Here is a 115,343-nt window from a genome sequence, read left to right on the forward strand (position 1 = left end):
TATGCACCTCCTTACTTGTTGTTTCTATTTTTAGTATAGGATGTTTTGCGTATAAGTGCAATTTTTTTACATAAAAATATCTATGGAGGGTTTTACTCCCCCATAGATATTATAGAGCCATTAAAAAACGCCTAGTTAAAAACTAGGCGTCTTTTAATAATCCTTACTTATTAAGCATTTCTCTTACTTGATTAATGTTGTTGTATTCGAATACGCAGATTACTTTTCCTTCATTATCGAGGAGAATTCCTGCATTACCCTTTAGACCTGTGAATGTTCTCAAGCTTAGAGCACCTCTAAACAAGTTGTTGTTGTAATTTCTTAGATTATGATCTTTAATCATTCTTTCAAAATCCCATCTTGTTCCATCGACAAGGCCCAATTTAACATTGAAACCTTCATCGATGAGAGCTTTTGAATCTTCAAACATTTCTTCTCTATCTTTATTTTTATAATTTCCGAAGAGAACAACTGTCATTTTTTCTGTGCGATTGATTTTTTCAAATCTTACAAGATTGTGGTTATTGTTTATTACAAGTTTGTCATCGATTTCTTTTCCAAACAATTTCTTAGTTCTTTCAAGTTCAAGGTCACTTAATCCTTCATAAAGACCCATTTTGCTATATGAATCAAATGTTTTTTCTGCATTATTTTCATCTGCAACTGGAATTGCAACTGCATTTTGAGCTTTTTCAACCATTTTCTTCATAAGTTCGATATCAAATTCGCCATAGTTCATGAGTCTTCCGTCTTTGTCGAGAATGAACATTGCCGGTTTTGCAATCGGTGCAACCAAGTGGATCGTTCCTGCATTTCTTGCAAAGTATTTGTCTTGACCTTTGAATTCTCTTGATTTAAGAAGTCTGTTCAATTGCCATTTTGTTCCTGTTGTGATGCCGTTTACGAGGTTGAAATCTTTTTCTTCCATATCGAGAACGTCTTTCCACATTTTCTTTGCTTTGAATGAGGTGATGTCTCCCAAGAGCACAACTGTTGGACGTTCGTGGTCGATATATGCATCCAGTGTAGTTCTTTGGTCGTCTGCATCTCTTAACATTTTCTTTGTTAGATCGATGCCGTATCTGTATCTCATCCAACCAATTTCAATGTCTCTTCTCAAGTGGTCGAATTGTCCACTGTAGAACATGTCGTCGAATGTGAACTCTGTAGGTTCTACTACGATTTCTTCCCAAACAGCTTTGAGTGTTAGGTCTGTTGTGATGATTGATTTGAAATCAAATGCTTCACCGTTTAGAGCCCAACCCTTGAATTCATATCCTTCTTTTGTCGGTGCTGCAGGCTCTTCGATTGTCTTGCCGCTTTCGATTTCAGAAGTCCATGGTTTTTCGCCATTGTCCGGATCAAATGTGACTGTAACATATTCTATTACAACGCCACTTAATTTTTCGTAAGTTCTCTTGATTTCTTCTACAGCTTTGTCAACTTCTTCTTGTGTTGCTTCTCTCTTGTTAGCAATATTTGTTCCGTCAACGATTGCTGTTTCGTATGCGTCTCTTTCTTCAGCAGTAGCATAGATGAATTTGTCTGAATGGCGTACTTCATTGTAGTCTGCCAAAAGTTTTTTGAGTTCAGTCTTATCTGCTTCGTGAACTCCGTCGAGGTTCTTTAGAGCAGCTTTGATGTCAGTGATTGCTTTGTTTACATCTTTTTCAATTGCGTTTTCGTCTTCATAAACTTTTTTACCATTTTCAATTGCAACGTCGTATGCTTTCTTGTCTTCTTCAGTGTCATAGTTGTATCTGTCTGATTTTTTGATTTCTTCAGATTCGTCAATTAGTTTTTTGAGTTCTTCTTTTACAACTTCAACTTTGCTTCCGATTATAGCATCTCTTGTTTCAGTAACTTTTTCTACAAGTTTATCAACTGCAACTTGTGTTGTTACTGATTTTTTAAGTTCAGCTTTTGCTTCAAGAATTGCATCGTCGTATGCTTTCTTCAAGTTTTCATCAGCATTTTTGTAGCTTTCTGAATTTATGATTTCGTCATATTCAGCGACGAGTTTCTTTAATTCTTCTTTATTGATTAATTCAACACTTTCGTCACGTTCAAAATTGAATGTGAGTTCTTGTTTTGAATATTCAGTTACTGTAAATTCTTTGATTTCTTCATCTTTAAGTTTATATCCTTGTTCGCATCCGAGGAATTTTACTTGGTAAAGTTGGTTGCCGTTTCCGATATATGGAACTTTCTTGAGGTCAGTTACATATGTGACTCCGTAGTTTGTCTTTGCATAAACTGCGTAGTCAGCTTCAACTTTTCTTTCACCTGCAAGTGAATTTACCTTTAAAATAAGCGGTGCAACAATGTTGATATATTTTGCGAATGTTGGGCTTGGATATGCATTGATGATGTTTGGATAGTAAGCATATTTTGTGCCGTCAAGTCTAAGTTCATAATCTACGCCTGAAATTGCCGGGAATTCAAATCCCTTTTCAGTCATCTTTACGCCTTCAACTTCTTTTCCATTCATGTCGAAAACTGTGATTTTGTAATCGTTCAAGCTTTCTTTTGCATCCTTAGGGATTCTTACTTCAACTTGTTGAACTTCTTTTTTGTCTTCTATTTCAAATACTGCATTGAATGTCGGATGTTCTTTGTCAAGTGTAAATTCAATTCTCTTGTTCTTTACATTAACTTTCAAATAATCTGACAAGTCATTCAATACATAAGCATATTTGCCATATTCAAGGTCAATTGCTCCATGTTTGTATTCTTGTGCGAAACTTAGTTTAACTTCTTCATCTTTTCCGTCTACAACTTTGTAGAGTTTAACTTGTTCAAAGAATTTGAGTCCCGTTCTTGATCCTGTATAGTTGATATCCCAACTTGCTTTACCTTTTGTAGGATTTTGCGGATCCGGTCCCGGTGTTGCATTCTTTAATACGACAACAAATTTAACAACTGCATTTTTGTTTGCATCGCTCAAAGTTACTGTATCGCTTATCTTTGACTTTGCTTCGTCATATTTGCCTTGCATATTCCATGTTGAGGAAAGTTTAACGTCGTATTTTCCATATGGAAGAGCTTTTTCTTCATTGTTCATGAGGATTTCGCTATTTGCATAAGCCATCATGAATGTATTTAATTTAGTTTCTTTTGTGCCGTCTGATTCATAAACTTCGAACTTAAGGGTTCCTTCTCCTTGTGGAGCAGCTTTTCCTTCTTTTAGTTCAATTGTCAAATTCTTTGTATCTTTTTCAATTGTAACTGTTTCAAATTCTTCTGTCGGTACAAGTCCTGTAGGATCTACGATTTCAACATCATATGTTCCCGGTGCGACTTCAATTGTTCCGTTTTTAAATTCTTGATCATCAAGCATAAATGTTACAGGTGTAACTTCAGTGCCGTCTTTCATAAATTTAACATCTATAGAAACTTTTTCTTCCGGTGCTCCAACAGGAATAACTACGAATTCAACTTGGAATTCTTTGCTGTTTACAATGAATTCTTTTTTATTTACTGTATAGCCTTCAGGAATTCCCTTAACTTCTGCTTGATAGTAATCGTATGGGAGATCGACAAACCATGTGCTGAATCCTGTCTTGATATATGTCTTCTTGATAGGTTCGCCCTTTGTTCCTGTGAGTACATATTCGTATGAAGCTTTTTTCAAATCTGCCGGAAGATTGTCATCGTTAACAAATATAGCACCTTCGCTCATCTTATCTGAGTCAGCGTATTTAATCCAATTGAATTCAACTTCTACAGGATCTGTTGTAGATCTGAATGTTCTTGATGTTTGAGCATAGCTTTGATTGTCAATTGTGATAGTTGTTTCACCGAATCTTTCTTTGTCAGCAATAGCTTCAACAAAGTATGTTCCCGGTGTAAGTTCCATACCTTCTGTATAGTCGTAAACTTTTCCTTCTTTACCAATCCATTTGTAGAAATCGCAGATGTAATAATCAGCTTTTTCATAGTTGTCTTTGATTGTGAATGCAAACTTTTTATCACCAATTTCTTCAAATGTAAATGTTACATTTGCTTCAGGTTTTTCTTGTGAAAGTGTTACATATTCATAAGGCTTTTCAACAAACATTCCTTCCGGCATTTTTTCAGGGAATATCATCCATGTGCCTTCAGCAAGTTCGTCGAGTTCAACGATTGAACCGTTCTTTGAATCCTTTGCAAGATATTTTACTTGACTTTGAGTCCCTTCAGTTGTGATGTGAACTTTATAGAAATCTGCTCTCTTGATATTTGCAGTAATAGTTGAATAGTTTGTAGAACTATTTACTGTAAATGGCATATCTTCGCCGAATGTAATGGTGTAACCGTCTTTTCCAGGTTTAAATTCTGCATAAAATTCATAGTCGCCGTATGGAAGATCTGCGTCAAAATATTTGTCGTAAATTCCTTCGTCTTGAACGAATCCGAAAACTTTTCCGGTCTTAACATTCTTTGCGAGAAGTGTAAAGTCAGCCCATTCAAGATTGTCTTTTGATGCGACTTTAATTGTGATTCTTCCTGTTGGAATTGCTGTAAATTCAAGAACAATTTTGTGTTCTTTGTTTTCTTTTGAAATTTCAAACGGAATTTCACTTTCGCCTTTTAGTTCGAATTTATTTGAATAGTTTGTAACGATGAGTTTGTATTTTCCAAACTTGAGGTTTTCAGTGTTTTTAACTTCCTTACCTGCTTCGTCTACAACCTTATATTCGAGATTTAAAGCTTCTGTTCCTGTTTGTTTTACTTCAACGTCAAGTTTTCCGAACATATCTTTGAATACGAGCATTTCAGCTGTTGCATTCTTGATATTGTGTCCATTGTCGATTGCGTAAATATTTACATCTGAAAGTTCTTTTCCTTCAGGAATTACAACTGTAACTTTATTTCCTTCTCTTGTGAAGTCAATAGCCTTTTCATTTGCGTCAATCTTAAAATCTCTTACGCCTGAACCTTCTTCTTTGATATCAAATGTGAGAGTTCTTGTAGCTTCATCATAGAAAGCATTTTCAAATTGTGGAGCTACTGTATCAATAGTAAACTTGATGTCTCTGTAAGTTTCAGGATAACTTTCCTTTGGAGCCTTTGTAGCAGCTGCTGTAAGCCTTAAAGTATATTCTCCGTCTTTGAAGTCCTTTAGTGGAACTGCACCCGGAGATGTGAAACCGAGATATTGTTCTCTGTTTTTGTCGTTGTCCGGATCAGTTGAAATGTTTGTATATTTCAATCCGATAGGATAATCTGTTGATTTTCCTTCTGAGTCGATTATAGAAGCTTTAACTGTAGCTGTTCTAACCATAACCATATTGATGCCCAATACGTCTTGATAATTATCAGCATTCGGAGAAATTACAATCGGTTCAAATTCAGGAGCCGGTTCTTTGTCCGTATTCTTGTTTGCGTCTATTTCTTCAAAGTTTTTAATACCTGCAATAACGATATTGTTGTAGGTTTTACCCTTTTCATCTTTGTATGTTCCATAGTTTGTTTCGATATGTGTTGAATATCTGAACCATTCATGATTTCTTGTCTTCAAATTCCAATACATCGGTTTTTCAGTTGTGAAATCAAAATCGTAAACAGGTTTTTCGATTGATGGAATGCTGTCATAGCTACCTTTAAATGAAACGAACGGGAATGAAATTTCCATGCCGTTTTGGTCTCTTAAGTGAAGGAATCCTTCAACGAAAGCACCGTTTGTAAAGTCTTTAACCTTTTCCATGTGTTCAATCGGGAATGTGATTGAGAATTCTTGTTCTGTTTGTGCAGGAACTGTGAACTTCTTGTCTTCGTAAGTTTCAGAGAAAAGTTCGTCCGGTCTTAGAAGAAGAGTCTTGCCATCTTTTGCTTCAATTGTAGCTTGAACTGACGGTGTGAGTTCCTTTACATTTGATGAATAGTTGTGTACAAGAAGATTTAAAGTAATCTTGTCATCAACATTTCCAACAAATTTAGATGCAATTTTTGTATCTTTGTCAACAGCTGTGAAATCGAGTTCTGTTGCTTTTTTAAGATTCATAACACCTGCGCCTTGACGACGTGGGGATGTTGTTGCTTTTGTCTTCGGGTCAACATGTGGAACTGCAGAGTTCATAAGAATTGTCTTTGTAAGAGCTGCCTTATGTGTTTCTCCTGCAAACATCATGTCGTCCAAACGGTCACGAATGATACCGACTCCACCTGTTACGTGTGGTGTAGCCATTGATGTACCGCTCATGTCGCCGAATGTATCGCCCATTGTTTGTGTTGAATAAATGTGTCCACCAGGAGCTGTAATGTCCGGTTTCATATATCCGCCGATTGAAAGACCCCAGTTTGTGAAAGAACTTAATTCACCAAAAGCAGGGTTTGCCGTTTCTTGTGGATCCATTTTAATATTAACAGTCTTTGTACTACTTGCAAGCATCTTTTCAGCGGTTGCTAGTTCAATTGAAATTGCAGGAATGCTGTTTCCTTTAACACTCATGTAGAGTTGACCTTCAACATTGTTGTATACAATTGCGCCTTCAGCTTTTGCAGCTTGTGCGTTTAAAACTTTTTCGTTGAAAGTGATGCCGCCTCTTTTCATGAGAGCAACTTTTCCTGTTAAATCTTTTCCTTCAAAATCTTCTTTTTTACCAAGACCACAATCTACAAATTCATAATCCTTAGGTTCGAATCTTAAATCGCCGCCTGTTTGGAAAATATATTTATTTCCTTCAAAAGTAATTAAAGGAACATACATTGTCTTGTTTTCGAGTGATGCAACAGTGATTGCATTTGTTGCAATACCCGGTGCAGCCATTGTACCAAAATCAGGATTGTCTATGTTTAACTTTCCTTGATATTCCCCTTCGTTACCTGCTGCGATAACAAAGTTTGTGTCAGCTGCATAACCATTGTTAATAGCCTTTCCTACAAGACCATCAGCTTGACCCGGAAGACCTTTTGTTGAACCTAAACTCATGTTAACAGCATCTGCACCCATAACAATTGCGTCTTGCATTGCTCTGATGTAGATATTGGATGATGTTGAACCTTGTTTCATAACGTTCATCATGAGAAGTTGTGCTTCAGGAGCAACACCTCTCCATGTCTTTCCGCTTATATCAAATTTGTTTCCGGCAACAGTACCGCTGACGTGTTGACCGTGAGCAGCCTTTTCCTTTTCCGGATTCAAATCCTTATTGTTTGTATTATAATTCCATCCGAAAGGAATCTTTTCAGAACGATAAATATCTTCATATAATTTTTTATCAGCAGAATTGTCCTTGATTGAAAGCTTTCCACCGTTTAAGAAATTGTTGATGTCAAGCTTTGCAAGTCTAGGTCTAACACCCGGTGACAAATAAAAAGCACTGTGAGTAGGATCCATGTTACTGTCGATAATTGCGAGAACTCTTCCTCTACCGTCGTACTTTTGTTGGAAAGTATCGTCATTTCCAATTAAATCATTTGAATTAACCATGCTGATTGATTCATCCATAACACTTCTGCTTTGGAAAACAGCCATATTTGAACGAACGATATCAGATTCATTAATCGTATAATTTTCAAATACTTCTATTACATTAGATAACTTTTTTGCACTTTCAAGTTCTTCAACATTCATCCTTGCGACTAATGCAGGAACCAAAAGTTCAATTCTGTCAAAAACCTCAACCTTTGGAAGCTCCTCTTTTAAAAGTTCTTCGAACTTATCAAGAGCTTCGTCTGAGAGTTTGACTGCCAAATCATAGTTTTGGCCGGTGTACGCTTTTTCAAATCCGGGAACAAGCTTTTCAACGTCAACATTGATGATGTACTCATTCCTTTCTTCTGCCCTCACAATAGTGCTAAAGCCTGTAAAGACACTTAGTACCATCATTACTGAGAGCAAAATTGAAATAAATTTCTTACTCATAAAAAACCTCCTAGAAATTTTTTCGGGGCAAAATAATTTTAAAAATTCATTATTGTTTTTATTTAGTGTGTTAAAATGGAATACGCAAGAAAACCCCGAATCAGCGATTAATCTATTAATCGCTTCGTAACCATATTGTAACATAAATACGAGATAAAAATCAACACCTTTATAAAAGAATTTAAAAAAATCATATAAAATATAGTTAGAAATTTTATTTTAAACTTAAAACTAATTGATTCTTGAAAACTTTGTAAAACGAAAATCAAAATAAAATAATTGATGTAAAATATGGATGTTTTATTTTAAATTATGGATTGTGGTTTTGGGTGGAATTGTTGGTGTGGGTGTCATAAAATAAGAAATACCAATGCAAATACATTCCACGCTGAAATATTTTACAATTGCATACATTCGCAAACGCGTTGTAGCGTGACGGCATACGTTGTGACGTAAGGAACAACGATGTCCTCACGCCATATATCACACCTGTACAATTTACAAACCCAACAACAACGCATCGCCATTAAAATATCAAACCAAAAATACCAACACAAATACATTCCACGCCGAAATATTTTACAATTGCATACATTCGCAAACGCGTTGTAGCGTGACGGCATACGTTGTGACGTAAGGAACAACGATGTCCTCACGCCATATATCACGCCCGTACAATTTACAACCCCACCAACAACGCATCGCCATTAAAATATCAAACCAAAATATCGCCAACAATCATTTCCCACGACGATCTATCCTTCAATTTAACAAATCCGCAAACGCCTTCCCAGTTTGCGAGGAATTTTCGATGAGAAACGCTTAGATGAAATATTTTAGGAGTGAGACGTACTGGCAAGTACGTCTCACTCCTAAAATATTGAATCAAGCGTTTATCGCGAAAATAACCGCAAACAACAAAAAAAGAACCGGCAATCGCCAGCTCCAATTCTTCTTAATCCAATTCGTCGTACATCTTTAGTGCCTTCGCACCATATGCCGTTCCCGGTCCGCCGTTCATTAAAATACATGTTTTTATTACGTCAACAAGTTGTTCTCTTGTGCCGCCTGCTTTTTTAAAGCTTGTGATGTGTGCGAGCATGCATGGGATGCATTTTATTGTGATGGAGATGCCGAGTGCAACCATTTCTTTTTCAACAAGTGTCGTTGCGCTTTCTTTTGAATATTCAGCGTGAAGATCTCCAAATGCTTTCATTATTTCCGGTGCTGATTTTACAAGTTCTTTATTCATTTCTCCGTTTTCTTTTCTTTCGTCAATATAACTCATAATTTCCTCCTTAGATTTTCTCGGATTTTTTATCCAATATTATTATACCCCCAAACCTTTTTTAAACACATCTAAACAATCTCTATTCGAATTATGAATAGAGTTCCTTATACTTATTATTTTTTCTTATAGCTATATAATATGAAGATTTTAAATTCATACAATTATTCGCTGTTACGTTCCGGAAAATGCACCATGATGGGTGAATTTGAATATGAAATTGATTTTTTGTTCGATATTTTATTGACACAACATTGTTGTTTTGGTTTCCACAAAAATCGAACGTCAAATATGGCGGGAGGACATTGTCACTCCTTACGTCGTAACGTATGCCATCCCGCTACGGCGGTGTTTTCAATTTTATACAAAAACCATTTGCAAAATAGACCGCAAATTACCTCACAAACAAAAAAGGAACCGATGATTTCCGGTTCCTATATATACACCATAATTTGCGAGGAATTTTCGATGAGAAACGCTTAAGATGAAATATTTTAGGAGTGAGGCGTACTGACAAGTACGTCGCAGCGACTGAAATATTGAATCAAGCGTTTATCGCGAAAATAACCGCAAATAACCCCCATTATAGTTGAAATAAAAACTCCACATCTATCTCAAAGCCTTCTTTCACTCCTTGATAGACCGGGTCTCGTTCAATTGCTTTTCTCATAAATTTCTCGCCTTCTTCATGTGTGAAGTCGTCGATGTAGTAATAAATTTTAATTTTTATCTTTTCTATTTCAGGCGTTTCCTCTATTCCCACAACTTTCAAAGTACGAAGCGGATTTGTCACGCGAACGCTTGCTCTTCCCTCGATTTCATCGAGTTCCGCTCGAGCAATTTTCGCTTCGCGGATAATTGTAAGAATCATCGATTCCATAATTCCCGCAACAAAAATTTCAACGCTTGAGAGCTCGTCTTTTTCGTTGTCATACGGAAGCTCTTGATCAGTCGATATATAGCTTGCATCTCCGTATGTGTTAACTCTTTTAAGATCGTTCGAAGTTGTTCGCATTGTAAAATCGAAAACTTCCGCCTCTTTTGAGCTGTCAAATATTTCCTTACTTGTCATATTTTTCTTCCAAATATTTTACCGCTGTCTGAAGTTCGCTGAGTTTTTTATCTATTATTTCCAGAGTGTTCACAGGTCTGTTTGAGAATGTGGCAAATCCGCAATCAGGATTTAAAAATAGTCTTTCTTTCGATGTAAATCGAAGTGCTTCTTCAGCTCTTTCAATCATGTCTTCATGCTTTTCAATAACATCTGTTCTCGGATTTATTACTCCGAGTCCCAAAATGATTTCTTCTCTTATCTTTTTTGATTCGAAAAGACTCGAAAGCTCTCCTGCTCTTTTCGTTGAAAATTCGAGCATCAAAGCATCAGTGTCGATGTTTTCAAAGAGCTTTATAAGCGGCGTGTATGGTCCGGAAAGAAGAATCGATTCATCTTTCGACCAGTTTCCACGGCAAACGTGGAGTGCTCTCATCGATTTTGTTCTGTCGATTTTTGCCATACATGATTTTATAAGATGCGTAGCAAATTCGAGTTCCTGGGTCGGGTCTTTCTTTTCGGACAGTGCAGCACACATAAATGTTCGAGGTTTTCCTTCAGTGAAAACAACTTCTGTCAAAACCGGTTCGTCAAATTGGATTATATCCACTCCGATTTCTTGAAGTTCCTTGATTTCTTCAGCATAAATCTTTATGACATCTTCGCCGAGTTCCTCTTTCGAATCATATCCGTTTTTCGATAGTGCCGGAAGCCACATTGAACGAGTCACAAGATAAGGCCCCGGAAGAGTAATCTTAACTTTTTTATCCGTTCTCTTTTTAAGTCTTTTTAATTCATCGCAAACAATATTTGTCCTTCTAGAAATTTTTCCTTCACAAATTGCATTTTTTATACTTATTGCAGGAACATCTAAGATCGACAAAATTTCTTCAAATGCCTTTTTGTCTTCGACATAGTCTAGCATTTCAGCCATAGACATCATTCTGACTCCGGCAAGCTTAGTTGCAATGAATGAAACATAGTTGTCTCTTGATAGCTCGCCCGATGAAATATATGTGATATTGTTTTTTTCTTGAAGCTTTACAACTTCATCTTCTTCGCCATCGATGATATTTAAAAACTCCGCCTCACTTATAGAGCCCTTGGATCTCTTCCTAAGGGCTCTTAAAATCTCATCGTTTCTTGGCATGCTTCCAATAAGTGAGGTTGAAAACGATTTAGTCACGATATTTCCCGAAAAAGTCTAAATACTTTTCCGCATTTGTTATTTGTTCGAAACCTGTTGTGCGACCCGGAACCCATTCTTTGAGTCCTTCCATGTCCATAATTTTCTTATGTTCAGGATCGTTGTAATCCATTGTGAAAAGGATTTTTGACCAATCTTTAAAATCTTCACTTGGGAATCCTATTCTTGCTGAGAAAATACAGTGGTCGAAGTGTGGTGTTTCGCCCAAAACTTCCAATTGATTTTTGTCAATCGTGCCGTCGTTTGTCCAAGCGTTGTAGTTTAAGTCGATTGTGAAAGCGCAGTCAACGTCTCCGTTTTCAAGGGCTTTAACAGCATCGAGTTCTCCTCCGACGTGGTCGCCGTTTAGACCAACTCCCTTGTCAAATCTGACTTCTTCATAATCCTTTCCATATTCGAGACCCTTAGTCTTTAAATAGTAGATTGGAATGAGTCTTGCTTGCGGGCTGTCGAAAGCACCGAAACCAATTTTTTTGCCTTTTAAGTCTTCAAAGGATTTAATATCTCCACCTTTTCTGACTAGACAAATAGTCTTTCTGTCTTGGTCGGTATCTCTCATTGGACCATTTTCACTTTCGCCTTTTGTTCTTATTTGAGTTTGAAGCCATGCGAGCGGACTGTTCCATGCGATGTCTATGTCGCCGTTTACAACTGCATCAACTTGCAAATCATAATCTTTGAAATAAACACCTTCAACATCCATGCCACGTTCAATAAAGAACTTGTGGATCATATCCCAAATAATTGTAACCTTCGGATCGTATATAACTGCACCAACTCTAATTTTATTTGTCATAATATCACCTATGGAATCGGTTGATCTGTAATGAGTTTTCCGAGCCAAATGGTCAAAACGTCAACTGACGGTGCCATGATTTGGCTTGCGTATGCGTCTCTCATGAGTCTTTCGAGCGGACCTGATTTGTTATAAGCTTTTCCGCCGCCAACTCTCATTGCGTCGATTGATGTCTCAATTGCTGCTTCACTTGCTGCGATTCTTGCTGCAATAATATCAACAACTGCATCTGCATCACCTCTAACAGCTTTATCTGCTGCGTGAGCTGTAAGTGCTGCTGCTGCATTTACACGGTTGTAAATTTTTGCAAGGTGAATTTGAACTGTTTCAATATTTGCAAGGCTTGATCCGTCAGGATATTTTCTTGCTGTTGCATGTTCAACTGCAGCTCTTGAAATTGCACGTCCAAGTCCGGAGTAAACACTTGCAAGACCGAGAATAAAGAACGGTGCAACAATTGAGAATACTTGACCAAGTCCGCTTCCCCATTCGCCGATTTTGTATAATTCATCGAGATGTACATCGTTTAATTCCATTGGGCATGAAGCATTTCCTCTCATTCCCATACCGTGCCAATTTTCCATTTCGAATTTCAAGCCTTCGCTTCCGAGTGGAACTACCCAGTTGTCGATTTCGCCTTCCTTCTTTGAAGGAGCCAAAACTAAATAATAGCTTGCATATTCTGCAGATGTAACCATTGACTTTTTACCGCTGATAACAGCTTCTCCGTCAAGGTGTTTAATATTAAGTTCCGGTTTATAGAAGTGCGTTCCTGTTCCAAGTTCACTGTATGCGAGTGCACAGAATTTTCTTTCATTAATAACTTCGCCTACAATTTTTTTCTTAAGTTCTTCTGAACCTTGTCCTAAGATACACATAAGTGCAACATTGTGCATCATATAGCAGAGACCGACTGTTGCACAGCTTTCTGCTAAACCTTGGCAAACTTGTGAGTGGTCTTTAATTGTACCGCCTTCTCCTCCCATTTCCTTTGGGATCATTAATTTAAAAAATCCTTCTTCTCCTAATTTGTCAAAAATTTCTTTTGGAAATCTTGCTTCTTCATCAATTTTTGTCGCAATCGGATCCACATATTTTTTCGCGAATTCTCTTGCTCTTTCGTATGAATTCATAATATAAACCTCCTTTAATAGCTTATATTTCAAGTATATCACAACGATTTATCAATATCCAATAGAAAATTTCAATCGTTTTTCAGATTTTTATTTATAAACTCTATAATGATAATTTTAATTTTAAGCTTTTAATAATTTATTAATTAAATTAAATTTTATTATAATATTAATTTATAAATCATATAAACATTTATATAACCAACATTCAATCTCAAAAATAATATAATCTAAATAAAAATATTTCCAAAGATTTTTTTCACATCAAATTTAATATTATTTTTATATTTTTACTTGAAAATATTTCTTTTGCAGTTATATTGGCAAGTAAATTTTTAAACTCATCAAAATATATATATAATTAAAAACATTAATATAATTATAAATTACAATAGATAATATATTTTAATGTTTTTTCTAACACAAAATTCTAGAAACTCACACCACATTTCCTATTGAAGGAACTGAGTTTTGTTGTTATAATATAATAAGAATAGTAAGGGAGGTTTTTACATGAAACTATTAATCATAGGTGCAGGCCCAGGAGGTTATGAAACTGCAATTCGTGCAGCTCAATTGGGTCACGATGTTACACTTGTTGAAAAAGGCGAACTTGGCGGAACTTGTTTAAATATCGGATGTATTCCGACAAAAACACTCGTCAAAATTGCAAGTTTATATAAAGATATTAAAAGAAGCGAAGAATTCGGCATCGAAGTCGAAGGCTACAAGTTAAATGAAGAAGTTATTTACGAAAGAAAGAAAAAAGTTGTAAAGTCACTTCAAGATGGAATCGATTTCCTTTTCAAAGGTTATCCGAACCTGACATATATAAAGGGCTTTGCATCTTTTAAAGACAGCAAAACTGTTATTGTTAAGAAAAATGAAGGTGGCGAAGAAGAGCTAACATTCGACAAATGCATTGTTGCAACCGGATCAAAAGATATGAATCCGCTTCCGGGAAAAGAGCTTCCAAACGTTTTAAGTTCGACAGATCTTTTAAACCTTAAGGAAATTCCAAAGTCCATGATTGTCATTGGAACAGGTGTCATTGGTCTTGAATTTGCCTCAATCTATAGCATTTTCGGAACTGATGTAACAGTTATCGGAAACAATGTTTTCAAAGTTTCTGACGGTGAAGTTCAAAAGAGACTTAAAAGTGTTTTAAAATCCGACACGCTAAAATTTGAAGTAAAGCAACGTGCACAAAAAATTGAACAAGACGGCGACCTTTTGAAAGTCACAACAAAAATGACCGGCAAAGACAAGGAAAAAGAATACAACGCTGAATATGTACTTGTCGCACTCGGAAGATCTTGCAACACTGACGGTTTAAACACAGAAGCAGCAGGACTTAAAACCGAAAAAGGCGGACTCGTTGTCGACGAAAATCTTATGACAAATGTTGAAAACATTTACGCAATCGGTGACGTAATTTACGGCAATACACAACTCGCTCACCTTGCATCAGCTCAAGGCATTTGGCTGGTTGAAAAATTCTCAAATGTGAAGACGAAAATTCGTTTAGATCTCGTACCATCTGTTCTATACACAACTCCTGAAGTTGCAATGATTGGAAAAACAGAAGAAGAACTCACCGAAGAAGGAACAGAGTTTATTAAATCGAAATTCCTCTATCAATCGAACGGAAAAGCTCTCTCCGCATCTGAAACAGAAGGATTCGTAAAAATTATCGCAAGCCCGGACAAAAAGAAAATTTTGGGCTGCCATATATTGGGTGCCGAAGCAGACTTTATGATTCACTTTGCAAATATCGCAATGACAAACGATCTATCAGTTGAAGACTTGACCGACATGATCTACGCACACCCGACAGTGAGTGAAGTCTTTAAAGACGCTGTTGAAATGCTTGAAGATAAATCAATTAACACACCGAACACAAATAAATAAGAGAAATAGAGAAAGGCGCTTATTGCGCCTTTCTTGTTGTTTGTGGGTCTTTTCGTGATAAACACTTGATTCAATATTTTAGTCGCTGCGACGTACTTGCCAGTACGCCTCACTCCAAAAACACTTCATCTTAACCGTTTCTCATCAAATTATCATCGCAAACTGATTATATATCTGCGGTCTATTTGCGAATTATTATGTATGAAAATTTAAATGACGCCGTAGCGGGACGGACTGTGAAGTCCTTCCTGTGCCCAACCGCATGAAAAAGAAATCTTCGATTTCGTATTTGAACGCGGGAAGGGTGCCGCCCATTTTTGTGTACGTGGAATATGTAGTATCACCAACAACGGGGTACCCTTAAAAAATCTCAAACCAAAACCAAAAATAATTTTCACGCCTATATTCGCAATAAAATATCTAAACAAGAACCATTTGCTAATTTTCAGCCAAACTCCACCGTTATTTGCGTGGATATTTTGATGAGATGCGCCGTAAACTCAATTTTTGATTGCGCAGGTGTGCTCAAGTGCACTCCGAGCAATCAAATAATTGATGTTTGCAAGCAGGTCGCAAAATAGACCGCAAATAAGAAAAAGACGCCCTACATAATCAGGCGTCTTTCATAATTTCCTTTTTCAAATCCATCCCATCCTCAAATGAAAAGAACTTCTCTCCGTCACCGACCATAAAAGTCGGTACGCCGACATTGTTTGCAGCTTTCGTTATATCAAAATACGGATCAACGTCTCTGTATTTTAAAAACAGCTTCAAATTTTTCATTGAATCGGTTATGTCGACAATATTCACGTCAACCCCCGAATTTTTTACATACTCAATTGCCGGAGGACAGTCCGGACATTTACTTGAAACAAAAAGTGTTAAATCTTTCATAATTACCTCCAAAACATATATACCCAAATGACTTCGGTTATATAGTTTTCCGATAGATTATCTTCTAATCTTAATTTTTATTATATCCGAAAAATTTCACCATAAATTTCACGCCTGCACCGAAAAGTGCAGTTCCGAGTCCGGTGTAGAAAAATGCAATATATGAGTCGGGAATAAGGGAATATTTTCTGATTAAAATTCCAAATGTCATCATAAATGCCATAATGAGAAATGATTTCACATCGAAAAAATTCCAGAAATACTTCTTCTCTTCTTTGTATGCCCTGATTCTTGTGTTGTGCTTGTCGACAAGTTTTCCAAATACCATAAACCAGAATATGAGCATGACCGCAATCGACAAAAATACATTTAGAATTGAGAAATTGTCCATATATGCTTCGATGCCAATTTTTATTACGTTGAATCCCGCAAACATCCACACAATACCCGAAATGAATAAAAGCGTTCTCTTCTTAACCATAATACACCTCCAAATGTTATTTATATCTATATACCCAAATAAAATCTTTTTCGAACATTGTTCATATTGTTTTGCGAGATAAAAATATTTAAAGGCGAGTATGATAAAATATAAAATTTAAATGTATGAGGTTTCGGGTTATAATTTTATAAACACAACGATATGCAAATAAAAGAGCGAAACCAAAACCTTCGCCCAACATTTTCCATCTTGGCGGCGATACGCCTTTTTATCTCATCTCACGACGAAATCATAGATTTCTGTTCGATGGATAAAAAAACCGGTCGCCGTTACGGATAGCGTGCAAAATTTGTATTGCGATATCGCCTATACACGTGTGTTTATCTACATCTCATGCGTCGGGACGTAGCCCGACGCTACAATCAACGTAATCACATACAACAATAATTCATATACAGTAATTTATTCTAACCTTGCAATTTTATTTTTGCGTATAATTTTTACGACATATGATTCTACACATCATTGTGAGTTCCCCAGAACGTAACGGCGGGTTATATCCCGCCGCAATATATTTCGTATATGCAATTTACAACTCTAACAACAACGGTGTGTTAATAAAATATCGAAACAAACCCCAATTCATAAATCAATCCCATCATTGTATGCTCTATATATTATCCCTCCTTTGCTGCGACACGATTTTTTATCTCATCTCCTGGCGAAATTAAAAATTTCTGTTCGATGAATATGATGTGTTCCCAAAACCCACCGTTACAGCAGTGCGCACACACCTCTATAAAAAAACACCATGGAGACGCAGTGTTCCCGAGGTATTTTGTCACACCACATTCTTCGCTAAAATGGATGAATAACGCCGCTTTGGAAGAAGCGACCAACCGAGGCGTATTGGTAAATACGTCGCAGGTTGGGAACTTCTGAAAAGCAAGTTAGTCGCCATTTTAGCAAGAATAATTCCGTGCGAGACTTTTTTGGAGTGAGGCGTGCTGGCAAATACGTCGCAGCGACTAAAATATGAATCAAGCGTTTATCGCGAAAAGGGCCGCAAATATTCTCACCAATTTGCGTGGATATTTTGATGAGATGCGCCGTAAACTCAATTTTTGATTGCGCAAGTGTGCTCGCAGAATAGTATAAATAATAAAATATAATTTGCGATGATAATTTGATGAGAAACGGTTGTATGAAGTGTTTTTGGAGTGAGGCGTACTGGCAAGTACGTCGCAACGACGAAAACACGGAATCAACCGTTTATCGCAAATTAGCGCGCAAATAAAAAGAAAGGCGACATAGCCTTTCTTTTTGTTCATTTTATTTCATTGAATCTGCAATAGCTTTGGCGAGCTCCTTAATCTCTCCCACTTTTTCTTCGTCGAGTGACGATTTAAGAGAGATTGTTTCGCCGATTTTTTCAAGTTTTGAACTTTCCAAAATTTCTTCTGCAATTTTTTCGGCTCTTCCGCCCCAGCTCATGTTTGTGATAACTGAGACTTTTCTATTTTGGAAGCCGGTGCAAACGAGTTCTCTTAGGAATGCATCCATTCTCGGGTAGAGATCGGTGTTGTAGTTGATTGCGGTGTATACGAAGTTTGAGAATTTGTGTGCATCGGAGATGATGTAGCTGTAGTCGTATTCTGAAACGTCGTAAATGTGAATGTTTTTCACGCCATTTTCAGAAAGTTCATAAGCAAGCATGTCCGCAGCTTCTTCTGTGTTTCCGTACATTGAAGAATATGCAATCAATACTCCGTCCTCTTCGCTTTCAAAGCTTCCCCAAGTTTTATATTTTTCGATGAAGTATTCGATTTTATCTTTTTGTCTGTGAATCGGGCCGTGCAAAGGCAAAATCATTTTAACTTCTTTGCCTTCAAGTTTCTTTAATATAGCTATAACAGAACGTCCTTGTTTGCCGACTATGTTGATGTAATATCTTCTTGCTTCGTCGATAAACGCTCTATCCATATCAATTAAGTCGCTTGAGTAGTGTCCTTCAATTGCTCCGAATGTTCCGAAAGCGTCAGCACTGAAGAGTTCTCCTTCGCTTGACAACACAAACATTACTTCCGGCCAGTGGACCATCGGTGCAAATATGAATTCCAGTGTTCTCTTTCCGATTTCAAGCGTTTCTCCGTTTTTAACTTCCAAATATCTATCTTTAAATTCATCGCCGAAAAATTGTTCCAAGAATTGGAAAGTTTTTTTATTTCCCACGAGTTTACAATCCGGGTGATCCTTTAAAACCATATTAATTGCTGAGCTGTGGTCCGGCTCCATGTGAGTAATTACAAGATAGTCGAGCTTGTCTTCGCCAAGCGCATGGTTTAAATTTGAATAAAAATCATTAATAAAAGATGCGTCAACAGTATCAAAAAGAACTTTCTTTTCATCCTTTATGAGATATGAATTGTAGCTTACTCCGTCCGGCATCGGGAACATATTTTCAAATCTCGCCGTACGTCTGTCGTTCACTCCAATTCTATACAAATCATTTTCAAGTTGTTGATAAAAAAACATATCGCTCCTCCTTATTTTTCTATCTAAATTTTACCATATTTCGTTAAATTTATCAATTATATTTCGCTCTATAATCTCATTGTTGCGAACTCTTCGGAAAATTCTCTTACAATTTTCTTAAACTCTTCCGGCAATTTTCGAAACACTTTCTCTTTTGTTTCAGTGTCAATCGGATAAATAATTTCTGCAACTCCACCAGCAATTGCTGCAATTGTGTCCGCATCGCCGCCGATTGAAATCGAGTTTTTCAAAACTTCCGAAAAGTTCTTCGAGTCATTTAAGATTGTGATGCTTTCGGGAACTGTATTTTGAATTTTTTCGGAATATTCATAATTCTCTCTCAAATATTTCACATTCGTAAGATTTGTTCCGTATTCATTTTTCATAAATCCCCGAATGTCAAAATTTCTATCAATTTTCAAGTGCTCCGCAAGTCTCACAAGTGCTGTCACCCATTTTATACTCTCTTCGTGGTTGTGACTCACATTTGTGATTCTCTCTGCAATTTCGATTTTTTCCGGAAGTGTTTTTTTAAGATAATACACCGGCGAAATTCTCATTGCTGCACCGTTTCCAAGTGAGCCGTATGGAGTTTTATCGAGAATCCACTGCCTAAATCTCACACCATAACTCGAAGGATATCGCCTTGCAAAGTCCGCCATCGTGTCCGCAATGTTTTCAGTTGAAAAATCATTCGACAAACAAATTTTCATTACTGCAACAGTTAGAATTGTGTCGTCTGTAAAAGTTGACTGCGGTGTAAAAAGCGGTGCATCGGGATTTCTGTTGTTTCCAAACTCATAAGGTTCTCCGGCAATATCTCCCGCAATCGCTCCCAAAATAAGATTCATATTAATTTTCCTTTGCTTTTTTTATTGCGTCGGTGACCTTTGGAACCATTTGTTTCTTTCGGCTCAAAAGACCCGGTGCAAAAAATTCGTTTTCCTCGATTTTTTCTCCAAATTCTCCCGCAATTTCGACTCCATATTCCCCGCAAACAAAAACTATTGAGCTTTCATCAAAAATATCCGTCACTACAAATACAAATGTGTCGTTGCCTTTCTCTTCTCTAATTTTTTTCATCTCTGAAATAATTTCGGATTTGAGTTCCAAAACGCTTTCTTTATCGAGCGTAAAAATTTGTGCAATGCGAACGCTTTCTTCCATAATTTTAAATTCTTTTACGTCCATATTTAAAAGTTCCGAAACAGATTTACCTTTGACAGATGTGCCCGCTTTAAACATTTCATTTGCGTATTCTTCCGGCTCGATTTCAGCATAGAGTGCCATTCTTTCAAGCATTCTTCTGTCATCATCAGTGGTTGTCGGACTTCTGAAGTAAAGTGTATCAGAAATTATTGCAGATGAAAGAAGACCTGCGACTTCCTTTGTCGGTCTTATTCCTTCTTCAAAAAACATCTTGCTTATTATTGTTGCAGTCGAACCCACCGGTTCGTTTCTAAAGAACACCGGAGAATTTGTAGAAACAGGCTCGATTCTGTGGTGATCGATGATTTGAATGATCTCCGCTTCATCAATATTGTCGATTGACTGTGCTTTTTCGTTGTGGTCAACCAAAATCAGTTTCTTAGGTTTTCCCGTAATCAAATGATATCTCGAAAGGTTTCCGACAATTTTTCCTTCGTCATCCAAAACCGGGTATGAGCGGAATCTTGTCTTTGCAAGTTTTTCCTTCACTTCGTCAACCGTGTCGTTTATATTAACAGCATTAATCTCGCCGCTTGTCATAACAAACTCTGCCGGAATTGAAAGAGGAAGAAGACGTGCTGCCATAAAACTGTTGAGTTCTGTGGAAAGAACGCTGATATTTTTTTCACGTGCTTGCTCCAAAATCTCATCTTTCATTTTGTAGCCGCCCGATACAATTATAAGACTTACGTCTCTTTTGATTGCATCAATTTGTGCATTGTCCCTATCGCCAACAATCACGACATCGCCTTTTTTAATTCTGTCGCCAAGTTCATCCGGTTCCATTGCATAAACAACCATCTTTCCTGTGAGTTCACGTTTTGCTTCATTCAAAACCTTTGCACTCAAAACGTCGACGATGTTGTTTAAAGGCGTGTTTGAACGATGAAGAATCATATCGTCCCAAACATTCATATATGACTTCGTCACATCAGAGAGGCTCAAAACTCCCAAAAGTTTGTGATACTCATCAGTTATCGAAAGAAGAAGTGTCTTTTTCTCCTGTAAAAGTTCAATCGCTCTTTTTACCGGCGTATCTCTGTAAATTATTGTCGGTTCGTCGAGTTCCAAATCGTGCACCTTTAGTTGCATTGAAGTTTTTAGACGTGGTTCATCCACATTAAAATGCTCCAAAACAAACTTAGTTTCATTGTTCAGTTCTCCAAGTCTTATCGGCTCAGCCTCAGCTCTGCCCGATTTTTTCAAAAACTCCGCATAAGAAATAGCGGAACAAATTGTATCCGTGTCCGGAACTTTGTGCCCGGTTATATATACCTTTACCATAAAATCACCCATTATTTATTATAATTACTGTTTTGTGTCATTTTAAACGAGCGATAAATCGCCTCAGTTAAAATTAGTGTCGTCATGTGATGAAGGAGTGTCATCCTTCCAAAACTTATCTTTTCATATGATTTTATCATATTGTGGTCAAAACCATAGCTGCCGCCAATCACAAAAGATATGGTTTCACCTATATTTTTCGATTTTATAATTTCATTCTTAAATTCTTCGGAATCCGGATTCTTTCCGTTCGCATCCAAAAAAATAATCCTTCCGCTCGCTGATTCAATCGCCTTTTGTGTTTCATCTCGAAGCTTCTCATTCAAGTTAGACTCATCTTTTTTAAGCTTAATCTCTTTTAAACTCACGATTTGAACTTTCTCATAAGGACTTGTTTTCTTTATAAAGTCATCAATTATAACTTGATATTCCTTTGGAATTTTTCCGGTTTCAATAATTTTTATCATATTTCAATCACCACACTCGGTCTAAATCTCGACGAAACAAAAACCGGCACATCGAGTCCCGCTTCCGCAATTGCATTTTCAACTGTGAGTTTCGCGAGCGTTTCGTCATTGTTAAAAAGCGAAATGTGCCCAATCATAACAGCTTTTGTCCTGTCTCCGATTGCATTTATAAGATACTCCGCACATTCAAAATTCGAGAGATGTCCAAAATCACCTCGCACTCTTTCCTGAAGTGCCGGTGTATACGGTCCATGCTTAAGCATAATCGGGTCAAAATTTGCCTCCACATAAAAAAAGTCCGAATTTTTTGTAAGGGCCATAACTTCATCGGTTATAACGCCCGTATCCGTTATTACTGAAATCTTTTTCCCATCGGACTCTAAAACATATCCCAACGGATCTGCCGCATCGTGGCAAATTTTAAAGGGTGTCACAACAATATCTCCAATGCAAAAAGGGCCATCTATAAAGTGGAGAAGCGATTCATCTATTTGCTTCATCTTCATAGTAGCCATTTTAAAAGTTGCTCGATTTATATATACGGGCGTTTTGAATTTTCTCGAAAGAACACCCGCACCGCTCACATGGTCGTCATGCTCATGAGTTATAAGAACACCCGACACATCCTCAATCGAAAAGCCCGCCTCGGCGAGAATGTTTTTCGTTCTCACTCCGGAGAGCCCCGAATCGATAAGAATGCTCGTATTATTTGATTGTATCAAATGCGAATTTCCGTTTGAACCGCTTTGAAGTGAAAAAAACTTCAAATTAATCACCTAGTCTATCTGTATTATCGCGCCGTTGTCAAGAGTCACTCGAAGAGCAAGATTTGCAAGGCCGCTTGTAATTTTGTCTATATTTTCAACACTCGGAAGATTAGACGGATTAAAATAATAGTTGACCGAAACATCAACAATTGTACGTCCCTTTGCAAGTGGATCTCTGATAATTTTTAAAAGTTTACGCTTCGGATCTCTTATAGAAATCTTGCCGTCAAGTTTATTTATTCCGGAAAACGCCTGATATTTTAATCCCGTAATACCGTTTTCATTTAAATATACAATTGCAAATGCGTCTTCGAGAAATAGGCCACTCTCCGGCTCAACTTCTTCAAATTCAACTGTATAAAGCTTTCCATCAGCTTCTGAAATTCTTTGCACTTTAAGATTGAAATCAAGTCCGCGTTCCTTTAAGAATTCAAGTGCAAAATTCACTGCATCTTCCTGTGTTTCGATTTTTGTATCCGTCTTTTCCGGCTTGTCAACATAAATAATTTGCTTGTTATTTAAAAGAATTAGTGACTTGTCACCTTCCTTAAATGTCGAAGATTCCGGTGTCGATTTCACAAGTGGACTGTCGAAAAATTTATACATAATCTCGTCATCCGTAAACACTTTATAATTGAGCTCCAAAATGTCCGTCGTGATGCTTTTTGGAATCTCCGCATCAATCTTGATATCATGGTTTTCCAAAATAGGCTCAATGTCAAAATTATCGACTCTGTCCTTGTTTCGAATATAAATGAATGACAACAAAAACAAATCGATAAATATAAAAACATAAATCATAAGAGTTTTCGCTTTTTTCCAGTCCATAAAATCACCTCAACTCCACAACATTTATATTTCCGGTGTTTTGTCCGTTGTACATGAAAAATGCATCATCGCCTTTTAAAAATGCAGCTTTATATGCACCGATTTCCGGCTTTCTCGAAACTTCCATATACGCCTTCACCGTAACGGAATTATATTTAAAATAAGTTATACGATTATTCTTTATTTCCGCCTCATAAAATTCGCCGTCCTTTAAATAGTGTGGCAATTTTCCTTGGCAAAAGACAATTTTAAATCCGTTATTTTGGATATTTTCGATAGAAAGAATTCGATAATCCGAAAATGAAAGAAGCGAAGTCTTTATAAAATTCTTAAATGCAACGAGTGAATCGAAAAGATTTGAATTCATCTTCCCCGGCCCCGGACTTCTAAGATAAACTATATCGCCGTTTTTCTTAATTTCGATACTTGCCGTTTCACTCGAATATATATATGAGTATCTTTCATTTATTTCGTAAATATTTTTTGTTCCCAAAAACTTTTCCGCAAAATTCTGTCTATCTTTTTTGCTGAAAGACGAAATTGGATTTTGCACAACCGAAAAAGCGTTCACGCCTTTTGTGGATTCAGGAACAAAGAATTTATCAAAAAGTATTGAATTTTTAAACTCTTTCGTATGAAATTCGACGTCAAATTCCGCCGACTTCATTCCGACATCAGTTTTTATATAAAGTCTTTTTTCCTGATTGTCTATAAAAAATTTATTAAATGATTCAAAAGGCACATCCCCGATTCTTGAATCCACCGAAAGATTTAAAAGTTTTACCGGTATTTCAAATCCTGAAATTGCAAGATAGCCGCGATGCATAAGTGGAGATTTATCTCTCGACTCGCTAAGCTTTTTAAAATCCAAAATATCTTCGTCTTCGTCACGAAAGCTCTTTGAATTAGAAATAACTTTCGCAACAAAATCTGACAAATCGTCTGACGGAATCGCATCCAAAAGCTCTTTGTTCGGATTTGTGCTGTAAAGCCTTTTATAGCTTATTACATTTTTATCGTCAACCTTGATGGCCTCGTTTTCTCTCACATTGTCTTTAAAAAGAAGCTCGTACGAAAGAAATATTGACAGCAAAACAAGCACGCTGAGTACAATGCTTTTAAGCCTCTCCATTATCTTTCACCGCCTTGAATTTTAGTGTAAACGTAGAACCGTTTCTACCGTCACTTTCAACTCTGATGTCGCCGTTCATGCTGTTTACCATTTCCTTTGCAATAGCTAGCCCGAGACCTGTGCCGCCAAGAGCCCTTGAACGACTCTTTTCAACACGATAGAACCTGTCAAAAATTCTCTTTTGATCTTCAGGTTTTATACCGACACCATTGTCAGAAACACTAACATAATTATTTATGCCATCTGTCGATGTTGAAACATTTATCACTCCACCGTCAGGAGTGTATTTTACGGCATTTGAAATAAGATTTATGATAACTTGAAGCAAGTCTTCCTCATCCGCAAGCACGGAGAGCGAATCCTCGTAATGCTCATAAATCGACATATTCTTTTCCTTCGCCATCAGTTTCATTCTTTCAACCGCCGAGTGCGAAAGTTCATTAATTGAAACCGGCGAAAGCTTTTTCTCTTCGGTCTTGTAGTCAAGCGTTGTAAGAATCAAAAGATCACGCACTATGTGTGCCATTCTGTCCGATTCGTTGTCGATTACAGTCAAAAAGCTCTTTGCAGTCTCGTCATCGACTGGATATTTCATAAGCGTTTCCGCATAACTCTTTATAGATGTGATCGGAGTTTTTAGTTCGTGGCTTACGTTTGCTACAAATTCACGTCTCATATCCTCGAGCTTTCTTTCCTTTGTCATGTCCTGATAAACCGCAATAACTCCCCCAACGTTCAAGTCTTTGTCCTCAAACGGTGCATAAAGAATTCTGTAGTTTTTGTCATTTAAAACAAAGTCTGCTTCTCCTGCAAGTGTAAACGGATTTTGGAAATTGACCGAACTTAATCCGAGCGTCTTTAGGTTTAATTCGATGTCCGAAAGCGGCATATCTTCTTTCACCCCGAAAAGATTTCTTCCCTTTTCATTTATGTGAATGATTTTTCCAAACTTGTCAACCGCAACAACACCTTCGATCATTTGGTTGAAAATAGTGTTCAGTTTTGCACGTTCAAGTTCAGTTCTTTGAATATTATTTTTTAACTCGACAGCCATTTGGTTAAACATACTGGAAAGTTGTCCGATTTCGTCATTACTCTTAACCTCGACTCGTTGATTGAAGTCACCTTCACTCATCTTCTTTGAAACATCTGTTACCTGTCTTATCGGTCCGGTAATTCCCGACGCAATAAAATAGCTTAGAATAATTGTTATTAAAAGTGCAATAAGTCCCGAGTCAAAAATGATTCTCTTTGCACTTTGAAGAGTTTTTGTGATGACATCCAGATTTATAATAGCATAACAAAGCCCCTTAACTTTATTGTCGACACCCGTTATCGGCACAACCAAATGTGCAGAACGAATTCCCGTTTCATAATTCTCCAAAATAATTCTCTTCTCAATTCCTGCATATCCTTCTTTTATGAGTGCTACATTTAACTCCTCAATATTATAAGCGTATTGCCCATCATAAGTCGATAAATCATCGGTTTTTGAAGCAATAATAGTTTCAAAATCTTCGCTTGAAAGCACAAAAATATCATCGGTATCCGAAAAACGTCTTTCATTCAAAGACGCCTTTATACCTCTGATATTTTCATCTAAAAGCTCACCCGAGAAATAACTCGAGCTTGATAGGAGCGAATTTATTTGATTTTTTACGCTCATAATTCTATCGTTTGTGAGCGTTGAATCGAGCCTTCCTATAATGGACGTCGAAACAATGAGGAGCACTGCAAGCACAAGTAGAAAATAAATTAAAACAAATCTCCACTTAATTGAACGCATCTCTATCCTCCAAAGTAATAACCAATACCCCTCTTGGTAATAATATATCTCGGATCTTCGCCCGGTTTTTCAATCTTTTCACGCAAACGTCTAATCGTAACGTCGACAGTTCTGATGTCGCCGAAATACTCATAACCCCAAACTTCTTGAAGAAGTTGCTCACGAGTAAAAACTTGGCCTTGGCTGTCCGACAAAAACTTCAAAAGCTCGAACTCTCTTGTTGTCAAGTTCACACTTGCTCCGTCAATCTGTGCCTCATATTTTCCTGAATCAATTACAAGGTCCCCATATTTTGTGAGATCTCCTGCAGTGTTCGGCGTTTGCACACGTCTAAGATTTGCCTTGACACGTGCAATAAGTTCTCTCATTGAATAAGGCTTAACTATATAATCGTCGGCACCGAGTTCAAGACCCAAAACCTTGTCCACTTCTTCTTCCTTTGCTGTCAGCATAAGAATCGGGAAAGTGTAAGTCTTTCTCAAAGTTTTAAGCACCTCAAAACCGCCTATGCCCGGCATCATAACGTCAAGAAGCATAAGGTCACACGGCTTATCATAAACCGCTTCAAGTGCTTCCTTGCCGTCCGGAAAAGTCTTTACTTCAAAGCCTTCCTGCACGAGATTAAATTTTACTATATCCGTAATCGTTTTTTCATCGTCAACTACATAAACTAAATCGTTCAAAGGTATCCTCCCTTTTTAAAACACTTTTAATCAAGTCTCAGGCATCACCTGTTCTACTATAATTATATATTAAAATCTATAAATATGCAAATGGCGTATGTGAGAGGAATCGAACCCCCAGCCTTTCCCTCCGGAGGGGAACGCTCTATCCATTGAGCTACACATACAAATAAAATAAGGAAAGGTTTTACCCCTTCCCGAATTTTGGCGCACCTGAGAGGAGTCGAACCTCCGGCCTCCGCCTTAGGAGGGCGTTGCTCTATCCAACTGAGCTACAAGTGCAAATTGAAATGCCGAAGCTATTTCTTTGTAATTAAAATACGATCAATAACACCGTCGGTCATCTTTTTAATTGAAAAATCATAACCTTCATACGAATAAACGTCACCTTCGTTCGGCTTATTTCCCGCCTCACCTGCAAGTCTTGCAACAAGACCACCAAGTGTGTTTTCCGAAGAATCAATATTCATATTGTGATTATTTTTCAAATCCTTCAAGAAAATGCTTGCTGAAAAAGTTCCGTCAAGCTTCTTTATGTTATACTCTCTGATAACAATGAACTTAAGCGTAATGAAAATCAACACGATACTTACAGTTCCAAGCACAATATCAACCATGCCGTCTGCGAACACAAGCATCTTTCTCGCTATAACAAACAAAACAAGCGTCAAAATGTTTTCGTTTTGATGGCTTATAATCATATAAATAAGCTCAATCCCGACGACCAACATCAATGCATGCTTCAAAAAATCCGAAAAAGCTTTATAGCTTATGATTGAAGATGGATTTTTTGCAAATTCCCAAATATATCTGAATAAATCAGGAAGCCCTGCGATAACCGCAATCAAAATGATCACGCAAATCGCATATTCAAGCACATGGAGCATTTTTTTCATAATTTCATTTGGCGTGCACTTCATAATATTCGCATTCCTTTCAAAAGATTATAATAATTATATCACATGGCACACTTGGTGTCAATCACAAAGACACCCAATTTATGTACCCCCGAAAGGGGGAAAAACTATTTCTCAAGTTTTTTTGTAAGTTTTAAAACGAGTTCTGAAAGTTCTCCTCGTTTTAATAATCCCTTAGGATTAAAAGTTTCGTCTCCATTACCTTGAACAACTCCAAGATTTGTGAGTGCATAAACCGCTTCTTTTGCCCAATCCGAAATTTCTTTGTCGTCTTTATAAATAGGCTTCATAAGATTTGTGTTGAAATTATAGCCGTAAGCTTTCAAAATTCTTATGATAATCGTAGCCATTTGTTCACGTGTAAGAGTCTTGTTCGGCTCAAAATGCTTTTCATCAACACCCAAAACAATCTTCTTTGATGCTGCCCAATTAATAAATGCTGCATAGAATTCATTACTGTCGACATCTTCAAAGATGTTTTTGTTAAACTCCGCAGGATTTATATTCATAAGCCTTCCAAGTGCAGTCACAAATTCGGCTCTTGTTGTCGGTTTTTCCGGCATAAACACTGTCTTATTTGCAAAGTCGTTAAAGATTCCCTTGTCGAAACATTCGACGATTGCATTTTTTGCCCAATGCGAATTGTAGTCTGTGTTCACATCTGCGGTTGTCTTTTTGCCTTCGTCTTTAACTATAACAGTTTTGTTTTTCTTTTCCTTAGTTGCATCTTTTTTGTTATTTATTCTTCTGTGCGGTTTGAAATAATCATGTCCTTCTTCCGGAGTGTATGGAACGAACGGAACATCCGGTTTTTTATCCGGTTTTCTCATTTCAGCTTTCCAAATTGCTGTAACCGTCAAATCTCCATCAACTACAATTGTATCTCCCGGATTTTTCTTTTCTCCCTTGACCATCCAACATTCAAAAGATTTGCCACTTGGTGCATCAAAGCCGTTTAGCGGAAGTTTTATCGTAGCTCCGACTTCAGCTTTAATGTCTTCCATATTGTCACGTCCGCCGTTTCTTTCAAAGTGAATATTTACATAAACCTTTTCTTCTTTATTTTTGTAGATTGCACGAACAGTTGTATTTTTGTCAACATATATAGTTTCGAATGGATTCATAGTCTTACCTTCTACATCCCATCCTGCAAAAACTTTTCCTTCAGGAATTTCAAAGTTGACTTCAGGCAAAGTGAAGTCTTCACCTTTTTTAGCCTTAAATTCTTGCACTGTTTCGCCGTTACCTTTGTCAACTTTAACCGTAACTTCTTCATTTGCTACTTCTTCAATCTTATTTTCAGTTGCCTTCGGATCATAAATATAAGTCTTTACGCTCGCATTATACGCATAGTCGACAGCACGAACAAAGATCGTGTACTTGCCGTCGTTTGAAGTGTATTCTTCAAGCATTTTGTTTGCTTCGAACGGTTTTCCGTTTACAAAAACTTCTTTAAGCATTATGCTTCCTTTGTCACCGTTGTCAACTTTGTCCGTTATCGTTATGCCTAATCTTGAATTTTCTCCACTGATATTATAGTCATCGCCTTGAACTTCAGGCTCAATTGTAATTTCAGGCTTTGTGTTGTCAATTCTGATTATATGTTGTGCCTTGAAATTATCCGGTGAATTGCCCGCATAGTCCTTTACATTCCAGTCCATAACATCTTTGTCCTTGCATGGGATTTCAACTCTGAACGGTCTGTGGTTATCGCTTGTTAAGTCCCCATAGATAAGGTACTCGTCAACCATGCTTTCGTTTATTCTCATGTGCCAGTTAAAGCCGCCCTTGTCGCCTACAACGCCTTCAACAACAAGTGGGCTCTTCTTTATATATAAAGTTCCATCTTTATCAGGGTTAAATGTTGAAGTTTTCATATCGAGCTCAGGACCGTCTTCGTCATAATATAAACAGAAACCTTTTGATTCATAAACATCAGCTTCATTGACTTTGTCTTTTGTCTCAGCCTTAAATACTTCCATTCTAAGCATATTGAATCCTGGCAGAATTTCTATATCGACATATTCTTCAGACTTATCGCTTGAATAATATTTTGCGTCTTCAATAGCTTCGAGGCCTTTCTTTCCAGGGTTGTAGCATACAAGTTTTATAGTGTAACCATCCGCAATTTTAAAGGATGTTCTTACAAAATATCTCTTTTTACCGTTATTATCCTCAATTCTAACTTTGTTGTTGAAATCACCTGTTGCCGAGTCTTCAATAGAACGTAATTCAGGTATGATTGGAGCTGTGCCTTCTTTTTTCTTAACTTCTTGCTTTGGCATTCTAAACTTTATCTTGCTCTCACCAGCTGAATTCTTAACTATTAGTGCAATCTCTTCTCTATAATCGATACCATTTTCGTTATCTACATCATCTTTATTTGCATACAAGTCGAACTCAAGTGTCTTTTCACTATCATCATAGTTTAGTACACTTACTTTTCCTTTCTTTTTTAGATACGCCATAGCTTTAGATTGGAAGTATACATTAGTAGACTTAGTTACATTTGTAACTTTACCTCTAATGTTAAAGCCGCCATCTACATTTGGAGTAATAGCACCAATAAGGCCAGCTTTCTTTAAATCAGAAAGACTTTCTTTCTCAAATTTTATAGGATCTCCATTTTCATATTTTTTTGGGAATCCTTCATCATCAAGATCGTTCCAGTCTGCATATACGTCGTCCTCAACTTCTTCCCCAGTAACAAAGTCATATCTCTTAGCTTTTATAGGTTCTATTATCTTCTTTTTAAGATCAGCTTCCTTTAAATCTCTATATGATGCATTTTGATATAGCTCAAACTTAGGTTTTTCTGCGAAATTGTATTCTGAAGCTGTCTCTTCTTTATCATTTGCTTCGCCATTGTTTTCCCTTTTACCAAATTTTTCAGCATCTAATTCAACAGTTTTAATTAGAGTATTATCTTCGTAAAGATCGACTTTAGTCTTTCCTTCTACAGCTTCATTAAATACAAGTTTATACTCCTTACTAGCATTTCCAGCACCATCTACTGCTGCTATAAGAAGTGTATTTCCTAAGAGTTCTTTACTCATATTCTCAATTACATATGAGGCATCTCCATCTTTATAAGCTGTAAGGTCTTTGCCACCTACTTTAGCTCCTAAATACCACACTTTGCCTTCTATTTCATCAAATTTCTCAGGGTTATTGATTTGATCTTGATGGTAAAGAGTTTGTCCAGCAAAATCCTCCTTTTGTTTGTGATACTTATCTTTAGCAATTATTTTAATCTTATTCGGCTCGCTCACATCTATGGATTCAATAGTTGGTCTTGTATTGTCAACCTTAACTGGTATATATGACTTTTGCCATGGATAATCAGGCGTTAGTCTATACATAAACTCGTAGTAGTATTGTCCTTCAGCAACCGGATATTCTCCACCAATAATCTCTTCATATTCTTTTCCGCCAAATTCTTTCTTTTCTACATGGTGAGGATTATATATCCTTCCGTCCCACTTAAGATCACCTAATATCTTTAGTCTACTTGGTTTAAGTCCGGATGCTGTATTTCTTTTAGAATTTAGTATACCACGAACAAATTGAGAAACATTCATAACCTTAAGTGTTCTATTTTTTGACTCATCCACTATAGAAATCTTTGCATTACTTGCTGATCTTAAGATTAGCGGTGATGGTGTAACGTTCGGATTCTTCTCAAACTTTTTTAAAATTGTACTTCTATAATAGTTTTCAAACACAATGTTGTTTAAGCTAAATAGTTCTGGATCTTGTTTTAGCTTCGGATTGCCATCTCTTGTGTTTTGTATAATGCCAGCCGGATGGAAGTCATCTATATCGTGATCTCCACCTACACCTGAGTTCAATGTTCCCGGTCTTTTCGGTTTTCCATTCTCATCATATCCGACAACTTCAGCAGACTTCGAGCCTTCTTCCCATGCCCATTTATCTATAATCGGCTCGTTGTTCCAATCGCCTGCAAAGCCCATAACCGGCATGCTTAGGCTAGGATTTGCTTCTTCATCTTTTGATTCAAATTTAATAAAGCTTTCGACGAATTTATTGTGTGCATCCCCTGTCTTCATTGTTGCGGACAAATTGAAGTTTGAGTTTGCAGGAACTGTAATTTCTTCAGTATCAAACTTTATCTCTGCTCCGTTAACAATTTCCGGGTGAATTTCTGCAACTGTCTTACCCTTATCCTCAGTGCTACCCAATTCATCAAGTTTAAGCTTAGAAATATATCCATCTGTTGTAACAGGTGACGCACTTACAGTAAATTTAATATCTTTGTCAGATGTGTTTGACAATGTAATAGTAAATGTCTTTTCTCCAGTTTTAATTTCTCTCAAGCTTACAGAACCGTAGCTGTTCGTTTGTCCATCGCTTCCCAAAGCTTTTGATGAAACGATAACATTGTTCTTTGTTGCTTTTAAAACGTTTATAAGTCCTGCACCTTGTTGTCTCGGTGAGGCAAATAAATATTTTCCATCGTTTTCTGTCGTTTCATCAAGCATTGGAGATGCTGTATTTTGTAGCATAATTTTTGTAAGCGATACCAAATCGATGCCCATTTCTTTCAAAGCTTGAGCATTAACAAGCTCTTTAAGTCTCGGTCTGATAAGAACTGTCGAAGCTGAAACAACCGGTGTTGCCATCGATGTTCCGCTCATATATCCGTATCTTGAATCCTTCATCGGATCATTCCCTACGACATTCAACGTTGAATAAATATTCTTTCCCGGAGCTGAAACGTCAGGTTTCAATAGAAGGTCGTTTCTTGGTCCCCAGCTTGTTGAACCGGCCGGAACGCTTCGTTGTTCATCAAGAACTATATCGTCTACATTGAAGTCAAGCATAAGCTTGTGTTCTTGTCCTACAGCCGGCTTTAATTCATCGTACTTTTTCATGTCAACACGATACTTACCATTGGATTTATAATCTGTGTCTCCATTGTACTCTTTGATCATCGACCAAAGCTTAACTCCATCTTCTCCTGAAATTGAAAATACTTGTACTTTAGTCTTTTCATCTTCTTCATATCCCATAGCCGGAATTGCTTCCCAGTCATCTCTATTGTAGTATGAAACTGTGTTTACAACAATTACACCGACAGCACCTTTGTCGCGAACCTTCTTAAATGCATACTTCATGTCTGTAGAGAAGATTCTATCCATAACTACAATTTTGCCCTCTAAGTCTTTACCAAGTATATCTTCATCTTGACACTTTCCTAGATATACAAAGCTGTAATCACCGGCTTTAAACTTATTCTTATCAAAGAATGCTCCTATTTGTGAATATTTAAATTCTTTGTCGCCAATCTTAACAGCATTAAATCTGATTTTTGTATTTCTTGCAGAACCTACCGCAATTGCGTCTTCATGTGCTGCAGTTCTTGTAACGTTACCTGTATCGGTCATGTTAAGTGCGTTGTTAGCATATCTGTCCCATGAAGAGTCCGACGAAGCAGTCGCATAGTTACCTGTTGCAACGCAAACCGGAATTCCCTTTTCACGAAGTTTTCTGATTGCCCCCCAATACTTCTCGCCCTTTAAACCGGTTCCATGGAAACCTGAGCTGATAGAAATAACATCGACATCATGCTTGATGCAGTCCTCAAATGCATGGAACATCGTTTCATCTCCTGCAAAAGCGTCGCTTGTATATGTGTAAATCTTGTAGGACAACACTTGTGCATTAGGTGCAATGCCTCTGATACCTCTGTGATTTTTCAAATCTTCATCTGTAGCATTTGCAGCCAAAATCCCGCCGATGTGCATTCCGTGCGGATCGTGATAAAAACTTCCGTCAGGATAATTGTCGACAGTATCCTTGCCGCCGTCCATATAGTTGAATCCGTGCGGAATCTTCATCGACATACCGAACTCCGTCGGTTTTTTTATCTTTGCAACTTTTTCAGCTTCCGGATCAAGACGCATATCCTTGTGTCTTGCATCCATTCCGCTGTCGATATTTGCAATGAGCATTCCTCTTCCGTCGAATGCTCTTCCGATTGAATTTTCATCTGCACCGATTTCTTTTAAATAGTCACTTGCTTCATTTACATGAGTAAGTTCTCTTGCATTTTCCATGAGTGGAATAACTTTTTCGGCTCTTTCAACACTTTTTACTCCATCAATGTGAAGAATATAGTCCAAAAATCCATCTCCGGTCTCAACAGCAAGACCATTAAATAAAATATTATACTCGTACTTAATTTCCGTTTGCGGTAGCTTTAAAAGTGCTTCCTTAACCGCACTTCTCATCTCTTCAGAGCTGAGCTCCACAATATAAACTGTTTTCTCGCCAAAATCTTTTTCGGTTAAAGCATAGCTAACCGGCTGAACACCTTCAGCAAAATTTCTGCTCCCATTTTCTGACACATTGTCTATCATCATTAGACCGTTTCCATGTGTCTCAACATCGGTCTTGCTCTCTAAGAGGTTGACCGTTTCCACGTTTTCACTTGCACGAACATTTGTTGTCAGTCCGACCATTGAACTGAAAATCATTGCTCCCGCAGTGAACAAACTCAACATTCTTTGTCTCATAGTTTTCTCCTTTTTAGAATTTGATAATGGTTTTCATTACCGCCAATCATTATACAATATACGGTTTTCTTTGTCAAACTTGATTTGATAATATTCAATATACATTTTCTCAATTGTGTAAACTGTGTAAAATATTGAATAATTTATTGTTGCTGTAAATAAACAAGTGTTACGCAAATATTTCTCAATCTTTTTAAAACTCTGAAAATAAATATGTAACTTCTTATAAAGTCAAATAAAATTAATTGATACAAAACTTAATTTCAATTTTTTCTACAAATAATTTTGTCAAAGCGTTTTTTCATAATTTAAGAAATGAAATAAGTCAGGGCGATTTTTTTCAAGAATATGTACGCAAATTATAACGTCCATTTTTTTTAAAAAATTTTTTTAAAAAAAATAAAAAAAGTGAGTTCCCTCACTTTTTAAACGTCATATTGATTCTTTCTCTTTTCATATACTTTCCCGAAATCTTTCGAAACATAAAATTCGACTTCGTCACCCGTGCAAACCACAAACGGAAATTCATCTCGATTTGAAGCGGCACCCCATTCTCCGTCTTTATTCACGCAAACAACCGAAAAATCCCTCGGCTTTTGATTTTTTCTTATGAGATTTTCGTGTAAATCTTTAACTGCCTTGCCCGCAGCTTCGCTCGGACTCATTCCAGACTTCATAAGGTTTACAATTTGAAAAGAGAGTGTTCCCTTCATAATATCTTCACCGACTCCTGTTGCGGTTGCTCCACCGATTTCGCTGTCAGCATAAAGCCCCGGACCAACAAGCGGTGAGTCACCGACTCTGCCCTTTCGCTTCATGAAAAGTCCCGACGTCGAAGTTGCAGCGACAACTCTGCCGCCGCTTGCAATAACTGAACCGACTGTGTCGTGTCCCTTGTCGAGGTCAGTCATGTCGTGAATCTTTTGGAGCCATCTTGCTTTCGCAGGCTCAGTCAAAAGTTCTTCGCTCTTAAAACCGTTTTCAAGTGCAAATTGGAGTGCCCCGTCGCCCACAATGAAATTGTCATACGGTCTACCGACAAGGAGTCTCGCAACGGAAACCGGCGTCTTTATATTTCTCATAGATGCAACAGCTCCGAAACTCAAAGTATCGCCGTCCATGATTGCGGCGTCAAGCTCAACATCGCCCTCTTCGTTCGGCCATCCCGAATATCCCACATTGTGAAAATCCGGATTGAGCTCAATGTCGTTTATGAGCCCGCAAATCGCATCCTCTAGACTCTTTCCTTCTTTCAAAAGATCGCGTGCAATCTTCACGCCCTGAAAACTTATCTCCCAAGTTGATATAATTGTCATAACTCACCTCTAAAGAGCAGATTTATAAATCTTTAAAATATCTTCGTGCTTCAAATCCGAATAGTCGACTTTGAACTCGTCCGTATTCATTGCCATCTCTTCGAGTCTCGACTCGTCGATGTCCATTTCGTGAAGTTTTGTCGGAGCTCCGAGTTCTTTGAATAAATCTTGAATCTTTGAAATCGCAAGTTCCGCAGCTTCATCTTCATTCATCTCACTTGGGTCGACATCAAAAACTCTCTTTAAAAATCTCTTGAACTTGTCGCCGTGACCCTTGTAAACATATTTCAAATAATGCGGATGAACGATTGCAAGACCCAGCCCATGCGGAATGTGATAATATGCACTTAATGTGTGTTCAAGCGTGTGGCTTTGCCAATCTTCGCCCTTGCCGAGTGCCAAAAGACCGTTTATCGCAAGGCTTGCAATCCACATTAAATTGCTTCTTGCTCCATAGTCTTCCTGATTTTTTATAGCAATGCGTGCATTTCTTATAACAGCTGCCATTAAACTTTCACTCAAATTGTCAGATATGTTGTCGTCGTCCGGCAAACTGAAATAAACTTCCATAATATGACTGAACATATCCACAATTCCCGAAACCATTTGAATTTTCGGAACAGTGTATGTGAAAGTCGGGTCGAGAAGTGAGAACACCGGATAGAGAAGTGGATTTCCGTATGAGCATTTAATCTTTACATCCGGATTTGTAATAACGCCGCCCGAATTCATTTCGGAGCCGGTGCCGACCATTGTGAGCACAGAGCCGAGCGGAATCGCATCGGTTATGTCATTCTTCTTCATAAAAAGTTCATCCCAAAAATCTCCGTCAAGCTTTGCCCCTGCGGCAATTGCTTTCGCGGAGTCTATGACCGAACCGCCGCCGACCGCCAAAATAAAATCTATGTCATTTTTACGGCACAGCTCAATCCCCTCGTACACCTTTGTGGTTTCAGGATTTGGAATAATGCCCGAAAGTTCTGTGACCGACTTTCCTTCGAGTCCTTTCATAACCTTGTCATAAATTCCGGTCTTTTTAATACTGCCACCGCCGTAAACGAGAAGAATTCGATTGTATGGTTTAATCTCTTCCTTCAAATGTTCGACTGCACCTTCCTTAAAAATAATCTTGACCGGATTTCTAAAAATAAAACCGTCCATAAAAACCTCCTTAAGTACAGAAAAACCCGCACGTAAAAACGGCGGGTTATTTAATTATCTAAAGATAATTCTATAAACTCTTCAAAGCTTCGAGAGCCTTGTCAAAATCAGGCAAATTTGTTGCTTCAGGAACATATTCTACATACTTCACAACGCCTTCTTTGTCGATAATAACGACACCTCTTGCAAGAAGCATTAGTTCCTTGATCAAAAAGCCGTACTTCGTTCCGAAGTCGTGTGCCTTGTAGTCAGATAACATAATTAAATTGTCGATTCCCTTTGCAGCGCAGAAATTTGCTTGTGCAAACGGCAAATCGCAACTGATTGTAAGAATAACAACATCCTTAAATTCAGAAGCTTCTTTGTTGAAAATCTTGGTTTGTTCTTCGCAAACCGGAGTGTCGATTGAAGGAACAACACTGATAACAACAGTCTTACCCTTTAATTCACAAAGACAAAAATCACTTAAATCCTTCTTTGTAGCTTCAAAATCTTTAGCTTTATCGCCAACCTTTACTTCCGGTCCGATTAAAGTCATCGGATTCTTCATAAAAGTAATAGCACCTTTTCTTTCTTCCATATTAATACCTCCTTAAATAAATTAAAAACTGTGCAAATTGTGCACACATCATTTTTAACCCTTCACAAATATTATTACCCAACAAACAACGAAAATAACGAATGATATAATTTGAAAATAAAAAATTTGGGAAAATATTTTGAAGAATGAATGAAAAGAAATATAATGATTTAATTGTATTCATTTAAAATCCCACAAATTCTCCTTCTTAGCGGCGATACACCTTTTTATCTCATCTCGCGACGAAATTAAAATTTCTGCTCGATGGATAAAAAAACTGGTAGCCGCTACGGACGACTTGCAAAATTTGTATTCCGATATTGCTTATACACGTGTGTTTATCCATACCTCGTGCGTCGCAATGTAATGCGACGCTACAAACAACGTAATCACATACAACAATAATTCATTTACAGTAATTTATTCTAACCTTAAAATTTTCTCTTCGTGTATAACTTTTACGACATATGATTCTACACATCATTGTGAGTTCCACAGAACGTAACGGCGGGTTATATCCCGACGCCCTTTTTTGTGTTTTTTGAATATGTATTATTACCAACAACGCTGCGTCAATAAAATATCGAACCAAAAATATCACCGGCAAATATTTCCCACGCCGAAATGTTTTCCAATTGCATGCATTCGCAAACACAGCCGTAGCGTGACGGTTCTGTGAATCCTCACGCCATATATCACGTTCGTGCAATTTACAACCCCACCAACAACGCTATGCCAATAAAATTTCGAACCAAAAACCCCAATACAATTGCCACAACTATATTCGCAAAACAACCTTCCCGAAATCCCTCGACAAATTCTCCTTTTTGGCGGCGATACACCTTTTTATCTCATCTCGCGACGAAATTAAAATTTCTGCTCGATGGATAAAAAAACTGGTCGCCGCTACGTTCTGCGTACATAAAATCATACTTTTTCAAATACTATACAGCAAATGAAATAAAAAAGGCGCCTCTCTCCAGGCACCTTTCAAAACAAATTCTTATTTTGTTTTCTTTTCTGTTTTTGTTTCAGCTTTCTTTTCTGTTTTAGCTTCTTTAGCTTCTTTTGCTTCTTTAGCTTCTTTTTCCATTACAGCTTTTTCTTCTTGGTAAACTTTTATAGCTGTTCTTGATGCAGGTGATGCAGGTCCGCCACCCATGATTTTGCAGCATGCTACGAGGTCAGCGAGTTCAGCTTCTGTAACACCGACTCTTGCACATTGTGCTCCGTGGTATTTCATGCATCCGTCACATCTTACAGAGATAGCAATTGCTAAAGAAATAAGTTCCTTTTCTTTAACTGTTAAATATCCTTTTTGCATTGCGTTTTTGCCGATTAATGAATATTTTTTAGCAAATTCAGGTTTGTTAACATTTACGATATCGTTTTTGTCAAGTTCGCCTTTAAATTCTGTAATCGGTTTTAATTCGATTTTCTTTTCAGCTTCTTTTGCTCCAGCTTCTTTTGCAGTTTCAAGAGCAAGTCTTCCAAAAGCAGTTGAAGGTCCGCCGCCCATCATAACACAAACGCCAACCATTTCAGCAAGTTCTTCCATTGTAGCTCCTGCTTGAACAGCAAGTTTTGAGTGTGTCTTTGTGCAAGCTTCACATTTTACAGCGATTCCGATTGAAAGGCTGATGAATTCTTTTTGTTTTTGTGTTAAAGCTGAGTCGCCTTTGTTTGCTTTTGCAGCATTTTTGAAAGCGTCATAAACATTTTTGTTGTATTTTTCAAACAAACTGATTTCTTGCTTTTCCGCTTTCTTTTCTTCTTTCTTGTCAGCAGCGAAAGCACTGAATGAGAAAGTTGTAGCAGCCATAACTACTGCCAATGCTAATGATAAAATTCTTTTAGTCATAATGACCTCCTTGATATTTTTTAATTTCATAATATATGATAACGTTCCCGTTTTTTTGTGTCAAGGGCTTAAATTCGCCATTTTTTATTCTTCTAAACTTTTAAATGTGCATTTTTAGCCATTATTTCATTACTATAAATTTAATCAATAGCAGTCACAAGTTGTATTTGTTTTTTCTATACTTATTTAACAATGATTTATGTTTTGAAAAGTATTTTGTTTTATTTTATTTAAAGTGTGTAATAAAAAAAGCTCATTTAGAGCTTAGTTTAAAACATATTTATCCCTTATAGCTTCGAGTTCTTTATAGACTGCATAGACGTATTCGTAAACATAGTTTATGCCTAGGTGAAATTCGTCATTTGCGTTTTCCGGCATCTCTTGTAATTCGGTCGACTTTTCGTAAATATAGTCAAGAAGTCTGTCAATTGATTCGAAAATCGTGTTAATATTTACACGTTTCAAAAAGTCAGCGGTGTTTTTTTCCTCTTTACGATTAAGTTCTTCAATATCTTCTTTTATTTCTGCGTTACCGCTCATACCTATTATCGGAGCGACTATTTCTTTAAGGATTGTTTCAATAAGATTTTCTTCATTAGTAACGACAATTTTTTCTCCCGGCATTTCTTTTATAAAACTCAAAATACCTTGCCCATCCTCGTCAGTTTTATAAATATATTCAATAAGATTTATTCCCTCATCGACTCCTCTTTTAAATTCAACGGGTGCATCTTTTTCCATAATTCTTTCAAGGTCGTCCATTATTATATTGAACAGTTCATCGCGAAGTCCGTCAAATTTTGAGTTCAGCTCCATGAGAGAGTTTTTTAATTCATCAATTTTTTCCATAAATCAATACCTCTTATTCTTTCTATTTCATTATATCATATATTTCTCATATTGCAAAAAATATATTAATTACATTTTAATTACAAAATAGTTATCTTTTATTTACTAGTGCTATTTATTTTATTATTACATTGATATTATCGGCGTGGTATTTATTATTTAATTACAGATTTGTAACTAATATTTAATTTTATGTAAACGAGTTAAATATTTGTTGAATAATAATTTTTCATATGATATTATAATATTGAAATTGGACTTTTACAGTCCTAAGGAGGTTTTTTATGAAGAAGAAATTTTTAGCATTATTACTTTCGCTTATGTTTGTTTTTTCAATCTGCTTAAATGCAGCAGATTTCTCTTTGAAAAAAGGCGATGTAATAAATCAAAACTCAAGATCATATATTGAATTTTCGAAACTTTCCAATTATGGTCTTAAAACTGAAAAAAAAGGAACAAATTACACAATTTCAGATGAAAATGCAACACTCGTTTTCAACGAAAATTCAAATGTCTTTACTGTCAATAAAACTCCATTCACAATGGATACAAAGACAGTTGTAGCAAAAAAAGAACTTTTGATTCCATTAAGAATTTTATTTGAAACACTTAACTACAAAGTAGGTTGGGACAAGAATACAAAAACAATTACAATAAAAAAACTTGCTGAAAGCAAGCTTCCTGTAAAAGCAAATGATTACACAATCACAAAGCATCATAGCAAGGTTGTTTCACTTGCTCCATCGGTCACAGAAACTTTTTTCGATTTAGGGGCTGAAAAGATGCTTCTTGGAAGAAGTGAATATTGTAATTATCCTAAAGCTGCTCTAAGTCTTCCTTCCGTAGGTTCTCTTAAAGAGCCAAGTCTTGAAAAGATTGTAAGTCTTAAACCTACAGCTGTAATTGCACAAACTCACTATAAAGAAGAAGTTTTAAATGAACTTAAAAAAGCAAACATCGAAGTTATCGCTATGGATACTCCAAAAACTATGGAAGAAACTTATGAGATAATTAAGAAGATCGGTTTAATTTTAGACAAAAATTACGAAGCTCGTGCTCTTTGTTCAACAATGAACGCAAAGCTTGAAACTGTTGCAATAAAAACAAAGAAGCTTTCAAAGCCTTCAGTTTATATTGTTGTCGGCACAGGACAATACGGAGAATATACTCATGGAAAAGATTCATTCATGAACGGAATATTAACTGTTGCAGGATACACAAACGCTCCTACAGATGCAGAAGGTTTCAGCTATACTCTTGAAAAGTTGATTCAAAAGGATCCGTATTATATTTTAACTCCGAGTTTTGCAACAGAAGCTGTTAAGACAGAAAAAGCATACAAGGGTTTAAGTGCTGTTAAAAATGGTCGCGTTATTGAAATTGACGCAGATATTTTCTCAAGACCTTCAAGAAGGGTTGTTGATGATGGTTTAAAGGTACTATTAAAAATTGCTCACCCTGAAATTTTGAAAACTTTGGAATTTTAATGAAAAGAAAAACTTTTTTAGCAATTTCGTCAATCGCTTTACTTTTGCTTATGATTTTTGCCATAAGCAGAGGTTCGGTTGAAATAGAGTTTTCCATTATTGTAAATTCTATAATTGAATGGATAAAGAAGGGAATGGATGGGGTCAGTGCTGATGACTCCATCCGTTTTATTATTTTTAATGTTCGAATGCCAAGAATCATTCTTTCAGTTCTAACCGGAGGACTTCTTTCGATGGCAGGTGCAACATATCAGGCAATATTTCAAAATCCTATGGCCGATCCATATGTAATGGGTGTTTCTTCAGGTGCCGCTTTCGGTGCAACTTTGGCTATTGTCTTTCTACCCACCGCAATGCTCGGAGGATATACCGCCGTAAATATTATAGCCTTTATTTTTGCAATACTTGTAACGCTTATTGTCTTTTTATTATCTCGAACTAAAAACGGCGTTGATACTTTCTCCGTTTTGCTGTCGGGAATTGTAATAAGTTCAGTTCTCTCAAGCTTTATTTCACTTATAATGTTCATCCACAATGATGAAGCCATGAAAATAATAACTTGGACTATGGGCTCTTTTAATGCAAAGAGTTGGGATCATGTATTGACGATTTTGGTGCCTACTTTAATTGGCTTTGTCCTCACTCTTTATCATGGAAAAGATTTGAACGTTCTTGTTATGGGTGAAGAGGAAGCAACCGGCATGGGTCTTGATGTAAAGAAATTAAAAAGGAATTTACTACTGCTTTGTGCACTATTAACATCTGTCGCCGTTTCAGTAAGCGGTATTATCGGATTCGTCGGACTTATTGTCCCACACTTTATTAGGCTAATATTCGGTTCGGACCATAGATTTATGCTTCCGGCTTCAATGATTTTCGGTGGTATGTTTATGTTAATTTGCGACACAATTGCACGTTCGATTTTGGGTACATTTGAGATACCCGTAGGAATAATAACCTCTCTTATAGGCGGTCCTTTATTTCTAGTGCTTCTCATCAAACACAAAAGGAGTCGTACAATATGATTGAAGTTAGAGATTTGAATTTCAGCTTCGGCAAAAAGCCTATTTTAAAAAATATTAATTTAAAAGTCGAGGCCGGAGAAAAAGTTATAATAATTGGCCCGAACGGTTGTGGTAAAACCACACTCTTGAGATTAATTTCAGGATATCTCTCCCCTTCGTCAGGCGAAATTTTATTAAAAAACAAAAATATAAAAGAATACAAAATAAAAGAGCGTGCAAAAATTCTCGCCATGATTAATCAATCCGGGAAAACACCATTTAATTTCACAGTTTTAGAAACCGTGAAAATGGGAAGATATCCTTTTATGTCATGGTATGGCGGTTTTTCAAACGCTGATAAAGCTCTTGTAGATAAATCTATTGATTTAATGAACATAAATCATTTAAAAGAACATTCTATTTTAAATATAAGTGGCGGCGAATGTGCAAGAACAATGGCGGCACGTGCTTTTGCTCAAAATCCTGAATTAATGCTTATGGACGAACCTGTTAGTGCACTTGATATCAATCAAACTCTGCATCTTATGAATTTAGTTAAGAGCGATAAAGAACGTGCTTTTTTAATAGTTCTACACGATCTGAATCTTGCAAGTCAATATGCGGAGAAAATTATTCTTATGTGCGATGGAGAAATAGTCTCACAAGGTCCTCCTGAAAAAGTTATTACTGCCGAGAATATTAGTGCTGTTTATAAGATTGATTCTAAAATAATTGAGGTAAACAATCGTCCTTTTATTATACCATATGTCTAAATTTTCAGCTTGAGAGTTTTTCCATTTTGTGTTATTATATATTCATATTATTTAAAGGAGATTTTTATGAGCAACTTTTTAGAAAGATTTGAATCAGTTGAAAATATAGATGAATGCATAATAGAAATGAACTTCTACAGTTTGACTTTAATTTATTCGGTCGAGTCCGAACTTATGAATAAGATTTTAGAACTCGGAAAAGACAAAGGCGGCTTTTACGAAACATATATGAATGATTATGCAGAATTTCTAAAGAGTATTATAAAGTTTGAAAAAGACGCTCTTATCGAAAGTGAAATTCAGTTTACTCTTAGAAATGCATCAGTTGGCAATTTTGCTTCCCTTCGCGATGAAGTAAAATATGCACCGCAAGATGCGTTTGAAAATCTTGTTTCAGATTTGAGAGAATACACTCAAATGAAAAAGATTGACCAGCAAGTTCTAAACGAAGAAGATTTTAGAACTTCAAATCTTGTAATCCTTGATTTGTTTGATTCAATGAACGATATTAGGGACAGAGTTTATTCTGATAATGAAAAGATTTTAGCAATCATCGATAGCTACAATCCAAAAAATAGACATCAAAAAAACTGACAGAAGTTTTCCCTCTGTCAGTTTTATTTTATTTAACCATGTGGCAAGCCACAAAGTGTCCCGGTTCGACTTCTCTTAGTCCCGGATGAGGTCCGGTACAGATTTTTTCATCTCTCATCGGGCATCTTCCATAGAATACACATCTGTCAGGCGGATCAATAGGACTTGGTACGTCGCCTTTCAAGATTATTCTTTCTTGATTGTAGTTGTATTCCGGAACAGGGATTGCGGAAAGAAGTGCTTTTGTATATGGATGAAGCGGATTTTCAAAAATTTGTACATAATCCGCAAGTTCAACCATTCTTCCCAAATACATAACGGCAACTCTGTCCGAAAGGTGTCTAACAACTGAAAGGTCGTGTGAGATAAAGAGATACGTTAGCTTTTTATCCTCTTGAATATCTTGTAGCAGGTTCAAAACTTGAGCTTGAATTGAAACGTCAAGTGCTGAAACCGGTTCATCTAGAACAATGAATTCAGGTCTCATTACAAGTGCTCTTGCGATTCCGATTCTTTGTCTTCTACCACCGTCAAGTTCGTGCGGATATGAATTCATAAGTCTTTTTTCGAGACCTACTGTTTCCATCATTTCAAGAACGACTTTTTCAATTTCTTTTTTGTTTTCATATATTTTATTTACATAGAGTGCATCGGCTATCAAATCAAAGGTGTTAAGTCTCGGGTTTAGAGATGAATACGGGTCTTGAAATACGATTTGCATTTCACGTCTCAGTTGATTCATTTCTTTTCTAGTGTGGCGGTTCATAATATTTTCGCCGTTAAACCAAATTTCCCCGCTTGTCGGTTCGTGAAGTCTTATTATTGCACGTCCCGCTGTCGATTTTCCACATCCGGATTCACCGACAAGACCAAGAGTTTCACCTTTTTTTATTTCTAGGTTTAAATCCTCAACCGCGTGAAGCAGACCTTTCTTTGTCGGAAAGTATTTGCACAGATGTTTTACTTCAATGAAATTATTTGTCATAGCTTTCCTCCTCTACTTGTCTTCTTCATTTACATCGACTTGTTTCGAGTCTTTGTATAGGAAACATTTTACATAGTGTTCAGGTGTAACTTCATACATCGGCGGTGCTTCTGTTTTGCAAATTTCCATACATTTTGTGCATCTTGGATGGAATTTGCAGCCCGTTGGTAAGTTTGTCGGGTCCGGTGTGGCTCCCGGAATTACTTGAAGTCTTTCGACATCACCCGTAAGTTTTGGAATTGATGAGAATAGTCCAACTGTGTATGGGTGTTTTTTGTCGGTGTATATGTCTTTTGTGGAACCTGTTTCAACAACTTCCCCCGCATAAACAACCGAAACTTTGTCCGCAATTTCAGCGATAACTCCCAAATCGTGTGTAATCATTATGATTGAAGTGTCGTATTTTCTCTTTAACTCCTTCATAAGTTCCATAACTTGTGCCTGAATCGTAACGTCAAGTGCAGTTGTCGGTTCGTCCGCAAGAATTATTTCCGGATTACATGCAAGCGCCATTGCGATAACAATTCTTTGTTTCATGCCGCCGGAAAGTTGGTGCGGATAATCGTTCACCCTTTCACGTCTGATTCCTACGACATCGAGCATTTCAAGTGTCTTTTCTTTTATTTCTTTTTTATCGAGATCTGTGTGGAGTGCAAAAACTTCTTCGATTTGCTTTCCAATAGTCATAACCGGATTCAAACTGGTCATCGGGTCTTGGAAAATCATAGAAATTTTTTCTCCTCTGATCTTTCTCATGTCCTTTTCTTTTTTCTCTAAAATGTTTTCGCCTTCAAATTCAACTTCGCCTGCGGTTATTATTCCCGGCGGATCAGGAACAAGGTTTAGGATTGCAAGTGCGGTTGTAGTTTTTCCTGCACCTGTTTCTCCAACAAGTCCTAAAGTTTCCTTTTTATTTAAAGACAAATCCATTCCGTTTACGGCCTTAACAACCCCTGAATCTGTATGAAACTCAACGGATAGGCCTCTGATATTCAACAAATTTCCTTTTTTCATATTGCCCTCCTATCTCTTAAGTTTCGGGTCAAGAGCATCTCTTAAACCGTCTCCCATAACATTAAGTGCGAAAATTGTAATTACGATTGCAAGTCCCGGGAAAAGTGTTATGTGCGGAAAATCCATTATATACGAACGACCATCGGAAAGCATTGCTCCCCATTCAGGTGTCGGCGGTTCAAGTCCAAGTCCGATAAAGGAAAGACCTGCCGCATTTATGATAGCGTATGCAACACCGAGAGTTGCTTGAACGATAATCGGTGCCATACAGTTTGGAATTATGTGTTTAAAAATGATTCTGAAGTCATTTGAGCCATTAGCTTTTGCAGCTTCAACAAATTCGTTGTCCTTGATTGTTAAAACGGAACTTCTTACGATTCTTGCGTATGCCGGAACAGACGCAATACCAACCGCTATCATCAAGTTTCCAAGTCCGCTCCCAAGAGCACTCATAATTGCTATAGCAAGAAGAATATCAGGAATTGCTTGAAGAACGTCGATAAATCTCATGACAAGTGTATCGACTTTGCCGCCGTAATAACCGGTGACAGCTCCTAGTGTAACTCCAAAAATAAGAGCAATTGAAACGGAAATAAATCCGACTTTCAAACTGATTCTTGAACCATAGACAACACGTGAAAAAATATCACGACCAAGGTGGTCCGTTCCGAAAATAAATTGACTGTTCGGAGTTTGGTATGTCGGTCCTACCATTTCGTTGAATTGGTATGGTGCGATAATATCGGCAAAAATTGCGACAAGTACGAGAACGATAAGAATAATAAGCCCGACCATTGAGAGTTTATTTCTCTTCATTCTCTTAATAACTTCGCTTAAACCGGTTTGTCTTTTAGACTTCTTTTCTTTGATTTCGTTTTTTAAATTTTTATCTGTCATATCGATCACCTACACATATTGACTCTTTACACGTGGGTCGATGAAAGTATAAAGAATGTCGACAATAAGATTTACAAGAGCAAATGTAACTGCAACAAACAATACACAACCCATAACAAGAGGAATATCTCTCATTTTAATGGAGTCAACCATAAGTCTTCCGATTCCCGGTATTGAGAAAATAACTTCAGTCATAAGAGCACCGCCCATAAGTTGTCCAAATTGTGTTCCGATAACGGTTGTAATTGGAATAAGTGCATTTGCAAGGGCGTGTTTTCTTGTTATAACTCTTTCTTCTTGACCTTTTGCTTTTGCTGTTCTGATGTAGTCTTGTCTTATAACTTCAAGCATGGAGCTTCTGGTTTGTCTTGTGATAACAGAAACCGATTGTGCACCAAGTGCAACAGCCGGAAGTACCCATTGATTCGGACGGTCAAATCCTGATGCCGGAAGCCAACCGAGACGAACACTGAAGAGCATGATTAAAAGAAGTCCCAACCAGAAAACCGGCATAGAAATACCGATAAGGGCGAAAATCATTGTCAAGTTATCAAATATACTGTATTGTTTTACCGCTGAAATAATTCCGATTGGAATTCCAAGTAAAACTGCGAATGTGATTGCCAAAAATGCCAATCTTATAGTTGCGCCGGCTCTGTTTCCGATTTCTTGAACTACCGGCATTCTAGTTCTATAACTGCGTCCCAAATCTCCCTTTAATACCAAATTGGAAATATATCTTCCATATTGAACAAAAAACGGATCATTAAGACCGAGTTCTTCTCTAAGTTCCGCTACTTGCTTTTCAGGAGCGGACGGTCCTAAAATATTACGGGCCGGATCTCCCGGGGTTATGTATAATAACCAGAAAACAAAAAGGCTTACTAACAAAATAACCGGAATTAAATAGAGGATTCTTTTTAAAATATATTTAAGCATATTGCCTCCGATCTTAAAAGTTTAATATAGGTGTAAGGGGAGAATTCTCTCCCCTCACCTTAAATTCTTATTTATTTTCAGCTGCTTTTACAGAAACTTTTGAAAGTTTGTAGAAACCGAAGTGGTTCATTTCAAATCCTTCAACATTCTTTGAAGTTGCAGCTGTAAGTTCTGACCAATATTGAGGAATCCAAATTTGTTGATCAAGAATATACTCTTGAGCCTTTTTATAAATTTCAGCTCTCTTATTTGTGTCGAGTTCCATTCTTGCATCGTCGAGTAACTTATCCACTTCTTTATCGTTTAACCAACAATAGTTTCCGCCTTCGCCCATTGCACTTGAGTGGAAGCATGGGAACAAGAATGCGTCAGGGTCCGGTGTATCTGAAATCCAAGCGATTTCAAACATATCTTGTTTACCGTTCTTTAGTACGTCGTTGAATGCAGACCATTCCATAACATTGATAGTTACGTTGATACCAACATCTTTTAATTGTTCCTTAATAATAGTTGCCATATCGACACGTTGTTTTCTTTCGTTTGTAGAGATAGATGTGTCAAAACCGTTAGGATAACCAGCTTCAGCAAGTAATGCCTTAGCTTTTTCAACGTCTCTTTCCTTAGGTTTTGTTTCGCCACCTATAGAGTATACAAGTGTTGGAGGCATTGAGTTTGAAGCTGCCTTTCCAAGACCGAGCCATACCTTCGGAATCAAATCAGGAATATCGATTGCGTATGCAATAGCTTGACGAACCTTTGGATTGTCAAACGGTGCCTTTTGAGTGTTAAATCCAAGATATGTTGTACCATAGTCATCAGATTTAAGCATAACTAAATTTTCATCTTTTTCAATCTTTTCAACGTCCATAGGTTGAAGTTCATAAACGATGTCTGCTCCGCCTGTTTGAAGTTCAACTAGTCTGTTTGTAGGTTCAGGGATAATCTTGTATTCAACCTTAGCCATCTTAGCCTTTTCACCATAGTAGTCTTCATTTCTGCTTAGCTTAATAACATTTGCCTTTGACCATTCGTCAAGTTTAAACGGACCTGTTCCGCAAACCTTATCTGTAGATGTACCATAGCTGTCGCCTGCTGCTTCTACAAATTTTTGGCAAAGAATTGATCCACCCGGGTGCATAAGAGATGCAATAATTCCAGGATAAGCAAACTTAAGATTAAATCTTACAGTATAATCGTCGTCAGCCTTTATAGAATCTTCATCGATAGTATTGAATAAGTGCTTTACGTTAGGTGCTTCGCATGCACGTTTCAAAGAGAAAACAACGTCTGATGCTTTCATTTCTTCTCCATTGTGGAACTTAACTCCCTTTCTTAAATGGAAAACATATTCAGTATCAGAAATCTTATCATAGCTTTCAGCAAGTAGTGGTACTTCTTCAGCTTTGTCATTTAATTCAAATAATCCTTCATAAATTTGAACCAATACCTTTGATGACGAGTTGTCATTTGTGCCCATTGGGTCAAGTGAAATAGCATCTGCGTCGTTAGCTACATAAAGTGTATCTGCGTCGCCTTTCCTTGTACCTGATGATTTGTTGCCATTACCGCATCCGGCGAGTAGTGTCATAACCATAAGTAATGACAACACAATTGAAAATAACTTTTTCATATAAACCTCCTTAATGTGGGTTAAACCCATTTTATATTAGACTTGCATTTCGCAAGAAAAATATCTACAAAAAAAGACCGCTCTAAAAGAACCCGGCCTTTTGCACAGAAATATTATGTAATAAATTCTCCCAATTCTCGCAACTATACAATTTTTTAATAGTTATTACTAACATAACTGAACCTCTCTAAAATTTCTATGCCATTTAGCACAAGTGCACTTTATCATGCAACCTTGCTTACTTATATTATACCACTTGTATAATTCTTTTAATCATTTTGTAATAATATTTATGTAAAAAATTGAAAAAAAATATTTTTGTGCGTGTTTTAAAGTGAGTTTTTTCAATTAAGTATGCATTTCAATATCGTGTGATTTGGAGCACAATTTCAAAGCATTAAAAATAAAAAAAGCGGTATAACCGCTTTAATCTTCGAGCATGGATTTATATGTTAAAAGTGTAGCCTCATAATATTTTTCGAGATTGTCGTCATTGAAATCAAAAGTTGAACTGTGATGGCTTCCAGCAAGGTCAGCTCCGAATAAAAGGTGAATCGCTTTTCCGCCGTTCTTTTTTACATCCAAAATATACTTCGTCACGTCTTCGCTTGCACCGAAATTCGGATTTATAGTTGTTTTTATTCCGGCATTTTCGAGCTTCTTCGAAACTTTGTCCATAAGATCTCCGTCTTCTTCGACATATCCTCTCGCCTCTCCCTCGATTTCAACCGATGAGCTGCCGCCAATTGATTCGGAAATACTTCTTGATGTTTTCAAAATCGTTTCGTACATTTCATCGAGCACATCATTGTCAATTGAGCGAAGATCGATGCCGAGTGTAATTTCGTCCATAATTATATTCATTGCATTTCCGCCGTGAATCATGCCGATATTCATAACACGCTTTTTCTTTGAATCTTCAATTAAAGTTCTATTTAAATTTATAAATGCAAGTGCCATATTGAGTGCTGAAATTCCATCTTCGGGATTGTTTGCGGCGTGTGCAGCTTTTCCGAAGAATTTTACGAAAAGTTTTTTGACACCGAGAAAATTTGTGCTTCCCACTCCGATAAAGCCTTCCGGTTCGCCAAGTCCGATATGATATCCAATCATTTTATCGACGTCTTTTGTCACAAACACCGGAATTTTTGCAGCACCTTGCACACCTTCTTCCGCAGGTTGAAACAAAATTCTTACCCCGCGACCTGAATAAAGACTTGGGTCCGAATTAAACTTTTCAGCCAGTTTTAAAGCGATTGAAATGTGTCCGTCGTGACCGCAGGCGTGCATATTTCCTTCGATAGTCGAGCGGAATCCAAGCTTTTTCGGAATGTGTTCATCGCTTGACGACTCTAAAACCGGAAGAGCGTCGATGTCTGCACGAAACATAAAAAACGGTGCTTGCCCGAACTCAATCAAAGCTCCTGTGTAACCTTCATCGATGTCCGCATCATTTGAAATTTCAGCTTCACCATAAAGTGCTTTTCCATAAATTAATTTTCCGTTTTCCATATTTTTCAAATAAGAAATAATTCTTTTCGTTGTTTTGTACTCTTTAAAGCCGATTTCCGGGATTCTATGAAACTCGCGGCGCAATTCTTTTATATCCATATCATTCTCCTTTTTATAATTCAATTATACCATAATTTTTTCATATTTTCGAAAATATATCTTGAATCACTTGACAACACTTGCCGCTTAGGTATAAAATAATGAGTGGATTGGGGGGTTTACTTTGAAAAAATTATACCAAGGAAAAACAAAAGACGTTTATGAATTAAACGACAAAGAAGTTTTACTCAAGTTTAAAGACGATGTAACCGGAAAAGACGGAGTTTTTGACCCGGGTCAAAATCACGTTGGACTCACAATGGAAGGCGCAGGCCACTCAGCTTGCATGCTCACAAAATTCTTCTATGAAAAACTTAATGCAAAAGGATTAAACACACACTTCGTTTCAGCAGATACTGAAAAAAATGAAGCTGTTGTAAAAAAAGCAAAAGTTTTCGGACACGGTGTAGAAGTTATTGTAAGATACAGAGCTGTCGGCTCATTCATCAGACGTTACGGACAATATGCCGAATCTGGAATGAAGCTTCCATCATATGTTGAAATTACACTAAAAGATGACGACAGAGATGATCCTCTAATCACAAAGGACGCTCTTGAAATTCTCGGAATCATGACCGGAGCTGAATATGAAGAACTCGTAGTTCTTGCAAAAAATATCGGCGAATTTGTTAAAGAAGAACTCGGCAAAAAAGGCTTGGAACTCTATGATATCAAATTCGAATTCGGAATGATTGACGGCAAAGTTGCGCTCATCGACGAAATTTCAGGAGGAAATATGCGTGCTTTCAAAGGCGACGAATATATCGAACCTTTAAAACTCGAAAAGATTCTTTTGGAAGATGTAAAATAATATGTAATAAAAACGTGCAAATTGTAAAATCTGCACGTTTTTTTGTTGCATTAAAAAATGTGTAACACCGATTGATGTTACACATTTTATTTTATTACATCATTCCGCCCATTGGCATGCCGCCGCCTGCCATTTGTGGATTTACTTCTTCATTTTTCGGAAGATCTGTCACTGTTGCTTCGGTTGTAAGAACCATTGCAGCAACGCTTGCAGCGTTTTGAAGTGCACTTCTTGTAACCTTTGTCGGGTCTACAATTCCTTCCTTAATCATGTCTACATATCTATCATTAAGTGCGTCATATCCGATGCCCTTTTCTTTTTCAAATACTGCTGAAACGATTACGCTACCTTCTTTTCCGGCGTTTTCAGCGATTTGTCTTAGAGGTTCTTCAAGAGCTCTTAAGATAATCATTACACCTGTCTTTTCGTCGCCTTCAGTTTCATCGAGAAGTGGTTTTACATCGTCAATTGTGTCGATAAGAGCAACTCCTCCGCCTGAAATAATGCCTTCTTCAACAGCTGCACGTGTTGCGTTTAGAGCGTCTTCAATTCTTAATTTCTTTTCTTTCAGTTCAGTTTCTGTTGCTGCACCTACTTGAACAACTGCAACGCCACCTGAAAGTTTTGCAAGTCTTTCTTGAAGTTTTTCTTTGTCGAAATCAGATTCACTTTCTTCATATTGAGCACGAAGTTGTTTTACTCTGTCTTTAATCTTTGCGTCGTCGCCTGCACCCTTTACGATTACAGTGTTTTCCTTTTCAACTTTAACCTTTTGTGCACTTCCGAGCATATCGAGAGTTGTGTCCTTGAGTTCATATCCTAGGTCGGATGAAACAACTGTACCGCCTGTTAAAATTGCGATATCTTCGAGCATTGCTTTTCTTCTATCGCCAAAGCCCGGTGCCTTTACAGCAACACAATTGAAAGTTCCTCTTAATTTATTGACAACAAGTGTTGCCATTGCTTCGCCTTCAATGTCTTCAGCAATAATCAAGAGAGCTTTTCCGGATTGAACAATTTGTTCAAGAACCGGTAAAATATCTTGAATATTTGTAATCTTCTTATCCGTGATTAAAATATACGGATTGTCGAGTTCAGCAATCATCTTTTCAGTGTCGGTTACCATATAACTTGAAACATAACCTCTGTCGAATTGCATACCTTCGACAACTTCGAGAGTTGTGCCCATGCTCTTTGATTCTTCAACAGTTATAACTCCGTCGTTTCCAACTTTTTCCATTGCTTCGGAAATGAGTTTTCCGATTTCTTCATCGCCTGCTGAAACGCTTGCAACATTTGCAATTTTTTCTTTGGATTCAATCTTTACAGACTGTTTCTTTAGCGATTCAATAGTTTTAGCAACAGCTTTCTTGATTCCCTTTTGTAGAATCATAGGATTTGAGCCAGCTGCCAAATTCTTTAAACCCGCTTTAATAATTGCTTGTGCAAGAAGAGTTGCTGTGGTTGTGCCGTCACCTGCAACGTCATTTGTCTTTGTTGCAACTTCTCTTAAAAGTTGTGCACCCATATTTTCCGCTTTATCTTCAAGTTCTATTTCTCTTGCAATTGTTACACCGTCGTTTGTGATGAGTGGTGAACCGTATGCTCTTTCAAGAACTACATTTCTTCCCTTAGGTCCAAGCGTTACCTTTACTGTGTCGGCAAGCTTGTTGATGCCCGCTTCCATCTTTGAACGAGCGTTACTACCGAATAATATATCTTTAGCCATAATTATTTCCTCCTTATTTTACAACTGCCAAAATGTCAGGCCATTTAACTATCAAATAGGTTTTGCCTTCATTTTTTACTTCAGTGCCTGAAAATTTACTAAATATAACTTTGTCGCCAACGTGAAGCAAATCCTTTTTCTTTTCATCATTTTGAATTTCTTCACTTATTGCAATAACATTTGCAATTGACGGTTGTTCTTGTGCACTTGTCGGAAGAACAATTCCGCCTGCTGTTTTTTCTTCAGCTTCAACTTTTTCAATTAAAATTCTGTCACCAAGTGGTTTAATTTGCATAATAACTACCTCCATATCATAGATAAACTCTAATTTCAAACATTAGAGTTTAATTATTAGCAATCTCAATCGGTGAGTGCTAACTATTTATATTATACCCCCAATTCCTAAAAAATAACAGCTATCCACGAAAAATATTAGAATTATGAATATTTAAAACTTTGTAGTATAATTTAGATATGGAAAGATATTATTCATTAAGCAGTTATTTGAAAAATAAATTTGGAGTAAAAGTCGGAAAAGTCTGTCTTGACGGTGGCTTCACATGTCCAAACAGAGATGGAAAACTTAGCAAATTGGGTTGCATCTACTGCTCTGAAAGTGGAAGCGGTGAATTTGCAGGATGCGTCGGAGCAAAAACGATTTCTGAGCAAATCGCACACCAAAAAACTATGTACGGCGGAAAGTGGAAAGTCGAAAAATACATCGCATATTTTCAAAACTTTACAAACACATATAAACCGGTTCCCGAGCTTCGAAAGATTTACGACGAAGCACTTTCGGGCAAAGAAATAGTGGGGCTCGACATCGCAACGAGAGCGGACTGTATAGATGATGAGAGAATTGAACTCCTTAAAGAGTACGATAAGAAAACCGAAGCTTGGATTGAACTCGGCATGCAATCCATACACGAGAAAACTTTGGACTTTATAAATCGCGGATACAGCCACGAATACTTTGACAAAAAAGCACGCGAACTGATTGACGACGGATTTAAAATCATCGTGCACATAATTTTGGGGCTGCCTACCGAAACGAGAGAGGATATGCTCGAAACATTTGAATATGTAAAAGAGCTTCATCCGTTCGGCGTGAAAATTCACAGCCTCTATGTGGACAAACACTCGAGACTCGGAAAACTCTACATGGAAAAACCGTTTCCGGTCCTAACTGAAGAAGAATATGTGAACCTCGTTTGTGACGGCATGGAAATTTTGCCGCGTGACATAGTTTACCACCGAATCACCGGCGATCCGGTTCGTGAAAATCTCATCGTGCCGAACTGGACAAAGCACAAATGTGCAGTCATAAGCTCGATTCAAAAAGAACTCAAAAGAAGAAATATAGATTTTGTATAAGGAGGAACAAATGAAAATTATCGAAAATATAAAACTGAAAGTTGATGAAACGCACACGCTGAACATTTTAGAATGCGGAAACAAAAACGGTGTGCCCGTAATTTTTTTACACGGCGGACCGGGAGGCTCCGTTGGAGAAAAATCGCTCGAATTTTTTAATGAAAATCACCACGTCATACTCTTCGACCAAAGAGGAACCGGAAAATCGACACCATTTCTCGAAACAAAGAATGTAACCCCGTTTCACACAATCGAAGACATGGAAAAAATAAGAGAACATTTCGGCATCGAAAAATGGACCGTATTCGGTGGAAGCTACGGCTCGACACTCGCCCTTTTATATGCGATTCTCCACCCCGAAAGAGTGGAAAATCTGGTTTTAAGAGGAATATTTTTAGGAAGAGAAGAAGACGTGCATTGGCTCTATGAAGAAGGCGCAAGCTACTACTTCCCTGAACTTTTCGAAGAATATAAAAACTTCCTTCCGGAAAACAAAAGGAACAAAATTGTGGACTCATACTACGAAATATTCATGTCCGACGACGAAGAAAAAAAGAAAGCTGCCGCAATCAAATGGGCAAATTGGGAAGACGGACTTGTGACACTCCTTCCGGGAGAAGTTGACAACGAATATACCGACCAAAAAATGAGCCTTGCATTTTATGAATGCTTTTACTTTAAAAACAAAAACTTCTTCCCGACGGACAACTACATCTTGGAAAACGCCGATAAAATTAAAAATATAAAAACATATATCGTTCACGGAAGATACGACATCGACTGTCGCCCGATCGGCGCATATTGCCTCGCACAAAAACTTGAAAACGTCGAACTTTATATAACCGACGCCGCCGGCCACAGCCCGTATGAAGAAAACAACTTGAAAAAACTTAGAGAAATAATGAACGGAATAAAATAGATATGTAAATAAAAAGGCGGTCTTTCCGCCGTACATAAAAAAAGCGTCCCAAACGGAACGCAAATTGGTGGACTGTACAGGACTCGAACTTGTGACCCCTGCAATGTGAATGCAATGCTCTAACCAACTGAGCTAACAGTCCATATCTTATAAACATATTATATGCCCATGTTTTTTGTTTGTCAACATAAGAGCGTGGGTTTTTTATGGAGAAAAATATTTATCACACCGATTTGTTTATTTAATTATATATATTCGCGAGTGCTTTGTAGCGGGACGGCATACGTTACGACTTAAGGAGTAACGATGTCCTCCCGCCATATATGTCGTCAATTAAATTTACAACCCCACAAACAACGATGTATAAATAAAATATAGAACCAAAACCCTTATACCATATTTACAACCAATATGTTTGCAAAACATACGTACATATTCTCCCGCTTGGCGGCGATACACCTTTTTATCTCATCTCACAACGAAATCAAAGATTTCTGTTCGATGGATAAAAAAACTGGTCGCCGCTACGTACGGCGTTAATTTAATTATATAATTTTATTACATATACGCGTGTGTTTGTCTATATCTCATGCGTCGGGATGTTATAGACCTAACCCGTACTGTTTGATTTGAAAAATCAAACAGACGATGGTAGGTCTTATGCAAAGACGTCCGACGATATTTCGACGAATAGGAGAAATGAGTCGTTGACGTAGATTGTGAACCCGACGCTACTGACGGCGTACATAAAATCATACATTTCCAATTATTTTATCGCGAAAAAGCCCGCAAATATATAAACAATTTGCGAGGATATTTTGATGAGATGCGCCGCAAACTCAATTTTTGATTGCGCAGGTGTTTGAAAGTCTTAAAATTTTCTACATTCAATAAACACCGTTATTTGCGAGGAATTTTCGATAAGAAACGGTTAAGATGAAATATTTTAGGAGTGAGGCTTTTTGCGGCGATACACCTTTTTATCTCATCTCACAACGAAATCAAAGATTTCTGTTCGATGGATAAAAAAACTGGTCGCCGCTACGTACGGTGTTTACCAGTTTCTACAATCAACATTCAATTTTGTAGCTAAAAGGCCCGCAAACACCCCTTCCAATTTGCGATGATAATTTGATGAGAAACGGTTAAGATGAAATATTTTAGGAGTGAGGCATATTGAAAAATATGTCGCAGCGACTGAAATATTGAATCAAGCGTTTATCGCGAAAAGGCCCGCAAATGCAAACTACTTTTTAAATAGCTTAATCAGCTCCCCCACAATATCCACCCTACTAAACGGCGTAATAATGTAGTACCCATCAACGTAATCTGCAATTTGCCTCATAAAGTCCGATGTGATTTCAACTGCAAGGCGGCTCGCTTCTTCCCTTTCGAGCCCCTTGTACTGCTCGATGATTTCGTCGTCAAGACGAATGCCCGAAGCTTCGGAGTTCATGAAGAGCGCATTTTTGTAACTCACAATCGGCATGACACCGCCCATGATATAGCTTTTCAATTCTTTTCTCGCAATTTTCAAATTTTCCACCGCAGTTTTCGAGATGACCGGTTGAGTGTAAAACACATTCACACCGGCTTTTTCTTTTGCCTGTGCACGTTTTATCTCGAGGTCAAACTTGTTTGCGTTGAGGTTTAGAGCCCCGCCAATATTCATTTTGTTTGTAAAAACTTTTTCGTTCATGTCGCTCACAAGCGTCGCAAATTTCGTTGAGTTGAATTGAAAGACCGACTTCACCTCGTCTTTTTCAGCAGTTGGCACCGGATCGCCCGTAATCGTTATTATATTCAAAATGTTTTCGAGATTCAGTCCCAAAAGAAGCGCTTTTGACGCATTCACATTTCTGTCGCGACAGGTCATGTGAACAATCGGCTCGATTCCGATTTCGTTTTTTATTTTGTATGCGGTGAGGCTTGCGTCAACTCTTACGCGCGCAACCGGACAGTCGGCGATTGTGATGCCGTCGGCACCGCTGTTTGAAAGTGCTTTCACATTTTCCATATATCTTTTCATATTTAAATCTTTCGGCGGATCGAACTCAACCACAATCGGTTTCTTTCCGTGTTCAAGTTTATTTCTGAAAAGATTCTCTGTGTACGGCGTTTCAAGGCGTGCGTGCTTTTTCTTCTCAGGTCTCGTCTTCGTGTATCTATACTCCGAAATTCGCTCAGTGATTTCCCTGATGAACTCCGGTCTCGTTCCGCAGCAACCACCGATAATTTGCACGCCGTATTCCAAAAATTGGAGCGTCGCATTTGAAAAATAATCCTTGTTTGCACTGTAGTAGGTTCTGTTTTTTATAACTGTAGGATAGCCGCCATTCGGCATGATTGAAATTATTTTTTCCGGTAAATTTATCTTCTCGATATATTCCCTCAGTCTCAGCGGACCCGAAACACAGTTGAAACCGACCGCATCGATGTCGGTGGATTTCGCAGCTTCACTCAGCAAGTCCTCTCCGACCCCGCCCGTTCTCGTGAGCCCGTCCGCACCGACGGCAAACGAGGTTATAATAAATGCGTTCTCGTCTTTTGCCTTTATATATTTCGCAAGTTCTTTCAATGTGCCGATTTCGGAAAATGTTTCAAACAAAAAGTCGTTTATACCGTTTTCCAAAAATATATCGATGATTTCCTTGTGTTCATCAATCGAATTTTCATCGTGTCCCGGAATCGGTCCGATGTCAGCAAACACAAGTGTTTCTGTGTTCTTCACTGCTCTTTTTGCAAGCGATAGCCCTGCCTCAATCACATTTTTTACAACCGAAAAATCCGTTCCCAAAGAAACGGTGTTTGCTTGGAATGTGTTTGTTTTAATCGCCATCGCACCGGCGTCTACATATTCTTTATGAATTTCATAAATCACTTCCGAATCGAAAAGATTCGCCATTTCGCACTCCGGCATGATCCTTTTCGATTTGTCGGGATAATATGTTCCCATCGCTCCGTCAAAAACGAGTGGGAATTTTATATTTTGAATTTTCGTCATTTATTCACCAAAAACCTTTTTCGCTACCAAAACATTGTTCTTTGCATCTTTTAGATAAAAATTCGCACAAATTTCATCTGCATAGTCCTCGGTCAAAACTGCACCGCCGACCATGATTTTTGCATCCGGCAGCTCTTCTTTTATACGGAGGATTGTGAGTTTCATGTTTTCGAGTGTCGTCGTCATGAGTGCACTGAGACCAATGAGCTTCACATTTCTTTTCTTAGCCTCTTCGACAATCGTTTCGGCGTCCACATTTCTTCCAAGGTCAATCACATTGTAGCCGTAATTTTCAAGAATGACTTTCGCAATGTTCTTTCCGATGTCGTGAATGTCACCCTTTACCGTCGCAACAATAATGTCGCCCTTTGAAATTGTCTTTTTACCGCTCTTTGAAATCGCAGCTTTTATTACTTCAAAACCCGCTTCCGCCGCGCTCGCACTCTTTATAAGTTGCGGCAGGAAAATCACTCCCTTTTCAAAATCGTCGCCCACTTTGTCGAGTGCCGGAATCAAATAGTCGTCAACAATTTCAAGCTCCGTCTTTTCTTGAAGAAGCCTTTTTACCTCATCCTTCACATTTCCCTTTAAGCCCTTGTAGACCGCAGTCTTTATGTCCATCGACTCGGTTTTTGAAACCGGAGCCGTTTCCTTATTCGAAAAACGCTCGATGAAATCGTCAACTGCACCTTCTTCGTTTTTCAAAACTTTATATGCATGAACCGCTTCCATCATTCTGTCCGTATTCGGATTTATAATCGCAAGATTTAGTCCTGCGTTCATAGCAAGCATGAGAAAAACCTCGTTAATCGCCTCTCTCATCGGAAGACCGAAGCTGATATTTGAAACGCCGAGCACAGTTTTCACACCAAGTTCATCACGCACAAGCTCCATCGTCTTTATAGTTTCCATCGCACCTTCCGGATTTGACGAAACTGTAAGAGTGAGGCAGTCAATATATATGTCGTCTCGTGAAATTCCGATTTCGTCCGCACGACTCACAATCTTTTTTGCAACCTCAAGTCTTTCTTCCGCAGTTTCCGGAATTCCCCTTTCGTCAATCAAAAGCGCAATCACCTGTGCATTGTATTTTTTTACAATCGGAAGAATGCTCTCTAGCTTTTCCTCCTCGCCGTTCACGGAATTCACAATCGCTTTTCCATTATAAACTCTGAGCGCACTCTCAATTACTCCCGGCTTCGTGCTGTCGATTTGAAGTGGAGTGTCGATTACGGATTGAAGTGCCTTAACAATCTTTGCTTGCATTTTCACTTCGTCAATCCCCGGAAAGCCGACATTGACGTCGAGAATATCCGCTCCGGCATCGACTTGTGAAATCGCCTCACGAACAAAGAAGTCCATATTTTCTTCCCTTAGTGCTTTCTGAAAACGCTTTTTCCCCGTTGGATTAAGTCTCTCCCCGACAACTTTAAATCCGGAATTTTTGAGAACTCGAAGTCCCGAAGACGGTCCCGAAATCCTTTTTACAGCTCTTTCTTTAACGGGTTGACCTTTGAAATTTTCCGATAATTTTCGGATAAATCTCTCGTCTGTTCCACAACAACCGCCGACATATTTTACTCCGAGTTCCAAAATTTCTCCCATAGTTTTCGAAAATTCCTCCGGAGTCAAATTATATTTGCCGTTCATATCCGGAAGACCGGCGTTCGGCTTTACAATAAGATCCACATCCGTGATTTTGGAAAGCTTTTTCACCATCCAAACCATTTCGCCCGGTCCCAACGAACAATTTATTCCAATCGCAGAAACGCCAAGTCCCTGCACCATATTTGCAAAAGTTTCGATGCTAACTCCCGCAAAAGTTCTGCCGTCTTTTTCGAAAGTCATCGTGACAAAAATCGGCTTGTCCGTCGTTTCGCGTGTAGCCAAAATCGCAGCCTTTACCTCGAGAAGGTCCGTCATCGTCTCAATCACGATTATGTCCACATTGTCCTTTGCCGCCTCGACGACCTCTTTAAAAATGGAAATTGCTTCTTCGAATTTGAGCGTGCCAAGCGGCTCGAGCATCTCTCCAATAGGTCCTATGTCAAGTGCAACTTTTGCGCCCGTTTTTTCAGCACATGCTTTCGCATTTCTCGTTGCCGCAGCGACGACCTCTCTCGTCTTCTCGGCTCCAAGTTTTCGCCTGTTCGCACCGAATGTGCATGCGTAAATAATATCCGAACCCGCGTCGACATATTTTCTATAAACGCCGTTCACCATCTCCGGCTCTTTTATATTTAAAAGCTCCGGAATCTCGCCGACCTTCATTCCGGCCTGTTGAAGCATCGTTCCCATAGCTCCGTCCAAAATCACAACTCTATCCTTCGTATCCACAATTTTCACCTCTTTTTCTAAACTCGCAATTTCTAAAAAGTCTGCAATTTTCGCAACCTCTGTGTCGATGCGGTTGAACCTCTTTTGACACACCCATAATTGCCGTTATAGACTTTCTCGGAGTCATAATCCCCTCGGCAGTCGTTGTAATTCCAATTTCTTTCTTCGCATTTATCGCAGTCAAAAAATAATTTTGAATCGAAATCGGCATATCACCGTATCCCGGCGAAAATCTGTCGGTCAAATAAAACCCGGAAAACTCCTTTTGAAAAGACTTGTCAAGCTCCTCCGCAAACGCTTCAATCGCCGCACTCGCCGTCGCATCAACCACAACACTCATGCTGAGATTCGTAAATGAAAGCTTTCGAATTTCCATCTCAATCTCGTTTCCAAGCGTGACCGCAAAAAGAATCACCTTGAATGAACTTCTAAGAAGCTCCGCCATATCTCGTCCGACAGCAATTTCTTTTAACACCTCGTCATCTTTATCGAAAAATCTGAACACATACTTCGGTCGTGCACATTTTTTTACAATTGAAATCGCCTCGTCGATCTCCTCCATAATGTCCGCCGGCACCTCTCCGGTTCTGTATCCCAGATATTTAAGTATTTCATTTTTATTAATATTCTCAAAAAAATAATTCATAGATTACATTATAACATAATTTATGAATAAACTCATAACAATTCATTATCAAATTAGTTGGGATGTGGTGATGGAATTTTTGGCAATTGCAGACATTAGCAATCGCAACGCAGCGGGACGGCATACGTTACGACGTTAGGAGTAACGATGTCCTCCCGCCCATTTTTGTGTACATTAAATACGTATTTTACCAACAACGTTGTACAAATAAAATATCGAACCAAAAATCCAAACAATTTTTAAATCCATACATAATTGTGTGTTTCCGCAAATTCATTCGACCAATTTTCCCTCTTGGCGGCGATACGCTTTTCTCCGCACTCAATATCGAAATCAAAGATTTCTATTTCGTGCGTCGGAAAAACCGGTCGCCGTTACGGGCGGCGTGTATGCATCTAAATATATTACCCCAAAACCCCATACCATTTATAAACATATCTTCGCTCTGTACGTTCCCCAAACAGTAGCGTCGGGTTACATCCCGACGCCCATTTTTGTGTACGTGAAATATGTTTTTACACCAACAACGCTGATTACATAAAATATCGAACCAAAAATCCAAACAATTTTTATCTCCATCCATCATTGTGTGTTCATCAAGATATTCTCCCACCCGTTCTCCTTTTTGGCGGCGATACACCTTTTTGCGCGTTCGGTTACGAAATCATAGATTTCTACCTCACCCGCAAAAAAACTGGTCGCCGCTACGGGCAGCGTTCAAAATTTGTATCGCGATATTGCTTATACACGTGTTTTTATCCATAGCTCATGCGTCGGGACGTAGCCCGACGCTACAGGCAACGTAATCACATACAACAAGATAACATTTACAGTAATTTATTTTCACATTGCAATATTTTCTTCGTATGAAATTTCTTCCCCGCAAACACTGTTATTTGCGATGATAATTTGATGAGAAACGGTTAGATCGAGTGTTTTCGGAGTGAGCTTTTTGCGGCGACACACCTTTTTATCTCATCTCGCCACGAAATCAAAGATTTCTGTTCGATGGATAAAAAAACCGGTCGCCGCTACGTACGGTGTTTACCAGTTTCTACAATCAACATTCAATTTTATCGCGAAAAGGCCCGCAAAAAAAGGTGGAACACCTATCGTGTTCCACCTTTTAAATCACCTATTCTATTGTCTTTTTCCCAATTCCTTATCAATCCAATAAGTCGTTGTTTTTGCGTCGTCGAGCAAATCATATTGATCGAGAATGTGTCTGAAGTTGTCTTCTTCTTCAACTTGTTCATTTAAGAACCAGTCGAGAGTTGTGATTGCTTCATAATCTTTTTCTTCAAGAGCAATTTGATACAAGTTGTGAATTCTCTTTGTTACTTCCTTTTCATGTTCCAATGCAGATTCGATTGCTGCCTTTGGACTTTCGTAATCATTTTTTACGTCAGGAATTGCTTTGTATTCAACTGTGCAATCCACTTCGTATAAAAATTCAGCAAATTTTTGATGGTGTTCATATTCTTCTTCAGCTTGAAGTTTCATGAAGTGTTTAAATCCATCATATCCTTCCTTGCCGAAATATGCTTCCATTCCCTTGTAAATATAACCGCTTGCCAATTCAAAATTCAATTGTTCATTAATTGCTTTTGCTAATCTTTCTGAAATCATTTTAATCTCCCCTTTTCTAAAATTTATGTTCACTGTGCGTATGCACGGCTAACTACTACTTTTCTGTGATTACCACACTTTCATATCCAAGAGCTTCGAGATATGTCTTTAAAATTGACTTTGTATCTTCAAAAATACTTTCTTGGTCTTTCGAACTTATGAGTTCTTTTTCTATTTGTCTTTTCAAATTCGACACGAGATTATTTGTCTCTGTGACCGATGATGTGCTTAAATCAGTCGTCACCTCGTGACTCAAAACTACAGGCTTTTTCAAAAGAACGCTGATTTCTTTCTTGCCCTTTCTTTCAGCAATGAAAAGATAATCTTCATCCTTTGTCTCACCGAACTCGCTCACCTTTTGAACAACTCCCGGCTTTTCATTGTCATATCCGAGCAAAACAACCGACTTAAACTTTGAAACATCGTATGAAGAATCATCTTCCTTGTCGTAGTCTTTAATGTAATAAGTCTTGTTCGCATTCAAAAGACCGGTTATGTTTGCACTAAGATTTTTATTGTAACTTTCAGTTTTTTGTTTCGTCACAACCATAAAGTATATAATGAGTGCAATTGCCAAAACAAGCACTCCAACAACTATCCATTGTTTAAAATTCGTTTTTTCGGAACCGGTATTTCTTTCCATGACAAACCTCCTTAAGCCCTTATTTATTTATATACCCATCTATATTTTTTTATAACATGTGGCTGCGATTTATTTTGTTGTGTGCATTTTTCAAAATATAAAATGCCACATTTTACATCAATTGCCACCTAAAATGCTTCCATTAAAAAAGCGGCGCATTTTTATCGCCGCTTATAAATTATCTCAAATATCTTTGGAATTTATCTTGAATGATTTCAAGATTTTTAAGTTGAACATTAAATATAATAGTTCCTTCGATACTGTTTGTCATAGAATTGATATACTCAATTCCGTGTGACATATAGAAGTTTTCGTCGCGAATGAACGAGTTACTTGCACATAGAATATCAACATATGACCACATCGACGGATTTATATCTTTGTAGTTTATGACACTCTTGTCGTTTCTCCTAATATAAGTTCTGTCGATCAAACGTCCGAATGCTTTGTTCGTTACAGCTGCAACTTCCTCTCTTGTGATCGGTTCATTTGCATTGAACTTTGCATTTCCGTTTGTATAAATTTGGAGCCAGCCTTCTTCATAAGCTGCTTCAACTTCTCTTGTAGCCCAGTGATTTGCTTTGAGTCCCATTCTATTTCCGTCAGCATCTTTAAGTTGTTGGAATCTCTTAAGAGTTGCAATCCATTCAGCTCTTGAAATCTTTTCTTCCGGTCTGAAGTATCCGTCGTCATAACCCTTAAAGACATTTGCTTGTGTGGTAATAACAATTGCTTGTGTGTACCATTTTTGCTTTACGTCTTTGTAGTTTATCGGATATGCTGGATTGTACTTGTAACCGTCTTGTTTCAAAGCATTTGCCAAAATTTGTGCCGCCTCAGCTCTTGTAAGTCCGTCGTGCGGTCTGAACTTTCCTTCGAAACCTTGCATGAATCTGACTTCTTTGAGTCTTTGGTTGTCCTTTATCTTGATAATCTTTTCAACAATCTTTTCTTTTTCAACGATTTTGTCTCTGTAAACAATTCGAGTATTTGTTTCTCCCGGTCTTTGAACATAAACTTTAACCGTTACAGTTGAACTTGTTCCGTCTGTATAAACAACTTTAACTTCAGCTTGTGTTCTATTTCCCGCCTTCGAAACATCCGGTTGATCTAGAATTGTTACATAGTCAATTTTCTTTCCATCAGGTGGCGTGATTTTACTTCTATATTCATCCTCATTCGGAAGAACATTGACGTCTGTAACAACATAGTCCGAGCCCGGCTCAGGAATGTCGGCTTTGTAGTAGTAAGCTTTGATATATGTGTCTTCGGTGAAACGATCTTCGATAACATCTCTATATCTCGTTCCTTCTCCACTTTTAGAATCTGCTTGCCAATAATCAAACAGCCATACTCTGTTGTCTTTGTCGTCCTTTATACCTTTCGGTTTTTCGGTTGGAATTTTGACCATTCTGTCCGGATTTACCCAGTAAGTCTTTACATAGTAAGAATCTCTTGTTGCAAGTTCTGTTGTATCAACAGTGACCTTTACAAAGTTATCCGGTACATCCGGCTTCTTGTTTGGATCTGTTTGTTCAACAACGTCACCACTTACATTGTAAATTACTGGAACTTCTTTTACTTCTCCATTTGGATAAATAACTTTAATTGTTGTTTGTTTATTTTCTCCAGGTTCTCTTGTGTCAGGTTCTGTTCCCGGCACAAATTCGAATTTAGTTCCCGGCGGAAGATTGTCCTTGTTTTTAGGATCTTTGTCATTGTATGGGTTGTTGATGAAGTCCTTTGGATCTGGTGTATGTCCTTGTGGTATCCATTGGTCATCTTTAGCTTGAGGTTCTACATTCTTATCTTGTTCATAAGTTGCTAGTATTGTAGATTCTTTTGCTGTGAAAGTATCTGTAATTTCATTTTCATAGAACTTCTCAGGATTGCTTCCTACTAATTTCCATTTCTTGAAATTGTTTGTATTGGTTACACCATTTGTATCAGTTTCAGGTTTTCCTGTTGGAGCAAGTATGCCTGGTATAGTAACTGTTACACCTGGCTTAACCCAAAATACTTTTGTAAACATCGTATTTGGAGTTGCCTTGTCTGTTGTGTCTACTGTTACCTTTACATAAGAGTCCGGTACTAATGGTTTGTCTCCATCTTCTACACCAATTTGTGGAACTACATGGTCAACAACTGTAAGTGGTACTTCAACTACAACAGTCTTGCCATTAGGATACTTCACTTCTACTTTTGCAGTAGTCTTTCCTGGATTATTTACATCAGGTTTACCATCATCAGTGTAATTGATTTCTGTTCCTTCTGGAAGTGGATTGTTTTCACTACCTGGAATGTTCTTAATCAAATCTTCTGCATTTGGTGTATCACCCTTTGCTGTTACAGCGTCTTTCTTTGGTACTGGTGATGGAAGCACTTCTCCCATGTCAACTTTTGTAGAGTACTTAGCAGTGATCTCTGTTTCTTGAGTAAATTGTCCATTGATATTTTCATCAGTCCAAGATGCTATAGTGCCTCTTGTTACTGTCCAGCCAGTGAATGTGTAAGTGTATTCGATTTCGTTAATCTTTTCTTTCTTACCTTCTGGCTTGTTTATAATTGTAACTTCCGCTTTTGGATTTACAAAGTAAACTTTATCTGCCTTTGTTTCATCTGTAGCCTTAGCTGTTGGAATAAGTTTAACAGTAACATATCCATCTGGTTTTTTAGTATTCTCGTCTATTTTTTCAATTACATCAGCTAATGGTTTGAATGTAAATGTATAAGTCTCATCAGCAGCGTACTTCTTGGATTCTATTATTGGATTCCAAGTTCCGCCATCTTTTGTATAACCTACATTTGCCTTCTTAGTAATTCCATTGGCTGTATTTGTTAAGTCTATATCAACATTTGGTTTTACATAGTAAACTGTCTTTCCTACCAATGATCCATTAGAATCTGCTAGGAATGTCACTGTAAAGTATCCTTCTGGTTTATCACTACCATCAGTCTTTTCTTGCTCAATAATATCGTCTAACGGATCATATTGTGCTGTAATAATTGTATTAATAGCAGTAAATGTTTGAGTTAATTCTTCGTTCCAATCTCTAAACTTATATCCAACAGAAGCATTTACTTTTGGTGCAGGTACTGTTACTTTTTTATTAGGATTTACATAATAAATAGTCTTGCCTTCTAATTCGCCATGATCACCCTTAACAAATGTAACTGTTAAGTAGCCTTCTGGCTTATCGCTTCCATCAGTTTTTTCTTGTGGAATTACGTCACCCTTTATATTGTAAAGAGCTTTGATTACGTCGCCGTCATCGTACTGGATCTTCTTGTCGATTGGTGTATCCCAGTCAGCAAAGTCATATCCTGTGTTAGGTGTAACATCTGGTGCATATGGTCTTAATACATGTGCCTTATTAGGATTTAGATATACAAGCTTTGTCTTTGTATCAGCTGTATCTTTTATCTTACCATTTGCTTCTGTGCTAAATGTAACTGTGATGTATCCTTCTGGCTTCTTATTTTCTCCACCTTGAGGATTGTCCTTTTCAATTACATCAAGAAGTTCTTCATATTGTGCTGTAACTGTTATATTGTCTTTAATTTCTTCAGTGTCATTTCTATCCCACTTAGTAAACTTGTATCCTGTTTCTGCTGTTACTGTTGGTTTAGCAATATCTAAATTGCCAAGTTTTATACCAGCCTTTGGATTTACATAGTAAACAGTTTGTCCCTTTATCTCTTTACCATGTTCACCCTTATCGAATGTCACTTTTACATAGCCATCTGGTTTTGCATTCGCTTGCCCAGTGCCATCTGTTGATGGAATGATGTCGTCAAGTTTCTTGAAATTACCCTTAACAGTTGTGTCTTCTGTGTACTTCTTATCTGTTGTAGTGTCTTTATCCCACATAACAAACTCGTAGCCTGTATCTGCTAAAGTCTTTGGTTGTGGAACTTTTACTTCTTCTTCTGGATTTACATAGTAAACTTTTACCTCTCCAGCACGAATGTCTCCACCTCTACCTTCAATTACAAAGGTAACTGTCTTGTAGTCAGCTGGTTTTTTGTTTTCTGTTCCATCTGGATTTGTCTTTGGTATGACAGCTTTCAAGTCGTTAAAGCTTGCTGTGATAGTTGTTAAGTCTTCTTTGTAAACTGTTGGTCTTGTAGCATCTTTATTCCATCCTCCAAATTCGTAACCTGTCTTCGCCTTTGCTGTTGGCGGATTTATAGTTACATATTCAGTAGGATTAACATAGAACTTTGTAACGCCTTCAAGCATACCCTTATTTGCGTCTTCAACCTTAAATACTACTTCCTTGTAGCCTGTTGGTTTATCGTTAGGAGTTCCATCTTCTTTTGTTTCTGGTATAGCTGTGTCAAGCTTAATTGCCTTTGCAGTTACAAGCACGTCTCTTGTGATTTCAAGATTGTCATTCTTATCCCACTTGTCAAACTTGTATCCAATCTCTTCACTGTATCCTGGTTTTACAAGTTCTGTATCTCCAAGCTTTTTACCCGCATCCTTCTTAACGTAGTATGCTTTGAATTCTTTTAATTCAAGACCATTGTCCACAGCGAATGTAACTCTTGCATAAGTGTCATCTGGTCTTGGAGTTGGGTCGGTAGCATTTGGATCGTACTTAATGATTGTATCATCAGTCGTCCATTTTGCATAAGCCGTGGTATCTTTTATTAAGGTGATTTGATCGCCGACTTTATAGTCTTTACGATCGATTATCCAGCCTGCAAATCTTGCATCTTTCTTTTCAAGATCACCTTGGTGTGCAAGTCTTACACTTGTACCGTAGTCAACTGTCACCTCAGCAGGTGCTGTTCCTTTTGTAGCTCCATTTGCATCATAAATTAATTTAACTTCCTTAGGTTTGAATATCGCTATATGAACTCTACCTCTTATGATAGGTGTATCAGCGTCAATCGCTGTATGCCACTTCTCGAATTGATACTTATCATTTGGAGTAGTGCTTGGTACAGCAAGTTGTTTATCTGTAGGTGCTCCACCTTCTTCTAAGTTAGCAAGCTTAATACCTTTCTTAGGATTTACAAAGTAAACTATCTCTGTTTCATTCTTTGCTGGATTAGTTTTGTCTTTTTCATATTCTATGTTACCTGTTATAGTACCATTGCCATCTGTTTCAAAGATGATTACTACATAACCTGCTGGAGCTGTATCAGCTGGCCCCGCTTTAATTATATCAGGATGTTGTTGGTACTTTGCTGTTACAACTAAATTTGTAGTAATAGTAGTTGTAAGAGGCATATCCCAGCTGTCAAAGTAGAAAGTATAATCTGGTACTATATTTATAGCTCCAGGCTTAAGATCTTCTAGCCTCTTGCCTGCATTTGGATTAACATAGAATGTTGTTTGTCCATCTAGCACACCATGATCTCCCTTTAGGAAGCGAACTGTTGCATAGCCTTCCGGCTTAGGATTAACTGTGCCGTCAGGGTTCTTTGTATTGATTATATCATCTAGCTTTTCAAAAGTTCCTTTTACTGTTGTGTCTGCTCCGTATTGTCTTGCTTTAGTAGTGTCTGGTTTCCACTCAACAAATGTGTATCCTATATACACCTCTATATCTGGTGGATCTATCGTTACTAATTTATTTGGAGCTACAAAGTAAGTGATAGTTTCTCCAGCTTTAATCTTTCCAGCATCTTTGCCATCTTTCTGTTCAAGTACAAAGTTAACTGTTACATAGCCATCAAGTTTCTCTGACTCATCAGGCTTTGTCTTAGGTATAACGTCTTTTTTCGGATTAAAGTTTGCTGTGATTGTTGTGTCCTTTTCATATCTGATAAAGTTATCCAAGCTAAAGAATTTATCGTCACTGCTCCATGAACCGAACTTGTAATCTGTATTGCCTTCAGTTTCTGGTGCATCTAATTGAACATACTCGTTAGGGTTTACATAGTAAACTAGCTCTGCAATTGGATTGCCATTCTTATCTTTTATTTTACCATTTTGACCCGCCTTGAATGTAACTTTTACATAGCCATCCGGCTTATCATTTGGAGTTCCATCCTCTTTAAGAGCTGGTATTACAGGCTTAATTGCTTCATACTTTGCAATAACAAACATGTAACCTTTTATCTCTGTCTCATCATCCTTGTCCCAGCCACTGTGCTTCCAACCTGTGTCAGGTGTTATCTTAGGCTTTTGTAAGTCTTTAATCTTCTTACCCGCCTTTGGATTAACAAAGTATTTTACTTGTCCATCAACTTTGTTAGCGTGTTCTCCTCCTACGAATAGTACTACAACGTAGTCTACCGGTTGCATGTTAGCAGATCCATTACCATTTGTTGCTGGTATGATATCATCAAGCTCTTTGAAGCTACCGTAGATAATTGTTTCTTCTTTATATTGTTTTCTATCTGCAGGATCAATTTTTTCAGCAGTAGTATTAGGTTCAAATCTCCAGCCATCAAAGATATATCCCGTGCCATCTACGGTCTTAGGAGCTTTAAGTGAGACTAATTTATCTGGATTGACATAGTAAGTTTTGACTTCCTTGTCTGCAATCTTTCCTAAATTTCCAATTATTTCAAATGTAACCTTTACATAGCCCGCCGGCTTATCCGATTCATCGTCTTTAAGCTTTGGATATACATCGTCCTTTTGATTGAACATTGCTTTTATAGTTGTATCTTCTGTATATTTTATAAAGTTTTCTATGCTGAATTCGCCTTGAACATTTTCCTTGCTCCATGCCACAAAGTCGTAGCCTGTATTGCCTACAGGTTTAGGTGCATCTAGTCGTACATACTCATTAGGGTTTACATAGTAAACTTTTTTATCTATCTTTGTATCATTCTTATCTCTTATCTCGCCGTTCTTATCAGCTACAAAAGTAACTGTTACATAGCCAGTTGGTTTATCTGATCCATTAATATACTTTTGAGGAATTACAGGATCTAAATGAGTAGCAGTAGCAATGACAACTACATCTTTATCTTTTATCTCAAGTGTGTCATCCTTATCCCACTCTTTAGACTTATCATTCTTATAACCAGTCTTAACAGCAAGGTTAGGTTTTACAAGTTCTTTATCTCCAAGCAATATACCTGCATTCTTCTTTACATAGTATGCTTTATTTTCTGTAAGAGTGATGCCTTCTTGTGCTGCGAAGCTTACCCTCACATAGCCATCTGGTCTTTGCATTGGATCGGTAGCACTTGGATCGTATGGAATTATATTCGCTTCTTCATCATATGTCGCTGTGATAATTGTTTCAGGATTAGTAAACTTCGTAGGAGTTTTTGGATTGTAAACTGCTCCACTAGCATCTGCACCCATCTTCCACTCTTTGAATGTGAAGTATTGTTTGCCTACTGGTTTTGCAACCGGTATCGTTACTTCCACTTTAGAGTTAACCCAGTATACCTTAGCTCCATCCAAAGTACCCTTGTCTGTTTCTACAAAAGTAACTTTTACAAAGTAATCTGGTACTCCATCCGGTTTGTCGTTACCTTCTTGAGGTATTACATCTTCAGAGTATATCGCTTTAATAGTAGTATCTCTTACAAATTGATGTCTTGGATTTTCTGAAAGTTTGTATTCAGTATCTGTTCCGTCGATTATCCACTTGATAAACTTGTTAGGGTCAACTCCTGTTGGATCATTACCTGGTATTACAACTTTAGCATCTGGATTGACATAGTAGTAAGTCTTTTGTGGATCAGTAGCCTTAGTTGTTGGGTCTACTGTAACCTTTACATATCCATCTGGAACGTAGTAAGGTTTTTCTGTCAATGTCTTTGCTTCGTAGATGTTCTTGATAACCTTAACCGGTATCTCAACAATTTGGCTTGTTCCATCCTTAAAGCTTACTCTTACTTTTATTTTTTCAATTCTGCTTGGCATGCCATCGTTGTCTTTTTCTTGTAGCTTGTCATATAATGCATCCTTTAATGCATCATCGTTCGCATAAGCTTTGCCTGCATCATCGACTATAGCGATCTTATCCTCAGTACCTAATGCCATCGCTTTGCCTTTTGCATCTTTTACTTGAACGGCTTCTTTAAGTTTCTTCTCTGTAAGCTCGCTAGCAATAAAGTCGTTAACCCATGTGTCACCATCTTTATATGATTCGTGAACTACAAGCTCATTTGTTTGAGAGAATCTTGGACTAATGACAGTAACTTCTGTGAATTTATGACGCTTAGTAAAATCGAATTTTCCATTGGCTTCTTGATTTTCATTTTGTGCTTCTTTGTCTGCTGTCCAGTTTATGAATGAAGTTCCATCAGCTTGAAGTTCTGGGATTTCTACCCATGCATTCTTGTTTACATAGTAAACTTTGTTGTCTTTGTTCTTCAATTCCCCAGTAGGTGCAACTGTAACCATCACATAGTTTCCAGTTACATCCCTCAAGTCGCCCTTTTCAGCTTCAGATAGGAATAATGGTTTTTCTCCCGTTGTTAAAGCTTCATAGACATTCTTGTAAACTTTAACAGGTATGTCTAATTCTTGAGGTTCTTTTTTATCAGGGAAAGTAACCTTAGCCTTGATGTTTACTGTTCTAACAAGTTCGTCTTTGTCGAGAGCATTCTTTTCATTTACCAAGTTATATACATCTTCGTCTGTCTTTAGTTCATTGCCGTCTTCATCGAAAAACTCAATTTTTGTTCCTGTTGGAAGTGGTTTTACAACATCTTTTTCCTTCCATTCAAGCTGTTTATTTAAATCTTCAATCTTTGGTGCAAAGTCATTTGTCCAAGTATTATTAGGGTCTTCGAAAGCCTCTGTAATTACAAGTCCCTTTGCTGATAATCCTGACCATTCAAATTTTGCTGTGAATACATAATAATCTTTTTTTGTATTTTCTATAATTGTATTTGAATTTAATAATGGTTTTTCGTCCCACTTGATAAATTTCTTTCCATTGTCAGGTGTGATGTTATACTTGCCTTCTTCTTTGACAACACCCTTTTCTAATTCTTGAGGAACTACTAATAAATCTGATTTAAGTCCCTTTATTACATCGTAGTATAATTCTGTCTTTGGATTTCCATTTTTATCAGTAAAAGCTCCACCCTTGTCTGCCTTAAAGGTAATTCTTACATATCCTTCTGGAGGCGGTTCATTCCCTGGAACATCTATAACTCTCACATCTTCATAATAGAAGAATATTTCATCAAGGCCTGTTCCATTGATACCTTTAAACTCTCCTGTAGTTTCATCTAAATTGTAGAAAAGTTGTTGTTGTGGGTCACTTGCAAGCTTCCAGCCTGGTACGTGTCTGTAATTTCTTGCATCATAGTGACGGTTTCTACTTGCAACTTCTTCTTGAGGTATTATGCTGTTAGTCTTAAGAATAGCTTTAATAGCTTCTTTCTTTGCATCGACAGTATCCGTATTTTTAATTATCTCGTCAATTTTGTCTTTTGCCTTTTTGTCAAGATAATTTACCTTGTAGTCACGAGTTTTAAAGCGTCTGTAATAGAAATGGAATTCATTGAACTCTGCTTTTTGATTAGGTTTAGAATTTCCATCCTCACCCAAAATAAATAGCGGTTCAACTTTTAGGGAGTGGATGTCAGTATTGTCAAACTTATGATGCTCATTGTACTTAATGTAATCTTGCTTTACTTTATTTTCATCTGGCAAATCCATAAGTTCTTCATGAGGCATCAATATCCAATCTTGATTTTGTTCTGTCGCAGTGGCGGCAGTATAATATTTTGCACGAGCATCTTCGATTACAAACTTCTTTGGCTTTATTATTTCATTTCCATCTTTATCAATAAAGTGATGATATACAGGAACATCTATTTTATTGTTTGCAAGCCAAATAGCTTTTATATATACATCGCCAACAACATCATTGCCAAAAGCATAAAGTTCAGGCACGCCATATTTATTTCTATAACTTGTATCTACGCTGCCATCTTCATTGTGTCTAATAACTTGCCAACCTAAAAAGTCATAACCCTTTCGTTTAGGTGCTTGTACCTTATTAAGCTTTTCTCTATGGTTTACTGTAAAGATTTGCTTGTTACCATCATTTGCTTCTTTTACTGCAGACTTATTTAAATTGTGGTACTCATTTCTTCTAAAGATTAAATCTTCAACAGTAATATTTTTCATTGTTCCGCCATCTGGGTCAATAGTTACCTTCCATTTATAGTCAGGTTCTCCCCACTTGGCAAAAAGAAATTGATCGTAATGAAGTTTTGTTTCATTGCCGTCTTTTAACAAGTTTTCACCGGCAGGATCTGTAGCCCAGCCTTTAAATTCCCGGTTTTCAGGCACCCAAGCCGGCCTTTCAGGTTTTTTATTTGTGTCTAATTGCAAGTCATTTAATGACATTTCATAAAATACATCAAAGCGGTTTATGCCATCTGTGTATTCATTGTCGTTTTTAATCGTCTTAGGGTCATTATTTAGTTTTAACTTATACTTGTTACGAGTGTAGTTTGCATGATTGTAGGCATTTACCCCTTTAAAGGATTTTTTGCCCCAAGGAAATTTGTCGATGTATTCTATCTTGTCGGCGTCGCTTCTAAAAGGCGTTTTCTTATTTCTCTCTGCATTTAATTCATCAAAAGTTTTATATGCGTCCCAATTTCCAACATGACCTTTTTTTAGTCCTATCCATTCTGCCGGCCTTCTCTCTTTTTTAAGAGTAAAGCCTTGAAGATGAGGCAAACCGAAGGCATACTCGACTGTACTCGTATCGCTCTTCCAATAGGACATATCATAATCTATTTGTTCCTTGCCTTCAAAATCGTCCTTTATAATATCAATGTGATGGACAACAGTTTTTTCATAGGATGTCGATCCTAGGGAAATCTCATATTTGTCCCTCTCTTTTGTTTTGTTTTCTCCTATAGGTATTTGATCTGAGTGACCAAATCCCTCAAACTCTCCTGTTCCCACTACATCTTGACTGTCGATAAAATCTTCTGCACTTAAACGATAAGGTGGAGTATCGCGATAAGCTTGTTCACCCGCGTTATTGTTAATTGTCCAACCTATTAGGCCGGTATCTCCTTCTGGATCACCACTACCAGGCGGAAGATTTGAAACTTCCGGATCCTTTGGCCATATTTTATCCAAGCTTTGGTTGAAGCGAACATCTACTTTATAAGGAGACCCTTCTTCCCCTATGACTTTTCCATCTCTTGTTATAATCGGCCAAAAGCTACCTACTAAATCAAACGCCTCTTCATTAGCAGCTGTAAAGTAAAGGGTATATACTCTGCGGTCGTAGTAAACATTGTAGACCGTTTCCCCTGTAGACAAGACGGATTTTTGAACGTTTGGGTCTTTTTTAGAGCGGTTTTGCTTCTTAGTCAAGTCTTCATTTAAAAAGTAATATCTTTCAAATTCTTTTTTATCATCTTGGGCCTTTCCCAAGCGTCCGTCATTTAAGTCAGGGAAGGTGATGCCGTGGATATCTAATTTAGTGAGGTCCGGCCTTAATCCTGTGTCGGCATCCTCAACTCTTCTTGAACCTATATAGTCATAGCGATCACGCAAAGGAAGAGTGTCGTCTTTATCGTTGTAATCCGGCTTTTCAGTCCAAAACTGAATAAGGTAATCGGCTTTTGGAGCATCTTTCCAAACAGCTGTGAAAACAAGATCTTTTGCCGGCACTATTAGATTTGCATCCAAATCTTTAATTGCATTACCTGCGCCATCTTTTATAATTTCATTTGCCGCAAAAGTTTTAGCTACATTATTAACTGTTCCCTTTAATTCAGTTGATGGTTTCCATCCAAGAAAAACAGAGCCTTTTTTTGTTGGTACTTCTACTTTTGGAATTACTTGTCCATAATATAGAAGTCTACTATCAAGGTCTGAACCCCCATCTGTGTCATAATCTATTTCGTATGCGTTACGGTTATAGCGATATTCCACTTGAAAACCGCCTGTGTTTTCCGGCACCATACTTGTTAATTTATCAGCTTCCGGTGTAAAACCTTCAATTAAACTTTCATCTAAGGGTTGGATGTCTAATATGGAACCGGTTCTACCTGTAACTAGGCCAAAATGGTCTTCAACCTCGCCATCTTTTTTTCCATATTCGTTAAAATCTGTCAAACTTTGGAATACATGCTTTACATAGAATGAACTTTCCTTCGCTTCATATTTATATTCTTTATTTACTTGCCATGTATCTCCTGTTTTTTCTCCAGTTTTGGCTGCATCAACTATACTTTGATAAGTTATGTCAAAGGATTCTTGTGGCTTTTCATATCCCTTTAAAGCCGGTAAATTTATAGTTTTATTTACCTTAGCTTGTTCTTCCGGTGTTGCATTTGCTCCGACACTTGCCACATAGGGTTGATAATTAACCTTCCATTTGTGATCCTTTTGAACTAAATAGTCTGAGTATAAAGTATAAATCTCAGGCATTTTTGGATCTTTTATATAATCCGTTGCCTTGTCAGTCTTCGCCGGTGTAACCGGCTTTACATTGTTAATATAAGTGCTTTTTTGTACACCTATATTATCGTAGTTTAGCTGTGCTGACATTGCTTGCAGTGGAAATGCAGTGATGAGCATTATAAGTGCAAGTGCAAAAGCAAGTAAACGTTTTGTTTTAAATTCCTTTCGCATAAATTATAATCTCCTTTCAAAAATAGTTTCAATTTATTATTGAATTTCATTATTACCTATAATATATATTATACCATAAATTATATTAAACTATTCATATAAAACCTAAACAAATGGCTTTAAATGCAAATTCTTTCACTTTTTTATTGTGCAATTAATTTTAAAATCAATCTTTACAAAAAACGGATGCAATAATACAAAATATTTAACAAAATACTTTAAACTGTGAATCGGAGTTTATTTCCAATACACTTTCGGAAAATTCGACGTAAGCACTTCAACGATATTTTCAACTCCGACAATTGCAAAGTGAATTATTTTTTCGTTTTCAATATGCTTTGCTTCTTTTTTGAGCTCGAGAATCTTTTTAGAGTTTTCCGAGTACAAGAACGGATAGTAATCCTCCGGATTTTCAATCCAAAACTCCGGCTTATAGCTCTCCGCTGTGTTTATATAAAGATAGACCGTGCTTTCAAAAACGAGTTTTATTATTTCGCAGTTATCATTTTCGAGTTCCACAACAAGTCCTTTGTCATTCCAATTTATATTCTCGACATAAAGTGCTCCGCACGAGTAGTCTATTTTATATTTTTTAAAGCCTTGCATATAATTCCATCACCCTTAACTAAAATTATCCGTTATATTTACCCATTTTTTAATAATCATTTTTTTATTTATTATTGCAGTTGTCAAGACAATTGCATTAAAAAAGCCCCACATCTCGTCTCCGAAATTTGGGGCGATCATTATTTTTTCGCTTTTACAAATCCACGTGCAATCGCTTCTTCCTCAGTTCTAAAAAAGCAGACATTCACAACGCTGATCTTATCGTAGCCTTGCATGCCCGGAAGGTGGTATTTCTTCGAACTTGCATTTCCTTTTATATATCCTTGTGTCGTGTCGGCGAAGTAAGTCTTGCCGTTTTGTTTTCTTTCGATTTTCGTTCTGTTTTCCGGAACGAATGTGCCGAATTGAAGACCCCAACCTTCGACTTTGTGCGTGCTTACAACCGCACCGGTCGGAGCAGGTGCCCACATGCCAAGTTTGTTGTTTATCGCATCGGTTTGCAATTTATCCAAAATGTTTTGGTATTTTGTGTCAGGTGCATAAGTTTTTGAAGCAGCCATTCCGCTTGCAACCATTTTTCCGTTCAGCATATTTTCTCTGACAGTATTTTCGTTTATTTCGATTCCGTTCGGTGAAACGAGCCAAATATATCTGAGAAGTCTGTCGTATTTGTCGACTTCGGACACATCTTTTTCGAGATAGACGGTCTTGTTTAAAATTGCGTCTTCTGTAAATTTTTTCGATGTGTTTCCGTTCGGCGTGCTCATTTCCGGTGCATCGATTCCAACAAAACGCACTTTCTTTTCGGCACCATCGATGTCTACAACAATTGTATCGCCGTCAACCACATTTTTTACAGTCGCTTTTTCAAACGAAATTTCAGTTGCAGCAGGTGGAACATATCCTTCTCCCACAATTGCGGTCTCATTCTTTTGGTCCCAATCCACTTTTTTACCGAAAACTTCAGCTATAACTCGGAGAGGCACGAACGTTCTGTCGCTTATGATTTGCGGTGCGACATCCATCTGTTTCTTTTCGCCGTTTAAGACATAGTTCATATCATTTATCTTAAAAACGACCGAAATGTTTTGCGCCTCAATTGTGACCGACTGTTCATGTTCGTTCCAAACCGGAGTAAGTCCCAAACTCTCCGAAATCATTCGAAGCGGAACGACGGTTCTGTCGTTTACAATTTGGGGTGCGACGTCTCCCGTCACATAGTTTCCGTCAATCCACAACTTTACATCTTTCGCGGATGCAGTTAATGGTACCAGCATCAAAAACGCCGTTACCATTAATATTTTTCTATATTTTTTCATTATTTTAATCTCGATTCGAAATATGGTTTTAAAACCTCCGGAATTTCGATTGTGCCGTCTTCTTTTTGGTAGTTTTCAACGAGTGCGGCAAATGTTCTTCCGACTGCGAGACCGCTTCCGTTCAATGTGTGAACAAATTCAGCTTTGCCCCCGTCTTTCGGACGATATTTTATGTTGGAGCGTCTTGCTTGATAGTTTTCAAAGTTCGAGCAACTCGAAATTTCAACATATCTACCGTAGCTCGGCATCCAAACTTCGATGTCGTATGTCTTTGCACTCGAGAATCCTAAGTCTCCGCCGCAAAGTGTGACAACTCTGTACGGAAGTTTCAACAAATCCAAAACTTCTCTTGCATTCATCGTAAGCTTTTCGAGTTCATCGTATGATGTTTCCGGTTTTACAAATTTTACGAGCTCGACTTTGTCGAATTGGTGATTTCTTATGAGCCCCCTTGTGTCACGACCGGCACTTCCCGCTTCCCTTCTGAAACAAGGAGTGTATTCAGTAATGTAAATCGGCAAGTCATCTTCGCTTAAAATTTCACCTCTATACATGTTTGTGAGCGGCACTTCTGCAGTCGGCACGAGATAGAAGTCATCTCTTTCGAGTTGGTACATATCTTCGCTGAACTTCGGAAGTTGCCCCGTTCCAATCATGCTGTCGCGGTTTACCATAAAAGGCGTGCTCATTTCGGTGTAACCTTGTTTTTCGGTGTGAAGGTCGAGCATGAATTGTGTCAATGCACGTTCAAGTTTTGCACCGAATCCTTTAAAAATAGAGAATCTGCTTCCCGTAATCTTGTTTGCCCTTTCAAAGTCGAGCCAGTCGTTCATAGTTCCGATGTCCCAGTGTGCTCTCGGCTCAAAATCGAATTCACGTGGAGTTCCTACCTTTACCATTTCGATATTTTCCGAGTCATCGTTTCCTCTCGGAACGCTTTCGTGAGGAAGGTTCGGAATTTCCAAAATGACTTCTCTGATTTTTTCGTCAATACCTTGAAGCTCTTCATCGAAACTCTTGATTTCGTTTGAAAGCTCCTTCATTTCCTTAAAAATCTCTTCTGTGTCCTTGCCTTCTTTTTTCATCATCGGAATTTTTTTCGAAATTTCGTTTTGATATGCTTTCTTTTCTTCTACAACTCCAATTATTTCACGTCTTTTTTCGTCGAGTGTTTTAAGTTCTTCTAGAGGATATTCCTTGCCTCTGACCGAAAGACGTTCCTTTACAAATTCATAATTATTTCTAATGTCTTTAATGTCTAACATCTTATTCTCCTTTTTTTATATATCTAATATTATTTCCAAAATATTCAACCAGCTTCACAGAGCCGGTAATTCTACTGAAAATTCTGTCGTGATATCTCTTTGAAAGCTGTGTCAATTCAAAATTTGTGGAATAAATGACCGGCTTTTCGAGTCCCGAGCGGTAGTTTACAATGTCAAAAAGTGCCGAAGCTGTGTACGGCGTTGCGAGTTCCGTTCCAAGGTCGTCGATCACCAATAGGTCCACATCTTTTATAAGCTGATACTTTGTTTCACCGTCGCCGGTATTGTTCGAATAGTCCTTTTCTTTAACCGCATCCATGAGTTCAACCGCAGTCATATAAAGAACTGTAAAACCACGTTCTCTGATTCTGTTTGCAATCGCACCGGTTGTAAATGTTTTTCCGGTGCCACTTTTTCCGAAATACAAAAGTCCGCTTCCCTTGCCGGTAAAACTCTCCGCATATTCTTTTGCCTCTTCGAGTTTTTCTTTCATATAATCACGAAGTGAAATCTTGGCTCCCGGCATAATTTTGTCCGAAAAAATTTCCAGATTATAATTTGCGAAAGTTGCATTTTTTATTATTCTGCTTGACTCACCGACTTTAAAATATTCCTCTTCCAAAAGATTTTTAAGGCAGTTGCACATGCTTCCATCGCTTAGATAGCCGCGGTCGCCGCAAATATAACAGTCGTGAATCGGCTTTAACTCCTCGCGTATGCCATATTTGTCGATGAGAGCTTCTTTCTTATCTATGAGTTCATCAAAATATTTTGTATTTATTTCGCCGCCCATCATCGCACCGACCATATAGTCACGAGCGTCGCTCTCGAGCTTTAAAATGTCAGGATATTTCGAAAGAACCTCGTTTTTCTTTTGAATGCTGTCGTGCGAATTCTTCTCACGTCGCCCCTTCAGCTTCATTTCAACCTGTTCTCTGATATTCATCTATAAACCCCCTCTTAAACCGAGAAGTTTTTTCAGTTCATCGTCGGAGTATTCGTCAGTCTGCCTTTCGGTCGTCATATAATAGTCGTCGAGTTTCGAAGTTCCGCCGCCCGACGGTCTTTGCGGTCTGTTTTCAATCGCCGCCCTCGCCCCTACGAGATCCGTCACGCCCTCATCGTGCCATGCACGAAGGACTGCGTCAACATATCTGACATTCGGTTCTCTGATGTTTACCGTTTGTGCACACGCAAGCGAGATTATATCGTCGCTGTATCCGAGCTCAGTCTTCCATTTTTCAATCATTTCTTTGACCGGCTCCGTCATTTGCGACTGTTTGAAATTCAAGGATTTCCGTACAATTTCCATCGTACTTGAAATCATATTTGTATTATCTATAACATCATCGAGATTAGTGTAACCAGCATCATACCAGCGTCTTAAAATGCCCTCTACATAATCGAGATGCTTTACACCTTGTTCATCGTAAGCATAACTGAGTGCATGAAGAATCATCTCAATCGACATGTGATAAGTCTCGAGCCATGTGATAAATTTCTTCTTTTCCTCCGGAACGAGAGATCTCCTCACAATATAGTCCGCTTGACGGAACATCTCTCTTATCTCCGGATTTCTGTTTGCTTCAATAAGTTTCATTTCCGGGTCCTCAGTCTTTTGCGGAACCGTTGTCACGATATTTTTTAGCGTGAGCGAATCCGGATCATGAAAAATCATGTCCCCGTCTTTCATCTCAATTAGACCCATGTTCATCCAATAGTTTATCGCACTTTCTATTGTATCATCCTCCATATGAAGGCTCTTTGCAAAATCCTCTTTGGTCATTGCAATGCTTTCCTTGCAAAGATAATACGCATAGAGATAAACTTTAACAGCATCTCCTGTCGCATCCTTTAAAAATGTATTGAAAAAAAGATTACTTATTGACGTCCTTCTTGGTATTAAATTTTCTGATTCAATAAATCTCAAAATCTCTCCCCCAATCTACAAAGAAAAATCTTCGTACGAAATTTTCATTTTCCGCATTTTGGATAATATGCGTCCCTTTTTGAAGACAAAAAACTTTTCGTCACCTTTGGAAATCTGCCACCTCTCGCCGTCAAAAATTTGGTAACCGCGACCCACGACTTTAAATCCCAAAGACTTATAAAGTCGAAAAGCTCTCTCGTTGAACATGTCAACAGTAAGAGTCATCTCGTCAAAACCGTAGTCGTCAAAATACATTGCGAGAAATTTTTCCATGATTCGTTTTCCATAACCGCAACTTTGGAAATTCGGATCGAGAACAAGTCCCAAAACCGATGTTCCCTCGTCCATATCGATGTCCTTCGAAGATAAGTATGCGATAATTTTCCCCTTGATAGAAGCGACAAAATATCTCCTGTCCTTCTTTTCGGTCTTCTTTAAGTACCAATAACCGCATTCGGTAAAACTCCTCGGCCAAAAATCATAACTTATTAAAAGAGGATTTTTATTATTTCCGAAAGAGCGCATCGAAAGTACATCCTTAATATTCATTTTCCGAATTTTTATATCTTCATTCATGTTTTAATTATATCAAAACGTGCACTTTTTTACAATATGAGAAACTTTGCGACCTGTGCTCGAAACATAAAAAATGAATGCAGAGATAAATCCGCATTCATATAATTTAAAATTAAATTGTGAGATCTCTCAAAGAGTCCATGTCGAGAATTCTTATCGCCCCTTTTGGAAGCAGTTCAATATATCCCATGTCTTCAAAATATGAAAGCTTTCTTGTGACTGTTTCTCTTGCAAGACCGGTGTAACTTCCAAGCTCCGTTCTGTTCATGTGCGGACTTATTAGAAAACTTCCGTCCGGTTCCCTCTTTCCGCTCATGTGAACTAAATCGATGAGCCCTTTTGCAACTTTCATGTCGCCGTTTATAACGCAAAGTCTGTCGATGAGCTCTTCGGATTTTCTGATTCTTAAAAAACTTTGAATTAGCATTTCTCGCAAAAAGTTTTCATTGTGAATCAACAAATCATTATAAATTTGTTTCGAAATCTTAATAACTTCACTCTCGGTGAGAGCAATTCCATTGTAGACATATTTGTCGGCGGTCAAAAGATTAAGCCCTCCAACAAAGTCTTCTTTTCTATAGATATATAAAATTTGTTCGCGTCCGTCCGACAAATCCATCGAAATTTTCATCGCGCCGCTCTTCATAATATACATAAAATTCGCTTCGTCCATGTGATGGAAAATATAATCGCCACGTTTGAACTTTTGTATTTCAAGATTTTCGCTCAAAAATTCTTTGTCTCTATCATTAAGATCATGAAGCAAAATCGTCGAATCTATAATCTCCCTTTTTATCATGAGAACACCTCCGTCATAATACTATCTATATTATATATTAAAATCAATATTATATCAATTTTTTAATAAATTCATATTAAATTTGATTAATATCTTATTTTATTGGCGGCTTGGGTATATAAAAGATGGAAATTATATTTTTAATAAATTTAAACACTTGGAGGAATTTATGAAAATTTTACATGTTTTAACGCAATTGCCGGCAAAAACGGGAAGCGGAGTATACTTTTCAAATCTAATCGAAAGTCTTAACAATCTCGGAATTGAAAATGCTGCAATTTTCGGAACCGAAAAAAAGCATCATGCACTTATAGATGTACACGCAAAAATTATTGAACCGGTTTTTTACGACACGCCTGAGATGCCGTTTCACATTTGCGGCATGAGCGATGAAATGCCGTATGACTCAACAATATACAGCGAAATGTCGGAAGAAGAAATCGATGTTTTACTAAAAAATTTCAGGGAAAAACTCGAAAAAATGAAAAAAGAATTTGACCCCGACATAGTCATCTCGCACCATCTTTTTCTCCTGACCGACTTGGTTCGAGAAGTTTTTAACGACAGAAAAGTCGTCGGCATTTGTCACGGCACTGACATAAGGCAGGTTTTAAAACACGAAAAATTTTTAAAAAGACTCACACACATAAAAGACCTCGATGGGGTTTTGACCGTCACTCCGGCGGAGCACAAAGAAATCGAAGAAATCTTAAAAGTGGACAAAAATAAAATTCATCTCGTGGGCGGTGGCTACAACGAAAAAGTCTTCTATCCTCCAACCGAAGCGAAGAAGGACGAAAAAATAAGGATTATGTACGCCGGAAAAATTACGGAATCAAAAGGGATTTACGCCCTTGCTGCAACGCTTCCTTATATCGAAAAGGAGCACAAAAATGTTGAGATTCACATCGTCGGCAAGTCCACCAAAGAAGAACGCGACAAATTGATGATGGAGGCAAACTATTCGGAAGGGCTCATGATCTATAACGCCGAAAACCAAAAACTCATGGCGGACCATTTGAGGGAAAGCGACATATTTGTCCTGCCGTCGTACTTCGAAGCCTTGGGACTCATTGCGGTCGAAGCACTCGCATGCCACAAACTCGTTGTCGCATCGGACATCTCGGGACTGAAAAAACTTCTGGGTGACGAACTCATAAATACCGGCATAATAGAATTTACAAAACTCCCTCGTATCTATGACGTCGACAAACCGTACACAGAAGACATACACGCATATGTCGAAAGACTTGCGGAAAATATCTTGAAACAAATCGGGAGAATGAACGACGGAATATTTACGGAAGAAATTTCCGAAAAAATCGAGAACTTTGCATGGAAAAATATCGGAAAAAGAATTTATGAAATTATAAAATAGAATGAAAAAGCCGCAGCGTTTGCTGTGGCTTTTTGCGTGCGGATAAAATATTAATTATCTCTATTTATCCTTTAACATTTCTCTTCTCTCTTTAATCAATTGTTCCATCTCTTGTAAATCTTCTTCAGTTGCGTGGTTTCTCAAAAAATTCATTGCTCCCGTTCTGTACCTTAAATATATTTCAAATTTTGTTCCATAAGCATTTTTTCTAAATATTTTTTCATTCTCAAGGCTATATCTTTCTTATCTTCTATACTACTTGATAGAAAGATACTAAAATTTATGGTAGAAGCATGCTGAATCTTCCAAATCCCAGGCGCCTTGTTTTACATAAAAATTATAGGCTCGAGAGTTTTTTAAAGTTGTAAAAAACGCACCACTTATACCTCTTTGCTGCAATTGTTTAATACTTGTTTGGTAAAGTTCTTTTGCCAGACCTGTCCCCCTATATTTTTCAGCAATAAAAAACTCATCAATATAAAAAGTTGATTCAGAAGTATATCTTCTTATATGACCAATTATTGCACCAATTATTTTATTTCCATCGACAATTACATTGCCAAAAAATTTTGAAAAATCTGAAATGTCGTTTAAGGATTCCAGGGCTGTTTCAACTGTCCATTTATCATTCCAAGGTGGAGCATTATAGACGTCCACCATTAACTTTGCTAATTCTTCTAAATCTGATTTTGATATTTTTCTAATTTCCAAATTGTTCTCCTTGTGATTCTTTACTTAAATTTATTTTATTTATTATTATCGTATATCAGTCACATTTTTTAAAATGTTATTTCTAGAACTTCTTTTGTGTCACAACTTTCGTCATACCTTTAAAATTTTATTTTATAATCCAAGTAGAATCACTAGCCCCGCTTGGACTATAGATACGATTGGAATTATCAAAAATGGCACTAAGATAAAATGTTCTTTAATAGCCAAATGCTTCATCCAATTTCCAAATTCGTAGTCCTCATGCCCTTCTGTGCCTGGTATGACTATCCTGTTTTTGAACTTTCCTTGGAATAAAAGTACATCCAACAAGAGAAAATCTCCCAAGTTTAATATTATCCACTGAATATAGCTCATCCAGAAAAGATCTCTAAGTTCTCTTATTCCCGTATGTAAAAGAGAGATCACTCCATATACAAATACGATTCCTGAAATTATAATCGTAAGTATTAAATTTATTCTTTTCTCTTCTTTTGTCATCTTTTCCGGAGCCGAATTTTGTATTTTCTTTGGATAGGAATCAAAGAAAAATCTCGGGTTAATCAGTACAAAAGCTGCCACTGCACCATTAAAGATAGCAGCCATTGCAATTCCATCTAATATTGCTCTTGTTATATCCATAATATTCTCCTTATTTATTTTCCAAAAAGATTTTTAGTTTCTCCGCGTATTCCTTGGGATGTTCGTGGAGAAATTGTCCATGACCCATTCCTTCAAATACCTCTGTTTTCATTTGTGGAAGATACTCTCTTAATATCTTTTCACTTTTTTCAGGGATAGGCTCTTCGCTTCCCCTCCAAAACATTATTGGATTTGAAAACTTGCTTAAATTTTCCGGAACCTTGTAATGATAGATAAACTTACAGGCATTTTTAATGGTATTTTTCGAAATTTTCGGATACATCATTTCTATTACGCTTAGATTATCCTTGCCCATAATCTTATCTAATAAAAATTTAGGAATTGGTTTTTTATTTTTGATTCTACTTGTCCCAATGATAAAAGCACAGGTAAGAGGTCTTGCCATGAGCCCCAACTCCGCAGTAATCGCCGCATCTAATAGAACTTTCGAAGCAGAAATATTTCCTCTTCCAATTAGTTCAACTGCGATGGTCCCTCCCATAGAAAAACCGCATATTCCATAGACGCTTCCGCTCATTTCATTTAATATATAGCTTTCGATGAAATTTATGGTTTCTTCCATTGATGTTAAATCTTTGGGATTAGTCCCATAATGTCCGTCCAATTCGCAGAAAATTACATAGTAGTCTTGTAAATAAGGAAGCAGAGCTTTGAAACATAAGTCCGCAGTCGATGCAAGCCCGTGAATAAATAATATTGACTTGTTATTTCTATTTCCGTAGCTAATAAAGTTCATTTAATTCCTCATTATTTAATTTTTTTCAAAAGCAAGTAAAAATATCCTCTCTAATAATAAAATTATCTATTACTCTTTATCTCCCAAGATGAAGTAATCACAAAAGTCTCCTCCCTTGGCTATAGTTTCTTTTCTGTGTAAAACTCCATGTTGAAGACTTATCATAAGCTCATCAAGTTCACAGAATAGTGGCATTAATTCATCTACACCCAACTTCTTTGTATAAGCACAAATGGGGCAACGAGTAATTCTGTAATAACAAGCACCCTCATAGGGTTCCCCCACAAAATCAACCTTAAAGGACGTTGGATAGAGCTTTTCTTTTTCCTCTGTATACCACTTGTAATACTTAAGAATATTTTTCTTATTAGCCTCTTTTCCCCTTTTAGTATTGAGATCAATCAAGGAAAAATACCACTTAACAGAATAAAGAGAGCGACGCATCATTTCCTGGACGGTCTCCGGCGGAATTTTTTTCTCACTTGCTATATATGGAGCAACAAAGACAAGGGCGAACATCTCATTGTATGCCATGGGATTATCCTCACCGATATCGTCCATATTTTTTACAAGTTCTCGATAAACTTTTTTGCTATTTTTAATAATTTCTAAAGCATATGCTTTATTATATTTTTCTATAAGAACTTTCTTCATTGGACCTTTAAATAATAAGAAATAAAAACCCTTGTATTTCATCTTGCACACCCCATCAACTTTCTAAAATTTTTTATAGCAATTCATATGCTATTTTATTTTTTCCCAATAAGAAGAGTTGAGCCTCCAAGGCATAAAAACATAGCTTCTTTGTGGCTCATAAAAATACCCTTTGTTGTATCAATTAATTGCACATCTTCGTAGCCATCTTTTTTCAGCTTTTCCATAAATTTATTCATATCACCGTATCTTGGCTTGCTCATCAAATCATGAATAACAAAAACTCCACCCTTTTTAAGTACACGAAATGTTTCCAGTAAAAGTTTCTGTTTATTTTTCCCCGTTATATTGTGATAAACATAGTTGCTAGTCACTAGATCAAAACTTTCATCTTCAAAAGGCAGCTTAACCGCATTGCCATTTTCAAATCTCACATTTTCTACTCCCTCTAATTTCGCATTATTTTCACAGAGTTCCTTAGAAAATTCACTTTTATATGACCCACTCCATATGTCACAACCCACCATAGTCGCTTTTGGATTTCTTTTTGCACAAGCTATGGTAAGTGCTCCGCTGCCACAACCTACATCAAGTCCAAGTCCACCGTCCGGGATCTTTACATACTCTGCGACGCCTTCTATAATAATTTTGGCGAGCTTTCTCTTGCCCTTGTAATCAAAAGTCCGATACATATAAGAAAGCATAATTGAAAGGAATAAAAGTATCAAGACTGCAAGTCCCAAAATAATTCCCCAGATAATCCTTTGCCTTCCTTGAAGAATGAGATCACTTGCGCCAAATAAGATGAATAAAATAAGACATACAAGACTTTCAACAATCTTAGCCTTCAACAATCTTTTAGGAACCCAATTTTTGTAATCAGCTTTTGTTTTTTTATCAATAAGATTTTCTTGTTTCATAAAAATTTCTCCTGTAAATAATAAATGTAATCCCTGATTTATAAGCTTATAAATTCATATTTGTATAGTTTATCAATAAAGATAGGTAGTAAGTAAAATATATTAAGTTAAACCATCCACCGCAAATAATCATATGCAAGCCCTTCGGCAGCCTCTCAGTAAGTGGAGTAAAAATTAAAAAATTATAGGTGTAAATAGGACTTGCCATCGTAATCATTAGGCTCATAATATAAGGTCATGTCTCCCAAAAACATCAAAAATGAACCCAAAAGACCAATTAATATACTCTTGTATAAAATCACTGTTACACCTTCTTATGCTTAAATGATATTAATCATCATTTGTTGATTTAATTATAGCATATAATGTTAATTTCTCTCAATCATATGATTTGCTACATTAAACTAAGAAAAAATAAAGGCAGCTTACAGGCTGCCCAAATTTTTATCATATTGAAATAATTTATACCACTTGTAGGTCGTCGAAATATACAAACGAGAATCCTTACACATAACAAATGCTATTGCAAATCTTTGCTTCTGGCCTTCTAATAAATAAATTCTTCTGCCATTTTTGTTTTTTCTATTAAATTCTTGTAAACTTTTGATTTTTGTAAAAGCTCTTCATGTTTGCCTTCACTTTCTAATTTTCCGTTTTCAAGAACTACTATCTTGTCTGCATTTTCTATGGATTTCATTCTGTGTGAAATGATAACAACTGTTTTATCTTTAATTAAATTATTTAAAGACTCTTGAATTTTTTTCTCGTTGTCAACATCAAGGCTTGCTGCTATCTCATCTAAGATCAAGATTGGTGCATCTTTTAAGAAGGCTCTGGCTATTGATAACCTTTGTCTTTCTCCTCCTGATAGCTCAGCACCGTTTTCACCTATAACTGTATCGAAACCCTTATCCATTTTTTCTATAAAATCTGTGCAGTTTGCAAGTTTTGCTGCTCTTTTAACTTCTTCATCACTTGCATCTTGCTTACCAAGCCTAATATTTTCCATAACGCTTTGATTAAATAGAACCACATCTTGGAAAACTATTGATACCTTGTCAAAAAGTGATTCTGTTGATATTTCTTTTATATCTTTGCCATCTATTAAGATTTGTCCCTCGTCATAATCATAAAGTCTTGATATAAGTTTCAAGATGGTTGTTTTACCGCAGCCGCTTGCTCCTACTAAGGCAGTGACCTCTCCCTGCTTAGCTTTAAAGCTTACACCATTTAAAACTTTTGCGTCTTTGTTATAAGCAAATTCAACGTCTTTTAGATCAATATCAAATTTTTTCAAATTATAGTCTTCGCCCTCTTGTAATTCTTGATTTTGAATTTCTTTTAATCTTTCAATCTTTGGTGTTAAATAAAATATCTCCATCATGCCCTCTTTAGATGCATCAAGAGCGTCTTTTATCTTCATAGCTGCTAGTAAATAGCCTACGAGGTATAGAGGGCTTATTTCTTTATTAATAATTAAATTTACGCCAACAAATATCACAACAGCAAGAGAAATAAAGCTAAAAATTGATGAAAGTGACATAATTAAAATAAGTCCTATCTCTGTCTTTAAGTGCACTTTTTCACCTTTATCCATTTTTTCATATAGCTTATCTTTCATTTCCTCTGATAAGCCATAGGCTTTGATCTCCATTTGCATCTCGATATTTTCTTGAAAGCTTTCTGAGTTTTCTCTTAAGACGTCATAATATCTTTTTTGTCCCTTAACCTGATGTTTTTTAGATAGTGGTATAAATATAAAGCTTAGAACCGTTGGAATAATAACAGCTAAACCCATCTTGACATTGCTCACTAGCATCATAATGGATATTAGTGGGAAGAAGAGTGCCATGCCACCCACTTTTGGTATCGAGTGGCTCATTGCATGCTCTATACCTTCAATATCAGACATGATTGTTTGCGCTAGGTCTGAAATATCATGTTTAGAAAAGTATGATAGAGGTAATTTTGATAAATTTTCCGCTGTCCTTATTCTTAAGTCCGCACTTTCTTGATAGGTTGTGCTATATAATTTATCGTATTCGACAGAAAGCAAAATATACATTACTATCAAGGTCAAAACTGAGAATGCTATATAAAATCCCTTGCTTTTAACAATATTTTCCAAAACTTCCTGAGCAAAAATCATTAGTAACATGGCAGGAAGCATGTTTATACAATAAACGAAAAATGAAGCCAGTGTTGCTTTACTTAAATTTCTTGCTCCTTTATCTGTAAGAGCAAATCTTTTTTTATAAAACTCCTTCATTTGAAACCCTCCATTCATTCGCACTGTTAAAGAGTTCTTGCAGTCTCTTATACTTTGTATCACTTGACATTAATTCTTTGTCAGAACCTCTTTCTATAATTTTTCCGCTATCCATCACAATAATTTCATCAAGGTCTTTAATTGTAGAAAGCCTGTGTGCAATCATGATAACTGTTTTATCTTTCATAAGATTTTTGAAAGCTTTTTGCAATTCAAACTCATTATCCGGGTCAATAGATGCTGATGCTTCATCCATAATAATAATTTTAGAATCCTTTAAAATCGCTCTAGCAATTGCAATCCTTTGTTTTTCTCCACCGGATAAATAAACTCCTTTTGAGCCTATAATTGTATTTTCTCTTTCTGGGAATTTGTCTAATATCAAATCGCATCCTGCTAATTTTAAGGCTCTCATAACGTCATCTTTGCCTGCATCTTTATTAGCTAAAGCGACGTTATCATAAATACTTTTCTTGAATAATTTTGAATCTTGAAATACAAAGGAAATGGCTTTAATTAAGGCTTCGTCAGAGTATTCACTTATTGCTATGCCGCCTATCTTTATGCTTCCTTCATTAACATTGTAAAAACCCGATATAAGTTTCGCTACTGTTGATTTACCTGAGCCTGATGAACCGACTAGTGCATAGGACTTTCCTTCTTCTAATTTAAAGGATAAATTTTCAATGACAGCTTTGTCGTTATAAGCAAAGCTTACATTATCAAACTCAATATCATAGTTTTTAAAATTATTTACATTGCCATGGACCAATTTATCTTTTTGCATATCCTTGTATAGAGCCTCTAAAGTATCTACTGCATAATTGCCTTGAGAAATATACATAGCGTACCACATCATTCTCATAAACGAAACAAAGAGAACTCCTGATAAAAATAAAGTCATGATAAGCTCAAGTAAAATCACCTTGGCGCTGCCTAAGCTAGTCATAAAATAAACTATAGGAATAATTAAAATTGCGATTAAACCAAAAAATAACCATTGATACAAAACATAAGGTTTTTTACAAGATAGTGAATAATCATAAGCATACTTTGAATAATCTTTTATCGCCTTGTAAAAGCTTTTAAATGACTCTACATTTGCTCTAAATATCTTTACTACCTGCATCCCTCTAACGTATTCAACAGTTTCAGCGCTTAGTTTAGATAGAGCTTCTTGATATATCTGCATAAATTTTTGCTCGCCCATCATTGCCCCCAAAATTAAGCCTCCGATTATTGTAAGAGCAAGTAAAGTGATACCAACTCTTATACTTACTATAAATCCAAGTGCAAGTACAAGTATAGGTGTAACTATTGCCTGAGAACTATCGGGAATCATGTGAGCTACAACCTGATGAGTTTGCGCGGCGTTGTCATCTATGATCTTTCTTATTTGACCGGATGGATTTAAGTCAAAGAACCTAAAACTTGCTTTCTCTAAGCCGTCTATCCCCCTTTTTCTTAAATTTGTTTCAAGCCTAAAACCTAGTATGTGAGAACATGTTCCTGAAACAGAATAAAATATTGCTCCACTTGTTAGTGTGATAACAGATTTTAATGCTATGCTCTCTGCACCGGATAAATCTGAATTAATTATTAAATTATCCAGAAATTTGTAGATTAAATAAAATCCATATACCGTAAGTACAGCAGATATAGCAGAAAAGACTATAGCTAAAAAACCGAGATATTTTTTATCCTGCACATAAGCAAATAGTTTTTTATAAATCTTCATAATAATATCCCCTTTCATAAATATTCCTTTTAGATAAATATTTTTATTTTTATATAAATATTTATCCTTGCTTTTTTATTATATATCAGCTATAATAAGTAATACAATAGTTTTGAAAAAATAAGTCCAAAAGGAATATTGTCTAAAGGGGATAGATGTATTATGGGTTATTATGATTTTGTAAAAGAATATATGAAAGTAGATGAATGCAAAATTAATAAAAAGTATTCAAGTGCAGGGCACACTTTTTGTTGGAAAAAAGAGAATTCAACTTATGCGGAAGGCATGTATTGGTTTTATGAAGGTGATGGTTTCATTATTGACATACATGATTTTTATATCAGTAAAGAAGTAATTCAAAATAGCACTTATAGTATGGCAGATTATGTTTCAATTTATTCAAGTTACATCGTCAGTGCAAACGGCGAAAAATTTAATCCATATCAAACTTTGACTCCAAACTCATTATGTACTTTTGATTTTGACAATATAAAAGACGATTTTGTTTTTTTATTACACGAAAATTGTTATTATCTTGCTGTTTCAATTGGTTTTAAAAAAGAGCTATTAGAAAAATATTTAGCATCTATTAAAATTGATCCTGAATCATTTTACGAGGCTTTACTTCAAACAAATCAGATCATACTTACGAAGTCATTAGAAAAAGTGGCGATGGAAATTTTAAATTGTAAGATGAATGCCCCGGCCGCAGACTTTTTCTTTAAAGCAAAGGCAAATGAGTGGATAAGTATAGTGATTGACACATATTTAAATAGAAAAAAATATAAAATTGAAATTGATGATGATAAAGCACTTGAAGATGTCGCAAAGTTTTTAGAAGATCATTTCGCAACTAATGTAAATCAGGAGACACTTGAAAAAATATCTAAAATGAGTGGAACTAAATTAAAAAATATATTCAAAGAAAAATATGGTCAAAGCATTACAGAGTATACTCAAAGAAAAAGAATGAATGTAGCTGAAACGCTTCTCTTAAATACACAGTTGCCTATAAAAGAAATAGCAGAATCTGTTGGATATTTATCTGCTAGTAAATTTTCCATCTATTACAAAAGATATAAAGGAAAACTTCCTAGCGAGGTACGTAATACAACCTGTAATCATATTAATTTAAAATGTGATTACTGCGATTAAATTAAATTTTGCTTTTTCATTAAAATACCCCCTTATTTCCGTGTCCGGATTTAAGGGGGTATTACACTTAAGACTGGTGTCTATTTTCAAATTATTATTTTGCTTCATATTTTGACTACGAAACATTTTTTATTAAATTTAAAAAAATTTTTACAAGGACGAATAAAATCAATCTTTGAATTTATAGTTATGAAAAATACCAATTACACCTATAAAATTAAGCATTAATGCAGTTAGTATGATTGAAATATATTTATATGTCGCCATTATTGAAACATCTATATTCCTTTTAATTTTAACTGCCCAATTATAACTGCACTCTGGTGCAATCTGAATTAATATAAAGCCTACAATTATAAAAAGTACATAGATTAACATTAATGTATCTCTTTTGCTCCAAAGTAATGTTTTATCTTTCATATATAAACACATCCTTTTATTATTTGAAATTAGAATTATCTATAATTATCTATAATTATCTAATTTTATATTTATATTGTAGCACTAATATATTCACTCTGTCAAGTATATGTAACATACTCCGTTTAGTAAACACAAAAATAACAAATAGCTTTGATCGCGCTTATACAAATGGATGCCTAGAAGGAAAACATAACAAGATAAAGCAGAAAAATCACATGTACCATGCCAAACTTTGAGAACTTCAGAAGAAAAATCCTTTTAATTGAATAAAAGAACCGATTAAAAGGATAAGGTGTATTTGCTATGCCTTAAACCAAGTAAAACAAGCCATTTTATTTAATTCAAATGATCATTAATAAAAATTCATACAGAGTATAGTTTTTACTCATTTATATGAGCTTCTATGCCACAACTATTGACAAAAAACTTATAATTTTACATAATTTCAAAATACAAATATATTATTCTAAATGTCAAAAGGTGCAAAAAAATCTATAATGAACAATTCATTATAGATTTTTTATAGCTAACAGTATTAAAGTATTTTTAATCGTTCTGCCTTAACAATAGGCCGAGCTCTTCTGCATTCATTTTTTTAATGGAGATGAGCGATGAGAGCGGACCCATTATTGTGCCAATTGCAAATACAGCAATAAATATTATTGCAAGTGTTAAAGCGTTCGGTGCCAGGAAAGGCATTTTGAAACTTTGACTAAACCAAGTTCCAAATAAAATTGAGATAATTAAGCCGAGCACACTTCCGCATGCAGCACCTGAAATATTTATGGTAAATATTTCCCATAAAATAATTCCTCTCAAATGCTTTTTGCTGGCCCCTAAAATTCTTAGTGTTGCAAACTCTCTCTTGCGTTCTTTGATTGTAATCGAATAAACAAGGGTGAGCACAAGGAAGACTAAGAGCCAAACAAGTGCAATTAAAATATAAACATATTTAATCATATCTTGTGTCGATGTACTTACTTCGTTCATCATGGATTGGGAGAGTAAGGGATAAACACCTTGACCAGCAAATTCGTTTCTAATCTTATTTTGAACTTCAACTGGGTCGACACTATTATCAACCTTAATCATTACACATGAAATCATATTTTCATGGTCCTTGTCTTCGAGTTTGAGAATTTTTTCGTACTCCTTGGCCAGGCGTCTGGCTTCTTCGAAATTTACAAAAACAGTATTGTCAAATCCCATTCCTGTCTTTGCCAGTCTACCCCTTATAATAAATTCTTGGTTAAAGAATTTTACATGCTCATGCATATCGCCAACAATATTGTGGCCAACCAGGACTTCGCCCTTTTCTAATGGGAGCTTGGCTTGGGTTGCCAGCCATGGCTTTACCACGAAGTCTGTGTCCGAATCAAAGCCTATTACCTGAATTGGGAATGAACAGCAACCGGCCGAAAGGGTGGCAATAAATAATTGAGGAGTGGCAATTTCAACTCCTTCGATTTTTCTGATTTTTTCAACAACTGACTTGTCCAAGAAAAATGTATTTGGCTCACCGCGAAGGATTGCACCCCTGATTTTTGAGTCGTAGCCTTCAGGCACCACAATAATATCTGCACCCATACGGTTGGCAAGCGAATGCATGCCATTTCTAAGTGACAAAATCAAAAAGCTGGATAAGAATAAAACAAGGGTTAAAATTGCTGTTAAAATTATAAGCGATGCACTTCTTACGCTTTTATTTTGAATATTTTTAAAGGCAATTTCTTTAGAATTTAATCTCATAAAGCCACCTCATTTAATTTTCCGTCTGTCATTTCAAGAAGGCGGGACCCATATTTTAATAAATCATTATCGTGGGTCACTATAATAATAGTCGTGCCTTTTTCATTGATTTCTTTTAGCATATCCATAATTTCAATCGTGGTTTTTGAATCCAAATCAGAAGTTGGTTCATCTGCAATTAAAATTTTTGGCTCATTCATGAGGGCCCTTGCAATTAAAACTCTTTTTAATTCGCCGCCTGACAGATTTTTGCAAAAATCGTCTTGCAGGTCCAAGATGCCGCACATATCAAGGAGCATCCTGGCCCTTTCGATTCCATCTCCCTCACGCTTTTTAAAAAAGTATGGAAGTCTGACATTGTCGATGACATTTAGGGTTGGTAGGGTTCCAAGTGATTGGGGAACATAACCAATAAATTCGTTTCTATATCCACTTTTTTCTTCATCATCCATTGTGGAAAGACTTTTGCCTTCTACAAAGATATCTCCAGACGTGGGTTCAATAATTGCAGACAAAAGAGTAAGGAGTGTTGATTTCCCACTCCCACTTTTACCAATGATATTTATAAAATCTTTTTCACAAACATTAAAACTTACATCATCAATTGCAAAAAAATCTCTTTCACCGCGTCTAAATGATTTGGATAGATTATTTACATTGATGAGATTCATTGCAAGGCCTATTTAAAATTGCAGCAACAATGCTAATAACGATATAAAGACCGATCAAAATATAAAGCATAGGCATAGTTTTTGCCCTGCAAGCCATTTCAGGCTTCATGCAGCCGCCAATTAATTTTGCAGGCAATAAGATTGCATATATCCCAACCACTACATTGGAAATAGCTAGGGCAAAAAACATTTGTTTCTTGCAGCAAATAGCTGTGTAAACAAGACCGAGAACAGTCATAACACCGCCAGCGCCTTTAATTGCTTGGCCCATCCAATGGCATTTCATAAATTTTCCATCTGCCATTGCAGGACATGTTGGAGCAATTGTACCTGGTGTTAACATAATTAGAACACCCAATATTACAAATATAATTCCGAAAATTTTATTTTTATTCATATTTACCTCCTGATTTTTTAACTTAAGGGCATGGCCCTATTTAAGTCATATATAATAGCCTTGGTAAAGGCTAATTAAAAATATCTATAGTCAATTTTTCACTATAGATAATTTTAATATAAATTTATTTTGCATCCTTCAATGCATCGTTTACAGCTTCTGTGAAAGATTTAAATGTAGTAGTTGCACCAGAGATAGCCTCAACATCTTCAATCTTTCCCTTTTCAATTAAAAGTTTTGGATATTCTTGAGAATTTTTAACTGCAGCTTGGGCAATCTTATAAAGACCTGGGTTGGTTGCCCCTTCTTTGGCCTTTCCATAATTTTCATCTTTTTCACTTCCGTCAGCAAGTAGATTTTTTAAGCTTGCTTCAACAATTTTCCCATCCTTAACAGTGATATCTGTTGTAACCTTGCCACCCCATTCATCAATTTGACTTTCTCCGTGGTAGGTCCCATCTTTGTATCCATCAGTGCTAGCATTGTTATCCTTATTGCCGCAGGCTGTTAATAATAAGGCAGCTGCAATTAATAGTAAAGTTTTTTTCATATTAAACCTCCAAAATTGGCCTTTGTCTCTTTTGTTTCTCTTCTCTAGCAATTCTTCCATGTTCGAGATAAACTATTCTTTCTGCTTCCACACCAACCTCTTGGTCGTGGGTAACAACTATAATTGTTGAACCATTGTTGTGGAGTCTTTCTAGAATGTCCATAACAATCATTTCATTCTTTTCATCCAAATTTCCTGTTGGTTCGTCTGCTAAGATGAGGGAGGGATGATTAATGAGAGCGCGGGCAATACAAACACGTTGTTGTTCGCCGCCTGAAAGTTGGTTTGGCAAATGGTTGTACCTATCTTTTAATCCAACGCTTTCAAGAGCTTGCAAGGCTTCTTCCTTATCAACCATTGAGTGATAGTATTGGGCCATCATAACATTTTCTAAGGCTGTTAGATAGTTAACCAAGTGGAATTGTTGGAAGATAAGGCCAATCTTATCCCGTCTAATTTCGGTCAATTCCTTTTGATTTAATTTTGAAATGTCAATTCCTTCAAGCAAAACTTCACCGATAGAAGGCTTGTCCATACAGCCGATGATATTCATCATTGTCGTCTTTCCGCTGCCTGATGGACCCATGATTGAAACCCATTCGCCTTTTTCTACATTTAAATTTATTTTATCTAGTGCTTTTAAATCGCCGTATATCTTTGAAATATCTTTTAATTCTAGTATGTTCATTATTCCCCCCTTAATACAAGTGCTGGATCAACTGCAGTTGCAGTTTTAACCGGTATAATGCAAGCCACAATTGTAATTACTATTGAAGCGATGATTGTAACTGGAACGAGGGCCCATAAAAAGTTTACGCTTCTTGCAAAGACGCGTCTGGAAACTTCGCTTGCAAATAAATATCCGAGCAAGGATCCCAGGGCTCCGCCCATTAGACCAAGTAAAAATCCTTCGCCTAAGAAATCATAAATGATTGATTTATTGTGGGCACCCAAGGCTTTTTTAAGGCCGATTTCTTTTCTTCTTTCAGCGACAACAGCCATCATGGTTGTACTAACACAAATCATCATAATAAATAAAACAATGATTGTAACAATCCATACAAGGGCCTGGAGTTTTTCTAGGACTGCGCCTTGAGATTCAGTAACCCTTTTAACAAGTCTGGCACTAACAGTGCTATCGATTTTGTTTATATTATCTGCAATTGCTTGCAACTCTTCGCTGTTTGCATCGATTGAACATTCGATAATATTGATATTTAAATTTCCCATAATGGATCTAATATCCTCAATGGACATAAATATTAAATCTTCTTCTTTACCGCCAGTTGTTACAATTGAAGAGACTGTAAAATCGTTGTCTCTCATTTCTTGTGAATTTTCCTTTGGAGTACTCAATACGAAAGGATCTCCAATTTTTAAGTCAAGTTTTTTTGAAATTTCATGGCCAATCATAACAGTTCTTTTTTCGCTAGGCCAATCACCATCGACAAGCCAGAAGGGACTGTTCTTTTTTAAGCCATCAAAATCTGTGGCTGCAATGACAAACGGCTGTTCATTGATCTTTGCGTTTTGATAAATATAAGGAGCAATGCCCACGAGTTTATCACCTGCAAGCTTTTTAATTTCATCAATATGTTTATCGTCAATCTTATCATCCTGTGATTTTGGAATGACAATCATATTTGCCCCGTAACTTCTAAATTCCTTGCCCAATTGTCTTGGGATATCATAATAGATTGTAACAAGCCCTGAAAGAATTGTTGCTCCCATAGCAATGGCGAGAAGGGCAGTAAGCATACGGGCCTTTCTTCTTCCTATTGATGACTCAACCATCTTCCAAAAGAATTTTATATTTTTTGTTTTAGCCCTTTCCATGAAGCACCTCCGTTGGATTGAGTTTGAGCAAATATCTAATGGCTGGAATAGAACCCAAAACAATTACCAGTAAAATTAATATAATTACAATCGGTATTACCATTGGTGTTGGCGGAATGCCGGAACCAAAAACTGTTATACCAATTATTTGAGTGAGTCCAAGTCCAATGAAATAGCCAACAATTCCACCCATAATACCTGTGGTAATATTTTCAACCAATATTCTTGTAATAATTCTTGTGTTATTGGCACCAATTGCTTTTTGCAAGCCAATTTCAGCGCGTCTTTCCATAACAGATGCTGTTACTAGATTAGAAATTGCAAGAGCAGAACCAATTAAACTGAGGGCGGTAATTAAAACCATTAATAAAGTTGTCTTATTTAAAATATCTCCTTCACTTTCTGCAACCTGTCTAATAGGCTTTGCAATTGAATCAGTCATAACCTCTTGAATTTGATAGCAAATTGCACTTACATAAGCTGTGCAATACCAAACTTCCCATTCTTTAATGGTAAGAGACTTTGGATTTCGTGCAGCCTTTCTTGCTAAATCATTATCAGGAGTTGTTAGGGCAGAAACCTCAACACGAGAAACAACATTTGATACTCCCTCCAATTCTTGGGCTGCTTTTAATGGAAGATAAATATGCGAATCTTCATCGCTGCCTGAATCGAAAATACCTGCGATTTCAAATTCTTTTGTCGCAGCAGAACCTTCGATTTTAATTTTATCGCCAAGTTTATAATTGTTTCTAAGAGCAAAGACAGTACCGACCATGGCCTTGTCTGTGTCAGCATCTTCGATCCATTCGCCTTCGATGTTCCACCAAGTTTTTAATTTTCTCATGCCGGTATCGAGTGATTCACCTGTTGGGAGGTCCATGTGATTGTAAAACCATGTACCAACAACCCTTGTTGAATCTCCGCCAACTTTTGCATTGATATTTAAATACGGCGTATAGTCAACTATATTAAAAGACCAGAAAATGGTTTTTATCATACCAAGTTCATCTTCCTTTAAATAATTTTTTTGACTGTCTTCACCGATTCCATAAATATCATCAAGCATGGAAGACTCTTTTGGAACAACATTTATATTTGCTCCATAAGCCTTTAATTCTCTATTAACCTTGTCGCCGATGCCAAGCATGGTATTAAGCATGCCTGTTGAAAGGCAAGTGCCAAGCATTACGACAAATGCAATCATGGCCATTTTTTTCTTTTGCCTGAAGATTGCACCCTTAATCATTCTAAAAAACATAACTCACCTACTTAAATACAAAGCTATTAGCATCAAGATCTTGCGTGTTGATTTTAATTTTTTCATCATGGACAATGTATGGAATAGGAATTGGATTACATCCGCCCTTAAAACCGATTGTACCACGATTCATAACAACATCGCACAATTTACAAATGACATCATCGCCACGTTCATAATAACCGGATGGCCCGCAAATTTCGCAGGCATCAAGGACAACACCATAAGAACCCTGGGATTTTTTAATTAGGAAAAATCTCATTTGAACTCCATCAGCCGCTGTATATTGATAACGATGTAGTCTCATATCTTCAAGTTCAGATAGAGGGACAATAATCATATCATTATCAATTACATATTCTTCTGGTTCTGAGAGTGCAATATCACGACCAGAATAAGCCCTTATATAAGTCAAACTAAAAACATTAATTGCAACTAAGGCCAAGAAAAATTTTGCTAAATTTCTATTACATCTCATGTGATATTTCTTTTTTCTGAGCTCAGCTGGATTTTTAAAAGTTTCTTTAACTTTAACATTATTAGCATATAAGATTATCGGTAGGATAATTAAAAAAATCATAAGACTAAAGCCGATGAAATTTGCGTGATTTATTACCCAAGCAATTGTATTGAATAATCTTGCATTTCTTGGCAGGATGTCAATTGCATATAATCTTTGAAGAACAATAAAAATTTGATTAATTCCCCAAATTAAAAAAGAAATCAATAAAATTTTATCCCTGTGATTTTTGCCAACCCGCCTGATGGTTTTAAAAATTGCAAGGCCCGATAAAATCATAAGGACAACTGCAAAAACATAACCGATAATTCTATATAAAACCATAGTGGACACAGCAGATTCTCCATAATAAACAAAGTTGTTTAACTGGACAAAAATGGCTGGCATATAATAAAAAAATGAGGCTATAATATACAAGGACAAAAAACCGACAAAAACATTTTTATAAATATTGGACTTTTCTTTTAGAAAATAAAAGACAATAATTCCGATAAGAGCAATTACTATTGGTACCATTGACCAAAATGATAGGGAGCTCCTGTTGACAAAATTTGGAATTTCTCTAAGAATTGAAGAAATAATTGCCGCAAGAGTGCCCATAAAGACTGTGCCAAAAATAATTTTATATTTGTTTTTGAAATTTTCTGTACTTAGATATCCAAGTGCCAGACCTATTATAAACGAGAATCCTATGCCCGCTTCCATTACTTTAATAAATATCTTTAACATAAAACCCTCCTATGTACAAGAAGGAAATGGCGCGAAGCCATTTCCAGTCTTTCTACCACTTTGGACCTGTCCATTCAAATTCCGGCCATTCAATGACAATTGGTTCTGTCCAGAATCTTCCTGTTACACCTGTTTCTTTGTCAACGTGTAAGAGATAGTCGTTTCCTGGAGCAGAGATTTCGAATTTAACATTGTATGTTCCGAGACCTTCTTCAAATTTCATATTAGCACCATAGTGTGGACCGTCCGATGCGTTCATTGGCATGAAAGCAATTTCTTGAACCTTATCTGAGCCCTTCTTTTGAATATAGGCTTTAACATTTAACCAAGGAACAAAGTCGCCTGCACCGTAACCAAGTTTTGCACCTTCATCTGTTGCTGAAATATCAGCTTCGATATGGCAGTCAGCTTCTTCTTTTGACAATGAATTGCCAGCCGGTTCCATGTCTACCGGTTGGAAATAAACACCAGCAACTGCTAGAGGGCCTGATTCTTGTTCGTCACCAATTGGGAATTCGTCGAATCCTGCATCTTCACCAGGAGCTGCAACATCTTTTTTGTCTTCAGCTTTTGTGTCTTCAGCTTTTGTGTCTTCAGTCTTTTTGTCTTCAACTTTAGCTGTGTTTTCATCAGCCGGTTTTGATGGCTTGCTGCATCCGTAGGTTGCAAGCATCGTAGCTGCAACTGCTAATACACATAATCTTTTAACTTTTGAACTCATAATAAACCTCCTGTTAGTTCTTATTTGCATAATCTCTTTCGAGTTCTGCTCTTTTAATTCTGTTACGTCTAATTTGGACAATAACTGTTATAATAGTTATTATTAGTAAAATAACTTGTGGTAAGAGGGTTTCAACCCTATCATAAATTCCTAAGATGTCGATTGTAAATCCATTCATCCATGGAATTATTGTTCTGCCGATAAGATCAGCTTCTTGGAATTCATAAACACCTTTTCCTATGAATGAAATGCAAAGTACAAACATCAGTATAGAAGTAAAGGTGAAGAATGGTTTTAATGGAAGTCTTACACTCATCTTAGTGATTAACACGTATACAATTGCAAGTACTACAATTGCACATGCTAAGCCGCCCCACATGTAGCTTGGGTTATTGGAAATATTTTCTCTCATACCTTGGAAGAAAATAATCAATTCTGCGCCTTCACGGGCAACTGCTAAGAAAGAGCTGAATACCAAAGCCATTGCACTGCCTTTTGTAATTGAGCTTTCAACTTTTGATTGGATGTAATGGTTCCAAACTTCCACTTCGGATTTTGATAACATCCAGTTGGATACGTAGAACAAAACAATAACTGCCAAGAACATTCCGAATCCTTCAAAAATTTCTTGACCCATACCGCTGCTGTCAGCGCCGAATTTTTTAGCGATGATATTAAATATAATTGCAAGAATTATTGATGCCACAATACCTAAAATTGCACCGACATAAACGCCCTTTACATATTTCAAATTATTTGTCTTTTTAAGGTATGCAACAAGGGCCGCAACAATCAAAATTGCTTCAAGACCTTCCCTTAAGGTTAGGCCTAATACACTGAAGAAAACTCCCCAGCCAGATGTGTTCTTACCTCTCATTCCGTCTAAAGTCTTAGCATCTTCGTGTAAGTATCTGATCAATACTTCGACTTCGTCTTTGACAACATCGACATCTTCATTTTGACGCATCGATTTTCTTGCCAAATAAAATTGGTTTTCAACGGTTGACCCACGCTTTCCAGAAATTTGTGACATAACAATTTTTTCAAAGCCTAATTTTTCATAAAATTTAAAATAAGCTTCGTTGATTTTGTCATAGCCTTTTTTACCGGCATCCGGGCCACCAGCTTCATAAATCTTAATGGCGTCTCTTAAAATTACCTCCATGTCCTTGCTTACATCTTCCCAGTCCTTGTATTTTTTAGTTGCAAAGACAGACGTAATAGACATTAGAAAAACTAATGATATCACCAAAAAAATGGTTAACTTTTTCATAGTTCCTCCTTTCGAAAAAATTTTGTAAATTCAATTATTTTTGAATAATTTTTTTCAGCTATTTTTTAATTAGCCGCTGCTAACATTATACTATTTAATATTTTTAAAGTCAACACATTTCCCTTGACCTTTCAAAAAAAAGCAAATGTTGTAAGAACTGTGATTCAAAGCACATATGATTGAAGGTAAAAGTGTTAATTTTAAAAGACATATTAATATTTTAAATTACAGATAGCGAGACTCGAACTCGCATGTTATAAAACACAACGGACGTGCATGACCTAACTTGATGAGCCGACTTGTCGGCGAATCTTAGTAGGTCAGCTGCAACTGATTTCCCAAGAGCGATTGCTCAGAATGAGCAATTGCGATTGGTTGAAATCATCTGCTGAACCGTGTGTCTTTTCGGTCCGGTCGGAACTCTTCGTTCAAACTTTGCAAAATTAAAAAGCCACGAATTTTTCATTCGTAGCTTTACTTGGTGCAGATAGCGAGACTCGAACTCGCATGTTATAAAACACACGGACGTGCATGACCTAACTTGATGAGCCGACTTGTCGGCGAATCTTAGTAGGTCAGCTGCAACTGATTTCCCAAGAGCGATTGCTCAGAATGAGCAATTGCGATTGGTTGAAATCATCTGCTGAACCGTGTGTCTTTTCGGTCCGGGCGGAACTGCTCGTTCGATTTATGTATAAATAAAAAAGCCACAGTTTTTAACTGCGACTTCATTTCTGGTGCAGATAGCGAGACTCGAACTCGCATGTCGTGAGACACACGGACCTGAACCGTGCGCGTCTGCCAATTTCGCCATATCTGCATAATTATATTTATTTTTTACTTCATACATACAATAAAATTTCTGTCAAAATTCCATCGCCTATCAACCAAAAAGGTCTGCGGTACAATATACAACAAATTGTACCGCATTTTTTATATCTAATCAAATCTTTACAGTTTTATAATTTCGCCTCTGTCTTTGTAGTCGCTTGTTAGATCGATGTCAAGTTTTCTAAAGATGTCGATATCCGTTATATTAAGCATTCCGGTCGAATGTCCGCGAAGTCCGCGAAGTTTCGCAAGATTTTCAATACATATTCTTGCACTCGGGTTGAACATTTTCGACGTTGCAAGACAAATCAAAACTTCTTCAACATTAAGAACGGGTCCGTTTTTCTTTTCGATAATGCCCTTCACTTCTTTTATCGGTTCTAAAATCGCCTTGTCTATGAGGTGCAAATCGTCCGGAATGTTCGAAATGTGTTTCAATGCATTTAAAACCGAGGCTGCTGCAGAGTCCATAAGTTCGCTGTCTTTTCCGGTGATGATCGTGCCGTCTTCAATTTCGATTGCCGTCACATTGCCGCTGAAGTTCGACTCACTCATGAGTTTTTCTTTCTTTTCTCTCGCAGCTACGAGTGATTTTCTGTCCTCAACTTTTAGGTTCAGCTCTTCCATCAGCCTTTTTATTCTTTGCATTTCCGGTTCATTTTGATGCGTAACTTTAAACACAAAAAGCGCCTTCAAATATCTGCGAATAATTTCTTGCCTAGATGCTTCCTTCACAACTTCTTCGTCAATTATTCCCGATTTTATTCTGTTTACCCCCATGTCCGTCGGAGATTTGTAAAATTCTTCTCCCATTATGCGGTCCAAAATCTTTTTTAAAATCGGAAATGCTTCAATATCTCTGTTGTAGTTTACAGAAACTTCGCCGTAGCTTTCCAAGTGGAACGGGTCGATTTGGTTGACGTCGCTCAAATCTGCAGTCGCAGCTTCATAAGCAAGATTGAGTTCGTGCTTCAAAGGAAGATTCCACACCGGGAATGTTTCAAACTTCGCATATCCCGCCTTCACGCCGCGTTTATATTCATGATAAAGTTGGCTGAGGCAAGTTGTCATCTTTCCGCTTCCCGGTCCCGGTCCCGTCACGACAATGATTTTTCTCGTCGTTTCAACATAAGGGTGCTTTCCAAATCCGTCTTCAGAAAGAATTTTGTCAACGTCACTCGGGAAGCCTTCTGTTGTTTCGTGAAGATAGACCGGCATGTTGCTTCCTCTCAAAAGCGCTGCAAATCTGTCTACGTTTTCATCTTTTTTATATCTGTTTATAACTACCGAATTTATTTTTATACCTCTTTTTTTGAGCCTTTCAATGAGTCTTATACACTCTTTTTCATAGGTCAAACCGGTATTGTTGTTCAATTTGTTCGAAATAATATCTTGCGCATGAATTGTTACAATAACTTCCATTTCATCTTTCATTTTTTCGAGCAATGTCGTCTTTATGTCCTCATCGTAACCCGGAAGAACCCTTGCTGCGTGTTTGTCGCCAAAGAGTTTGCCCCCGAATTCCAAATAAAGCTTTTGAAATCTCGAAACTCTCTTCAAAATAAAATCCGTTTGTTCATTAATGTATTTTTCATTAGAAAATCCAATCTCCATGCATATCACCTCTCATATAATTTTACCACACGATTTCTCTTTATACAATAAAAAAAGTGGTTACAAAACCACATTTTTTTATTTTTGTTGTATTAATAAAACTGTGTTGAGCTGTCTTCCCGCATTTCTTAAATATCTGCCGTTTGCAAAAAGTGCACTCGATGCACCGCCGTCAAGATTGAAAGCGTCCGTACATCCTAGACCCGCCATAATATTTGCACATTGTGCCATTGTGCCCGAAGTTGTAACAAGGACAAGTTGGTTGTTTTTATTTATTCCGATGAGACTTCTTGCACCTGCACCTTGTGTCATCTTAGCTTCCATACCCTTGACCGATTTTTCCCATACAGATTTACCGTTTTCAATGAGCATTGGAGCCGCCGACATAATATCCGTTACTTTCGAGAACGAAATTTCTTCTTCCCCGTATTTAAATGTGCTTGTTTCAACCGTTCCATCAGCCGTATCTTTTGTGAGCATAAGATCAAGTCCTACTTTTCTTCCCGGTTTAAAGCGTGCCTTTACATAGTTTTCATCCGCAGCGTCTTTTCCATAATAAATGAGGTAGCCGTCCTTTGGAATTTCCGCTTTGCCGTTTCCCGGTGCGACTTTTTGAACAACATCGCCCTTCACTGTGACCACAAATCCACCGTTAAAATTTGTTGGAACATTTCTGAACTGATTGAAGATATATACTCCGCTTGTGTCGTTCGGTGCAACATTTACATACCAAACGCTGAAAACATTGAAGTCCATAGCGTTCGTTGCATTGTTCCACTCATTCTTTTTCTTTCCGTCTAGATATCCGAAATATTTAAAAGTGCCGTGTACAATTTTTGCTTTGTAGTCGTCAAACACAATAAGGTTTGCATTTTTCCCTTCCATATTGATCATTTGTCCATTTTTCATTTGTGTGCCGTATGGAAATTTGCCACCCTTGTATGCCTCAAAATAGTTTCCGTTAATAGCCGCCTTTGCGCCGTAGTTGTTAATGAATGTTTTAAAATTCATGGTTCCCACTTGCTTGTTGTTCGGTTTTGAAACTCTAAGTTTTACTTCTTTGTTCAAATCAACTGTAACAACATTAGCATTTCTGCCGCCAATGTTCACATTTTTTACTTCTACTTTCGCCTGTGCATTGACTGTAAAAAGTAATGCAAAAACAACTGCAAATACAAATCTTAATCTCTTCATATTAACCCCCTAAAATTATTTTTCTAAAAACTTTCTCTTCATCTCGTCTATTTCTCTTTGCGATTTTTCGCTCGGAGCAATTTTTCTCGCCTCATCTATTGCTTTTTCAGCTCTTTTTTTGTCGCCGTGATTAAGTAAAATCGACGCCTTATTTACAAGAATTGAAAATCCGAATGACGGATTTATTTCCAACTTTTCCAAAAGATCTCTGTTCGATTCAAAAATCTTTTTTGCATTTTTAAAATCATTTTGCTTTAAATAAAGGCCGACCAAATTGTTAAAGTAAATGGCTTTATTGTTGTCGTCAAGAAAAAGCGGCATGTGAGAACTGAGCGTTTCAATCGCTTCAGCATCTCTGTTTATTTTGTGAAGCACGTTTGCCTTGTGAAGAGTAAGATAGTCGAGTTCATATTCCTTCGCCCCGGAAAGATTTTCATCAACTTTCTTTAAATACTCCTCAGGATTTTCATCCAGCAAATATCCGAATTTTTTAAGTTCTCTCACTCTCTTTGAGACAAAATATTTCTTTAAATAAAAATATAAAGCGTTCACAACCACAAAGCTCAAAGCTATGAGTCCAATCATCACCGGCGTTGAAATTTCTCCACGCTGCCTCAAATCGATAAACAAAAACGCAAGTCCCAAATTTATTATGTTCGGTATAAATGCCCTCACAAAATCACCTCATCTTATTATAACATATATTTACGCAAAAGAAAAAAGAGCCCGAAAGCTCTTTTTAACTAATCGCAAAATTATAAATTATATTGTTTTTACTTCGTCCTTTTTTGTTACATCCCATGGATTTACATAATTAATTTCAGATGATAAATCGTATGCACCATATTTTGCCATAGGACCTGCTTCAATGATATCCATAATTCTATTTTCTTCTCTTGAAGAGAACATTTCTCTTCTTTCACTAATCATTCTGTTAAACATAATATACCTCCAAAAAATTTTTATTATTATATGGGAAGCAATTCTCATATCTTGCCCCCATCTCTTGCTCAATAATTATATACCCTCAGATGACAATCAACTTTAACAAAATGATTACACTTTCACATAAATTTGAAAATTTTTCCACAAAGGTTACAAGGTTGTCATATATTTCGTTATTTTAATATCAATTTGTGATTCGCGGCACAAGTTATTTCTCGAAAATTATAAATGGGTATATATAAAGCGAGGTGAGATTTATGGAAAAAGTATGTATTCTTTTGGCAAATGGTTTTGAAACTATCGAAGCATTGACTCCTCTTGATTATATAAGAAGAGTGGGCGGAGAAAAGTCCGCAATTTTGGTTTCAACAACCGGAGATTTGAATGTAAAAAGTGCACAAGGTGTGACTGTTAAAGCAGACTGCCTTATAGATGAGCTCGACGCTGAAACTTTAACGGCGATTATAATTCCGGGTGGTCTTCCGGGGGCAACGAGTCTCAGAGACAACAATCAAGTTATAAATCTAATAAACATCATGTACGAAGACGAAAAACTTGTCACCGCAATTTGTGCCGGCCCTATTGTTCTCGAAAAAGCGGGGATACTCTCCGGCAAAAACGCAACTTCGTATCCGGGCTTCGGAGATGAAATGCCATCGGCGAAATATCAAAACGACCGCGTTGTTGTCGATGAAAACATCATAACTGCAAGAGGTCCTGCAATCGCAACGGACTTTGCTCTCAAAATCGTTAAGAAAATCTACGGAAAGAAAAAGTTCGAAGAAATTAAAAGTAATATTTTGTATGATATCTAGTTCTACTATATAATAATGTTTTTCAAAGCATAAACATTATGCGATTTAATTTAAAATATAATTGCAATAAAAAAGCATCCCTGTCGATGCTTTTTTTGTGTATATTTTGTGGCACTTTGTTTGTGTGTTTGTGTTCGAACCGTTTCAAAAAATTCTCTTAAAAGTTTCGAACAAGTTTTGAATTGTTTGAGAGTGATTTAAGGATTTTCCCGAAATTTTTCGAATGTTTTTCGAACGCTTCCCGAGTTTTCCCGAAATTTTTCGTATTTTTTTCGAATTCACTCCCGAAATTTTCTATAAATTTTCGGAACCCATTTTCCACATGTGATTCAAGGGACCTCTGCCCTTTCCCAAGTCCAGCTTTGCGCTTATCGCACCTGTGATAAATTCTTTTGCAAGGTGCACCGACTCCGGAACGTCGTAACCCATTGCGAGATACGATGCGATTGCACTTGAAAGTGTACAACCTGTTCCATGTGTGTTCGGATTTTCGATGTGCTCGCCCTTTATCCAGATTTTTTCCGAATTTTTATAGAGAAGATCGTCAGCATCGTCGATGCTGTGTCCACCCTTCAAAAGAATATATCCGTCGAAAAATTCTCCGATTTTTTTCGCCACTTTGACCATGTCGTCTTTTGATTTTATACTTTGTCCGGTGAGTGCTTCCGCTTCGGGAATGTTCGGCGTGATGATGTCGGCGACTTTGAAGAGCTCCGAAAAAAGTGTGTCCTTCGCTCCGTCCGCCATCAGCTTTGAGCCGCTTGTCGAAACCATGACCGGATCCACGACAATGTTTTTTGCGTTGTACTCTCTAAGTTTTTTCGAAATCACTCGAATCAAATCCGCATTCGAAACCATTCCGATTTTTACGCTGTCCGGAAATATATCCGTAAAAATCGAGTCGAGTTCTTCTTCCAAAAATTTCGGCGTAACTTCGAAAATCGATTGAACGCCCGTTGTGTTTTGTGCGGTCAAAGCCGTGATGGCGCTCATTCCGTAAACGCCAAGCACGGTCATCGTCTTTAAATCCGCTTGTATGCCTGCGCCGCCCGACGAATCTGAGCCCGCAATTGTAAGTGATTTATGCATGATGTCTCCTCGTTATTTTCAAAAATTTTTCCTTCAAAAGTCGTGCGCTCTCTTCCACGTCTTTGCTTCCAAAAATCGCTTCGCTCACGGCAATGCCGTCAATCCTTGCTCCGCTTAAATTCTCCATATTTTCGAGATTTATTCCGCCGATTGCGACAATCGGTACGCCCGCCGCTTCGTCGATTTCATTTAATCTTTTAACATCAATTGGCACAGCGTCACTCTTTGTCGACGACGGATTCACAGCACCCACTCCGAAATAGCTTGCACCAGCTGCCTTTGCAAGTATCGCTTGCAAAATAGTTTTAACCGTTGCGCCTATAATTTTTTTCGGATATTTCTTTCGGACTTCTTTTATCGATGCATCGCTTCTTCCCAAGTGAACACCTGCGGCGTCAACCGCTTCCATAATTTCCACATTGTCGTTTATTATGAGCGGCACTTTGTATTCGTCGCAAATTTTTTTGACTTCCTTTGCTCTAAAGAGAAATTCTTCGTACGGCGTGTCCTTTTCTCTGAGCTGCAGTATTGTAACTCCACCTCCCAAAGCTTTTCGAACTGAGTCAAAGAACTCGTCGTCATTTTTTGTCCACCGTGGGTCGGTGATTCCATACAATTTTAAATCCAAATTTATTCCTCCCTATTTTTATGAACCGAATCTATATATTCATTTAAAAATTCCATCGGTCCGCATTTCTTATTCTTCTCCGCCAAAAGTGACGCATCACGTGAACATTCGAGTGCCTCTTTAACACTTTTAAGACTCAGCCCCTTCGAAACACTTGCAGCAACAATTCCGCCGAGCATACAACCGGAGCCGACAATGTTTTTTAGCATCTCGCTTCCACCCGAAACTTTCACAAATTCGTTTCCGTCCGCCGCAATGTTCGCCTCGCCTGTCATTACAAATATTATACCATACTTCGTTGAAAGCTTTTGAAGCGTTTTTATTTTTTCATCTTCGCTCATCTCGTGCTCGTTGTCCACGCCGTGACTTTTTTCGTCGTTATATATGGAAAGAATTTCGCTCAAGTTCGCTTTAATAACCCCCGACTTTATCTCCTTTAAAATTTCAAAGAAAAACTCACGCCTATATTCGCTTGCACCGATTCCGACCGGGTCGACGACTATCGGAATGCCCTTTTCATTCGCCACCCGAATTGAATTTTTCATCGCAATTTTTTTGTTCTCGTTTAACATGCCAAGATTTATATAAAGAGCGTCGGCATTTTTTGTAATCGATGCGCTTTCGTGAAAATCATCCGCCATAATCGGATATGCGCCCACCGCCTTTATGATTGCCGCGACATTATATATCGAAACATAATTTGTAATTGCATGTATAAAATATTTTTTCATTTCTCACCCCATATGTATAAAGCCCCGTGGCGGGGCTCTATTTAAATTTGTCTGTAATTTTTGTCATTAATATTATTAAAATTTACGGCTCCGGTGTTTTTAAGTGCAAACAATGTGATGCCTGCGATGATTGAGCCACCGATTGTAGATACCAAAAACGGAACTACAAATGTGAAAACGCCGATTTGTGCGGCAGTTTTTCCCATAAACCAAATTGCAATCGGATAAGAAAGCATTCCGCCCAAAACTCCGGTTCCAAAAACTTCCCCCACGAGAGTCGGTAACAACTTTTTAGAATATTTAAACACGAGCGCCGAAAGTAGAGCGCCGACCATTGAACCCGGAAATGCAAGAGGGCTGCCGAGACCTGCGAGATTTCTTATTAAAGATGCGATAAATGCAACTAAAACATTTAAAACCGGTCCCAAAAATACAGCGCCGACAACGTTTACAAAGTGTTGAACCGGTGCGCATTTGCTTCCTGCGATTGGGAATGAGAATGTGCTTCCCGCAACTGCCACTGCGATTAAAACGCCTGCAAGTGCCAATTTTTTTGTGCTGATTTTTTTATCTGCCAATTTTTTCACCTGTCAAATTCTTTGTGATGAACATTCTTAAAACAAATATTACCACAACTGCAATTGCAAGTTCGATTCCGAGATATGTGCCGTTGTATTCGATGGAATATAACCACGGATTCATATCTCCTGCATATTCTGCGAAGAAAATAACTCCGGAAAGGACTGCTGCGATAAATCTTCCCAAAACTCCGACAAATGTTCCGCAAAATACCGGAACGATTGATTTCTTTTCCTTGAATTGCTTTGAAAAAATTCCCGAAAGTCCGAGTGCACCGAATGCAATAGGATAGTCTAAAACAACTTGCGGTACAGTTACGAAATAGCCGCCGAGAGCGAGTTTAAGAAGTCCCAAAACAACACCTGCAAGAATGCCTGCACTAACTCCATGTCTTAGAGAATAAAAAATAATAGGAATCATAAGTCCCAAAGTGACGGATCCGCCTTGCGGTAATTTGAAAAGTTTAATTTCTCCCAAAACAAATGCAAGTGCGACCATAATGCCGCCTTCAACCAAAATTTGAGTATTCATCTTTTTACTCATTAAAAAAACCTCCTTATTCCAATCACTGAAGATTCCCGGGGAACCTGCACAGAAAAAAAGAGGTCAAACCTTGTCCACTTCCCTCCGCCGGCATTACCCGGTTCAGGTTCATAGGGTATCTCTCAGCCCGAAGGCACCCCCAGTGATAAGTAAATTTTCGATGCTTTTGTCCTTTGGACACGGCGTGCATCATGCCGATAATGAAAAATAATTCCCGTGGATTAACCACATAAATCCATTATACATTAAATAAAATGAAATGTAAAGGAATGTAAAAAGCGTTATTATCGAACGGATTTCAAATTTTTTTAAATATAAAAAGCCCACTTATGTGAGCTTTTTATTCAATATATTATATTTAAAAGAATTGCCCGAATGCTTAAAAATTGCTATGCAGTAGCCTCTTCCGCTTTCATTTTGTCGAGCTTTTTCATCGCATACAAATAGTTCACATAGTTTCCGATTGCAGCAACTGTCCAACTGACAGGATAGCTCAGATAAAGTATGACCGGAGTGTGAATCGATTGAAAAATCGTTGCAATCCAAATCATTCTTAAAATACAAACCGCAGTCAAGCTTATAATCATCGGAGTGATTGAATAGCCCATTCCGCGAAGTCCACCGACCATCGTGTCCATAATGCCACAAAGAAAATATGTCGCACTTACAACTCCAAGTCTTTCGACACCATATTTTATTACTTCCGGTTCGTCGGTGTAGAGCCTCAAAAGTTTGTCCCCAAAAATCCATGCGCCGACTCCGAGAACAAGTCCCACAACTATTACAACTCTTACGCATGTCCAGAATATTTTTTTCACACGGTCGTATTGTTTTGCGCCCATATTTTGCGATGTGAACGAAAGCGAGGTTTGATAAACCGCGTTCATTCCCATATAAACAAAGCCTTCGAGGTTTCCCGCTGCGGTATTTCCAGCCATAACTACCGAGCCGAAAGAGTTTATGCCCGATTGAATTAAAATGTTTGAAATTGAGAAAAGCGCACCTTGAAATCCTGCCGGAAGACCGATCTTCATCATGCCGAGCGCCTTGTCTTTGCTGATTCGGATTTTGTCGAATGAGAGTTTCATATATCCGTCCGCTTTTAGAAGGCTTGCAACAATAAGAGCCGCTGCGATATATTGCGAAATAGCGGTTGCAATTGCAACACCTGCAACGCCCATTTTAAAAACTATAACAAAAATGAGATTACAAATAACATTAAAAACTCCGGAGATTGTCAAAAAGTACATAGGCCTTCTCGAGTCGCCGATTGCCCTCAAAAGTGCGGAGCCGAAGTTGTAGACCATAAATCCCGGCATACCGATATAATAAATTTTTAAATATTCGCCCGAAAGTTCAATTACTTCCGGCGGCGTTTGCATGAGTCTTAGAAGCGGCATCGCAGTAAAAATTCCCGCAAATAAAACGAGTATGCCTCCGAGAATTGAAATGCCTATTGCGGTGTGGAGAGTGTCCTGTGCGTTTTTAAAATCTCTCGCTCCGACATTTTGCCCCATTATAACCGAGGCGCCGATTGAAATACCCATAAACATAGTTACCAATAGATTTATAACAGGACCTGTTGCGCCAACCGCAGCGAGTGCGTGGTGACCTGTGAACTTTCCAACTACTATTATATCGACCGCATTGAATGCGAGTTGCAAAACCGATGTGATAAAAAGTGGCATTGCAAATAAAAAAATAGGTCCGAGTAACGGCCCCTCAAGCATGTTAACAACTTTTTTAGAATTCATTTATTAACCTCCCTATAAAACATTTCGTTATCCTAATTAAAATAATTTTAACACAGAAAATATAATATTTCAATAATTATAGTGTTACAAAAAAAATAATTTTGGTGTATAATTATAGCTAATGGAGGTTTATATGAAAAAGTTTTTTATACGATCTTTAATTTTTATACCGACAATTATTTTACAAATATTTTTGTACAGTCTACTTTTCGGATTTTTAAAAGAATTTGCGAATATAATTATTCCAATCACAAATTTGCTCGCAATCGGTTTTGTACTCTATCTACTTTCAAAAAGAATGGAAAGCAATTATAAGATTTCCTGGATAATAGTCATCATTCTCGCTCCTTTTTTCGGTGCCGTACTCTATTTGTTTTTCGGAAACAAGAAAACTTCGAGAGGTTTAAACAGTAAAATTTTGGATTCTAAATTTAGACTTAATTATAAATTCAAAGACACATACAAAATCGATGCTACAGCGGACAGAGATTTGGGGCATTTCAAACAAATAGAGGAACTGACGGAAATGCCGACCTATAAGTGCGAAGATGCAAAATACTATGAAACCGGCGATCTTTTTTTCGAAGATCTTATCGCTGAATTAAAAAAAGCAAAGAAATTTATTTTTATCGAATTTTTTATCGTAGAAAACGGAGAAATCTTTAAAAGAATTTCAGACATCTTAGTTGAAAAAGTTAATGAAGGCGTTGACGTAAGATTTATGTACGACGATTTCGGAAGTCTTATGAAAT

Annotated in this window: 86 protein-coding genes, 4 tRNA genes and 1 riboswitch (1 of these 91 running past the window's edge); of the genes, 13 read left to right on the forward strand and 77 right to left on the reverse strand. The window is 37.1% G+C overall.

The annotated features are described in order from the left end of the window. Positions 1-163 precede the first annotated feature (163 nt). The 6 genes from C7381_RS04820 to C7381_RS04845 form a co-directional block, all read right to left on the reverse strand. Positions 164-7,849 (reverse strand): S8 family serine peptidase, encoded by a 7,686-nt coding sequence (locus C7381_RS04820; protein WP_165803599.1) that lies wholly within the window; start codon positions 7,847-7,849, stop codon positions 164-166. 955 nt (positions 7,850-8,804) lie between these two features. Next, positions 8,805-9,137 carry a carboxymuconolactone decarboxylase family protein gene (locus tag C7381_RS04825; protein ID WP_116480095.1) on the reverse strand — a complete coding sequence of 111 codons (333 nt, stop codon included), beginning with the start codon at positions 9,135-9,137 and terminating at the stop codon, positions 8,805-8,807. Between the two features lie 583 nt (positions 9,138-9,720). Continuing rightward, positions 9,721-10,209, reverse strand: a complete 489-nt coding sequence (locus C7381_RS04830; protein ID WP_116480096.1) for an OsmC family protein — start codon at positions 10,207-10,209, stop codon at positions 9,721-9,723. After that, positions 10,199-11,377, reverse strand: coding sequence for a cobalamin-independent methionine synthase II family protein (locus C7381_RS04835; protein WP_116480097.1), 1,179 nt, complete (start codon positions 11,375-11,377; stop codon positions 10,199-10,201). The genes C7381_RS04830 and C7381_RS04835 overlap by 11 nt, the downstream gene beginning before the upstream one ends. Beyond that, a complete protein-coding gene (locus tag C7381_RS04840; protein ID WP_116480098.1) occupies positions 11,367-12,191 on the reverse strand; it encodes a phosphate/phosphite/phosphonate ABC transporter substrate-binding protein in 825 nt (274 codons plus the stop codon). The genes C7381_RS04835 and C7381_RS04840 overlap by 11 nt, the downstream gene beginning before the upstream one ends. Positions 12,192-12,199: 8 nt before the next feature. After that, entirely contained in the window at positions 12,200-13,324 is a 1,125-nt protein-coding gene (locus tag C7381_RS04845) for an acyl-CoA dehydrogenase family protein (RefSeq protein ID WP_116480099.1), read from the reverse strand. Between the two features lie 513 nt (positions 13,325-13,837). Between C7381_RS04845 and lpdA the strand changes: the two genes are divergently transcribed. After that, complete coding sequence (gene lpdA, locus C7381_RS04850) at positions 13,838-15,235, forward strand: dihydrolipoyl dehydrogenase (RefSeq protein WP_116480100.1); 1,398 nt, start codon at positions 13,838-13,840, stop codon at positions 15,233-15,235. A gap of 612 nt (positions 15,236-15,847) precedes the next feature. Here lpdA and C7381_RS04855 read toward each other — a convergent pair. From C7381_RS04855 to C7381_RS04950, 20 genes are all read right to left on the reverse strand, one after another. Then, a complete protein-coding gene (locus C7381_RS04855; protein WP_116480101.1) occupies positions 15,848-16,129 on the reverse strand; it encodes a glutaredoxin domain-containing protein in 282 nt (93 codons plus the stop codon). Positions 16,130-16,199: 70 nt separating this feature from the next. Next, entirely contained in the window at positions 16,200-16,610 is a 411-nt protein-coding gene (locus tag C7381_RS04860) for a hypothetical protein (RefSeq protein WP_116480102.1), read from the reverse strand. A 1,293-nt stretch (positions 16,611-17,903) separates the two neighbouring features. Then, the gene (locus C7381_RS04865) at positions 17,904-19,106 is read right to left on the reverse strand and encodes an FprA family A-type flavoprotein (RefSeq protein ID WP_116480103.1); all 1,203 of its coding nucleotides are present in this window, start codon (positions 19,104-19,106) and stop codon (positions 17,904-17,906) included. Between the two features lie 68 nt (positions 19,107-19,174). Then, entirely contained in the window at positions 19,175-19,957 is a 783-nt protein-coding gene (locus C7381_RS04870) for an ADP-ribosylglycohydrolase family protein (protein WP_116480104.1), read from the reverse strand. Between the two features lies 1 nt (position 19,958). Beyond that, complete coding sequence (locus tag C7381_RS04875) at positions 19,959-21,599, reverse strand: putative manganese-dependent inorganic diphosphatase (protein ID WP_116480105.1); 1,641 nt, start codon at positions 21,597-21,599, stop codon at positions 19,959-19,961. Between the two features lie 11 nt (positions 21,600-21,610). Next, positions 21,611-22,066, reverse strand: a complete 456-nt coding sequence (locus C7381_RS04880; protein ID WP_034547481.1) for a 23S rRNA (pseudouridine(1915)-N(3))-methyltransferase RlmH — start codon at positions 22,064-22,066, stop codon at positions 21,611-21,613. Beyond that, the gene (locus C7381_RS04885) at positions 22,063-22,833 is read right to left on the reverse strand and encodes an MBL fold metallo-hydrolase (protein ID WP_165803600.1); all 771 of its coding nucleotides are present in this window, start codon (positions 22,831-22,833) and stop codon (positions 22,063-22,065) included. The genes C7381_RS04880 and C7381_RS04885 overlap by 4 nt, the downstream gene beginning before the upstream one ends. Positions 22,834-22,842: 9 nt before the next feature. Further along, a complete protein-coding gene (locus tag C7381_RS04890) occupies positions 22,843-23,661 on the reverse strand; it encodes a two-component system regulatory protein YycI (protein WP_116480107.1) in 819 nt (272 codons plus the stop codon). Between the two features lie 4 nt (positions 23,662-23,665). Further along, positions 23,666-24,793, reverse strand: coding sequence for a hypothetical protein (locus C7381_RS04895; protein WP_116480108.1), 1,128 nt, complete (start codon positions 24,791-24,793; stop codon positions 23,666-23,668). Beyond that, a complete protein-coding gene (locus C7381_RS04900; RefSeq protein WP_116480109.1) occupies positions 24,780-26,579 on the reverse strand; it encodes a HAMP domain-containing sensor histidine kinase in 1,800 nt (599 codons plus the stop codon). Before C7381_RS04900 ends, C7381_RS04895 begins: the two co-directional genes overlap by 14 nt. Positions 26,580-26,581: 2 nt before the next feature. After that, positions 26,582-27,262: a response regulator gene (locus tag C7381_RS04905; protein ID WP_116480110.1), complete on the reverse strand. Its 681-nt coding sequence runs from the start codon at positions 27,260-27,262 to the stop codon at positions 26,582-26,584. 91 nt (positions 27,263-27,353) lie between these two features. Beyond that, positions 27,354-27,429, reverse strand: a tRNA-Arg gene (locus C7381_RS04910). A gap of 38 nt (positions 27,430-27,467) precedes the next feature. Continuing rightward, positions 27,468-27,544: transfer RNA gene (locus C7381_RS04915), tRNA-Arg, on the reverse strand. A 17-nt stretch (positions 27,545-27,561) separates the two neighbouring features. After that, positions 27,562-28,182 (reverse strand): transporter associated domain-containing protein, encoded by a 621-nt coding sequence (locus C7381_RS04920; protein WP_116480111.1) that lies wholly within the window; start codon positions 28,180-28,182, stop codon positions 27,562-27,564. A 104-nt stretch (positions 28,183-28,286) separates the two neighbouring features. Beyond that, complete coding sequence (locus tag C7381_RS04925) at positions 28,287-34,718, reverse strand: S8 family serine peptidase (RefSeq protein ID WP_245893760.1); 6,432 nt, start codon at positions 34,716-34,718, stop codon at positions 28,287-28,289. Positions 34,719-35,143: 425 nt separating this feature from the next. Next, positions 35,144-36,034 carry a glycosylasparaginase gene (locus C7381_RS04930; RefSeq protein WP_116480112.1) on the reverse strand — a complete coding sequence of 297 codons (891 nt, stop codon included), beginning with the start codon at positions 36,032-36,034 and terminating at the stop codon, positions 35,144-35,146. 9 nt (positions 36,035-36,043) lie between these two features. Continuing rightward, positions 36,044-37,195, reverse strand: a complete 1,152-nt coding sequence (locus C7381_RS04935; protein WP_116480113.1) for an iron-containing alcohol dehydrogenase — start codon at positions 37,193-37,195, stop codon at positions 36,044-36,046. A gap of 70 nt (positions 37,196-37,265) precedes the next feature. After that, entirely contained in the window at positions 37,266-37,775 is a 510-nt protein-coding gene (gene tpx, locus C7381_RS04940; RefSeq protein ID WP_116480114.1) for a thiol peroxidase, read from the reverse strand. A gap of 1,003 nt (positions 37,776-38,778) precedes the next feature. Then, complete coding sequence (locus tag C7381_RS04945; protein WP_165803601.1) at positions 38,779-39,636, reverse strand: carboxymuconolactone decarboxylase family protein; 858 nt, start codon at positions 39,634-39,636, stop codon at positions 38,779-38,781. Between the two features lie 264 nt (positions 39,637-39,900). Continuing rightward, a complete protein-coding gene (locus tag C7381_RS04950; protein ID WP_116480116.1) occupies positions 39,901-40,485 on the reverse strand; it encodes a hypothetical protein in 585 nt (194 codons plus the stop codon). 284 nt (positions 40,486-40,769) lie between these two features. On the opposite strand from C7381_RS04950, the gene C7381_RS04955 reads away from it, so the two are divergent. The 4 genes from C7381_RS04955 (at position 40,770) to C7381_RS04970 (ending at position 44,343) form a co-directional block, all read left to right on the forward strand. Beyond that, positions 40,770-41,972, forward strand: a complete 1,203-nt coding sequence (locus tag C7381_RS04955) for a helical backbone metal receptor (RefSeq protein WP_116480117.1) — start codon at positions 40,770-40,772, stop codon at positions 41,970-41,972. Further along, entirely contained in the window at positions 41,972-42,997 is a 1,026-nt protein-coding gene (locus C7381_RS04960; RefSeq protein WP_116480118.1) for a FecCD family ABC transporter permease, read from the forward strand. The genes C7381_RS04955 and C7381_RS04960 overlap by 1 nt, the downstream gene beginning before the upstream one ends. Then, positions 42,994-43,749, forward strand: a complete 756-nt coding sequence (locus tag C7381_RS04965; protein WP_116480119.1) for an ABC transporter ATP-binding protein — start codon at positions 42,994-42,996, stop codon at positions 43,747-43,749. Before C7381_RS04960 ends, C7381_RS04965 begins: the two co-directional genes overlap by 4 nt. Before the next feature lie 66 nt (positions 43,750-43,815). Further along, the gene (locus tag C7381_RS04970; protein WP_116480120.1) at positions 43,816-44,343 is read left to right on the forward strand and encodes a hypothetical protein; all 528 of its coding nucleotides are present in this window, start codon (positions 43,816-43,818) and stop codon (positions 44,341-44,343) included. Between the two features lie 28 nt (positions 44,344-44,371). On the opposite strand, the gene C7381_RS04975 is transcribed toward C7381_RS04970, so the two are convergent. The 6 genes from C7381_RS04975 to C7381_RS05000 form a co-directional block, all read right to left on the reverse strand. Beyond that, complete coding sequence (locus tag C7381_RS04975; RefSeq protein WP_034547516.1) at positions 44,372-45,328, reverse strand: ABC transporter ATP-binding protein; 957 nt, start codon at positions 45,326-45,328, stop codon at positions 44,372-44,374. 12 nt (positions 45,329-45,340) lie between these two features. Next, positions 45,341-46,342: an ABC transporter ATP-binding protein gene (locus tag C7381_RS04980; RefSeq protein WP_116480121.1), complete on the reverse strand. Its 1,002-nt coding sequence runs from the start codon at positions 46,340-46,342 to the stop codon at positions 45,341-45,343. Positions 46,343-46,351: 9 nt separating this feature from the next. Continuing rightward, positions 46,352-47,239 (reverse strand): ABC transporter permease, encoded by an 888-nt coding sequence (locus C7381_RS04985; protein ID WP_034547520.1) that lies wholly within the window; start codon positions 47,237-47,239, stop codon positions 46,352-46,354. 9 nt (positions 47,240-47,248) lie between these two features. Next, positions 47,249-48,178 (reverse strand): ABC transporter permease, encoded by a 930-nt coding sequence (locus C7381_RS04990; RefSeq protein ID WP_034547522.1) that lies wholly within the window; start codon positions 48,176-48,178, stop codon positions 47,249-47,251. Between the two features lie 67 nt (positions 48,179-48,245). Then, positions 48,246-49,808 (reverse strand): ABC transporter substrate-binding protein, encoded by a 1,563-nt coding sequence (locus C7381_RS04995; RefSeq protein ID WP_116480122.1) that lies wholly within the window; start codon positions 49,806-49,808, stop codon positions 48,246-48,248. A gap of 426 nt (positions 49,809-50,234) precedes the next feature. Beyond that, positions 50,235-51,419, reverse strand: coding sequence for an amidohydrolase (locus C7381_RS05000; RefSeq protein ID WP_116480123.1), 1,185 nt, complete (start codon positions 51,417-51,419; stop codon positions 50,235-50,237). Between the two features lie 124 nt (positions 51,420-51,543). Between C7381_RS05000 and C7381_RS05005 the strand changes: the two genes are divergently transcribed. Further along, positions 51,544-52,230 carry a phosphoribosylaminoimidazolesuccinocarboxamide synthase gene (locus tag C7381_RS05005; RefSeq protein WP_034547528.1) on the forward strand — a complete coding sequence of 229 codons (687 nt, stop codon included), beginning with the start codon at positions 51,544-51,546 and terminating at the stop codon, positions 52,228-52,230. Positions 52,231-52,324: 94 nt separating this feature from the next. Here the strand turns inward: C7381_RS05005 and groL are convergent, their stop codons facing one another. Beyond that, positions 52,325-53,959, reverse strand: a complete 1,635-nt coding sequence (groL, locus tag C7381_RS05010; RefSeq protein ID WP_034547530.1) for a chaperonin GroEL — start codon at positions 53,957-53,959, stop codon at positions 52,325-52,327. Positions 53,960-53,972: 13 nt separating this feature from the next. Continuing rightward, positions 53,973-54,254 carry a co-chaperone GroES gene (locus tag C7381_RS05015; protein WP_034547532.1) on the reverse strand — a complete coding sequence of 94 codons (282 nt, stop codon included), beginning with the start codon at positions 54,252-54,254 and terminating at the stop codon, positions 53,973-53,975. 179 nt (positions 54,255-54,433) lie between these two features. Here C7381_RS05015 and mnmL point away from each other — a divergent pair, with 179 nt between their 5' ends. Then, positions 54,434-55,333, forward strand: a complete 900-nt coding sequence (mnmL, locus tag C7381_RS05020; protein ID WP_116480124.1) for a tRNA modification radical SAM protein MnmL/YtqA — start codon at positions 54,434-54,436, stop codon at positions 55,331-55,333. Positions 55,334-55,343: 10 nt separating this feature from the next. Beyond that, complete coding sequence (gene pip, locus C7381_RS05025; protein ID WP_116480125.1) at positions 55,344-56,252, forward strand: prolyl aminopeptidase; 909 nt, start codon at positions 55,344-55,346, stop codon at positions 56,250-56,252. A gap of 65 nt (positions 56,253-56,317) precedes the next feature. Here pip and C7381_RS05030 read toward each other — a convergent pair. The 14 genes from C7381_RS05030 to C7381_RS05100 all read right to left on the reverse strand — a co-directional run bounded on the left by C7381_RS05030 (position 56,318) and on the right by C7381_RS05100 (position 83,517). Continuing rightward, positions 56,318-56,394, reverse strand: a tRNA-Val gene (locus C7381_RS05030). Positions 56,395-57,498: 1,104 nt separating this feature from the next. Further along, positions 57,499-59,256 (reverse strand): bifunctional homocysteine S-methyltransferase/methylenetetrahydrofolate reductase, encoded by a 1,758-nt coding sequence (locus C7381_RS05035; protein ID WP_116480126.1) that lies wholly within the window; start codon positions 59,254-59,256, stop codon positions 57,499-57,501. Further along, positions 59,257-61,602, reverse strand: coding sequence for a homocysteine S-methyltransferase family protein (locus tag C7381_RS05040; protein WP_425433153.1), 2,346 nt, complete (start codon positions 61,600-61,602; stop codon positions 59,257-59,259). Next, a complete protein-coding gene (locus C7381_RS05045) occupies positions 61,577-62,239 on the reverse strand; it encodes a vitamin B12 dependent-methionine synthase activation domain-containing protein (protein ID WP_116480127.1) in 663 nt (220 codons plus the stop codon). The genes C7381_RS05040 and C7381_RS05045 overlap by 26 nt, the downstream gene beginning before the upstream one ends. 1,140 nt (positions 62,240-63,379) lie before the next feature. Continuing rightward, the gene (locus C7381_RS05055; protein ID WP_116480129.1) at positions 63,380-63,868 is read right to left on the reverse strand and encodes a ferritin; all 489 of its coding nucleotides are present in this window, start codon (positions 63,866-63,868) and stop codon (positions 63,380-63,382) included. 55 nt (positions 63,869-63,923) lie between these two features. Further along, positions 63,924-64,511, reverse strand: coding sequence for a hypothetical protein (locus C7381_RS05060; protein WP_116480130.1), 588 nt, complete (start codon positions 64,509-64,511; stop codon positions 63,924-63,926). A 178-nt stretch (positions 64,512-64,689) separates the two neighbouring features. Continuing rightward, on the reverse strand, positions 64,690-77,061 hold the full coding sequence (locus tag C7381_RS05065; protein ID WP_245893762.1) for an InlB B-repeat-containing protein: 12,372 nt from the start codon (positions 77,059-77,061) through the stop codon (positions 64,690-64,692). Between the two features lie 237 nt (positions 77,062-77,298). Continuing rightward, positions 77,299-77,667, reverse strand: coding sequence for a hypothetical protein (locus C7381_RS05070; RefSeq protein ID WP_116480131.1), 369 nt, complete (start codon positions 77,665-77,667; stop codon positions 77,299-77,301). 140 nt (positions 77,668-77,807) lie between these two features. Beyond that, positions 77,808-78,947 carry a stalk domain-containing protein gene (locus tag C7381_RS05075; RefSeq protein ID WP_116480132.1) on the reverse strand — a complete coding sequence of 380 codons (1,140 nt, stop codon included), beginning with the start codon at positions 78,945-78,947 and terminating at the stop codon, positions 77,808-77,810. Continuing rightward, the gene (gene serS, locus C7381_RS05080; protein WP_116480133.1) at positions 78,947-80,212 is read right to left on the reverse strand and encodes a serine--tRNA ligase; all 1,266 of its coding nucleotides are present in this window, start codon (positions 80,210-80,212) and stop codon (positions 78,947-78,949) included. Before serS ends, C7381_RS05075 begins: the two co-directional genes overlap by 1 nt. A 1-nt stretch (position 80,213) precedes the next feature. Further along, positions 80,214-81,158 (reverse strand): ATP-binding protein, encoded by a 945-nt coding sequence (locus tag C7381_RS05085; protein ID WP_116480134.1) that lies wholly within the window; start codon positions 81,156-81,158, stop codon positions 80,214-80,216. Beyond that, positions 81,159-82,142 carry a DnaD domain-containing protein gene (locus C7381_RS05090; RefSeq protein WP_116480135.1) on the reverse strand — a complete coding sequence of 328 codons (984 nt, stop codon included), beginning with the start codon at positions 82,140-82,142 and terminating at the stop codon, positions 81,159-81,161. A 15-nt stretch (positions 82,143-82,157) separates the two neighbouring features. Continuing rightward, on the reverse strand, positions 82,158-82,691 hold the full coding sequence (locus C7381_RS05095; protein ID WP_165803602.1) for a GNAT family N-acetyltransferase: 534 nt from the start codon (positions 82,689-82,691) through the stop codon (positions 82,158-82,160). 139 nt (positions 82,692-82,830) lie between these two features. Beyond that, positions 82,831-83,517: a Crp/Fnr family transcriptional regulator gene (locus C7381_RS05100; RefSeq protein ID WP_116480137.1), complete on the reverse strand. Its 687-nt coding sequence runs from the start codon at positions 83,515-83,517 to the stop codon at positions 82,831-82,833. Between the two features lie 169 nt (positions 83,518-83,686). Between C7381_RS05100 and C7381_RS05105 the strand changes: the two genes are divergently transcribed. Further along, positions 83,687-84,895: a glycosyltransferase family 4 protein gene (locus tag C7381_RS05105; RefSeq protein WP_116480138.1), complete on the forward strand. Its 1,209-nt coding sequence runs from the start codon at positions 83,687-83,689 to the stop codon at positions 84,893-84,895. A gap of 273 nt (positions 84,896-85,168) precedes the next feature. Here the strand turns inward: C7381_RS05105 and C7381_RS05110 are convergent, their stop codons facing one another. From C7381_RS05110 to C7381_RS05145, 7 genes are all read right to left on the reverse strand, one after another. After that, positions 85,169-85,606: a GNAT family N-acetyltransferase gene (locus C7381_RS05110; protein WP_116480139.1), complete on the reverse strand. Its 438-nt coding sequence runs from the start codon at positions 85,604-85,606 to the stop codon at positions 85,169-85,171. A 132-nt stretch (positions 85,607-85,738) separates the two neighbouring features. After that, entirely contained in the window at positions 85,739-86,245 is a 507-nt protein-coding gene (locus C7381_RS05115) for a hypothetical protein (RefSeq protein ID WP_116480140.1), read from the reverse strand. 10 nt (positions 86,246-86,255) lie between these two features. After that, the gene (locus tag C7381_RS05120; protein ID WP_116480141.1) at positions 86,256-87,002 is read right to left on the reverse strand and encodes an alpha/beta fold hydrolase; all 747 of its coding nucleotides are present in this window, start codon (positions 87,000-87,002) and stop codon (positions 86,256-86,258) included. Positions 87,003-87,071: 69 nt separating this feature from the next. Then, the gene (locus tag C7381_RS05125) at positions 87,072-87,698 is read right to left on the reverse strand and encodes an L-2-amino-thiazoline-4-carboxylic acid hydrolase (protein ID WP_116480142.1); all 627 of its coding nucleotides are present in this window, start codon (positions 87,696-87,698) and stop codon (positions 87,072-87,074) included. A gap of 53 nt (positions 87,699-87,751) precedes the next feature. Further along, positions 87,752-88,576, reverse strand: coding sequence for a class I SAM-dependent methyltransferase (locus C7381_RS05130; RefSeq protein ID WP_116480143.1), 825 nt, complete (start codon positions 88,574-88,576; stop codon positions 87,752-87,754). Positions 88,577-89,123: 547 nt separating this feature from the next. Further along, the gene (locus C7381_RS05140) at positions 89,124-90,845 is read right to left on the reverse strand and encodes an ABC transporter ATP-binding protein (protein ID WP_116480144.1); all 1,722 of its coding nucleotides are present in this window, start codon (positions 90,843-90,845) and stop codon (positions 89,124-89,126) included. Further along, entirely contained in the window at positions 90,829-92,583 is a 1,755-nt protein-coding gene (locus C7381_RS05145; RefSeq protein WP_116480145.1) for an ABC transporter ATP-binding protein, read from the reverse strand. The genes C7381_RS05140 and C7381_RS05145 overlap by 17 nt, the downstream gene beginning before the upstream one ends. A gap of 162 nt (positions 92,584-92,745) precedes the next feature. On the opposite strand from C7381_RS05145, the gene C7381_RS05150 reads away from it, so the two are divergent. Then, the gene (locus C7381_RS05150; RefSeq protein ID WP_116480146.1) at positions 92,746-93,738 is read left to right on the forward strand and encodes a helix-turn-helix domain-containing protein; all 993 of its coding nucleotides are present in this window, start codon (positions 92,746-92,748) and stop codon (positions 93,736-93,738) included. A 168-nt stretch (positions 93,739-93,906) separates the two neighbouring features. On the opposite strand, the gene C7381_RS08580 is transcribed toward C7381_RS05150, so the two are convergent. Beyond that, positions 93,907-94,158: a hypothetical protein gene (locus tag C7381_RS08580; RefSeq protein ID WP_165803603.1), complete on the reverse strand. Its 252-nt coding sequence runs from the start codon at positions 94,156-94,158 to the stop codon at positions 93,907-93,909. Between C7381_RS08580 and C7381_RS08855 the strand changes: the two genes are divergently transcribed. Continuing rightward, entirely contained in the window at positions 94,143-94,397 is a 255-nt protein-coding gene (locus C7381_RS08855; protein WP_425433154.1) for a transposase, read from the forward strand. The two genes, C7381_RS08580 and C7381_RS08855, sit on opposite strands and share 16 nt — an antisense overlap. 310 nt (positions 94,398-94,707) lie before the next feature. Here C7381_RS08855 and C7381_RS05165 read toward each other — a convergent pair whose 3' ends face one another. From C7381_RS05165 to C7381_RS05235, 15 genes are all read right to left on the reverse strand, one after another. Next, positions 94,708-95,910, reverse strand: coding sequence for an ABC transporter permease (locus C7381_RS05165; RefSeq protein WP_116480149.1), 1,203 nt, complete (start codon positions 95,908-95,910; stop codon positions 94,708-94,710). Beyond that, positions 95,907-96,581: an ABC transporter ATP-binding protein gene (locus tag C7381_RS05170; protein WP_116480150.1), complete on the reverse strand. Its 675-nt coding sequence runs from the start codon at positions 96,579-96,581 to the stop codon at positions 95,907-95,909. Before C7381_RS05170 ends, C7381_RS05165 begins: the two co-directional genes overlap by 4 nt. Then, the gene (locus tag C7381_RS05175; RefSeq protein ID WP_116480151.1) at positions 96,559-96,978 is read right to left on the reverse strand and encodes a DUF4418 family protein; all 420 of its coding nucleotides are present in this window, start codon (positions 96,976-96,978) and stop codon (positions 96,559-96,561) included. The genes C7381_RS05170 and C7381_RS05175 overlap by 23 nt, the downstream gene beginning before the upstream one ends. 124 nt (positions 96,979-97,102) lie before the next feature. Then, positions 97,103-97,579, reverse strand: a complete 477-nt coding sequence (locus C7381_RS05180) for an FMN-binding protein (protein ID WP_245893764.1) — start codon at positions 97,577-97,579, stop codon at positions 97,103-97,105. Continuing rightward, positions 97,530-98,216, reverse strand: coding sequence for an ABC transporter ATP-binding protein (locus tag C7381_RS05185; protein WP_034547663.1), 687 nt, complete (start codon positions 98,214-98,216; stop codon positions 97,530-97,532). Before C7381_RS05185 ends, C7381_RS05180 begins: the two co-directional genes overlap by 50 nt. Beyond that, the gene (locus C7381_RS05190) at positions 98,216-99,364 is read right to left on the reverse strand and encodes an ABC transporter permease (protein WP_116480153.1); all 1,149 of its coding nucleotides are present in this window, start codon (positions 99,362-99,364) and stop codon (positions 98,216-98,218) included. Before C7381_RS05190 ends, C7381_RS05185 begins: the two co-directional genes overlap by 1 nt. Further along, a complete protein-coding gene (locus tag C7381_RS05195; RefSeq protein WP_034547668.1) occupies positions 99,351-100,625 on the reverse strand; it encodes an ABC transporter permease in 1,275 nt (424 codons plus the stop codon). Before C7381_RS05195 ends, C7381_RS05190 begins: the two co-directional genes overlap by 14 nt. A gap of 7 nt (positions 100,626-100,632) precedes the next feature. Then, positions 100,633-101,874, reverse strand: coding sequence for a DUF2318 domain-containing protein (locus C7381_RS05200; RefSeq protein WP_185117043.1), 1,242 nt, complete (start codon positions 101,872-101,874; stop codon positions 100,633-100,635). A 52-nt stretch (positions 101,875-101,926) separates the two neighbouring features. Next, on the reverse strand, positions 101,927-102,595 hold the full coding sequence (locus C7381_RS05205) for an iron transporter (protein ID WP_245893766.1): 669 nt from the start codon (positions 102,593-102,595) through the stop codon (positions 101,927-101,929). Between the two features lie 13 nt (positions 102,596-102,608). After that, a complete protein-coding gene (locus C7381_RS05210; protein WP_116480154.1) occupies positions 102,609-103,868 on the reverse strand; it encodes an FTR1 family iron permease in 1,260 nt (419 codons plus the stop codon). Positions 103,869-104,603: 735 nt separating this feature from the next. Next, positions 104,604-104,688 (reverse strand) — tRNA-Leu (locus C7381_RS05215). A gap of 131 nt (positions 104,689-104,819) precedes the next feature. After that, positions 104,820-106,313 carry a DUF1846 domain-containing protein gene (locus tag C7381_RS05220; protein WP_116480155.1) on the reverse strand — a complete coding sequence of 498 codons (1,494 nt, stop codon included), beginning with the start codon at positions 106,311-106,313 and terminating at the stop codon, positions 104,820-104,822. Positions 106,314-106,391: 78 nt separating this feature from the next. Further along, on the reverse strand, positions 106,392-107,507 hold the full coding sequence (locus tag C7381_RS05225) for a phosphodiester glycosidase family protein (protein ID WP_116480156.1): 1,116 nt from the start codon (positions 107,505-107,507) through the stop codon (positions 106,392-106,394). Positions 107,508-107,522: 15 nt separating this feature from the next. Next, positions 107,523-108,182, reverse strand: coding sequence for a hypothetical protein (locus tag C7381_RS05230; RefSeq protein ID WP_116480157.1), 660 nt, complete (start codon positions 108,180-108,182; stop codon positions 107,523-107,525). A gap of 87 nt (positions 108,183-108,269) precedes the next feature. Then, positions 108,270-108,449, reverse strand: a complete 180-nt coding sequence (locus C7381_RS05235) for a hypothetical protein (protein WP_034548225.1) — start codon at positions 108,447-108,449, stop codon at positions 108,270-108,272. A 260-nt stretch (positions 108,450-108,709) separates the two neighbouring features. Here C7381_RS05235 and C7381_RS05240 point away from each other — a divergent pair, with 260 nt between their 5' ends. Next, positions 108,710-109,267: a DJ-1 family glyoxalase III gene (locus C7381_RS05240; protein ID WP_116480158.1), complete on the forward strand. Its 558-nt coding sequence runs from the start codon at positions 108,710-108,712 to the stop codon at positions 109,265-109,267. A 294-nt stretch (positions 109,268-109,561) separates the two neighbouring features. Here the strand turns inward: C7381_RS05240 and thiD are convergent, their stop codons facing one another. The 6 genes from thiD to C7381_RS05270 all read right to left on the reverse strand — a co-directional run bounded on the left by thiD (position 109,562) and on the right by C7381_RS05270 (position 114,591). Further along, complete coding sequence (gene thiD, locus C7381_RS05245) at positions 109,562-110,356, reverse strand: bifunctional hydroxymethylpyrimidine kinase/phosphomethylpyrimidine kinase (RefSeq protein WP_116480159.1); 795 nt, start codon at positions 110,354-110,356, stop codon at positions 109,562-109,564. After that, positions 110,349-110,984 carry a thiamine phosphate synthase gene (thiE, locus tag C7381_RS05250; protein ID WP_165803605.1) on the reverse strand — a complete coding sequence of 212 codons (636 nt, stop codon included), beginning with the start codon at positions 110,982-110,984 and terminating at the stop codon, positions 110,349-110,351. The genes thiD and thiE overlap by 8 nt, the downstream gene beginning before the upstream one ends. A gap of 2 nt (positions 110,985-110,986) precedes the next feature. Continuing rightward, positions 110,987-111,715 (reverse strand): hydroxyethylthiazole kinase, encoded by a 729-nt coding sequence (gene thiM, locus C7381_RS05255; RefSeq protein WP_116480161.1) that lies wholly within the window; start codon positions 111,713-111,715, stop codon positions 110,987-110,989. Positions 111,716-111,756: 41 nt separating this feature from the next. Next, complete coding sequence (thiW, locus tag C7381_RS05260; RefSeq protein WP_116480162.1) at positions 111,757-112,293, reverse strand: energy coupling factor transporter S component ThiW; 537 nt, start codon at positions 112,291-112,293, stop codon at positions 111,757-111,759. Continuing rightward, the gene (thiT, locus tag C7381_RS05265) at positions 112,283-112,837 is read right to left on the reverse strand and encodes an energy-coupled thiamine transporter ThiT (protein WP_116480163.1); all 555 of its coding nucleotides are present in this window, start codon (positions 112,835-112,837) and stop codon (positions 112,283-112,285) included. The genes thiW and thiT overlap by 11 nt, the downstream gene beginning before the upstream one ends. Before the next feature lie 62 nt (positions 112,838-112,899). Then, a riboswitch (TPP riboswitch) is annotated at positions 112,900-112,988 on the reverse strand. A 238-nt stretch (positions 112,989-113,226) separates the two neighbouring features. Next, on the reverse strand, positions 113,227-114,591 hold the full coding sequence (locus tag C7381_RS05270; RefSeq protein WP_116480164.1) for an MATE family efflux transporter: 1,365 nt from the start codon (positions 114,589-114,591) through the stop codon (positions 113,227-113,229). A gap of 133 nt (positions 114,592-114,724) precedes the next feature. On the opposite strand from C7381_RS05270, the gene cls reads away from it, so the two are divergent. Next, on the forward strand, positions 114,725-115,343 hold the beginning of the coding sequence (gene cls, locus C7381_RS05275) for a cardiolipin synthase (protein ID WP_165803606.1). Its footprint extends 881 nt past the window's final position; 619 of the gene's 1,500 nt are visible here — the first part of the coding sequence; its start codon is at positions 114,725-114,727; its stop codon lies off the right edge, out of view.

Origin of the sequence: Ezakiella coagulans (assembly GCF_003096635.1) — a bacterium.
GTDB lineage: Bacteria > Bacillota > Clostridia > Tissierellales > Peptoniphilaceae > Ezakiella > Ezakiella coagulans.

What these genes read in the sequence shown, in the direction of transcription:
- C7381_RS04820 (WP_165803599.1), bottom strand. Translation starts at nt 7,849, where the DNA reads ATGAGTAAGAAATTTATTTCAATTTTGCTCTCAGTAATGATGGTACTA.
- C7381_RS04825 (WP_116480095.1), bottom strand. Translation starts at nt 9,137, where the DNA reads ATGAGTTATATTGACGAAAGAAAAGAAAACGGAGAAATGAATAAAGAA.
- C7381_RS04830 (WP_116480096.1), bottom strand. Translation starts at nt 10,209, where the DNA reads ATGACAAGTAAGGAAATATTTGACAGCTCAAAAGAGGCGGAAGTTTTC.
- C7381_RS04840 (WP_116480098.1), bottom strand. Translation starts at nt 12,191, where the DNA reads ATGACAAATAAAATTAGAGTTGGTGCAGTTATATACGATCCGAAGGTT.
- C7381_RS04845 (WP_116480099.1), bottom strand. Translation starts at nt 13,324, where the DNA reads ATGAATTCATACGAAAGAGCAAGAGAATTCGCGAAAAAATATGTGGAT.
- lpdA (WP_116480100.1), top strand. Translation starts at nt 13,838, where the DNA reads ATGAAACTATTAATCATAGGTGCAGGCCCAGGAGGTTATGAAACTGCA.
- C7381_RS04855 (WP_116480101.1), bottom strand. Translation starts at nt 16,129, where the DNA reads ATGAAAGATTTAACACTTTTTGTTTCAAGTAAATGTCCGGACTGTCCT.
- C7381_RS04860 (WP_116480102.1), bottom strand. Translation starts at nt 16,610, where the DNA reads ATGGTTAAGAAGAGAACGCTTTTATTCATTTCGGGTATTGTGTGGATG.
- C7381_RS04865 (WP_116480103.1), bottom strand. Translation starts at nt 19,106, where the DNA reads ATGTTTTTTTATCAACAACTTGAAAATGATTTGTATAGAATTGGAGTG.
- C7381_RS04870 (WP_116480104.1), bottom strand. Translation starts at nt 19,957, where the DNA reads ATGAATCTTATTTTGGGAGCGATTGCGGGAGATATTGCCGGAGAACCT.
- C7381_RS04875 (WP_116480105.1), bottom strand. Translation starts at nt 21,599, where the DNA reads ATGGTAAAGGTATATATAACCGGGCACAAAGTTCCGGACACGGATACA.
- C7381_RS04880 (WP_034547481.1), bottom strand. Translation starts at nt 22,066, where the DNA reads ATGATAAAAATTATTGAAACCGGAAAAATTCCAAAGGAATATCAAGTT.
- C7381_RS04890 (WP_116480107.1), bottom strand. Translation starts at nt 23,661, where the DNA reads ATGGACTGGAAAAAAGCGAAAACTCTTATGATTTATGTTTTTATATTT.
- C7381_RS04895 (WP_116480108.1), bottom strand. Translation starts at nt 24,793, where the DNA reads ATGGAGAGGCTTAAAAGCATTGTACTCAGCGTGCTTGTTTTGCTGTCA.
- C7381_RS04900 (WP_116480109.1), bottom strand. Translation starts at nt 26,579, where the DNA reads ATGCGTTCAATTAAGTGGAGATTTGTTTTAATTTATTTTCTACTTGTG.
- C7381_RS04920 (WP_116480111.1), bottom strand. Translation starts at nt 28,182, where the DNA reads ATGAAGTGCACGCCAAATGAAATTATGAAAAAAATGCTCCATGTGCTT.
- C7381_RS04925 (WP_245893760.1), bottom strand. Translation starts at nt 34,718, where the DNA reads ATGAGACAAAGAATGTTGAGTTTGTTCACTGCGGGAGCAATGATTTTC.
- C7381_RS04930 (WP_116480112.1), bottom strand. Translation starts at nt 36,034, where the DNA reads ATGACAATTATATCAACTTGGGAGATAAGTTTTCAGGGCGTGAAGATT.
- C7381_RS04935 (WP_116480113.1), bottom strand. Translation starts at nt 37,195, where the DNA reads ATGGACGGTTTTATTTTTAGAAATCCGGTCAAGATTATTTTTAAGGAA.
- tpx (WP_116480114.1), bottom strand. Translation starts at nt 37,775, where the DNA reads ATGGAAGAAAGAAAAGGTGCTATTACTTTTATGAAGAATCCGATGACT.
- C7381_RS04945 (WP_165803601.1), bottom strand. Translation starts at nt 39,636, where the DNA reads ATGACTAAAAGAATTTTATCATTAGCATTGGCAGTAGTTATGGCTGCT.
- C7381_RS04950 (WP_116480116.1), bottom strand. Translation starts at nt 40,485, where the DNA reads ATGGAAAAAATTGATGAATTAAAAAACTCTCTCATGGAGCTGAACTCA.
- C7381_RS04955 (WP_116480117.1), top strand. Translation starts at nt 40,770, where the DNA reads ATGAAGAAGAAATTTTTAGCATTATTACTTTCGCTTATGTTTGTTTTT.
- C7381_RS04960 (WP_116480118.1), top strand. Translation starts at nt 41,972, where the DNA reads ATGAAAAGAAAAACTTTTTTAGCAATTTCGTCAATCGCTTTACTTTTG.
- C7381_RS04965 (WP_116480119.1), top strand. Translation starts at nt 42,994, where the DNA reads ATGATTGAAGTTAGAGATTTGAATTTCAGCTTCGGCAAAAAGCCTATT.
- C7381_RS04970 (WP_116480120.1), top strand. Translation starts at nt 43,816, where the DNA reads ATGAGCAACTTTTTAGAAAGATTTGAATCAGTTGAAAATATAGATGAA.
- C7381_RS04975 (WP_034547516.1), bottom strand. Translation starts at nt 45,328, where the DNA reads ATGACAAATAATTTCATTGAAGTAAAACATCTGTGCAAATACTTTCCG.
- C7381_RS04980 (WP_116480121.1), bottom strand. Translation starts at nt 46,342, where the DNA reads ATGAAAAAAGGAAATTTGTTGAATATCAGAGGCCTATCCGTTGAGTTT.
- C7381_RS04985 (WP_034547520.1), bottom strand. Translation starts at nt 47,239, where the DNA reads ATGACAGATAAAAATTTAAAAAACGAAATCAAAGAAAAGAAGTCTAAA.
- C7381_RS04990 (WP_034547522.1), bottom strand. Translation starts at nt 48,178, where the DNA reads ATGCTTAAATATATTTTAAAAAGAATCCTCTATTTAATTCCGGTTATT.
- C7381_RS04995 (WP_116480122.1), bottom strand. Translation starts at nt 49,808, where the DNA reads ATGAAAAAGTTATTTTCAATTGTGTTGTCATTACTTATGGTTATGACA.
- C7381_RS05000 (WP_116480123.1), bottom strand. Translation starts at nt 51,419, where the DNA reads ATGGATATAAAAGAATTGCGCCGCGAGTTTCATAGAATCCCGGAAATC.
- groL (WP_034547530.1), bottom strand. Translation starts at nt 53,959, where the DNA reads ATGGCTAAAGATATATTATTCGGTAGTAACGCTCGTTCAAAGATGGAA.
- C7381_RS05015 (WP_034547532.1), bottom strand. Translation starts at nt 54,254, where the DNA reads ATGCAAATTAAACCACTTGGTGACAGAATTTTAATTGAAAAAGTTGAA.
- mnmL (WP_116480124.1), top strand. Translation starts at nt 54,434, where the DNA reads ATGGAAAGATATTATTCATTAAGCAGTTATTTGAAAAATAAATTTGGA.
- pip (WP_116480125.1), top strand. Translation starts at nt 55,344, where the DNA reads ATGAAAATTATCGAAAATATAAAACTGAAAGTTGATGAAACGCACACG.
- C7381_RS05035 (WP_116480126.1), bottom strand. Translation starts at nt 59,256, where the DNA reads ATGACGAAAATTCAAAATATAAAATTCCCACTCGTTTTTGACGGAGCG.
- C7381_RS05045 (WP_116480127.1), bottom strand. Translation starts at nt 62,239, where the DNA reads ATGAATTATTTTTTTGAGAATATTAATAAAAATGAAATACTTAAATAT.
- C7381_RS05055 (WP_116480129.1), bottom strand. Translation starts at nt 63,868, where the DNA reads ATGATTTCAGAAAGATTAGCAAAAGCAATTAATGAACAATTGAATTTT.
- C7381_RS05060 (WP_116480130.1), bottom strand. Translation starts at nt 64,511, where the DNA reads ATGGAAAGAAATACCGGTTCCGAAAAAACGAATTTTAAACAATGGATA.
- C7381_RS05065 (WP_245893762.1), bottom strand. Translation starts at nt 77,061, where the DNA reads ATGCGAAAGGAATTTAAAACAAAACGTTTACTTGCTTTTGCACTTGCA.
- C7381_RS05070 (WP_116480131.1), bottom strand. Translation starts at nt 77,667, where the DNA reads ATGCAAGGCTTTAAAAAATATAAAATAGACTACTCGTGCGGAGCACTT.
- C7381_RS05075 (WP_116480132.1), bottom strand. Translation starts at nt 78,947, where the DNA reads ATGAAAAAATATAGAAAAATATTAATGGTAACGGCGTTTTTGATGCTG.
- serS (WP_116480133.1), bottom strand. Translation starts at nt 80,212, where the DNA reads ATGTTAGACATTAAAGACATTAGAAATAATTATGAATTTGTAAAGGAA.
- C7381_RS05085 (WP_116480134.1), bottom strand. Translation starts at nt 81,158, where the DNA reads ATGAATATCAGAGAACAGGTTGAAATGAAGCTGAAGGGGCGACGTGAG.
- C7381_RS05095 (WP_165803602.1), bottom strand. Translation starts at nt 82,691, where the DNA reads ATGAATATTAAGGATGTACTTTCGATGCGCTCTTTCGGAAATAATAAA.
- C7381_RS05100 (WP_116480137.1), bottom strand. Translation starts at nt 83,517, where the DNA reads ATGATAAAAAGGGAGATTATAGATTCGACGATTTTGCTTCATGATCTT.
- C7381_RS05105 (WP_116480138.1), top strand. Translation starts at nt 83,687, where the DNA reads ATGAAAATTTTACATGTTTTAACGCAATTGCCGGCAAAAACGGGAAGC.
- C7381_RS05115 (WP_116480140.1), bottom strand. Translation starts at nt 86,245, where the DNA reads ATGGATATAACAAGAGCAATATTAGATGGAATTGCAATGGCTGCTATC.
- C7381_RS05120 (WP_116480141.1), bottom strand. Translation starts at nt 87,002, where the DNA reads ATGAACTTTATTAGCTACGGAAATAGAAATAACAAGTCAATATTATTT.
- C7381_RS05125 (WP_116480142.1), bottom strand. Translation starts at nt 87,698, where the DNA reads ATGAAATACAAGGGTTTTTATTTCTTATTATTTAAAGGTCCAATGAAG.
- C7381_RS05130 (WP_116480143.1), bottom strand. Translation starts at nt 88,576, where the DNA reads ATGAAACAAGAAAATCTTATTGATAAAAAAACAAAAGCTGATTACAAA.
- C7381_RS05140 (WP_116480144.1), bottom strand. Translation starts at nt 90,845, where the DNA reads ATGAAGGAGTTTTATAAAAAAAGATTTGCTCTTACAGATAAAGGAGCA.
- C7381_RS05145 (WP_116480145.1), bottom strand. Translation starts at nt 92,583, where the DNA reads ATGAAGATTTATAAAAAACTATTTGCTTATGTGCAGGATAAAAAATAT.
- C7381_RS05150 (WP_116480146.1), top strand. Translation starts at nt 92,746, where the DNA reads ATGGGTTATTATGATTTTGTAAAAGAATATATGAAAGTAGATGAATGC.
- C7381_RS08855 (WP_425433154.1), top strand. Translation starts at nt 94,143, where the DNA reads ATGTTTTATCTTTCATATATAAACACATCCTTTTATTATTTGAAATTA.
- C7381_RS08580 (WP_165803603.1), bottom strand. Translation starts at nt 94,158, where the DNA reads ATGAAAGATAAAACATTACTTTGGAGCAAAAGAGATACATTAATGTTA.
- C7381_RS05165 (WP_116480149.1), bottom strand. Translation starts at nt 95,910, where the DNA reads ATGAGATTAAATTCTAAAGAAATTGCCTTTAAAAATATTCAAAATAAA.
- C7381_RS05170 (WP_116480150.1), bottom strand. Translation starts at nt 96,581, where the DNA reads ATGAATCTCATCAATGTAAATAATCTATCCAAATCATTTAGACGCGGT.
- C7381_RS05175 (WP_116480151.1), bottom strand. Translation starts at nt 96,978, where the DNA reads ATGAATAAAAATAAAATTTTCGGAATTATATTTGTAATATTGGGTGTT.
- C7381_RS05185 (WP_034547663.1), bottom strand. Translation starts at nt 98,216, where the DNA reads ATGAACATACTAGAATTAAAAGATATTTCAAAGATATACGGCGATTTA.
- C7381_RS05190 (WP_116480153.1), bottom strand. Translation starts at nt 99,364, where the DNA reads ATGGAAAGGGCTAAAACAAAAAATATAAAATTCTTTTGGAAGATGGTT.
- C7381_RS05195 (WP_034547668.1), bottom strand. Translation starts at nt 100,625, where the DNA reads ATGTTTTTTAGAATGATTAAGGGTGCAATCTTCAGGCAAAAGAAAAAA.
- C7381_RS05200 (WP_185117043.1), bottom strand. Translation starts at nt 101,874, where the DNA reads ATGTTAAAGATATTTATTAAAGTAATGGAAGCGGGCATAGGATTCTCG.
- C7381_RS05205 (WP_245893766.1), bottom strand. Translation starts at nt 102,595, where the DNA reads ATGAGTTCAAAAGTTAAAAGATTATGTGTATTAGCAGTTGCAGCTACG.
- C7381_RS05210 (WP_116480154.1), bottom strand. Translation starts at nt 103,868, where the DNA reads ATGAAAAAGTTAACCATTTTTTTGGTGATATCATTAGTTTTTCTAATG.
- C7381_RS05220 (WP_116480155.1), bottom strand. Translation starts at nt 106,313, where the DNA reads ATGGAGATTGGATTTTCTAATGAAAAATACATTAATGAACAAACGGAT.
- C7381_RS05225 (WP_116480156.1), bottom strand. Translation starts at nt 107,507, where the DNA reads ATGAAGAGATTAAGATTTGTATTTGCAGTTGTTTTTGCATTACTTTTT.
- C7381_RS05235 (WP_034548225.1), bottom strand. Translation starts at nt 108,449, where the DNA reads ATGTTTAACAGAATGATTAGTGAAAGAAGAGAAATGTTCTCTTCAAGA.
- C7381_RS05240 (WP_116480158.1), top strand. Translation starts at nt 108,710, where the DNA reads ATGGAAAAAGTATGTATTCTTTTGGCAAATGGTTTTGAAACTATCGAA.
- thiD (WP_116480159.1), bottom strand. Translation starts at nt 110,356, where the DNA reads ATGCATAAATCACTTACAATTGCGGGCTCAGATTCGTCGGGCGGCGCA.
- thiM (WP_116480161.1), bottom strand. Translation starts at nt 111,715, where the DNA reads ATGAAAAAATATTTTATACATGCAATTACAAATTATGTTTCGATATAT.
- thiT (WP_116480163.1), bottom strand. Translation starts at nt 112,837, where the DNA reads ATGAGTAAAAAGATGAATACTCAAATTTTGGTTGAAGGCGGCATTATG.
- C7381_RS05270 (WP_116480164.1), bottom strand. Translation starts at nt 114,591, where the DNA reads ATGAATTCTAAAAAAGTTGTTAACATGCTTGAGGGGCCGTTACTCGGA.